We start from the raw sequence: 111,920 nt of genomic DNA, 5'->3' as shown, positions 1-111,920 counted from the left end.
TGCGCGGGACGGCGCCGCAAGCGCCGAAACAGACAGGGTAGCCAGTGTGCTGACCGTGGACGGAGGCCATCGCGAGGGGCCTCCGTTTGCGTTTGTGGGCGACGGCGTTGCGGACCTGCTCTGCCCGTGCTCGGGCGCAGATGCCTATCGCCCTACAGTCCCGGAGCGTCGGCGTGCTGGCAGGTGCTGGTATCAGCCGGCTTGTCGACCAGCTTGGGGGTCGTGGTGTCCCGCCGCTGGTCGCCGAAGCTCTCCTTGCGGATCTGCAGCTCGACATATTTCGCATCGCCGAGCGCGACGTCGACATCCAGCTTTGTGGTGCTCAGCGTGGCGAGCTTGTAGCTGCCGGGCGGCAGGTCGAAATACTCGCAGCTGCCGGGCGCGACGCTGTTGGACGACCAGGCGCCGTTCAGCGAGAGCTGGCTCGGGAAGGTCGCGCGCGGATCCTGCGGATAAGCGATGTAGACGCGGCCCGTCGTGGCGGGCGCCACGGCTGGGGCCGCCACGGCGGGCGGCGGTGCATCCTGGGCCAGCGCGGGCGCCGAAACCAAAGCCGCGCCCAGCAGCGCGGCGGCGATCCTGATCCTGTCCATCTCGTCCTCCGGTGTCCGGCCCATCCTGCGACGGCGCGGCAGGGCGGGCAACAGGTTCAGGCGCGATCGACCCGGCAGGAAAAGCAGCCGCGCCGGGCGAAGTGGACGTGGATATAGCCAACGGCCGGATCGGCGAAGAACCGCCCGAACAGCGGCCGCGGATCGCTGTCGGCGATGTCGGCATCGGTCATATGGCCGTCCGCATCATAGGCGCGAACCGAAAGCAGCCGGCCGGCGAACGCCGGCGGCAACGCATCGATACGATCGAACGTCTCCCGCTCACCCTCGCGGACGAAAATCGGGCCGGAGCCGCGATAGGGCGAATTGGGCGCGTGATGCACAAAGGACAGCAGCAACACCGTCTCGCCGGGCTCGGCATCTTCGAGCGTGACGCGGCATGGCGCGCTGCGCGGCGCATCGACGGTCACGCGCCGCATGCCGCGTTCGGCCAGGGCAGCGGCGTCCAGGGCGAACAAGGCGGCGAACGGGGCAGCGGACAGGCCGCGGATCTGGAAGGACATGGCGTTTCTCCGGCGTGAACGCAGGCAATCTGGCGGCCCGGGCCGCGGGAAACGACCCGGTTCTTGCGGCACGGCGATTGCGAGATGAGGGGACAGAGTTTCACTTTGGGACATGCCCGTGCTCCGGTTCCTCGCCGCCCTCCTCGCCCTGCTGGCCGCCGCAGCCGCACCGGCCCTTGCCGCCGACTACGACTCCGCCGCCGTAGCGCGGCTTCATGCGGGGATCGTCGACTGCCCCGGCTGCAATCTGCAGGGCGCCGACCTGACCAATACCTGCGTCAAGGCGAAGGATCTCCACGGTGCCGATTTCGACGGCGCCAACGCGGTGCTGATGTGCATGTCCTTCGCGAATTTCACCGGCGCGACCTTCCGCGGCACCGACCTGTCGGGCGCCAATCTCGCCCATGCGACGGTCGACGGCGCCGATTTTTCCGGCGCGGTGATGGACATCACCTCGCTCAAGGGCACCGATCTCTCGAAAGCCGTCGGCCTGACCCAGAAACAGCTCGACCAGGCCTGCGGCGATGCGGACACGCGCGCCCCTGCCGGCCTGACGGTGCATCTCTGCACCTGACCCGTTCACCGTCTCCTCCTAGGGACACCTTGGCCCCGTCCGCGGATGTACCGGATGGGGCTTTCTTTTGCGCCCGCCGCGGTCATGATCGCAGGCATGCGGAGGGGATTCCTCGTTCTGGCCGTCGCGGTCCTGTGGTGCAGCCGCGCCGAAGCCGCGCCTTGCGAACGGCGCGTGTTCGAAGGCAGCGCCTTCACCCTCTGCGCCTTCGACTCCCGGCGGGATGAGCTGCGGCTGGTCTGGACGGGCGCGGCGGGCGGCGCGCTGCGCAGCTTCGCGCGGCTGGCCGATGCGCTCGGGCCGGACGCCAGGCGCGTCCGCTTCGCGATGAATGCGGGGATGTTCGAGGAAAGCGGCATGCCGCTCGGCCTGTTCGTCGAGCGCGGCGTCGTGCGGCGGCCGCTCAACACGCGCAGCGGCGGCGGCAATTTCTACCTCAAGCCGAACGGCGTCTTCCTGCTGGCGCGCGATGGACAGGTGCGGGTGGAGACGAGCGATGCCCTCACCGCCGAGTCCACGCCGCCCCTCTATGCAACGCAGTCCGGACCGATGCTGGTGATCGACGGGGCGTTCAACCCGCAGATCACGGCGGACGGCCCGTCGCGCAAGATCCGCAACGGCGTCGGCATGCGCGGCGCGCACACCGCGGTGTTCGCGATCAGCGAGGAGCCGGTGTCGTTCGGGCGGCTGGCGCGGCTGTTCCGCGATGCGCTGGGCTGCCGCAATGCGCTCTATCTCGATGGCACCATCTCGAGCGCCTGGATCCCGGCGCTCGCGCGGCAGGATGCCGCCGCGCCGCTGGGTCCGATGGTGGTCGTTCTGGGCGGGCCCGCCGAAGCGCCCCCGCCCGACCCGGTGCCGGCACCACGGGTGAGGCACCTGCCGCATCACAAGCGGGCAAGCTAGTGCCGGCCGAGCAGCCTGTGGAGGGTCTACGCCCGACTGGCTATCTGAACGCCTTCCGCGGGCTTGCCGCGTTCTGGGTGTTGACCGCGCACTGCATGATTTGGGGCGGCTGGCATGGGCCGATCATCGATCCCAAAATGGCGGTGGATTTGTTCATGGTGCTGTCGGGCTTTCTTATGGCGCTGACCGTGTCCGAGCGGCAGTCCTTCGAGTCCGTTCATTCCGCGCGGACCTGGATCGAATTCTACGTCCGTCGCCTCTTCCGCATCGCGCCGGCGTATTATGTCGTGCTTCTGGCCGTCGTTGTGCTCGCCGTGCCGTTCCTTGCCGGATACGAGACATTGCGCGAACTCGATCCCGCGCGATGGCTTCATGAAACCGCCCATGATCCGAGAACGATAACCTACAATCTGCCGAATTTGGCGATGCATGTTTCTTTTCTGTTCGGCCTGTTCCCGGCCTATGCGAACTCCACGCAGCTTCCGGACTGGAGCCTCGGTCTCGAAATGCAGTTCTATGCCGTCTTCCCGGCGATATTCCTGCTCGTCCGACGCTATCAGGCAGCGGTCGCGTGCAGCGCGCTCATACTCGCATGCTATTTGCTGACCGCCGCCGTCCATCGGTTGCTATCAGTCGCGCATCTGCCGCAATTCACCGAGCCGTCGCTGCTGGTTTTCAAGCTTCCCGTATTCCTCATCGGCGTGTTGATCTATGAGGCGGCATGCATGCCGCAAACGAAACGCTGGCAAATCCTGCTCTGCATCGTTTTTGCGGCCCTCCAATTCCGCGAATATGGCGTCTGGAGCGCCGCGATCCTCGGACTCGTCTGGTGCGTATACATCCTTTGGACGGATACAAGGCTAAGACGGCTTGCCGAGAGGCTGGACAATCGTCTCACCCGGTTCATGAGCGATGCGTCCTATTCGGTATATCTTCTGCACGGACTGTTTCTCGCGCTTGTCGGCTCGCGCATCGATACCTATCTGCACGCGCAGCACTGGGCCCAGGGGGCGGTTGTCTTCGTCATATGGGTTTCGGTCCTGCTGACGAGCTACGCTTCGGCGGGTATCCTCTACAGATATGTCGAGCGGCCCGGAGTCCGCCTGGGCCGCATTGTGGAAAACCGCCTCCGACGAGCGCCACGCGAGATGATCGCTTAAGCCTACTCCGCCGCCTGCGGCAGGTCCTTCTTCTTCCAGCGCAGCACCGGCTTGCGGGCCGCCGCGGTCTCGTCGAGGCGGCGGCGAGGGGCGAGGCGCGGGGCGCCTTCGAAGCGCGCGGTCTTCTTGTCCCTGGCCTCCAGCGCCAGCTCGCGCAGGACGTGGATGAAGCGGTCGAGCGATTCCTTGGACTCGGACTCCGTCGGCTCGATCAGCATGGCGCCGTGGACCACCAGCGGGAAATACATGGTCATCGGGTGATAGCCCTCGTCGATCATCGCCTTGGCGAAGTCGAGCGTGGTGACGCCGGTGCCGTCGAGGAAATGATCGTCGAACAGCGCTTCGTGCATGCAGGGGCCGTCGCCGAAGGGGGCGCTCATCACGTCCTTCAGGCTGGCGAGGATGTAATTGGCGGAGAGCACCGCGTCTTCCGAGGCCTGGCGCACGCCGTCGCGGCCGTGGCTGAGCATGTAGCTGAGCGCACGCACGAACATGCCCATCTGGCCGTGGAAGGCGCTCATGCGGCCGAAGGGCTTGGCGCCTTCGGGCAGTTCGTCGCGGTCTTCGATCAGGCGGAAGCCCTTGTCGTCGTGGACCAGGAGCGGCAGCGGGGCGAATGGCGCCAGCGCGGCGGAGAGCACGACCGGCCCTGCCCCCGGACCGCCGCCGCCGTGGGGCGTCGAGAAGGTCTTGTGCAGGTTGATGTGCATCGCGTCGATGCCGAGATCGCCTGGGCGGACGCGGCCGGCGATGGCGTTGAAGTTGGCGCCGTCGCAATAGAAATAGGCGCCCGCCTTGTGCGTGGCGTCGGCCATGTGGCGGATGTCGCGCTCGAACAGGCCGCAGGTGTTCGGGTTGGTGAGCATGATGGCGGCGACGTCGGGGCCGAGCTTGCCTTCGAGTTCCGCCATATCGACGCGGCCGTCGGCGGTGCCTTTCACCTCGTCGATGGTGAAGCCGGCGAAGGCCGCGGTGGCGGGGTTGGTGCCGTGGGCGGATTCGGGGACCAGGATGCGCTTGCGGGTCTCGCCGCGGGCTTCGATAGCGGCGCGGATGGCAAGAAGACCGCAAAGCTCGCCATGGGCGCCGGCCTTCGGGCTCATCGCCACCGCCGGCATTCCCGTGAGCGTGGTGAGCCATTTCATCAGGTCGGAGATGAGCTGCAGCGCGCCCTGGGTGGTCGATTGCGGCGCCAGCGGGTGCAGGTCGCCGAAGCCGGGCAGCCGCGCCATCTTCTCGTTGAGGCGCGGGTTGTGCTTCATCGTGCAGGAGCCGAGCGGGTAGAGGCCGCTGTCGATGGCGTAGTTCATCCGGCTGAGGCGTACGTAATGGCGGATCACCTCGGGCTCGGAGAGGCCCGGCAGGCCTATTGCGCCCTTGCGGCGCTGGCCCGCGAGACGGGTCTCGGAGAGCTGGACGTCCGGCAGGTCGACACCGGCATGGCCGTCGCGGCCGATCTCGAAGATCAGCGGCTCTTCATGGTCGAGGCCGCGGTCGCCGGAGATGGTCGGCAGCTCGTTCGTCTCGATGGTGCCGGGCGCCGTGGGGCGGCCCTGGTTGTTCATGGTCATCAGAGGATCTCCCCGAGCGCGGTGGCCAGCGCGTCGGCGTCTTCGTCGGTGGTGGTTTCGGTGGCGGCGACGATCAGCAGGTCGCGCAAATGCTCGTCATGCGGCAGCAGGCGCGAGGCGGGGACGCCGGCGAGGATGCCCTTGGCGGCGAGCGTGTCGACGACCTCCGCAGCAGGCTTGCTCAGCTCGATCGTGAACTCGTTGAAGAAGCTGGGCGTGACGAGGCTGACGCCCTTCACCTGCGCGAGCTTGTCGGCCAGCGCCGAGGCCTTGGCGTGGTTGAGGCGGGCGAGGCGGGTCAGGCCCTCCTCCCCCAGCAGCGAGAGATGGATGGTGAAGGCGAGGCAGCACAGGCCGGAGTTCGTGCAGATATTGCTCGTCGCCTTTTCGCGGCGGATGTGCTGCTCGCGCGTGGAGAGCGTGAGGACGTAGCCGCGCTTGCCGCTCGCATCGACCGTCTCGCCGGTGAGGCGGCCGGGCATCTGGCGCAGGAACTTCTCGCGGGTGGCGAAGAGGCCGACATAGGGGCCGCCGAAATTGAGGCCGTTGCCGATGGACTGGCCTTCGCAGGCGACGATGTCGGCGTCCTGGAAGCCAGGGGCTTCGAGCAGGCCGAGCGAGACGACTTCGGTGACCACCGCGATCAGCAGCGCGCCCTTGGCATGGGCGATAGCGGCGACGGATTTGAGGTCGCGGATCAGGCCGAAGACGTCGGGGCTCTGAACCACGACGCAGGCGGTGTCGCTGTCGATCAGCGATGCGAGATCTTCGGCCTTGCCGGGTGTCACAGGGGCGCGCTGCACCTGGCCGGAGAGCGCGGCGACGGTCTCCACCGTCTCGGCATAGTGCGGGTGCAGGCCGCCGGAGAGGATCGCCTTGGGGCGGCGCGTGATGCGCTGCGCCATCAGCACCGCCTCGGCGGTGGCGGTCGAGCCGTCATAGAGCGAGGCGTTGGCGACCTCCATGCCGGTGAGGAGCGCCACCTGGGTCTGGAATTCGAACATGTATTGCAGCGTGCCCTGCGCGATCTCGGGCTGGTAGGGCGTGTAGCTGGTGAGAAATTCCGAGCGCTGGATCAGATGATCGACGGCGGCGGGGACGTGGTGCTTGTAGGCGCCGGCGCCGCAGAAGAACGGCGCCGCGCCGGCGGCGGTGTTCTTCGCGGCCAGGCGGGTGAGCGCGCGGTCGACCTCGAGCTCGCCCTTGGTGTCGGGGAGGTCGAAGGCGGAGAGCGGGACGACAGCGGCGGACGGTACGTCCTTGAACAGGTCGTCGACGGCGGGGACGCCGATCTTCGACAGCATGGCGGTGCGGTCGGCGGTGGTGAGGGGGTGGTAACGCATTCTACGTTTCTACTCTCTGCGGAAGATCGATCTCAGCTTGCTTTCCCTTTCGTCATGGCCGGCCTCGTGCCGGCCACCCATGATCTCCGTGCTGCATGGGTGATCATGGGTCGCCGGGACAAGCCCGGCGATGACGATAAAATTAAAGCCCCTTCACGAATTCCTCGTACTGCGCGGCCGTCATCAGCTTCTCGACTTCGCCCTTGTCCGCGAGCTTCAGCTTGAAGAACCACGCTTCGCCTTCGGGGTCGGCGTTCACCTGCGCGGGGTCGGCGGTGAGGGCTTCGTTGTTGCCGGTCACCTCGCCGCTGACCGGCGAGTAGACGTCGGAGGCGGCCTTCACGCTCTCGACCACCGCGGCCTCGCCGCCGGCGCCGATCTTGCGGCCGGTCTCGGGAAGCTCGACGAACACCACGTCGCCGAGCTGCTCGGCGGCGTATTTGGTGATGCCGATGGTGGCCTCGTCGCCGTCGACGCGGACCCATTCGTGCTGATCGGTGTAACGGACGTCGGTCATAGGGCTCTCCGGTAGCGATGGGGAACGAAAGGCATGGGGACGACTTTGGCGGGAAGCGGCTTGCCGCGGACGATGAGGTCGAGCTCGGTGCCGTCGGTCGCCAGCGCGCTATCGACATAGCCCATGGCGACGGGCGCGTTCAGCGTGGGGCCGAAGCCGCCGGACGTGATCTTGCCGACGATCTTGCCGGACTTGTCCGCGATCTCGGTGCCTTCGCGGGCCGGGGCGCGGCCGTCGGGGCGGATGCCGACGCGCCTGCGCTCCGTGCCGTTGAACACGCGGTCCATGATCTTTTCGGCGGCGGGGAAATCCTTGTCCATCTTGCGGCGCTTGGCGATGGACCAGACGAGATTGGCTTCCGCCGGATCGGTGGTCTCATCGATATCGTGGCCGTAAAGGCAGAGACCCGCCTCGAGGCGCAGGGAGTCGCGGGCACCGAGACCGATGGGCAGGACTTCGGGTTCGCCGAGCAGCGCGCGCGCGACGCGTTCGGCATGGATCGCCTCGATGGAGATCTCGAAGCCGTCCTCGCCGGTGTAGCCCGAGCGGCTGACGATCGCCGGCGCGCCGGCGACGAGGCAGCGGACGACCTTCATGAAGGTGAGCTTGTCGATGCCATGGCTGTGGCGCTCCAGCACCGCGCCGGCGGCGGGGCCTTGCAGCGCGAGCAACGCGCGGTCGGGGCGCCGCTCCAGCACGGCGATGCCGTCGAGCTTTTCGGCGATGTAAGCGAAGTCGCCGTCCTTGGTGCCGGCGTTGACGACGAGATAGAGCGCATCCTCGCCGATGAGGCGCGAGAACATGAAATCGTCCTTGATGGTGCCCGCGTCGTTGAGCAGCAGGCCGTAGCGCTGCAGGCCGGGCTTGAGGCCCGCGACGTCGGCAGGCGTCAGGCGCTCCAGCGCCTTGGCCGGATCGGCGCCGGAGAGAAAGGCCTGGCCCATATGCGAGACGTCGAACAGGCCGGCCTTCTCGCGGGTGTGCAGGTGCTCCTTCAGGATGCCGGACGGATACTGAACCGGCATGTCGTAGCCGGAGAACGGCACCATCTTGGCGCCGAGCTCGACATGCAGCGCATGCAGCGGCGTCTGAAGCAGGACTTCGGTCGGATCGGCCATGAAAGGTCCGTGTACAGAGAGTTGCGACGGCGCATGCCGCTTCCACGCGGACCACGCGCCCCTCTGTCATGGGACCTGAGAGATTTCCCCGGCATCAGGCCAGAGCCTTGCGCCGGGTTACCCCTTCGGTGGGCGCAACCCACTAGGTTTGGGGGGCGCCACTTTCCAGATGTTCATACCCTTCGCGGTCCGTTTGCCTGAGAGTTTCCGGGGCGGTTGCTCCTTCGGCCTACGCCCTTTGGGCTTCGGCCGACGGGTCGGCCTTCGAAGCTGGGCATATGTCTCCCGCGAGGGATCGAATGTATGGCCGTTGCCGCGCGCCCCAAGGCGGGCGGCAACGTTGCAATGCATCATAAGGAGGGTCGGCAGCGAGTCAACGAAATGCGCCCGCGCCGCGCATTTGCTCACATTCTTTCCGGAACTTCGATGCCGAGGAGCGCCAAAACCTTTATCAGGACGTCGAGCGTGAGCTTGCCCAAGCCCAGGCGCGCGGCGCGGACCTCCGCGTCCGCTTCGGACAGGATGTGATGCTCGGCATAGAAGCGGCTGTAGCGCTGGGCGAGGTCGAAAGCGTATTCGCACAGCACGTTCGGCGCCCTGGCCTTCTCGGCCGCGGCCATCGCGTCGGGCAGCGCGAGGAGCTGGAGGAACAGGTTGCGCTCCTCGACCGAGCGGATCGCGGGCCGGCCCACTGCAAAGCCCTGCTCGGCCGCGCGGCGCAGGATCGACTGGATGCGGACCGCGGCATATTGCAGATAGGGACCGGTCTTGCCCTCGAATTTCGAGAAGCGCTCGATGTCGAAGATATAGTCGGTCAGGCGCCAGTTCGAGAGGTCGGCGAATTTCAGCGTGGCGACACCGACCTTGCGCGCGATGTCGGCGCGCTCCTCGGCCGGATAGTCGGCGCCGATGCCGGCTTCCTCAAGGCGCTTCTCCGCCTCAGCCGTCACCATCGCGATGAGGTCGAACAGCTTCATCACGCCGCCGGCGCGGGTCTTGAAGGGCTTGCCGTCGGTGCCGTTCATCGTGCCGAAGCCGGCATGTTCGAGCACGGCCTTGCCCGCGATGCCGGCCTTCTCCGCGGCGCGGAAGACCTGCTCGAAATGCAGATGCTGGCGCTGGTCGACGACATAAAGGATGAGATCGGGGTCCTGCGCCCGCACGCGGTCGATGATGGTCGCGAGGTCGGTCGTGCCGTACAGCACCGCGCCGTCCTGCTTGACCAGGATCAGCGGCGGCATCGCCTTCTTGTCGGTGTTGCGCTCGACGGGAATGACCACGGCGCCTTCGCTTTCGATCGCGATTTGCCGCGCCTTCAGGTCTTCGACCATGGGGACGGTGATGGGATCGACGCTGGCTTCGCCCTTCCACAGATCGAAATGGACGCCGAGGCTGCCGTATTCGCGGTCGAGGCCGACCTTCGAGACCTCGAAGAAGTGTTTCCACAACGCGCGGTAGCCGGGCCGGCCGGCCTGGAGCTCGGCGGTCGCCTGGCGCGCTTCGGCGAGACGCGTCTCGTCGGCCTTGCAGGCGGCGGAGGCGGCCGGATAGAGCTCCTCCAGGTCGTCCATCGTGACGGGCGACGCGTCCGGATAGGGACCGGTGAAGCCGGCGTCGAAATAGACCGGCGCGATGCCGCGATGCGCGATCTCCGAAATCAGCTGACCCATCTGCAGGCCCCAATCGCCCAGATGGATGTCGCTGGTCACCGTCCAGCCATTGGCGCGATAGAGCCGCTGCAGGCTGTCGCCGATGATCGCAGAGCGCAGATGCCCGACATGCATCGGCTTGGCGATGTTCGCCCCGCCGAAGTCGAGCACGACCGCCTTGCCGGCGCCGGTGTCCGGCGCGCCGAGTTCCGGATCGTCGGCCAGTGCCTGGCCGCGCGCGACCAGCGCCGCGTCGGTGAGATCGAGATTGATGAAGCCGGGACCGGCGATCTCGACCTTGGCGAAGAGCGGATCGGCTTTCAGCCGCGCCGCCACCGTCTCGGCGACGGCGCGCGGATTGGTCTTCGCGAGCTTGGCGGCGGCGAGCGCGCCATTGCACTGGAATTGCGCGAGGTCGGCGCGGTCGGAACGCTGCACCTGGCCGAAGCCCGGCGAAAGCCCTTCGGCCGCGAACGCCGCTCCCGCGATCGCGCTCAGCTCGGCCAGCAGCGCGGTCATGGGGCGTAGTGCCCGCCATTGCTGTAGTTGAGCTGCTCCCCCGTAAGCTGGAGGCCGACCAGCAGGCCGTACTGATACGCCTTCTTGCCGTTGTCGAACTTTATCGTCATCGAAGGGACGGTCTCGGTGAAGGTCAGGCTGGTCTGGCCCGGCTGGAAGTCGAAGGCGGTCGCCAGGATCTTCTTGGTCGTCACGCTGGTCCCGTCGAAGGTCGCGGCCAGGAAATAAGGCGCGGTGAAATGCCCCTCTTCGCCGCTCGGCGGACGCGTGGCGCGGAAGGTGATCTGAACCTGGGAATCGGTGATGCCTTCGTCGCGGTCGACGGAGCAGGACTCGTTCACCTGGATGATCCGGATGTCGTAGAGCTCGCCGGACGGATCGCCCTGCATGCCCGGCTTGAACTGGGTCAGCTGCGAGGTGCTGGCGAGGATGCTGGCATGCGGGCACAGCACGCGGTCCTTCGCCGATTGGCAGGCGGACAGGAGCAGGACCGGCAGGACGCCGCAAAGGGCGATATGCGTGAATGCCTTCATGTCGGTAACGGCCTACCTTCGCTTGACTTTTCCGGGGCTGCGGCCGACTTCTCGTCGCGCCGCGAACGCGCCGGACAATAGCCAAGCGGACGCGTCAGGGGAAGCTTATGGCGGTCTATACCGATGTGTCCTTCGAGGAGCTGGAAGCCCTGCTCCACGACTATGACGTGGGCACGCCGCTGAGCTTCAAGGGCATCGCCGAGGGCGTCGAGAACTCCAATTTCTACCTGCAGACCGAGCGCGGCGGCTATTTCCTCACCCTTTACGAGAAGCGGGTGCAGGAGCGCGATCTGCCGTTCTTCCTGGGGTTGATGGAGCATCTGGCCGGGCGCGGCATCGCCTGCCCGCAGCCGGTCCGTCGCCGCGACGGAGGGCAGTGGAGCGTGGTGGCCGGGCGGCCCGCCGCACTGGTGACGTTCCTGAACGGCTTGTCCTTGCGGCGGCCGGACGTCGCGCATTGCGCCGCAGCCGGCGAGGCGCTGGCACGGCTGCACGCGGCCGGCCAAGGTTTCGCGATCCGCCGACCGAACGCGCTCGGACCCTCGGGCTGGGGCGATCTGGTCGCGAAGACCGCGGCGGACGCCGACGGCATCGAGCCGGGCCTGGGCGCGCTGATCGCCGACAGCCATCGGGTCTTGCTCGGCGCCTGGCCGCAGGGCCTGCCCGAAGGGGTGATCCACGCCGACCTGTTTCCCGACAATGTGCTGTTCATGAACACGACCGTGTCGGGACTGATCGATTTCTATTTCGCCTGCGACGACGCCTATGCCTATGACCTCGCGATCGCACTGAACGCCTGGTGCTTCGAGAGCGACGGCGCCTACAACGTCACCAAGGGCAAGGCGCTGATCGCGGGCTATCGCGCGCGGCGCGCCTTGGCGGCGGCGGAGATCGAGGCGCTGCCGGTGCTGGCGGCGGGTGCGGCGCTGCGCTTCCTGCTGACGCGGCTCTACGACCGGATCAACCACGACCCCAATGCGCTGGTGCGGCCGAAGGAGCCGCGCGACTTCTCGCGCCGGCTGCGTTTCCATCGCCAGGTGAAGACCGCTTCGGAGTACGGATTGTGAGCAAGCCTGCGGTCGAGATGTTCACGGACGGCGCCTGCTCGGGCAATCCGGGACCGGGCGGCTGGGGCGCCATCCTGCGCGCCGGTGCGAACGAGAAGGAATTGTCGGGCGGCGAGCGCGCCACGACCAACAACCGCATGGAGATGATGGCGGTGATCCAGGGACTGGCGGCGCTCAAGACGCCGTCGGCGGTCACGATCTACACGGACTCGCGCTATGTGCTAGACGGCGCCAGCAAGTGGCTGAAGAACTGGAAGCGCAACGGCTGGAAGACGGCGGACAAGAAGCCGGTGAAGAACGACGATCTGTGGCGGCTGCTGGAGGTCGAGATGGCGCGGCACGAGATCAAATGGACATGGGTCCGCGGCCATGACGGGCATGTCGAGAACGAGCGCGCGGATGCGCTGGCGAGAGGGGCGATTCCTTGAATTTTCCTCCCCCGTGTTTACGGGGGAGGAAAACATTGGCGGTTAAAGCTGCTTCAGCACATGCTCGGCGCTCGACACTTCGAAGGCGCCGGGCTCTTCGACGTTGAGCTCTTTCACCACGCCGTTGTCGACGATCATGGCGTAGCGCTGGCTGCGCTTGCCCATGCCGAAGCGGCTGCCGTCCATCTCGAGGCCGACCGCGCGGGTGAAGTCGCCATTGCCGTCCGCGAGCATGCGGACCTTGCCGTCCGACTTCTGGTCCTTGCCCCAGGCGCCCATCACGAAGGCGTCGTTGACGGAGACGCAGGCGATCTCGTCGATCCCCTTGGCCTTCAGCGCGTCGAAATTGGCGACGAAGCCGGGCACGTGCTTGGCCGAGCAGGTCGGCGTGAAGGCGCCGGGGAGCGCGAACACCACGACCTTCTTGCCGGCGAACAGATCGTCGGTCTTGACCGGCTTGGGGCCGCCGTCCTGCATCTCCATCAGGGTTGCGGAAGGAACCTTGTCGCCGACATGGATGGTCATGGATATCTCCTGAATTCCGGGTAAGGGGCGGTGGGTTTTAGCCCAGCGCAAGGCGGTCGCAAAGCCTTCCCGATGGATGTAGCCTTGCTCCATGGCATCTTTCGATCCCGAGCAACCACAAGAGGCGCAGGGCTTTCTCCACGGCAAGCTGCTGATCGCCATGCCCAGCCTGGCCGACGGGCCGTTCGAGCGCAGCGTCATCTTCATGTGCCAGCATTCGCAGAGCGGCGCGATGGGACTGATCGTCAACAAGCCGATCGCACAGGTCACCTTCCGCGACCTGATGCAGAAAATGGACATCGAGGTGACGCCGAAGACGTCCGAGCGGCCGGTCCTGTTCGGCGGGCCGGTGGAGACCGATCGCGGCTATGTCCTGCATGCCGCCGAGCCGACCACGCGGTCGTCGACCCTGCCGGTGACGCCGCAGATCGCATTGACGCCGACCGTCGACATGCTGCGCGCCATCGCCGAAGGGCGCGGGCCGGAGCAATGGCTGCTCGCGCTCGGCTATGCCGGCTGGGGGCCCGGGCAGATCGAAAGCGAGATCGCGGCGAATGGCTGGATCCATTGCGACGCGGATTCGGACCTCGTGTTCGAAGCGGAGATGGACGAGAAATGGCGGCTCGCCTTCGGCAAGCTCGGCGCAGGCCTGTCAGGCCTGTCCTCGGAGGCCGGCCGCGCCTGAGCCGAAATGCAGGGCGATGTATTGCAGCGCCTGGGCCGGCGGCAGCGGCTCCGAGAAATAATAGCCTTGCGCGAATTCGCAGCCGAGCGCCTTGAGCCAGGCGACGTCCTTGCCGTTCTCGACGCCTTCGACCACGACGCTGCGGCCCAGGTCGTGCGCCAGCGAGACGATCGACTTGAGCACCGTCTCGCCGTCCGCGGCGGCATCGCCGTCGGCATGGCGGGTGAGGAAGCTCTGGTCGATCTTGATCGTATCGAAGGGCAGCGTCTTGAGCTGGCTGAGGCTCGACACGCCGGTGCCGAAATCGTCGATCGAGATGCCGGCTCCGAGCGCGCGACATTGATCGAGCGCATCGTGGAGATCGTGCGACGCGGCGACAGCGCTCTCGGTGACTTCGAGCTTGAGCGTTCCCGGGGCCACGGCCTCGTTCCGCAGCAAGGTGCCGAGGAAGGCGGTGAAATCGGCGTCGCGCAACTGGCGCCGCGAGACGTTGACGCTGACGAACAGCGGCGGCTCGAGCGGGAAGAAGCGCTGCCAATGCGCCACGTCATGCGCCGCCCGCTCGAGCGCGAAGCGGCCGAGCGCGACGATGGTGCCGGTCTCTTCGGAATGCGCGATGAAATCCACCGGTGAGACCAGGCCCTTGGTCGGATGGTTCCAGCGCAGCAGCGCCTCGAAGCCCGCAACGGACTCGTCGGCGAGGCGGACGATGGGCTGATAGTAGAGCTCGAGCTGGCGGTCCTCGACGGCGCGGCGCAAATCCGTCTCCAGCGCGACGGCGTCGCCCGGCGCGAGCAATTCCAGGTCGCGGGTGTAGGTGCGGGCGCAGGCGCCGCCCGCCCGCTTGGCCTGGAGCAGCGCGAGTTCGGCGTTCTTGAGCAGGTCGAAAGGGTCGCGCGCGTCGCGGCCGGTCGCGAGGCCGATGCCCGCCTGCGCATAGATGCTGCGGCCATCCAGGTCGTAGGGCGCCGCACAGGTCTCCAGAAGCTCGGCGCCGAGCGCCGCCACATCGGCCTTGCCGCGGCTGATGAGAATGGCGAAGGCGTCGCCGCCGACCCGGAAGACGTCCGCCCGGCCCTTGAAGCGCTTGCTCAGACGATCTGCGACCTGGGCGAGCAGCTCGTCGCCGCCGGCGTCGCCGAGGCTGGCATGGATGGATTTGAAACGGTCGACATCGAGCAATGCGAAGGTGGCGCCGGGGAAGCGCGGCCCGAGCTGCTCCAGCTCTTCCATCAGCGCGACCCGGTTGCCAAGGCCGGTGAGCGGATCGCGCAGGGCGCGCTGCATCAGCTCGGCCTCGCCTTCCTTGCGCATCGTGACGTCGGCGATCAGGCCGAGACAGCGCGTCGAGGGCGCCTGGTCGCCCAGCATGGTGGCGCGCAGCTCGAACCAGGGATAGCGCCCGTTCTCGTGCCGGACGCGGAATTCGACGCGGAAGGCGATGCCGGGATGGCTGCGGTAGTCGTCGAGCGCCTGCCAATAGACGTCGCGGTCGTCGGGATGGATGCGCGCCAGCCAGGCTTCGTGTCCGACCCGCGCCCCCGATTCCGTGATGCCGATCAGGGACGCGGCCTCGCGGCTGAGCTTCACGACCTCGAAATCGAAATCGAGATCGAAGACGCCCTGGTGCGCGGCGCTGATGGCCAGCACCGCCGGACTGGTGAAGCCCCCGCTGCCGGCCGGTTCGGACGGCAGCGGGACATAGTCGGGCTCGCCCTCGGGCGCCGCGGCGATGGACTGGAACGGCAGGACCGCGATGCCCTCGCCCGCCGCGACGGCGAGCGCGAGCAGCAGCGCCCCGGCAGCGGCGAATCCGCCGGCGGCGGAGGTCGCCCAGGACTCGCCGGTGTTGTTGAGCGTCGCGGCCGCGGAGGCCAAGGCGACGAGTGCGAGGACCAGTGCGCTGGGCGCGGCGACCCGCGCGGCCTGCGCCCCGAGGCGGCCGCGATAGACGAGGTAGACCGCGATGGCGGGCGTGCCCAGCACCACGAAGCTGTCGGCCAGGATCGTGGCGCCGGGGATGCCGAGATAGGCGAGCAGCGAGATGGCGCAAATGCCGAGCAGGCCGAGGCGGAAACGGCGGACGTGCCGGGGCCACAGATCGTCCAGCGGCACGATGGCGTCCGCGAGCGCCGCGCCCGCAGCGAGGGAGAGGCCCGCGAACATCGCCATCAATCCATAGGGGCCGCCGACGGCGGTGGCGAGGCTGCCATCGAACAGGCCGGTCTCCGACAGCCGCTCGAACAGCAGCAGCGCGAGCGTGATCGCGGCCCAGCGCGCCGGCGCGTGCCCAAGGGTGGCGGCGAGGCCGGCGGCGAGCAATGCGGCGGCGCCGATCACCGCCCAGACCGCCGTCGTGAAGATCGCGAGCTGGCGGTTGTGGTTGGCGAGCGCCGGCTCGGTCCAGGCGAGCAACGCCGGCGGCTCGGCGGTGTTGGCGACCTGCACGGCGATCGCGACGGAGGTCGCGGGGGGCACGATCACCCGGAAGGCGCGGCGGCCATAGGCGCTCATCTTGTCGATGACGACGAGGGAGTCGGAGCTCGCCACGGCGATGATCGCGGGCCGTGTCGGGCGCGGCAGGAAGCGGAAGCTCACGCTCTGCGGCTGGGCCGCGACCAGCACGCGGGAGGCGGGACGGATCGAGGAATTGGTGGCGGTGAAGAGATACCAGCCGGGCGTGTCGGACCCCGGCTTGGCGGACGGTGCGTGATAGGGCGCCAAGGCTTCGGCGACCTCGACCACGCCGTCGGGGCCGGCGAAGTCGATCGACGGCCGCGCCGCAGGCGCCGCGGCGGCGAGCGCCGAAAGCACGATGGCGACCAAGGCCGCGATGACGGCGAATCGTTTCATCACAACTCTATTGTCATGGCCCGCGAATGCGGGCCACCCAGATGACGATTATTTCGATATCTGCAGGAATTTCGCCGCGCCCACCCATACGCCGCTGCGCAGGGCTTCATCTGGGTGGCCCGAATGCGCGGGCCATGACAGCGAGAGCGCGAATTCGACCTCACGCGCCCTGCGCCTCATCGGCCAGCAGGGCAAAGAGGACATGGTCGCGCCATTCGCCGTTGATCTGCAGATAGCGCAGCGCAAGGCCCTCCTGGCGGAAACCCGCCTTGCTGAGCAGGTTGCGGGACGGATCGTTGGACGGCAGACACGCGGCTTCGATCCGGTGCAGGCCCAGCGTGCCGAAGATGAACGGCACCAGGGCGCGCACCGCGTCATACATGTAGCCCTGGCGGGCGAAGCGCTCGCCGACCCAGTAGCCCAGCGCGCAGCACTGCGTCACGCCGCGGCGGACATTGGACAGCGTGCAGCCGCCCATCAGCGCGTCGTCCTCGTGGCGGAAGACGAAGAAGGCATAGGCGGAATCGAGCCGGGCCTCTTTCTGGTAGCGCTTGATGCGGCGGCGGAAGGCGCCCTTGGTCAGCTCGTCGCTCGCCCAGACCGGCTCCCACGGCTCCAGGAAGGCACGGCTCTCGCCGCGCAGCCGCGCCCAGGACGGGAAGTCGGCCATGCGGGGATAACGCAGATAGACCGCGCCGGCCTTGATGACCGGTTGCTGTCCGCCGGGGAACGTCAGGCCGCGCATGAACGCCATGGGGCCTGTATTCATTATTCGGCCGCCCGCAGCGTGCGCCCGGTGCCGAAGCGCCGCGCGAAGACGTCGTGGGATTCGAGCTTGCTCACCGGACCGACCGCGGCGATCGCGGGATTGGCGCCGTTCATGATGCGCTCGCCGAAGCGGCGCACCGCCGCCGCATCGACCGCATCGAGCTTGGCCGTCATCTCCTCGGTGCTGAGGACGCGGCCATAGAAGAAGATCTGGCCGGCGATCTGTTCGGCGCGCTGGCCCGGGCGCTCCAGGCCCATGAGAAGGCTGGACCGCATCTGCGCCTTGGCGCGCGCGACCTCGGCCTCGCTCGCGGTCGCGGCCAGGCTCTCCATCTCGCCGGCGATCACGGCGGAGACTTCGCCGGCCTCCTTTTCGCCGGTGCCGGTGTAGATGCCGATGGTGCCGCCGTCCTTGGCGATCTGGGTGAAGGCCGAGATCGCGTAGCACAAGCCGCGGCGCTCGCGCGCTTCCTGGAACAGGCGCGAGGACGTGCCGCCGCCGAGCGCGGTGACATAGACCTGCGCGGTGTAGAAATCGGGATCGGCGCTCGAGATCCCGGGCAGCGCATAGGCGATGTGGGCCTGTTCGAGATCCTCTTCGAAGCGGATGTCGCCGCCGGCATAGCGCGCCGCGAGCGGCGGCGGCGTCGGGCCCGGCTTGAGATTCGCGAATTTCTCCGAGACGAGGCGCACCATCGCGTCATGCGATACCGCGCCGGAGGAGACGAAGGTCATGCCGCCGGCGCGATAATTGGCGCCCATATAGGTGCGCAGATCGTCCTGCGTGAAGCCGCTGACCGTTTCCTCGAGTCCGAGGATCGGCCAGCCCATCGGCTGGCCGGGATAGATCACGCTCTGGAGGTGATCGAACACGATGTCGTCGGGCGTGTCGCGGGCCTGGCCGATCTCCTGCAGCACGACCTGGCGTTCGCGCTCCAGTTCGTCCTGCGCGAAGGTCGGGTTGATGAGGATGTCGGCCAGCAGATCGACCGCAAGCGGCACGTCGGCCTTGAGCACGCGGGCGTGGAAGGCGGTCTGCTCGCGGCTGGTATAGGCGTTGAGATAGCCGCCGACCGCCTCGATCTCCTCGGCGAGATCGCGGGCGCTGCGCGTCGCCGTGCCCTTGAACGCCATGTGCTCGAGCATGTGGCTGACGCCCATCACAGGCTGGGTCTCGTTGCGCCCGCCGGCGTCGACCCAGACCCCGACCATCGCGCTTTCGAGCTGCGCCATCGGATCGGTGATAACGGTCAAGCCGTTGGAAAGTCTTGCAATTTCAGGTTTCATCGGCCCAGCTTAGACTCGATATGGGCGCGCACCAAGGCCTTGTCATTGGGCAGGGTCTCGTAGTGCTCTTCCCCCGCGAATAGCCCTTCCAGTCGCGCGGGCATGGCCGGCGGCGCGCCGATGGCCTGCGCCACGGCGTCCGGGAACTTGGCCGGATGGGCCGTCGAGAGCACCACGATGGGCGCGCCGGGACGGTGGTTGAGGCGCCAGGCGGCATGCAGCGCCACCGCCGTATGCGGGTCGATGATCCGGCCGGTCTGCGCGTGGCAGCGCTTGATGGTCTCGAGCGTCTCGATGTCGTCGCAGCGGGCGGCGGCGTAGCGCGCATGCAGGTTCTCGCGGACCATCTCGGGCAGAGCGAGGCGCTTGTCCCGCGCGAAGCCGGTCATCGCCTTGGCGGTCCATTGCGCGTCGCGGTTGGCGGCCTCGAACAGGGCGCGCTCGAAATTGCTCGCGACCTGGATGTCCATCGAAGGGCTGAGCGAAGGCTGCACCGGACCCGGCTCGTAGAGGCCGGTCGAGAGCACGCGCGCCATGATGTCGTTGGCATTGGTCGCGACGACCAGGCGCTCGATGGGAAGGCCCATGCGCATGGCGGCCTCGCCGGCGAAGACGTCGCCGAAATTGCCGGTGGGCACCACGAAGGTCGCGGGGCGGCCGAGCGCGGCGCTCGCGGTGAAATAATAGACGCATTGCGCCGCGATGCGCACGAAGTTGATCGAGTTGACCGCGGTGAGGCCGACATCCCGGGCGAATTGCGCCTCCCCGAACAGCGCCTTCACGATCGCCTGCGCGTCGTCGAAGGTGCCTTCGAGCGCGATGTTGTGGACATTGGCGTGCGCCGAGGTCGTCATCTGGCGGCGCTGCACCTCGCTGACGCGGCCCTTGGGATGCAGCACGAAGACGTCGATGTTCGGCAGGCCGCCCAGCGCGGCGATCGCCGCCGAGCCGGTATCGCCGGATGTCGCGGCGACGATGGTGGCGCGGCCGCCGCGCTTGGCCAGGGCGCGGGCGAACAGGCGGCCGAGGATCTGGAGCGCGATATCCTTGAAGGCGAGCGTCGGGCCGTGGAACAGTTCGAGCAGATGCAGGTCGGGGGCGATCTCCACCAGCGGCGCGATGGCCGGCGCATCGAAATCGGCATAGGCGGCGGCGATATCGTCCCTCAGCTCAGCGTCGGTAAAGGCGCCCCCGGCGAACTGGCGCAGAATCGCGAAGGCAGCCTCTGCATAGGGGACGCCAGCCAGACCGGCCGGGGCGATCTGCGGCCAGGTTTCCGGCAGGTAAAGGCCGCCATCGGGCGCCAGACCGGCCAGCAGAACCTCGGCGAACCCTGTCCTGGGGGCGGCGCCGCGCGTACTTACAAAATGTTGATCGTTGTTTGTCAAAATACAGCTCTGTCCCTGGCCCATCGTCCGGTCGCGAGACGCGGCCGGCCGGGACGATCTATCTGGGAAATCAGTCCTTGGGCGTCAAGGCCAAGCGGCCTTTGGACACATGATAGGCGAGATACACGCCCAGGAGTCCGGCCGCCATCAGAAACCAGGTGATGGCGTATTGCAGGTGCTCGTTGCGGAAGGCCACGACGGTCTGGCCGCCACGCGGCCAGCCGCCCGGATTGGGCGCGGCGTCCGCCTCGATCAGCGCGGGCGCGGCGAGCGAAAGATGCAGGGCGCGACCGATGCCCGGCGCGTCCCGCGAGTACCAGATGCGGTGTTTGAGATCGGGATTGGGCGTGAAGGTGCCGGGCGCCTGCGTCCAGCGCCAGATGCCGATCTGCGTCGTCTCGCCGTTGCGGATGCCGGCGGGGCGCGTCGCGGGGCTCTGCATGTCGCGCGGGACGATGCCGCGGTCGACCAGCAAGACGCGGCCGTCGTCGAGATGGAACGGCACCACGACATGGAAGACCGGAGCGCCCTCCGGCCCGATGCCGTAGACATAGGCTTCGTTCGCATTGTCATAGCGGCCGGTGAGCGCGACGCGCAGATAATCGGTTTGCGGCGACGGCAAGGCGGCGCCGTTCAGCGTCACGGGCGTGGCCTCCAGATTGCGCGTCACCTGGTCGATCAGCGCGAGCTTCCATTGCAGGCGCTGGAGCTGCCAGACGCCGAGCGCGACGAGGCCCGCGAACAACAGCGCGACGGCGACGGTGAGGCCGGGGAGCGGACGGAACGTGAGCCGCATCACTGCGCTCACTGGTCGAGCTTCCCCTCGCCCGCCTTGTGCCGGTATTGCAGCACCAGCAGCGCGGATTTGATCAGTCGCAGGAAGACGAAGGTCAGGAGCACGATCAGCGGCGTCCACAGCACGGCATGGACCCAGAGCGGCGGCTGGAAGGTGAACTCGGTCCATAGCGCGGCCCCCGCGACGATGGCGCCGACGACCAGGATGACCAGCGCGGCGGCGCCGTCGCCGACGTCGAAGGCCGAGAAGTCCTGGCCGCAGGCCGTGCAGCGCGGCGCGATGGTCAGATAGCCGGAGAACAGCCTGCCCTGCCCGCAGCGCGGACAGCGCCCCAGCAGGCTCGCGTGAACCGTGCTGGGCGCCGTCAACCCTGGACCAGCGGACCGGCACCCCAGACATAGATGCAGGCGAAGAGGAACAGCCACACCACGTCGACGAAGTGCCAGTACCAGGCCGCGGCCTCGAACCCGAAGTGGCGGGTCGGGGTGAACTGGCCCGCGATGGCACGGAACAGGCAGACGGCGAGGAAGATCGTGCCGATGATCACGTGCAGGCCGTGGAAGCCGGTCGCCATGAAGAAGGTCGAGCCGTAGATAGCGCCGAAATCGCCGCCGCTGGCCGCGATGCCCTTGAACGCCGGATTGATCAGGTCGATCGGCACCATGTTGCCGGTCGCGAGATTGAGATGCGCCTGGTCGGTGAAGGCCGCGAGCGCCGCGTGGTTGAAGCCGAAGGTGAACGGCGCGTGGGCGTATTCATAGGCCTGCACGCAGGTGAAGCTCAGACCGAGAAGCACGGTGATGAGCAGGCCCTGGATCGCGCCCTTGCGGTCGCCGTGCTGGATGGCGTGATGCGCCCAGGTCACCGTGGTGCCCGAGGTCAGCAGGATCAGCGTGTTGAGCAGCGGGAAGTGCCAGGGATCGAGCGTCACGATGCCCGAGGGCGGCCAGGAGCCGATGGACACGTCGCTGAAGAAGATCGCCGAGTTGAAATAGGCCCAGAACCAGGCGACGAAGAACATCACCTCCGAGGCGATGAACAGCAGCATGCCGTAGCGCAGGTGGAGCTTCACGACTGGGGTGTGGTTGCCGCGCACCACCGATTCCTGGACGACGTCGCGCCACCAGCCGGCCATGGTGAAGAGCACCAGACCGAAGCCGATGATGAAGATCCAGGGCTGGCCGTTGACCGGCAGCCCGAAGAACTTGCCTTCGGCATTCATCCAGAAGGCCGCGCCGACCAGCATCGTGAAGGCGGCGATCGAGCCGACGATGGGCCACGGGCTGGGGTCGACCAGGTGGTAGTCGTGCTTGACCTCGGTATTGGCCATGATCCTAAACCCTCTCCTACGGGTGAACCCGTATCACCGTCATGATGTAGAACAAAATCGCCAGCCCGCCCAAGGTGAGCGCGAGCGCGATGTTGCGCCACCGCCTGGCCTTCTCTTGCCTGTCGCCCATCGCCGCCTCTAGAGCCATGACGGATACGGCGCGATGTGGATGACACGCTCCGCGATCAGGGCGGCGAACAGCGCGAACATGTAGACCAGCGAGACGCCGAACAGGCGATGCGCCGCCGGCTCTTTCGCCTCGTCGCGCTCGAAGAAGGTCGCGAGCGCTTCGACCGCGAACCAGACGCCGATCGCCGCCGCCGCGGTGAGATAGATGGGTCCGGCGAGGCCGATCGCGGCGGGGCTGAGACCCAGCGGGATCAGCGCGATCGTATAGGCGAGAATCTGGCGGCGGGTGGCGCGCTTGCCGCGCACCACCGGCATCATCGGCACGCCGGCGCGGGCATAGTCGTCCGAGCGCCAGAGCGACAAGGCCCAGAAATGCGGCGGGGTCCACAGGAAGATGATCGCAACCAGCAGGACCGGCGCAAGGCTCAGCGAGCCCGTCACCGCGGCCCAGCCGATGGCCGGCGGCAGCGCGCCGGCGAGGCCGCCGATCACGATGTTCTGCGGCGTGCGGCGCTTGAGCCAGAGCGTATAGACCACGACGTAGAAGAAGACCGTGAAGGCGAGCAGCGCCGCGGCCGCGAGGTTCACGAACAGGCCCATCAGCGTCACCGCGCCGACGCTGAGCGTCCAGCCGAAGCCCAGCGCCTCGCCGGGCGTGATGTGCCCGGCGGGGATCGGCCGCTTGGCGGTGCGCGCCATCACCGCGTCGATGTCGGCGTCATAGGCCATGTTGAGCGCGCCCGACGCGCCGGCCGCCACCGCGATGCAGAGCAGCGCGACGAAGCCGGTGACCGGGTCGATATGGCCCGGCGCCGCCACCAGACCCGCAAGCCCGGTGAAGATCACGAGCGACATCACGCGCGGCTTGAGCAGCGCGAAATAGTCGCCGACCGTGGCGAAGCGGGCGTCGTTGTAGGTGGCGAGAGCCATCAGGTGATCTTCGGCAGCTCGTTGAACTGGTGGAAGGGCGGCGGCGACGGCAGGGTCCATTCCAGCGTCGTCGCATAGGGACCCCAGGGATTGTCGCCCGCGACCCGCTTGCGCACGAACGCCTCGACCAGCATCGCGAGGAAGATCAGCACGCCGAAGCCGGCGATGAAGGCGCCGATCGACGAGACGTAGTTCCAGCCGGCATAGACGTCGGCGTAGTCCGCGGTCCGGCGCGGCATGTCGGCGAGGCCCAGGAAGTGCATCGGGAAGAAGGCGATGTTCACGCCGACGAACGTGACCCAGAAATGCAGCTTGCCGAGGAACTCGTTGTACATGTAGCCGGTGAACTTCGGGAACCAGAAGTAGAAGCCGGCGAAGATCGTGAACACGGCGCCGAGGCTGAGCACGTAGTGGAAATGCGCCACCACGTAGTAGGTCTCCTGCAGCACGACGTCGACGCCGGCATTGGCCAGCACCACGCCGGTCACGCCGCCGACGGTGAAGAGGAAGACGAAGCCGAAGGCCCAGAGCATCGGCGTCTTGAACTCCACCGAGCCGCCCCACATCGTCGCGATCCAGGAGAAAATCTTGATGCCGGTGGGCACCGCGATGACCATGGTCGCGAAGACGAAATAGGCCTTGGTGTCGACGCTGAGGCCCACCGTGTACATGTGGTGCGCCCAGACCAGGAAACCGATGAAGCCGATCGCCACCATCGCATAGGCCATGCCGAGATAGCCGAACACCGGCTTCTTGGAGAAGGTCGAGATGATGTGGCTGACCATGCCGAAGCCCGGCAGGATCAGGATGTAGACCTCCGGATGGCCGAAGAACCAGAACAGATGCTGGTAGAGCACCGGATCGCCGCCGCCCGCCGGATTGAAGAACGAGGTGCCGAAATGGCGGTCGGTGAGCAGCATGGTGATCGCGCCGGCGAGGACCGGCAGCGAGAGCAGCAGCAGGAACACCGTCACCAGGATCGACCACACGAACAGCGGCATCTTGTGCAGCGTCATGCCCGGGGCGCGCATGTTGAAGATGGTGGTGATGAAGTTGATCGCGCCCAGGATCGAGGAGGCGCCCGCGATGTGAATCGAGAAGATCGCCAGGTCCATGGCCGGACCGCGCGAACCATAGGTCGAGAGCGGCGCATAGAGCGTCCAGCCGCCGCCGACGCCCATGCCGCCGCTGTCGCCCTCGACGAACATCGACATCACCAGCAGCGCGAAGGAGAACGGCAGCAGCCAGAACGAGATGTTGTTCATGCGCGGGAAGGCCATGTCCGGCGCGCCGATCATCAGCGGCACCAGCCAGTTGCCGAAGCCGCCGATCATCGCGGGCATGATCATGAAGAACACCATGATCAGGCCGTGGCCGGTGACGAACACGTTGAAAGTGTGCGGATCCTTGAAGATCTGCAGGCCGGGATACATCAGCTCGGCCCGCATCATCATCGACAGGAAGCCGCCGACCAGACCCGCGCAGATCGCGAAGATCAGGTACATCGTGCCGATGTCCTTGTGGTTGGTCGAATAGACGTAGCGCCGCCAGCCGGTCGGATGACCGTGGGCGTGGTCGTCATGCGCGTGGGCCAGATCTGCCATAAGCGTGTCCTCGTTAGCGCGCCGCAAAGCGGGCGGCGTCGCCGTTCTGCGCAATCGGTTGATAGGTGTTGCTGTCTTTCTTCGCGGCGGCGAGCCAGGCGGCGTACTGCGCGTCGGTCACGACGTCGACCTCGATCGGCATGAAGTCGTGGTTCGGGCCGCAGAGCTCGGAGCATTGGCCGTAGAACACGCCGGTCCGCGTCGCCTTGAACCAGGTGTGGTTCAGGCGGCCCGGGATCGCGTCCATCTTCACGCCCATCTCGGGCAGCGCCCAGGAATGGATGACGTCGGCGCCGGTGGTCTCGATCTCGACAACCTTGTTGACCGGCACGACCAGCGCGTGGTCGACGCCCAGCAGGCGCGGCTTGCCGGCCTTCTTGTCGGCGTCTTCCGCCAGCGGGTTGGAGTCGTAGGTGAAGTTGGCCGCCGGGTACTGGTAGCTCCAGTACCACTGATGGCCGATCACGCGGACATGCAGGTCGGGCTTGGGGATCTCCGCTTCGTAATAGAGCAGCTTGAACGACGGCACCGCGATGAAGACCAGGATGATGACCGGGATGATGGTCCAGGCGACTTCGAGCAGCGCGTTGTGGTGCGTCTTGGAGGGGACCGGATTGGCCCGCTTGTTGTAGCGGATGACGATCCACACCATCAGCAGCAGCACGAAGAGCGTGATCGCCACGATGATGTAGAGCAGCAGATTGTGGAAGCTCTCGATCCGCTCCATCACCGGCGAGGCGGCGGGCTGCATGCCGAGCTGGTAATTATAGGGCAGCGCCAGCGCCTGCGTCGTCCAGGCGAGGGCCCCCGCGGCCACGCCAGCACCGATGCCGGTTTTTCTGAAAGACATGAGGCGACCTCACAAAATAAGCCGGCGGGTAGCAGACGCCCCCGCTTTTCAGATTCTTGGCGGCGATTTAGAGGCGCTAAGCCCCTAAAGTCATTGCGACCTTCTGGCACGGGGTCGATTTTGCAGGCCTTGTCGCAGGACCGCGCAGGACGGCAGGCGCGGCGCGAAAAAAGCTCCTATATGTATAAGTCAGGCAAATCACTGTTTTGGAGCATCCCATGAGCGACACCGGCGACCTGTTCTTTTCCCGCACCGGGATGGACCGCGACCGGGTCCTCGGCACGGTCGGCGAGGCCCTGAAGGGCGCGGATGACGGGGAATTGTTCCTCGAATACCGCCAGAGCGAATCGTTCTCCTTCGACGACGGGCGGCTGAAGGCGGCGAGCTTCGACACCACCCAGGGCTTCGGCCTGCGCGCCGTGGCCGGCGAAGCCACCGGCTATGCTCATGCCTCGGACCTCTCCGAGGAGGCGATCCAGCGCGCCGCGGCGACGGTGCGCGCGGTCGCCAGAGGCCATTCCGGCGCGGTCGCGCTGGCGCCGGCCCGCAGCAACACCAAGCTTTATACCGATATCGATCCCCTCGGGACCGCGGGGTTCGAGACCAAGGTGAAATTGCTCGAGGACATGAACGCCTATGCCCGCGGCCGCGACGGCCGGGTGCGGCAGGTCTCGTGTCACCTGTCGGGCGAGTGGCAGCAGGTCGAGATCCTGCGCGCCGACGGCGCGACCTATCGCGACATCCGCCCCCTGGTGCGGGTCGACGTGTCGGTGGTCGTCGAGCAGGACGGGCGGCAGGAGTCCGGGCATTTCGGCGGCGGCGGACGCGGCGGCTACACGACCTATCTCACCGACGATTACTGGAAGGCGGGCGTCGACGAGGCGCTGCGCCTGGCGCTGGTGAACCTCGACTCCATTCCCGCGCCGGCCGGCGAAATGACCGTCGTGCTCGGTCCGGGCTGGCCCGGCATCCTGCTGCATGAGGCGATCGGCCACGGGCTGGAAGGCGACTTCAACCGCAAGGGCACGAGCGCCTTCGCCGGTCTGCTGGGCAGCCGGGTCGCGGCGCCGGGCGTGACGGTGGTCGACGACGGCACGCTGGAGGGGCGGCGCGGCTCGCTCTCGATCGACGACGAGGGCACGCCGACATCGCGCACCGTGCTGATCGAGGACGGCATCCTGAAGGGCTATATGCAGGACCGGCAGAACGCCCGGCTGATGGGCGTGGCGCCGACCGGCAACGGCCGGCGGCAATCCTATGCCAACCAGGTGATGCCGCGGATGACCAACACCTACATGCTGGCAGGCGACAAGGAGCCGGGCGAGATCCTCGCCAGTGTGAAAAAGGGTATCTACGCGGTGAATTTCGGCGGCGGCCAGGTCGACATCACCAGCGGCAAGTTCGTGTTCTCCTGCACCGAGGCCTATCTCATCGAGGACGGCAAGAAAGGCGCGCCGATCAAAGGCGCGACGCTGATCGGCTCAGGCCCGGAAGCGCTGACGCGGGTGAAGATGGTCGGCAACGACCTCAAGCTCGACAGCGGCGTCGGCGTCTGCGGCAAGAACGGCCAGAGCGTGCCGGTGGGCGTCGGCCAGCCGACGCTGCGGCTCGACGGGCTGACGATCGGCGGTACGGCGCAAGCGGCGTGACCGGAGGTGCCGGTCGGTCTCCCTACCAGGTCAGGTCCTCGAGCTTGACCTCGCCGCGCACCGCCTTCGCCATCATCGGATTGAAGTAGGTGTCCAGGATCATCGAGCGGACCGCCGCGCCGTCCTGCGCGACCACGCCGAATTCCTGGATGCTGCCATAGATGCCTGGCGGCACGGTGCTGGGGTAGAAATTCTCCGAGCCGACATAAAACAGATCGTCGACCATCCAGAACTTGGCGTGGTTGCGCTTGGGCTCGCCGTTCGACCATGTGTCCTTCCCGCCGGAGCTGAGCTTGGCGAGGCGGAATTTCGTCTTGAGCAGCCGGAACGCCTGCTCCTTCGACAATCCGGGCCGCAAGCGCGTCATGCGATAACCGACGACGTTGAAAATGGACTTGAACGAAATCAGGTTGTTGTAGTGCCCCCGGCCGTCGGGCGAGGTCAGGACCATGTCGACCGATGTCGTGTCGCTGCGGTGGAGGAACATCGCGATCGCATCCACCAGATGCCGGTTGAAGAAATGCCAATCGTGGCAGATCAGAGGGTATGGATAGCCGTCGAGCGGCACCTCGGTGAAGTTCGGCGTCCGCTCCCAGAAACGCGCGCCGAAGTCCTGCTGCGAGATGCGGCAATGCTTGCCGTCGAGCATCGCGCGGTAGAAGGCATAATAGCCGCTGCTGTCCGACTTATCGATGTGGTTCGGGAACACGCCCCATCCGGAATTGGTGACCCACATCGCCGGCAACGTGCCGGTCACCGGCGGCGGATCGGCCGGCGGCGCCCATTCGGAGCGCGGCGCATCGCCGCCCACCTGATAGCGCGTCTCGGGCCTGAGCGAGTTGCTGTAGGTCTTGGTCCCGGGGACGTTATTGTTGCGCACGAATTTCCAGAGCGCATTGGCGAACATGTGCCCGCCCTTGGCGATCGGCCCTTCGAACCGCATCGACATATCGAAAATGGGCCGCTTTTCGAGGTAGTCGGGCGCCCACAAATTGTGGCCGCCGGTCATCAGATCACAGCCGTCGATCGCGACGATCTTGGCGTGGTTCCAGGACTTCGCTTCCTGATAGGCGATCTGCGCGAGATACATCTCCGGGAGCGCCCCGCCCCGCGCTTCCAGCTTCGTCGCGATCTTCCACAGCATCGTCTTGGTGTCGAGATTGAAGTTCCCGAAACTCCTGCCCATGAGGAACCGCACGATCGGCCGGCGCCCGGCGGCGTAGGTGTCGCCGATGCCGGCCACGATCTCGTCGAGAAAGGCTCCGGTCGGCTCGTCCATCGTCACGATGTCGACCCAGCGCGCCGCCTTCGCGATCATCGTCCGCAGCGCTTCGGGAAACCGGCTCGAATGCGGCGGATCGACATCGAAAGGGTCGCTCCACCGGTCTTGCGGCGTATCGAACAGAAATTTGCTCAACCCGCCGACGTAATTTCCAACCTCATAACCGAAGAGCCTGCCCTCCTCGGCAGGCATTTTCGAGCGGATGTCGGCAAGGAGGTCGGCAAGCGATGCCATCGAAGTCTCCATCTTTCGAAGTTGGTATTCGACTTAAAAACCGTCGGGAATTTCGCAATGAGTCGATATTATAATTTAGGAATATTATGTATTTACTATCTCTATTATGTCGAGCCTTCTCCCGCGACTTCGGCATGTCGGCCATGGCCACGCGGCGAATTTTCTTTCAATGTGCGCGGGAAGAATTTCCGGCACGGCCACAACCATGACGATTTTCAAGATCGCGAGCGCCGCGGACTGGGCGGAGGCCGAGCATGCGGGGCGGTTCGGGGGTTCGGCGCATGACAAGGCCGACGGGTTCATGCATTTCTCGACAGCGTCGCAACTCGCCGAGACGCTCAGGCTCTATTATGCGGGACAGGACGGCCTTGTGCTGATCGCGGTCGACGAGGCCCGGCTTGGCGACGCGCTGAAATGGGAGCACGCGCCGTCGCGCGGCGAGGATTTTCCACATCTCTTCGCCCCCCTGCCCTTGTCGGCGGTGACCTGGACCCATCGGATCGTGCGGGACGCACAGGGCATGGCGATCCTGCCGGACATGGTCTTCGCCAAGTCTTGAAGGCATCCTGCGGCGCATGAGCGACGCCGTCGTCTATTCCGAACGTCTGGGCGCCATCCGCGATGCGCAGTTCGAGGCGGCCTGCGCGCGGCTGGGGCTGGGACGGTTCGTCGCCGCCGCGCCCACGACGAGCGGGCTGTTCGGGCAGAACGTGTTCGTCACGACCATGGAAGGCGAATTCGTGCTGCGCGGGGCGCCGCACTGGGTGAAGGACGTCGACGAGACCGAATACCGCCGAGAGGACCGGCACCAGTTCACCAGCGAGCGCTGGTTCGCGCAGCAACTGCACGCGCGCACGAAGACGCCGGTGCCGTGGCCGATCCACCACGATCGATCGGACGACATCTTCGGCTGGCCGTATCTCGTCATGCCCAGAATGCCGGGACTGTGTACCGACGAGCGAAGCATCCTCAAGGCGCTGGGACCTGAGGACCGGCGCGGCGTCGCGGTGGCGCTGGGCGAGAACCTTGCGGAGATGCAGAACCTGACCTGGCCGTTTGCCGGCGGCTTCAGTCCGGTGACGATCGAACTGGAGCCTTATCCGGAGGGCGCGATCGGGTGGACCGCGCACGAAACGCGGGCGATCGTGCGGGCGTGCGGCGGCCGTCTGACAGCGGAGGACGTCGCATGGATCGAAGATGCGATCGGCGGCGCCAAGGGCGCGGTCGCCGATACCTATGTCCATTGCGACTACAAGCTCGGCAATCTGACGCTGCTGAAGGAGAATGGCCGCTGGCGCGTGAGCGGATTGTTCGATTTCCATGAAGCGCGCTTTGCCGACGGCGCGCTCGACGTGGTGCGCGTGGCTTGCAGCTATCTCGACACCGAGCCCGCGCTCGCGCGCGCCTTCGTGCAGGCTTACGGCAAGCCGCTCGATGCCGCCCGGATGACGCTGTATGTCCTCAACGACCGGCTGAAAATCTGGGGCTATTTCTCGCACTCCGACGTGGACGCAGACTGGCTCAGGCGAAAAACATTCCGGGGATGGTCGCAGCGCTATGTGGACGGTGTCCTGGAGCTTCTGTGACACTTCACGGATGAATCAGGACGTCTTCGTCGCGACCGCGCTCGGAAACCCGAACAACCGCACCATCCTGGAGCGGCTGCCCGCGCTGGATGCGCCCGATTGCTGGCTGGTGTCGGGGGCGCTGTTCCAGACCGTGTGGAACATCCGGACCGGTCGCGCCCCGACCCATGGGATCAAGGACTACGACGTCTTCTATTTCGATCCCGACACGTCCTGGGCGGCGGAAGATGCCGTCATCCAGCGGGCCCGAGCACTGTTCGCCGACCTGGATGTCGAGATCGAAGTGCGCAACCAGGCGCGCGTGCATATCTGGTATGGCGAGAAATTCGGCACGCCCTACCCGCCCCTGACCTGCGCGACCGACGGGATCGACCGTTTCCTGTACGATTGCGCCATGGTCGGCGTCAGACCGGCGGGGACGGCGTACGACGTCTATGCCCCCAAGGGCTTCGCGGATATCGAGACGATGACCATCCGGCCGAACCGGATGCCCAATTTTCACCCCGCACGCTATCTGGAGAAGGCGGTGCGCTGGCGCGAACGCTGGCCGGAGACTACGATCCTCGAACCGTGAGGTTCACATGATCATCATCCGAGGCAAGCCGCGCGATCTGGGCGATGGCTTCCACGTCAGCCGCCTGTTGCCGCATATCGAGAAGCGCGCGGTCGGGCCGTTCGTGTTCTTCGACTATTTCGGGCCGGTCGAATTCGCGCCGGGCAAGGGCATCGATGTGCGGCCGCATCCCCATATCGGGCTGGCGACCGTGACCTATCTGTTCGAAGGCGCCCAGATGCATCGCGACACGCTGGGCTCGGTGCAGGAGATCGCGCCGGGCGACGTGAACTGGATGACCGCCGGGCGCGGCATCGCGCATTCCGAGCGCACCGGGCCCGAGACCCGCGCCGCGGGCCACCGGATGCACGGCATCCAGAGCTGGATCGGGCTTCCGCTCGCCGACGAAGAGGCGCCGCCGTCCTTCCAGCATGTCGCGTCGCGCGACCTGCCGGTCGAGACCCGCAACGGCGTGACGCTCAAGCTCATCACCGGCGAGGCCTTGGGATTGAAGTCGCCGGTCAAGGTGTTCTCGCCGATCTTCTATGCCGACGCCCAGTTCGACGCCGATGCGTCGCTGACGCTCGAGCCCGAACATGAGGAGCGCGCGGTCTTCGTCGTGGACGGCCGGATCGAAGTCGGCGGCCAAATCCATGGCGACGGCGACATGGTGGTCCTTGCGCCCGGCGAGGCGGTGACGGTGCAAGCCCTTGGAACGGGGCGGGCGATGCTGCTGGGCGGCGCGCCGCTCGATGGTCAGCGTCACCTGTGGTGGAATTTCGTATCCAGCTCCAAGGACCGCATCGAGCGCGCCAAGCGCGAATGGGAGGCTGGCGCGTTCGGCAAGATTCCCGGCGACGATCTCGAATACATCCCCCTACCCGAATGAGGTGACAGCATGAAGTACAACCAGCTTGGCCAAACCGGCCTTTTCGTCTCCGAAATCTGCCTCGGCACCATGACCTTCGCCGGCGGCAGCAATGCCGGCATCTGGGCGGCGATCGGCGATCTCGACCAGAAAGGCGCGACCGAGCTCGTCGGCCGCTCGGTCGAGGCGGGGGTGAATTTCATCGACACCGCGGACGTCTACTCCGCGGGCCAGTCCGAGAAGCTGACCGGCCAGGCGATCAAGGAGCTCGGCCTCAAGCGTTCGTCGATCGTGCTCGCGACCAAATGCTATGGCCGCATGGGACCCGGCGCGAACGATATCGGCGCGTCGCGCGGGCACATCATGGATTCGGTGTCGCGCAGCCTCGAGCGGCTGGGCACAGATCACATCGATCTCTACCAGATCCACGCGACTGACGCCGTGACCCCGGTCGAGGAGACGATGCGCGCGCTCGACGACCTCACGCGGCAGGGCATGGTTCGCTATGTCGGCTGCTCCAACTGGCAGGCCTGGCGGGTGATGAAGGCGAACGGCATCGCGGCGCAGCGCGGCGGGGCGCGGCTGGAGACGCTGCAGGCCTATTACTCGATCGCGGGCCGCGATCTCGAGCGCGAGATCGTGCCGATGATGGCGGACCAGAAGGTCGGCCTGATGGTCTGGAGCCCGCTGGCGGGCGGCCTGCTCTCGGGCAAGTTCGGGCCCGGCAGCAACGGGCCGGAAGGGGCACGGCGGGTGGCGTTCGACTTCCCGCCGGTCGATCGCGACCGCGCCTGGAAATGCGTCGACGCGATGCGCGAGGTCGGCGAGAAACACGGCGTCAGCGTGGCCCGGGTGGCGCTGGCCTATGTGTTGCACAAGCCGTTCGTCACCAGCGTGATCATCGGCGCCAAGACGATGGAGCAGCTCGAGGACAACCTCGAAGCGTCGAAGCTGTCGCTGAGCGCCGACGAGATGAAGCGGCTGGACGAGGTCAGCGCCCTGCCGCCGGAATATCCCGGCTGGATGGTCGCGCGCCAGGCCGCCGAGCGCATACCGCAGCCGAAATAGCGACGCGGTGCAGTGAGGGAACGGCGATGAAGACGGTGCTGTTGATCGGAGGCGTTCTGGCGGTCGCCATAGGACTGCTTTGGGCCGGCCAGGGATCGGGGCTGGTCCATTGGCCGGCGAGCAGCATGATGATCAGCCAGATCAAATGGACCTATTACGGCGGCGCGCTCGCGCTGGCCGGATTGCTCGCGATCTGGTGGTCGCGGCGGTAGCGACGGCATGCGGTATTGGATGCGGATCGGGCTGCTGCTGCTCGGCCTGGCGGTGGCCGTGCTCGGAGTGCTGTGGTCGCTGCGCGGCTTCGGCGTGCTGACCGGGCACTTCATGAGCAATCATATGCAATGGGGCTGGCGCGGGCTGGCCCTGGTCGCGATGGGCGGGGCGCTTAGCGTCATTTCGCGACGGATCTAGCGATGGCGGCCTCTCCCGCTCGCGGGAGAGGACATCAGAGGAAATTGTATTCCTTGAACAGCGGCGCGAGGTCCCGGCCCCAGTCGCCGTAATAGTTCTTCAGCAACTCCTCGGCGCGGGTATAGCCGCGCGACACGAGCTCGCGCAGCGGATTGAGGAAGCCGTCCTCGCTCATGCCGCCCGAATCGAGCGCGGCGCGGCGCTTGAGCCCCGCCGACGAGATCTCCAGCATGCGATGGGCGATGGCATGCACCGTGGTGTTCCGGAACGGCGTCTTGAAGGCCTGTTTCGGCACCGCGTCGCGCATCGCCTGCCGCTCCTCGGCGGTCCAGTCCTTGACCAGATCCCAGGCCGCATCGAGCGCGACCTGGTCGTAGTAGAGGCCGACCCAGAGCGCCGGCATGCCGCAGATCCGGCGCCACAGACCGCCGTCGGCGCCGCGCATCTCGAGAAATTTCTTGAGGCGCACCTCGGGGAAGATGGTCGTCAGATGGTCGGCCCAGTCGCTCATCGTCGGCTGGACGTCTTTCACCTCGGGAATCCTGCGGGCGAGAAAATCGCGGAAGCTCTTGCCGGCCACGTCGATGTACTGCCCGTCGCGATAGACGAAATACATCGGCACATCGAGCGCGTAGTCGACATAGCGCTCGAAGCTCATGCCGCTCTCGAACACCCAGGGCAGCATGCCGGACCGGGCATTGTCCACGTCGGTCCAAATCTGGCTGCGATAGGAGAGGAAGCCGTTGGGCCGGCCCTCGCGGAACGGAGAATTGGCGAGCAATGCGGTCGCGACCGGCTGCAGCGCGAGGCCGACGCGGAATTTCTTGACCATGTCCTCTTCGGAGGAGAAATCGAGATTCACCTGCACCGTACAGGTGCGGAACATCATCTCATGGCCGTAGCCGCCGACCTTGGGCATGTAGCGCCGCATGATCTTGTAGCGGCCCTTGGGCATCTGGTGCGTCTCGTCCATCGACCAGGTGGGCGCGAAGCCCATGCCGATGACGCCGGCGCCGATCTCGTCCGCGACCTCGCGGACCTGGACCAGATGCGTGTTCACCTCGGCACAGGTCTCGTGGACGGTCCTCAGCGGCGCGCCGGACAGTTCGAACTGGCCCCCGGGCTCCAGGCTCAGCGACGCGCCGTTCTGAATCAGGCCGATGATGTTCTCGCCTTCGAGCACCGGCTCCCAGCCGAAGCGCTTCATGCCGTCCAGCAGCTGGCGAATGCCCGGCGTCGTCGCGTAATCGAGCGGCTTGTGGGTCTTGAGATCGTAGACGAACTTCTCGTGCTCGGTGCCGATCCGCCAGTCGTCGCACGGCTTGCAGCCGTCGGAGAGATGACGCACGAGATCGTCGCGCGTCTCGATCGGGCCGCCGGCGGACTGTGGAATGGACATGTGATTCGCTTTCCCTCGCGCAGGGATGCAAAGCCCCCACGTCGTTATGTGAATAGTGAACTGGCCGTTCACTGATCGCTATCTAGTGGCGTGTCGGCGATCCGGCAAGTGAGCCAACCGCCCATGCCGGGGCGGCATGCGAAATTTGCGCGCGGCGTTTGGCCTTACGGCGTGCTGTTGCGTTGTTCTCTCGCTTCGGGAGGACTGCGTCATGTGTTTGCGTAAAGCTGCGTTAGCCGTGTTCACTTTTTTCGCGTTCGTGGGGCCCGCGGCGGCTGCGGTCACGATTTCCTTCTATGCCCACAAGCTTGGCAACAAGGGTTTCTGGATCGAGTTTCCCCATGCCTATGTGACGCTGAACGGCACGACGGAGATCGGGCATCTGCCGGTCAAGGCGAATTTCGGATTCACCCCGCCGGTGGTGGGCCCGTCCGTCCTGTGGGGCAAGGTGGACGGCGTCGTCGTCGGTGCCGAAGACAGTTATGTGGCGCAGGACACGCCCTACTTTTCCTTTCCCCTGACGGACAGGCAGTATGCGGCAGTGCTGGCCGTGGTCGCGCGCTGGCGCGACGCACCCCAGCCTTCTTACGACCTCGACACCCACAATTGCGTGATCTTCGTCAAAGAGGTCGCAGCGGCGGTCGGCCTCTCGGTCGGCGGCGACAACGCCTATGTGCGCAGGCCGGCCGAGTTCCTGGCCGATTTGCAGACGCGCAACGCGGCGCTGCTGGCGCGGCTGACCACCGGCGGCAGAACCATCGCCACGGCATCCGTCCCCCAACCGGCGTCCGCGTCGCCCGGGGCGAAGCAAAGTCCGGCCCTCTCCATAATTTCGCCGTGACTTAATTAAGCATTAGGTACAATATTAGCGGCGTGCAAACGCTGACCGCCCTCGCCGATCCGACTCGCCAGCGCATCCTCACCATGCTGGCGCAGGGCGCATTGTCGTCCGGCGACATCGCCAGCCGCTTCGCCATGACCAAACCGGCGGTCTCGCAGCATCTGAAGACATTGCGCGACGCCCGGCTCGTGAAGGTCCGGGCGGAGGCGCAGAAGCGATTCTACGAACTCGATCCGGAGGGGGTGGGCCAAGTGGCGGACTGGGTGAACGACCTGCGCAAGTTCTGGACGACGAAACCCGGTGCGCTGGAAGCGGAGCCGATGAAATCGTGAGCTCATTGGCGAGCGACGGTGTGCTGCGCGACGGGGTGGCGCTGTACGGCGTGGATCTGGGCAAGCTCGCGCGGTAGCCCTCAGGACCACTTATCTTCCGTCTGATGCCGGCCGAGCGCAGCGAGAGCCGGGACCCATGGAGCCGACGGCACGATGGGTCCCGGCTCTGCGCGATGCTTACGCACCGCCTGGCCGGGATGACAGTACATCGGCAAAATCGCTAGTGCCAATCGCCTTGGATTGATTGCCAGATCGTCAGTGCAGCCAATGCCGCTGTGTCGGCGCGCAGGATGCGGGGGCCGAGCGTCACGGGGGTGACAAACGGGAATGCACGAAGCATTTCGCGCTCGGCCGCGTCGAAGCCGCCTTCGGGGCCGGTGAAGATGGCGGCGGGCTCATGCAAGACCTCCCGCGCCGCGCTTGCGCTGACCATGAGCTCGCCGCCCTCTTCCATCAACGGTGGCGGATTGCGGACGGCCTCGGCGATGGAGAGCGCGTCACCACCCTCGTCGCAGAAGAACAGGCGGCGGTCGCGGGGCCAACGCGCGAGCAGCTTGTCGACGGTGAGCGGCTCGCGGCAGTCGGGGACGCTCAGACGCCCGGACTGCTCGGCCGCCTCGACGGCATTGGCGCGCATGCGGTCGAGATTCACGCGGGTGACGATGGTGCGACGGGTGAAGACCGGCTGCAGAACGCGGACGCCGAGCTCGGTAGCCTTCTGCACGACATAGTCGGCCGGGGTCTTCTTGATCGGCGCGAAGCAGAGCCAAAGATCGGGAACCGCGACCTGCGGCGCGACACGCCGCTCGCATTCCAGCACGCAGGCGCGCTTGGAAGCCTCGGCGATGCGGGCGAGCCATTCGCCGTCGCGGCCGTTGAACAGATTGACGCGGTCGCCGGCCTTGGCCCGCATGACATGCAGCAGGTAATGCGCCTGCCCCGCATCGGGCATGACGCGCAGCCCTTCGCCCAGCGCAGCCTCGACATGGAGACGCAACTTGCCGCCGGGATAGGTGAGATCGTTTTCGCTCATGCCGGAATACTTGTAGTGTGGCGGCCATGAGCGAAACAACCGCCAGCCTCAAACCGGCCGACGCCGTCGCGCGGACCTGGGTCGACGGCGCACCGCCGCGGCTGCGGCCCTTCCTTCGGCTGATGCGGCTGGACCGGCCGCATCCGGGCTGGCTTCTGTTCTGGCCCTGCGTTTTCGGGCTGGTGCTGGGCGCCATCGCGAGCGAGCGGCCGTTCTCGTCCTGGCACGATCTTTATCTGCTGGTGCTGTTCGGCATCGGCGCGCTGGTGATGCGCGGCGCGGGCTGCACCTATAACGACATCGTAGACCGCGACATCGATGCGCAGGTGGCACGGACGCGGGGGCGGCCGATTCCGTCCGGCGCAGTGACGCTGCGCCAGGCATGGCTGTTCCTCGGGGCGCAGCTCGCCGCCGGCTTCGCGATCCTGCTCCAGCTCAACCACTTTGCGATAGCGGTCGGCGCGGCGTCGCTGCTGCTGGTCGCGGCCTACCCCTTCATGAAGCGCGTCACCTGGTGGCCGCAGGCCTGGCTCGGGCTTACCTTCAACTGGGGCGCCCTGCTCGGCTTCGCGGCGCAGACCGGAACGCTCGAGACGGCGGATGCGATGCTCTATGCCGGGCTGGTGTTCTGGACGCTGGGCTACGACACGATCTATGCGCTGCAGGACAAGGAAGACGACGCGCTGATCGGCGTGAAATCGACCGCGCTGCTGTTCGGGGCGCGGGCGCGGGAGTGGGTGCTGGGCTTCTATGCCGCCGCCTTCGCGCTGGTGCTGGCGGCCGGGTTCACCGCCCATGCCGGCTGGCCGTTCGCCTTCGTGATGCTCGCCGCGGGGGTGCACCTGCTGTGGCAGGTCCATCGGCTCAAGATCGGCGACCCGGCCGCCTGCCTCAAGCTGTTCCGCGCCAACCGCGACACCGGCGCGCTGATCGCGGCGGCCTTTGTGCTGTCCAGCTGGATCTGGTGACGCCGCCGAGGCGGAACTAAGGCCTTCATTACAGGCGGGATCGTCCTATAATCAGGGGATGAACCGCTTCGATCCCACAACCGTCCTCAGCCCTGAAGAGATGGCGAGCGTGCGGGCGCGCTCGGATGTCACCGGCATGCTCTGCGTCCTGCATGCCTGGGTCGTGATCGGGGCGGCGATGGCGATCTATGCGCTGTGGCCCAATCCGCTGACCTTCCTCGCCGCGGTGGTCGTGATCGGCAGCCGGCAGCTCGGCCTCGCCATCCTGATGCATGACGCGGCGCATGGCGTGCTGATGCGGACGCGCCGGCTGAACGAATGGGTGGGGCAATGGCTCTGCGCCTATCCGACCATGGGCGAGATGATCGGCTATCGGCATTACCACCTGGTGCATCACCGCCGCACGCAGCAGGCGGACGATCCCGATCTCGGACTTTCGGCCAAGTTTCCGATCACGCGCGACAGCTTCCGCCGCAAGATGGTCCGCGATCTCACAGGTCAGACGGGCTTCAAGCAGCGCAAGGCGCAGCTCCTGCGCTCGCTAGGCGAGCCCGGCATGACGCTGGGCCAGCGCGCCCGGGTCTTCTGGAAGCGGGTCGGACCGCAATACCTGGTGCAGCTCATCCTGCTCGGGCTGATGACGGCCTTCGGCAAGCCGCATTATTTCCTGATGTTCTGGCTGCTGCCCAACCTCACCTGGCAGATGGCGATCACCCGCATCCGCAACATCGCCGAGCACGCCATGGTGCCGGACAACGACGACGTGTTCCGCAATGCGCGCACGACCTATGCGTCCTGGCCGGTACGCGCCCTGCTGGCGCCTTACTGGGTGAACTATCACGTCGACCATCACCTGCTGTTCTACGTGCCCTGCTACAACCTGCCGAAACTGCACCGCCTGCTGCTGGCCAAGGGCCTCGGCCCGAAGATGGAGATCCAGCCCGGCTATGTCGCCATGCTGAAGCTGGCCACCTCGAAGCCGGAGCCTGCGGCCCCGCTGGCAGCCTGAGGCGTGCCGCCGCGCATCCGCATTTCCGCCGCCGAGACGACCATCGAGAGCGACGCCGCCTTCGACGCCGACATGGCCGCGCAATTCGCGGCGCATAATGCGATCGAGCTGCGCGACCTCTTCGCGCCGGACGTCCAGGCGATGTTCGCAAGGCTGTGGCACGAGGTGCGGTTCGTCCCCGACGACATCGCGATCGAGGGAAGCCGCCTGCGCGAGACGCCCGCGCGCTCCGGCCCGCTCCTGTGCTGGCTGCTCAACCGACCGGCCTTGCGCAACTGGCTCGAGCGGGTCACCGGCGTGACGCCGCTCGCGGCGGTATGGGGCGCGACGGCGCAATTCCAGGCGGGCGGCGGGCAGCAGCTCGACTGGCACAACGACGTGCGCGACGCGCGGCGCCGGTTGGGCGTGACGGTCAATCTCGGCACCGTGCCTTATGACGGCGGGCGGTTCGAGATGAAACGGCACGGCTCCGAAGCGTTGCTGCTGCAATACGAGCATGCACAATGGGGCACCGCGCTGGTGTTCCGGATCGACGAGCGGCTGATGCATCGCGTGACGCCGGTGACGGCCGGCGGGCCCCGGACCGTGTTCGGCGGCTGGTTCCTGTCGGAGCGGATCGCAAGAGCGACAAAGCCGGCGCGGTGATCGCGGCGAAGCCCTTCTTTCGCCGTAGCGGAACTTGAGCCTTCATAACGGGCCGGATCGTCCTATAATCGCGCGATGAAGTGCTTCGATCCCACCATCGTGCCGGAGCCGGCGGCCGCAGCCCAGGCGGCCTGACTCATGCGGCCGCGCCTGCTTTTTTCCGCCAACCTGTTCGAGGCGCCGATGCGCGCCGCCATTATCGTGCGTGGGATCCTGAATCGCGAAGCGGTGCGCAGCTGGATCGCAAAGATCACCGGCACAGGCCCGCTGGTCAAAGTGCGGGGCGCAACCGCGCGCTTCACGGCCAATACCGAACAGCGCCTGGACGGGCACAACGACGTGAACGACGACCCGCGCCTGCTGGGCTTCACGGTCGGCCTCAGCCACGAGGCGTTCGAAGACGGCCTGTTCGAGCTGAAGCCCACACGCGAGGGCGCGGTGACGTTCCGCTTCCATCACGCGCGGCCCTTCTCCTGGGTTATTTTCCCCATCAGCAAGCAGATCATGCGCCGCGTGACGCCGGTGACGGCGGGCGGGCCGCGCCCCGTGTTCGGCGGCTGGTATCTGGGCCCGCGGACGTGAGCGCGCCGGCCGAGCCCGGCCTTGCGGGCCGCGCCGGCGACATGCGTTCTTCGCCGCGCATTTGCCTGACCTCGCATGACACCGTGATCGCCGGCGACCCGCAGAGCGACGCGGCGCTCGCGGCGCAGTTTGCACGGCGACACGTGCTGGAGCTGCCCGATCTGATCCAGCCGGACGTCTTGCAAACGCTGGCGCCCGCAATCGGCGCGGCGCGCTTTGTGGCCTGCGCGGTGGACGGTGTCGGACCACGCCTGCGCGAGCGGCCGACCCGCCTGGGCAACCTGCTCCGTCACCTGCTGCGGCGTCAGGCCCTGCGCGATTGGCTGACGCGGATCACCGGTGTCTCGCCGCTGGGCGCCGTCACCGGCGCCGTCGCGCGCTTCGAAGGCGGCGGAGGGCAAGCGCTCGACTGGCACGACGACATCGGCGCGTCCGCGCGCATGCTGGCGGTGACGATCAACCTCGGCGATGCGCCCTATGAGGGCGGCGTTTTCGAGATGCGGCGCCGCGACACCGGCGAGATCCTGTTCCGGCACACGCATCGCCAGCCGGGATCGGCGCTGGTGTTCCGCGTGAGCCCAGCGCTGGAACACCGCGTGACGCCGGTCAACGCGGGCGGGCCGCGCACCGTGTTCAGTGGCTGGTATCTTTCCGCATCGGGGGAGGACAGTGCGTGATCGATGCCACGGCCTTTATCGGCGCCCATACGCGGCTCGGCACCGCGCCGCTGGTGCCCGAGATCAGGCTCCACCTGGCCGGTGCCATGGCGCCGCTGATCGCCGCGCTCGGCGAGCGGCACACGCTGCGGCCCTATTGGGCTTTCGCGTGGTCCGGCGGACAGGGGTTGGCACGCTATACGCTCGATCATCCGGACTGCGTCCGCGGCAAGACGGTGCTCGATTTCGGCGCCGGGTCGGGGCTGAACGCGATCGCCGCGATGAAAGCGGGCGCGAAGTCCGTGCTGGCGGCCGACATCGATCCGCTTGCCGCGGCGGCCATCGCGCTCAATGCGGCGGCCAACGGCGTCGCGGTCGACATGTGTTGCGAGGATGTGCTCACAGGCGACGGACGCTGGGATGTGATCCTTTGCGGCGATGTCTGCTATGAGGGCGCCATGATGGGACGGGTTCTGCCATGGCTGGAGGCGCAGGGGCGCGCGGGCGCGACGATCCTGCTCGGCGATCCGGGCCGCGGCTACACGCCGAAGTCTGGCTTCGAGCGGATCGCGTGCTATGACGGCCACACCGTGCACGTCGAAGAGGATTTTCCCTTCCGCGAGACCCATGTCTACCGCTTCACGAGAGCCGTTTGACCGAGCCCACCGCCTTCATCGAAGCCAACACCGTGCTGATGGCGCCGCCGCTGGTGCCCGAGATCAAGCTGCATCTGGCGACCGAGGTCGTGCCGCTGTGGCGGCTGACGGAGGAAGAATTGCAGGCGCAGGGCGTGCCGCCGCCCTATTGGGCCTTCGCCTGGGCCGGCGGCCAGGCGCTGGCGCGGCACGTGCTCGACCATCCCGTGCTGGTGCGCGGCAAGGACGTGCTCGACTTCGGCGCAGGCTCGGGACTGATCGCGATCGCGGCGGCGAAGGCGGGCGCCGAGCGCGTGATGGCGGCCGATGTCGATCCCTTCGCCTATGCGGCGATCAAGCTCAACGCCATCGCCAACAGCGCGATCCTGGGCGCGACCACCAGCGACCTGATCGGCTCGGACGGCAACTGGCGCGTCATCCTGGTCGGCGACATGTGCTACGAGCGGCCGCTGGCGGAACGGCTGATGGCGTGGCTGGCGGACCAGGCGCATCACGGCGCGAGCGTCTATCTGGGCGATCCGGGACGCAGCTATTTCCCCAAGGGCGGCGTCGAGAAGCTTCAGACCTATCGGGTGCAGACGACGCGCGACCTCGAAGACCGCGAAATCCGCGAGACCAGCGTGTACCGGCTGCTGGCATGACGGCATTCACGCTGCGCGTCTTTCATCCCTCGGTCGATCCCAGGACGATCACCGAGGCGCTCGGCCTGCCGCCGACGACGTCTTGGGCCGCGGACGGGGATCAGCGCGAGAGTTATTGGCAGACGCAGCTCGCCGGCAACGAGACGGCGGACGGCGGCGTCGACGCGGGGCTGCGCGATATCGCGGCGCGGTTCGCGCACTACCGGTTCTTCGTCGACGCGATCCGCGCGGGCGGCGGCCGGGTGGAGATCGCGGTGAGCGGCGGCGGAGCGGCGGATGCAACGGTCGCGGAGATGTTCCGTGGACTGATGATTGGGTTGGTGTTCGAATAGAGCCCCGCTGTCATCCCCGGCCGAGCGATGCGTAGCATCGCGAGGGGAAGGGGACCCAGGTAGTCAATACCGTCCGGTCATCAACGCCTGGGTCCCCTTCCCTTCGCGCTCGCTACGCTCGCGCTCAGCCGGGGATGACAGCGGAGTTGGTTGCGGCACCAGATCAACGCTTCCGCAACGGCGTCGGCGCCGGCCCCGTGTAGCGGGCTCTGGGCCGGATCAGCTTCCTGCTTTCGAGCTGCTCGCTGGCATGTGCGATCCAGCCCGCGACGCGCGCCATCGCGAAGAGCGTGGTCTCGCTGCCCGCCGGCATGCCGAGCACGCGGCGCATCACCGCCAGGGCGTAATCGCAATTGGCGAAGGCGCCGGTCGCGTCCTTCACGGCCTGCGGGATCTCGACCGCGAAGCGCTTGTCGATGCCGGTCTTGACCAGGGCGCCGAACAGCGAGGTCGCGCGCGGATCCTGCTCGCGGTAGATCATGTGGCCGAAGCCGGGGAACCGCTCGCCCAGCGCGACGCGCTCGCGCACGATGGCGGCGACATCGCCCTCGACCAGCATGTCGAGCAGCTTGGAGGCCTGCGGCCCGACACCGCCATGGCGCGGACCTTTCAGGGCGACGAGGCCGGCGATGATGGAATCGTAGAGGCTGATGCCGGTCGAGGCGGCGCAGCGCACCGTGAAGGTCGACGCATTGAGCTCGTGATCGGCCAGCAGCACCAGCGCCCGGCGGATCAGGTCTTCGGCATGGTTGTGCTGCGGCGCCCAGGCGCGCGCGATCTGCCGGTGCAGCAGCTCGGCGGAGGGTTCGGCCTCGATCATCGCGGCGACGGTGAGGCGCAGGATGCGGGCGCCGGTGGCGGCGCGGCCTTCGGCGACGGCATTGTAGGCGCGCGGGTCGGCTTCGGCGGCCTGGCTGAGCACCGCCACCGCGCGGTCGATCGGCGCCGCGCCCCGCGTCGCCGCCAGGATCGCGCGCATCGCGGGCGAGATCACCGGCAGGTTCGATTTCGCGAAGGGATCGGACGATTTGGAATCCCACAGCAGGCTGGCGCATTGCTCGAAGGTCGCGCTCTCGGCCAGCGTGACAGCGCGGACGCCGCGATAGATCGGGCCCTCTTCGGTGATGGTCGAGACCGCCGAGTCCATCACCGGCAGGTCGGCGGATCTAAGGCCCTGGGTCTCGACCAGCGGGGCGCGGCGGTTCTTGAGGCCGCGGACGTCCTCGGCGCGGTAGCGGCGGCTGCGTGGCGTGTCGCCAGGCTCGGAGCGGATCAGGCCCCGGCTCACATAGGCGTAGAGCGTGGCCGGCGAGACCGCGAGCTCGGTGGCGGCGTCGCGGGCGGAAAGATAGAGGGTGTCGTCAGAATTATTCATATTGATCATGCTAATCAAGATTGATCAATACGTCTAGCCGCCCGATCTTTTGTGCAACGCAACAAGGAAGACGGACATGACGGTGCAGAGCAGCAAATCCCCCATCGGGCTGGACGGGGTGGCGGCGGCGGAGACGGCGCTGAGCCATGTGGACGGGCAGAAGGGCGAGCTGATCATCGCGGGCGAGCGGGTCGCGGACCTCGCGGCCAAGACGAGCTTCGAGGGCGTCACGGCGCGGCTGTGGACCGCGGCGACCACCACGCCGATCAGCGAGGCGGAGGTCCGCGCGGCGCTGGGCGAAGCGCGGGTGCGCGCGTTCGGCCATGTCGCACAATTCCTGGCCGCGAGCGAAGGGCTGTCGATCGTCGACGGGTTCCGCGCCGCGGTGGCGACGCTGCGCGCCGAGCACGGCCTCACCCATGACGCCACCATCGTGGGCGCCCTGCCCGTGATCGTCGGCGCGCTGGTGCAGCGGAGCAAAGGCAAGGCACCGCATATCCCGAACGCCAAGCTCGGCCATGCGGCCGACACCCTCTCCATGCTGCATGGCCGGGCGCCCAGCGCGGCGGAGGCGGCGGCGCTCGACGCCTATTTCGTCACGGTGAGCGATCACGGGATGAACGCCTCGACCTTCACGGCGCGGGTCATCGCCTCGACGCAGGCCGACCTGTTCTGTGCGGTGACGGGCGGCTACTGCGCCCTGACGGGGCCGCTGCATGGCGGCGCACCCGAGCCGGTGCTGGAGATGCTCGACGCCATCGGCACAAGCGAGCGCATCGCGCCCTGGATCGACGGCGCCCTGGCGCGCGGCGAGCGGCTGATGGGCTTCGGCCACCGCGTCTACAAGGTGCGCGATCCACGCGCCGACGTGCTGAAGAGCGCGATGGCGAAGCTCGCGGGCAACGCCGTCGACCTGCCCTTCGCGGCCGAGGTCGAAGCCTATGCGCGCGCGGCGCTGCGGAAGAAGAAGCCGGATCATCCGCTCGACACCAATGTGGAGTTCTTCACCGCGATCCTGCTGGACGCGCTGCAGATCCCGCGGCAGGCTTTCACGCCGATCTTCGCGACGGCGCGGGCGGCGGGGTGGACGGCACATGCCCGCGAGCAGCAGCGGCGGGGCCGCCTGCTGCGGCCGAGCTCGGCGTATATCGGGGAGATGCCGGGGTGATCGGACGGCGCGAAAACGCGGGATGGCGGACGACAAAATTGCTCCACGGAAGCCGCCTATGCGGCGCGCGGGCTTCGGCGCTATACATGGTGCCGGCTGGGGCCGCGATGGGCCGGTGGGATGGGCATCCGAAACTATCTGATCGAAGGCGTTTCCGGCACCGGCAAGACCACGGTGGCCGAAGAACTGCAGCGGCGCGGCTATCACGTGGTCCATGGCGACCGGGAATTGGCCTATCGCGGCGATCCCGAGACGGGTGAAGCGCTGGCGGGGCCTGCTCCCGAGAGCGTCGCGGACCGCGTCGCCTGGGCGCACGAGCACTGGATCTGGAATGTCGACAAGGCCAAATCGCTGCTCGCCGATCGCGGCCACGCCAGCACCTTCTTCTGCGGCGGCGCGAGGAATTCCCGCCACTTCATCGATTCGTTCGACCTTGTGTTCGTTCTCGGCGTCGATCTCGACACGTTGAACCGGCGGCTTGCCGCCAGGCCGGAAGACGAGTTCGGGGGAAAGCCGAGCGAACAGGCGCTGATCCGGCGACTGCACGCGACGGAAGAGGATATTCCGAAGAACGGAATTGCCATCGATGCCACCGAGCCGATCGAACGCGTCGTGGATGCGATTTTGGCAAAGTGCAGCTAGGGCACGGCCTGCCAGGTTCGACCTGAGACACGACCGAAATTCGGCGTGGACGAAACCGGAACGCCGCGCGATAATCGCGCCGTGAAAACGCGCTTGCTCTCCCTCGCCCATCGCGCACGCGCGCTGTACGCGCAGCACCAGGACGCGCTGCTGATCGGCGGCCGCGTCGGGCTGTCGGCGACGCTCGCTTACCTGCTCGCGACGCTGCAGCATCTGCCGGAGACCTATTGGCCGGTGATGTCGGCGGTCATCGTCGCGCGCGGCGGGGCCAAGGGGGCGGGCGGCTCGGCGACGGATCGGCTGGTCGGCACGCTGGCGGGCGCCGCGGTCGGGCTCGGCGCGAGTTTCCTGCACCATTTCGGCATTCCCGACTGGGCGCTGCTGTTCCTCGCCATGGCGCCGATGGCATTCCTTTCGGCGGACAACTCCGCGTTCCGCGCCGCGCCGATGGCGGCGATGATCGTGCTGTCGGCGACGGCGAGCGGCAAGACGGGATGGTTCGGGCTGGGCGTGGCGGGCTTGCGCGTGCTGGATGTCGGCATGGGGACGCTGGTGGCGCTGTTCGTCTCCTATGTGGTCCTGCCGTCGAATGCGATGAAGGGCCTGCGCAAGGACGCGGCGGCGCTGATGATGCCGCTGGCGAATTTGCTGTCGCTCGGGATGAAGCCGGGCGACGCGGCGGCCGCCGACACATTCAAGCGGCTGAACGCCAAGACGCGGCGCGAGATGCGCGAGCTGACCATCGCGGCGCGGCAGATCAAGGCCAAGCGCGCCGAGCGCGACCTGTCGGAGACGCTGCCGAACCAGTTCGCCGCCGCGCTGTCGCGGACGCATGGCGCCATCGTGTTCATCCACCGCGCCCTGGGCAGCGCACCGCTGCCGGAAGGAGCGATCGAGGCGCTGCGGCCCTTCCTGCGCGATGCGCGGGCGCGGCTCGGCGCGATCCAGCATCTGCTGGCGGAGGGTGTGCCGGCCGGCGCGGGAACGGAGCTGGATACCAGCGTGAACGCGGCGATCGCGCGGCTCGAGAAACTGCCGGGCGATCCGGCGGCACATCTCGAAGCCCTGCCCTTCCTGCTGCAGACCCTGCGCGACGATCTCAACGAGCTGGCGGGATGCGCGGGCGCGATCGCGGGGCCGCCGAGGGCGGCACGGCAGACGGCGGGTGCGGGGGCGGCAATTCCGGAGAACTGAGGTTTTTCACGCGGAGGAGCACGATCCTCCGCGTAAGACCTGTTCGGCGTGCTGGCGCGCGCTTGGTGCACAAACACTGCCGTCATCCCCGGCGAGACGCACGGAGTGCGTCGAGGGAAGGGGACCCAGGCGGCAAACACCATGACGGTATTTCCTGCCTGGGTCCCCTTCCCTCGCGCTCGCTGTCGCTCGCGCTCGCCGGGGATGACAAGTGGTGCCGTTCAGTCCTTCAATATCGGCCGGGTCTCCGGCTCGGGGCCGTCGAGGATGCCGAGGCCGACATGGCTGCGCGAACGGCTGTAGCCGAAATAGACCAGCAGCCCGATGAAGCCCCAGACCGGCAGCACCAGGATCGCGATCAGCGGCAGCGAGAAATAGAGCCCGATGCAGCCGACGATGGCGAGCGGTCCGATCAGCCAGATCAGCGGCGTGCGGAAGGGACGCTTGCGCTCCGGGTCGCGGGCCCTGAGCACCATCACCGAGATCGCCACCATCATGAAGGCGAAGAGCGTGCCGGAGTTGGAATAGTCCGCGAGCTTGCCGACCGGCAGGATCGCGGCCGCGACGGTCACCACCACGCCGGTCACCGCGGTGACGACATGCGGGGTCTTGAAGCGCGGATGCACCGAGGCCAGGGCCTTGGGCAGCAGGCCGTCGCGCGCCATCACGAAGAAGACGCGGGTCTGGCCGAACATCATCATCAGCACGACCGAGGGCAGCGCCAGCACCGCGGCGAGGCCGACCAGCTTGCCGACGCCCGGCCAGCCGATGGTGTCGAGGACATGGACCAGCGCTTCCTTGGAGCAGACCAGCGGCTGGGTGGCGCCGCCCGCGACGATCGAGGCGCAGCGGCCGGCCATCTCGGCCGAGCCCGGCGAGAGCACGCCGCCGGCGGCCGCGGCGACGGGCTGGGCGCCCATCGCACCGATCGCGCCGGCCGCGACCAGGAGATAGAAGATCGTGCAGATCGCGAGGCTGGCGATCAGGCCGATGGGCACGTTGCGCTGCGGGTTCTTGGTCTCCTCTGCCGCAGTCGAGACCGCGTCGAAGCCGACATAGGCGAAGAAGATCGACGCCGCGGCGCCGAGCACGCCGGTCGGGCCGGTGGGCATGAAGGGCGTGAAGTTGGTGCTGTGCAGCACCGGGAGGGTCAGGGCGATGAAGGCGGTCAGGGCTGCGATCTTGATCGCGACCAGCACCGCGTTGACGCGGGCGCTCTCGGTCGTGCCGACGATCAGGAGGAGCGTGACCAGCACGGAGACGATCACCGCCGGCAGGTTGAAATAGCCGCCGACCTGGGTGGCGGTGACGAGATCGGGCGTCGAGGCAAAGCCCATCGCAAGCTCGATCTTGGCGATCAGCGCGTCGCCGTTGGCGAGCGCCGGCGGGATGTCTATCCCCAGGCCGTGCAGCAGGCCCACCGCATGGTTCGACCAGCCGACCGCGACGGCGCTGGCGCCCACCGCATATTCGAGGATCAGGGCCCAGCCGACCATCCAGGCCAGCAGCTCGCCCGTGACGGCGTAGGTATAAGTGTAGGCCGAGCCGGCGACCGGCACCATCGAGGCGAGTTCGGAATAGCACAAAGCCGCCACGGCGCAGACGAAGCCCGCGATGACGAAGGAGAGCATCATGCCGGGGCCGGCCTTCTGCGCCGCCTCCGCGGTGAGCACGAAGATGCCGGTGCCGATCACCGCGCCGATGCCCAGCATGGTGAGCTGGAAGGCGCCCAGCGAACGGTGCAGCGCCTTCTTCTCGGCGGTCGCCAGGATCGCCGAGAGCGGCTTTACGCGGCCAAAGAGCATGAACGAACCCCCATTTGGGCCGGATGACGGCCACGATTTTGCGATTGCGAGCCTAGCGGCTCTTGGGCGCGGCGCAAGACGGCGGCGCGTGACCAGCGCCCCAGTGGCTTGAACGATCGCCGTCCAAGCGGCCCGCCGGTACGCTGTCGCTACCGGCCCCTTCGAGGCTCCGCTTCGCGGAGCACCTCAGGGTGACGGGCCTACCGAATCAGTCGCGTCATCCTGAGGTGCGACTCCGGCCGAAGAGCCTCGAAGGACGACGCGCCGCTCCGATGCTTCAACCCGACCCGAAACCGCTCCAAGTTGAAAGATAATCACCACAAAGGTGACGCCTGCCGGGGTTCGGGCTAGAAACCGCCATGCCCTACCGCTCGCTCCGCGATTTCATGGCCAAGCTCGAAGCCGCCGGCGAACTGGTGCGGGTGCGCGAGCCGGTCTCCACCGTGCTGGAGATGACCGAGATCCAGACGCGGCTGATCGCGACGGGCGGACCGGCCGTGCTCTTTGAACGTCCGCTCAAGGCGGACGGAACGCCGAGCGGCATCCCCGTGCTGGTCAACCTGTTCGGGACCGTCAGGCGCGTCGCGATGGGCGTGACGATGGACGGCAAGGAACGCACCACGGCGCGCGAGCTGCGCGAGGTCGGCGAGGTGATGGCCCAGTTGCGCCAGCCGCAGCCGCCGCGCAGCTTCGGCGAGGCGTTCGAGCTTCTGCCGCTGGCCAAGACGATCCTCGCGATGAAGCCCAAGGGCGTGTCGCGGGCGCCGGTGCAGGAGGTGGTGCTGCGCGGCGATCAGATCGACCTGTCGCGGCTGCCGGTGCAGACCTGCTGGCCGGGCGAGCCGGCGCCGCTGATCACCTGGCCGCTGGTGGTGACCAAGGGGCCGTCGGATTCGCGCGAGGACAATTTCAATCTCGGCATCTATCGGATGCAGGTGCTGAACCGGAACCAGACGATCATGCGCTGGCTCAAGCACCGGGGCGGGGCGCAGCATCACCAGCGCTGGGCGGCGCAGACCGCCAAGCCGCTGCCCGCGGCGGTGGTGCTGGGGGCCGATCCGGGAACGATCCTGGCTGCGGTGACGCCGGTGCCCGAGACCTTGTCGGAATATCAGTTCGCGGGCCTCGTGCGCGGCCAGCGCGTCGAGCTGGTCGACTGCGTGTCGCAGCCTTTGAAAGTGCCGGCCGAGGCGGAGATCGTGATCGAGGGCGAGGTGTCGCTCACCGATTATCGCGACGAAGGGCCTTATGGCGATCACACCGGGTACTACAATTCGGTCGAGCCCTTCCCGGTGTTCACCGCGACCGCGATCACCATGCGGCGCGATCCGATCTATCTGTCGACCTACACCGGACGGCCGCCGGACGAGCCCAGTGTGCTGGGCGAGGCGCTGAACGAGGTGTTCGTGCCGCTGCTCAAGCAGCAGTTTCCCGAGATCGTGGATTTCTGGCTGCCGCCCGAGGGCTGTTCCTATCGCATCGCCGTGGTCTCGATGAAGAAAGCCTATCCCGGCCACGCCAAGCGCGTGATGCTCGCGGTGTGGTCTTACCTGCGGCAGTTCATGTACACGAAATGGGTGATCGTGGTGGACCACGACATCGACGCGCGCGACTGGAAGGACGTGATGTGGGCGGTGTCGACCAAGATGGATCCGGCGCGCGACATCACGGTGATCGCGCACACGCCCATCGACTATCTGGACTTCGCGTCGCCGCAGAGCGGGCTGGGATCGAAGATCGGGCTCGACGCGACGGACAAGCTGCCGCCGGAGACCAGCCGCGAATGGGGCCGCGAGATCCGCATGACGGATGAGGTGATCCGCACCGTGAGCGAGAAATGGCCGAAGCTGGGCCTTCCCGGCGGCGGCAGGCCGGTGTGGAAAGTTTAAGTCCCCGGCCAATAAACACGCGGCATATTCTCGGCTATACTTTCTTCAGGGACGCCTGGGGGTCTTGCATGACGATGTCGCGGATTTGCGCCGCTGCGCTGGCGGTGGGCCTGACGCTGTGTTCGCCGGCGCGCGCCGAGGAGAGCTGCGGGCCGCTGAAGCTCATCACCGTGACGGACATGATCCCCGACGGCTATGGCCGGATGACCATTCCGGTGGGGATCGCGGACAAGCCGAAACGGCTGGTGGTCGACACCGGCGCCTATATCAGTTCGCTGGATGCCGACACCGTCGCCGAACTCGGGCTGCAGCGCGTCCATAGCGCGATGGGAATCCGGGACATCCTGGGCAATGTCTCGGAATACGAAGCGGTGGTGCCGCTGCTGACCATGGGCCGGCTCAAGACCGAGAAAGTGAAGCTCTTCATCATGCCGACGCCGGGCGGCGATCATGACGGTCCGCCGACCACCGGCCAGGCGGGCGCCGATGCCGACGTGGCGGGGCTGTTCGGCTCGGACTTCATGGCCGTCTACGACGTCGACCTGGATTTCGGGGCGAAGAAATTCCGCCTGGTCTCGCAGGATCATTGCGAAGGCCGGGTGATCTACTGGCATCCGGCGAATTTCTCGGCGATCCCGTTCCGGTTCGACGACAATCACGACATCGTGCTGCCGATGACGCTCGACGGGCACAAGATCAAGGCGCTGCTCGACACCGGGGCCGACACGACCACGATGAACGGGGACATCGCCAAGCGGATCTTCGATCTCGACGAGGGCGGCGCGAAGGCGGTCGTCAACGGCGAGCCGGTCGCGGGCGCCTATGCGCACCGCTTCCAGTCGCTGGAGATCGAGGGCCTGACGATCTCCAACCCGGTGATCGAGATCCTGCCGAATGTGCGCTACAGCAAGATGGGCGTCGAGGAGAGCTGGTATTGGCGCACCCATGGCGGCGACAATGATTACCAGCTCATTCTCGGCATGCGGCAGCTCAAGCAGCTTCACGTCTACATCGCCTACAAGGAAAAGATGCTCTACATCTCGGCGGCGGGCGACCGCGACGCGCCGCCGGCGGATGCGGCGCACTGAGTTCCGCCCAAGGCGCTTGACCGGTCGGGCGGGCGCTCTATGTATGGCCCGGCCCCAGCCGGAGTGACCATGACGCGCGCCAATGCCCAGGAAATGCTCGACAGCCTGATCCGCGGCGCCAAGGCGGCCGGCGCGGACGCGGCCGATGCGCTGTTCGTCGAGAACGTCGCGGCCGCCGTCTCCTACCGGCTCGACCGGCTCGAGGATGTCGAGCGGGCGGAAAGCCACGACATAGGGCTGCGCGTGTTCGTCGGCCAGCGCGTCGCGTTCGTCTCTTCGACCGATTTCTCCAAGGATTCGCTGGCGCAACTGCCCGGCCGCGCGGTCGCGATGGCCAAGCTTGCACCGGAGGACAAGTTCGCCGGCCTGGCACCGCGCGACAGGCTGGCCAAGAGCTTTCCCGAACTCGACATCGAGGACCGCAACGAGCCTGCGGCCGAGACCCTCGTCGAATGGGCGCGGGCAGCCGAAGGCGCGGCGATGGCGGTGCCGGGCGTGACGAACTCCGAGGGCGGCAGCGCGAATTTCAGCCGCACCGCGATCGCGCTGGCGACCAGCGAAGGCTTCTTCGGCGGCTATGCCGGAACCGCGAGCGCGATCGGCGTCTCGGTCGTGGCCGGCGAAGGCACCGGGATGGAGCGCGACTATGACCACGACAATGCGCGGCATGCCAGCGACCTGAAAAGTGCGGAAACGATCGGACGCAGCGCGGGCGAGCGGGCGGTGAAGCGCCTCAATCCGCGCAAGGTGAAGTCGCAGGCGGTGCCGATCATCTACGATCCGCGCGTCTCGGGCGGGCTGGTCGGACATTTCGTGAGCGCGATCTCGGGCTCCTCCATCGCGCGCGGCGTGAGCTTCCTCAAGGACCGGATGGGGCAACAGGTGTTCGGCCCGGCGATCAACATCATCGACGATCCGCATCGCGTGCGCGGCCTGCGTTCCAAGCCGTTCGACGGCGAGGGCGTGGCGAACCGGCGCTGGGCATTGATCGAGAACGGCGTGCTGCAGACCTGGCTGCTGGACTGCGCCAGCGCCAGGCAGCTCGGGCTCGAGACCACCGGCCACGCGGCGCGCGGCACGGGCGGCCCGCCGGCGCCCTCGTCCACCAATCTCTACATGGAAGCGGGCACGCTGACGCCGCAGCAGCTGATGGCCGACATCAAGGAAGGCATCTACGTCACCGAGACGATCGGCATGGGCGTGAACGGGGTCACCGGCGATTACAGCCGCGGTGCCGCAGGCTTCTGGATCGAGAACGGCCAAATCGCGTTTCCGGTGTCGGAGATCACCATTGCGGGAAACCTGAAAGACATGTTCCGCCAACTGACGCCCGCCAACGACCTCGCGTTCAAGCACGGCACGAACGCGCCGACGATACGTATCGAAGGCATGACCGTTGCCGGGGCCTGACGATCCGGCCGACCTGCTGGCGCTGCTGGAGACCGCCGTGCGCGAAGGCGGCAAGATCGCGCGCAACTATTTCGGCGGCTCCTACAAGCGCTGGGACAAGAGCAAGGGCAATCCCGTCACCGAGGCGGACCTCGCGGTCGACAAATACCTGCGCGAGACGCTGTGCGCCGCGCGCCCCGATTTCGGCTGGCTGTCGGAGGAGACCGAGGACGACGCGGCGCGGCTCACGGCGCGCTCGGTGTTCGTGGTCGATCCGATCGACGGCACCGTCGCCTTCATGAAGGGCCGGCCGCATTTCACGATCTGTGCCGGCGTGGTGACGGAAGGCCGGCCGGTCGCGGGCGCGGTGTACAACCCGATCACCGGCGAGTGCTTCACGGCGCGGCTGGGCGCCGGCGCCTTCCTCAACGGGGCGCCGATCCATGTCAGCGCGCGCGAGCAGGTCGAAGGCTGCCGCATGCTGGCGGACAAGGCGATGCTGGAGCACAAGGCGTGGACCGAGCCGCCCAACCGGCCCTGGCCACCGATGGAGATCGAGACCCGCGGCTCGATCGCCTACCGACTCGCGCTGGTCGCGTCCGGCCAGTTCGACGCGATGATCGCGCTGTCGTCCAAGCGCGACTGGGACGTCGCGGCGGCCGAGATCATCCTGAGCGAGGCGGGCGGCATTCTGACCACCCATAAAGGCGCGCGCTTCGGCTATAATCTCGAGAGCACGCTCAAGCCGTCGCTGGTGGCGGCGGGGCCGATCTTGCAGGCGCGGCTGCTGGAGCGGGTGAGCCACCTGACCCTGCCGCGCGGATAGGAGCGAGCATGACCGACCATACGCCCAAGCAATTGCTGCACCTGGTGTTCGGCGGCGAGCTGACCGCGACGGACAGCATGGAGTTCAAGGACGTCTCCAAGCTCGACCTGGTGGGGATGTATCCGAGCTATGCCGAGGCGGTGAAGGCCTGGCGCGGCAAGGCGCAGGCGACGGTCGACAACGCGCAGATGCGGTATTTCGTGGTGCATGTGCATAGGCTGATGGAGCCGGATGGACATTGACCGGCGTCATGGCCCGCATTGAGCGGCCGCCGCGTCCGGCCGCCGCCTCGCGCCCCGCGCGAGGGGTGTGCTAGAGCTTCCCCATGACCGCTGATCTCCGGGCGGCCGGTGCACTCGACCCTTCCGCGCCGGCGGCCGTCGCCGACAACTTCACGATCATCCGCCGGCTGTTTCGCGACTATGTGCGCAAGCAGTGGCCGATGCTGTCCGTCGCGGTGGCGGGCATGGCGATGACCGCGGCGATGACGGCCGCGCTCGCCTGGCTGACCGATCCGGCGATCAAATTCCTCTTCCTGGCGAAAGACAAAAGTGCCCTCATCTGGATTCCGCTGGCGATCCTGGGCGTGGTGGTGCTGCGCGCGGTCACCCAATTCCTCCAGCAGTCGCTGATGGACACGGTGGGCGAGCGGGCGGTCGCCGAGACCCAGCGCGACATGATGCGCAGCCTGGTCTACCAGGACCTGCGCACGCTGAACGCGGTGCATTCGGGGCAGTTCGTCTCCAACTTCATCTACGACGCGACGCTGATGCGCGACGCGATCGTCCGCGGCATCGCCGGGCTGGGGTTGGAGCTGATCTCGCTGGTCGGGCTGACGGCGGTGATGATCTACCAGGACTGGCGGCTGGCGGCGATCGCCGTCGTCGTGATGCCGGGCGTCGCCTGGGTGTCGCAGGTGATCGGCGCCTCGCTGCGCCGCGCCGCGTCGCGCGGCATGGAGAAGACCGCGGAGCTCTCCGTCGCCCTGTCCGAGACACTGGACGGCAAGCGGATCATCAAGGCCTATGGCCTCGAGGACCACATCACGGCGCGGACCGACGAGCGCCTGAACCAGCGCCTGCGCTTCCTGCTGCGGGTGGTGCGCACGCGGGCGGCGGCGGTGCCCTCGACCGACCTGTTCGGCGGGGTGGTGATCGCGGCGACCATGTTCTACGCCGGCTATCAGGCGATGCACGGCGAACTGGGCATCAATCATTTCGCCTCGTTCCTGACGGCGCTGCTGCTGGCGCTGCAGCCGGTGCGCAACCTGACGCAGCTCTGGGCGACGGCGTCCTCCGGCATCTCGGCCGCGGACCGGATCTTCGGCGTGATCGACCAGACACCGCGCATCGTCGACCGTCCGGGCGCCCAGACCCTCGCCATCGCCCCGGCGCCGCGCGGCGGCGCGATCGCGTTCGAGGACGTGCATTTCTCCTACGATGCGCGCAGCGCCTCGGTCGACGGCGTGTCGTTCCATGTCGCGCCGGGCGAGAAGGTCGCGCTGGTCGGCCCGTCAGGCGCCGGCAAGAGCACGATCTTCAACCTGCTGCTGCGCTTCTACGATACCGGCAGTGGCCGCATCCTGATCGACGGCCACGACATCCGCGACGTGACGCTCAAATCGCTGCGCCGGAACATCGCGCTGGTGACGCAGGAGGCCATCCTGTTCGACGAGACGGTGGCGGAGAACATCTCGCTGGGCAATCTCGAGGCGCCGCGCACGGCGCAGGAAGCGGCGGCGCAGAACGCCGCGGCCGACGAATTCGTGCGTGCCCTGCCGCAAGGCTACGATACGCGGGTCGGCGAGGCCGGGCTCAAGCTGTCCGGCGGCCAGCGCCAGCGCATCGCCATCGCGCGCGCCATGCTGCGCGACGCGCCGATCCTTTTGCTCGACGAGGCGACGAGCGCGCTCGACACCGAAAGCGAGCGCCAGGTGCAGGATGCGCTGACGCGGCTGATGAAGAACCGCACCACCATCGTGATCGCGCACCGGCTGTCGACCGTGCTGGATGCGGACCGCATCTACGTCCTGGACAAGGGCAAGGTGGTAGAGTCGGGCACCCATGCCGCGCTGCTGGCGCAGGGCGGTCTCTATGCCCGGCTCTACCAGCACGATTTCGACGAGGAGCAGGGCTGAGCATGGCGCGCACGCCGTCCGGCATCCTCGCCTATCGCGCCGCCACGCGGCTCCTGGCGCCATTGGCGCCGCTCCTGCTGCGGCGGCGCCGGCGGCAGGGCAAGGAGCATCGCGACCGCGCCGCCGAACGGCTGGGCCATGCCGGCGCGCCGCGGCCGGCAGGCAAGCTCGTCTGGGTGCACGGCGCGAGCAATGGCGAGTGCCTTGCGGCGCTGCCGCTGATCGAGGCGCTGGCCGCCAAGGGCGTCGGCGTGCTGATGACCAGCGGCACGGTGACCTCCGCGGAACTGATGGCGGAGCGCCTGCCGCCCGGGGCGGTGCATCAATTCGTGCCGATCGACACGCCCCGCGCGACGGCGCGGTTTCTCGATCACTGGAAGCCCGATGCCGGGCTGTTCGTCGATTCCGACCTTTGGCCCAACCTGATCCTCGGCGCGCGCGCGCGGGGCGTGAAGTTGGCGCTCGTGAATGCGCGGATGTCGCAGCGCTCGTCCGAGGGCTGGCGCTGGGCGCGCAGGACCATCGAGACGCTGCTGTCGGCGTTCGACGTGATCCTGGCGCAGGACGACGAGATCGCCGGCCGCTTCCGCGAGCTTGCGGCGCCGGATGTGCGCGTGGTCGGCAGCCTGAAGGAAGACGCGCCGCCCCTGCCCCATGACGCCGCCAAGCTCGGCGCGCTGAAGACGGCGATCGGGGCGCGGCCCGTGCTGCTGGCGGCGCAGACCCATCCGGGCGAGGACGAGACGATCCTGCCGGTGCATGACGCGCTGCGCCGGACGCATCCCGACCTGCTCACCATCATCGTGCCGCGCCATCCGGCGCGCGGCGCCAACATCGCGATGCTGTGCGACACGCGCAAAGCGGCGCTGCGCAGCGCCGGCGGCGCGATCGAGGCGGATACCGCGGTCTATATCGCCGACACGCTGGGCGAGCTGGGCCTGTTCTATCGCCTCGTGCCGTTCTGCTTCGTCGGCGGCACGCTGGTACCCGCGGGCGGCCACAATCCGCTGGAGCCGGCGCGCCTGGGCTGCGCCGTGCTGGCGGGACCGCATACCTTCAACTCGGTCTCGGCCTATGCGGCGGTGTTCGCGGCGCAAGGGCTGGGCCTGGTGCGTTCGAGCACCGAGATCGCGGCGCTGGCGAGCCGGCTGTTCGACGATCCGGTGCAGGCGGCGGCGCTGGGCGAGGCGGCGGCGCGCGGCGCGGCGTCGCTGGGCGGCGCGGTGGAGAAGACCATCGTGGTGGTCGACAGCTTCCTGGGGTCCCATGCATCCGCCTGAGTTCTGGACCGGCACGGACTGGCTGTCGCGGCTGCTGGTCGCGCTGCTGACGCCGTTCGGCTGGCTCTACGGATTCACGGTGCGCTATCGCGCCGGGCATACGCCGATGTACCAGGCGGCGGCGAAGGTCCTGTGTGTCGGCAACCTCACGGTCGGCGGCACGGGCAAGACACCGGTCTGCATCGCGCTCGCCCGGGCGCTGATCGCGCGCGGGGCGCGGCCGGTGTTCCTCACCCGCGGCTATGGCGGCAAGGTGCGCGGCAGCGCGTTCGTCGCACCCGACGACCGCGCCACGCATGTCGGCGACGAGCCGCTGCTGCTGAGCGCGGTGGCGCCGGTGATCGTGTCGGCCGACCGGGCCGCGGGCGCGAAGCTGGCGGACGAGCACGGCTTCGACGTCATCATCATGGACGACGGGTACCAGAACTTCAGACTGCACAAGGATCTGTCGCTGATCGTGGTCGACGCGGAAGCGGGATTCGGCAATGGCCGCGTGCTGCCCGCGGGACCTTTGCGCGAGCCGGTCGGCCAAGGCCTGGCCCGCGCCGATGCGGTGATCGTGAGCGGCGGGGTCACGCCGCCGCTGGGCGGCTTCGCGGGCCCGGTCCTCCATTCGGCGCTGGTCCAGGACGAGACGATCGTGCGGCGCGGGACGCGGGTCGTCGCCTTCGCGGGCATCGGACGGCCGGAGAAATTCTTCCTGGCGCTCGGCGCGCAGGGTATCGAGATCGCCGACCATGCGGCGTTCGGCGACCACCATGTTTACACCCAGTCGGAGATCGCGCGGCTGAAAGCGCGGGCGCGCGCGAAAGAGGCGCTCCTGGTGACGACCGAGAAAGATTATGTGCGGCTGACGCCGGCGGAGCGCGAGGGTATCGTCGCCCTCCCAGTCCATGCCGAGTTCGCCGAGCGGGCGGCGCTGGACGGCTTGCTTGACAGGCTGGGCGTGCGCGCGCTACCGCCGAAGTCAGCATGACCGCCAAACCCACGGCCCAGATTCCGCTCGCGCTCCGGCTGCGCTATGGCGCGGAAGCGGCGGCGTTTTTCTCGTTCATCGGACTGTGCCGGCTGCTCGGCCTGGCCGTATCCTCCGCCGTCGGCGGCTGGATCGGGCGCAACGTCTTCTACCGCATCCGCGGGATCATGAAGCGGGCGCGCGAGAACCTGCGCGCGGCCTTCCCGGAAAAATCGGCCGACGAGATCGAAGCGATCATGCTGGAGATGTGCGACAACCTCGGCCGCACGGTCTCGGAATACGCGCATCTGAGAAAATTCTCGATGCACGGCGCGAATCCGCGTCTCGAGGTCGTCAATCTCGCCGCCGCCCAGGACGCCATGGCGCAGGGCAAGGGCGTGATGTTCTTCTCCGGCCATTTCGCCAATTGGGAGATGATGCCGTTCGTCGCGCGGCAAGCGGGCTTCGACGGCGGCGAGGTCTACCGGCCGCCGAACAATCCGATCATCGACCGCTGGCTGGTCAGCCAGCGCATCGCGAACGGCCCGGCCGACCAGATCGCCAAGGGACCGGCGGGCACGCGGAAGATCTTCACCCTGCTGCGGCGGGGCAAGGCGATCTTCCTGCTCACCGACCAGAAGACCAATGAGGGCATCGCGGCGCCGTTCTTCGGTCGCGAGGCGATGACGACGCCGGCGCCCGCGATGCTGGCGCTCAAGCTCGGCGCGGTGCTCTTGCCGGCGTCGAACGAGCGGCTGCCGGGCTCGCGCTTCCGCATGACGGTGCATCCGCCGATCCAGTACGCGCCGACCGGCGACCAGGACCGCGATGTGCACGCGCTGACCTGCCTGATCAACGACGCGGTCGAGACGATGGTGCGCTACCGGCCCTCGCAATGGCTGTGGATCCACCGCCGCTGGCCGACGGCGCGCGAGCAGGACCAGGTGGGCGGGAAATACGGGCTGGCGGCGCTGAAGGACGAGGCGGTTTAGGGAACCGCTTGTCATCCCCGGCCGAACGCCGCGAAGCGGCGTGAGGAGAAGGGGACCCAGGCGGGAAACACCGTGACGGCATTTCCCGCCTGGGTCCCCTTCCCTTCGCACTCGCTGACGCTCGCGCTCAGCCGGGGATGACAGCGTGATTTAGGCCTTCGGCGGCGCCGGCGTCTTCGTCGAGAGCGACGGATCCAGGCGCAGCGCGAACCAGTTCATGCCCCAGTGCAGGTGCGGGCCGGTGGCGCGGCCGGTCTTGCCGATCTTGCCGATCACGTCGCCGCGCCTCAGCAGGTCGCCTTCCGTCACCAGCCGTTTCGACTGGTGCATGTAGTGCGTCGTCACGCCATGGCCGTGATCGAGCAGCGTGAAGCCGCCCTCGAGATAGAAATCGTCGGTCAGCAGCACCACCGCGTCGGTGGGCGCGTGGATCGGCGTGCCTGCGACATTGGCCATGTCGACACCCATATGCGGCGCCATCGGCGTGCCGTTGTCGATGCGCTGGCTGCCGAACACGCCGCTCATGATGCCGGGCGCCGGCCAGTCGAAGGGATCTGCGAACCAGAGATGCTCGCTGTCGGTCTTGCGGGCCTCGGCGAGGCGGGCGTGCTCTGCCTTGATGCGCTCCAGGACCTCGGGCGGCGGCGTCACGGTGTTCTGCGGCAGGCCGTTGACGCGCTGGATGTCGTACTGTCGCGCGATCGGCGTGACGTCGCGGACGACGGGCGGGCCGTCGGCGAATTGCGCGGCGAGACGGACCGGCACGGTCTTGTCCCATGGCAGGCCGAAACCGAAGACGCCTTCCGGCGAAACATGCAGCGGCGTGCCGTCGAGCGTGACGCGGCAGCCGGGCTCGGCGCGGCCGACGATGAGGCCGCCCTGCGCCAGGGAGCCGGTGAGCGTCAGGCGTTGTCCGGCGCCGCGGGCAAGGCCGGGAGCCAGCGCGGCGGCGGCAAGGCCGGTCGCCAGCGCGGCGCGGCGCGATATCACTTGGGCGTCTTCCCGGCGTCCTGCATGCGCTTCAGCGCCACGACCGGGTTGGCATAAGCCTCCTGCAGATCGACGCTCCAATAGCGCAAGGATTCGAGTGGGATGTGGACGCCCGTCACGGCGCAGGGGATGAAAGAGCCCGGCTTCACGACGCGGAACTCCCCGTCGAGATATTCGAGCTCGGCTTGGCCCTGGGGGCGGAAATCGCGGTCCATGCGGTTCATGGGTCCAGTTTAAACCGGTTCAGCTTCAGAATTGAACATTCTTCATCCATCATGGTCGCCCTCGTGGCGGCCATCCATGAACTCCCTGCGGGATGGGTGTTCATGGGTCGCCGGGACGAGCCCGGCGATGACGGTGTGTTTAGAACAAGCTTCCCTGCCCGCCACCCGGCTTGCCTCTCGATTTCGGCTTTTGCGGGGCGGTGCCGGAGGCTGTCGCGGGCACTTCGCCGTCGGCGAAGGTGAGCGTGAGGCTCTCGCCCTCCGTCACCTGCGCGGCGCGGCGGCGGACCTTGCCGTCTTCGCCGCGGACCAGCGCGAAGCCGCGCTCCAGAGCCGAGCGGTAGGAGGTGCCCTCGAGCACGCGGCCGAGCGAGTCGAGGTGCTTGGCGAGCTCGGTCAGCCTTGCGCGCCCTGCGCGGGCGAGGCGCTTGCCCAACAGCTCGGCCCGTTCCCCCTCGCGCTTCAGGTTGCGCCGCAGATCGGTGGGACGCAGTGCGGCGCCGGCCTTGGTCAGCCGCCGATCATGGACCTGCAGATTGGTGCGCAGCGCCTTGCCGAGATTCTCGCCGGCAAAATCGAGACGCTGGCGCGGCTGGGCGAACAGCGCGTCGGCGCGCGGCAGCACGCGCGCGAGCTGGCCCAGATGGCGGCGGCGGTCGTCCATCGCCTTGCTGAACACGCGCAGCAGGCGGCGCGCGAAATCGAGGTTCTGGCCCAGCAGCTCGGCACGCACCGGAACCGCGAGCTCGGCAGCGGCCGTCGGCGTGGGGGCACGGACATCCGACGCGAAGTCGATCAGCGTCGTGTCGGTCTCGTGGCCGACGGCGGAGATCAGCGGAATGACGCTCTCGAACGCGGCGCGCACCACGGCCTCGTCGTTGAACGCCATGAGATCCTCGATGGAGCCGCCGCCCCGCGCCACGATGATCAGGTCGGGACGCGGCAAGGCGTGGCCGGGGCCGATGGCGTTGAGGCCGCGGATCGCGGCGGCGACCTCGGCCGCGGCGCGCTCGCCCTGCACCGCGACGGGCCAGAGCAACACCCGGCGCGGGAAGCGAGCCTCGAGCCGGTGCATGATGTCGCGGATCACCGCGCCGGTCGGCGAGGTGACGACGCCGATCACCTCGGGCAGGAAGGGCAGCTTCTTCTTGTGCGCGGCGTCGAACAGGCCTTCGGCGGCAAGCTTCTTCTTGCGCTCCTCCAGCATGGCCATGAGGGCGCCGGCGCCCGCGAGCTCGACCTGCTCGACGATGATCTGGTAGCGCGACGAGCCGGCATAGGTCGATATCTTGCCGGTGCAGACGACCTCCAGTCCGGCCTGCGGCTTCTGGCGCAGGCGCCCGGCGCCGGTGCGCCAGACGACCGCGTTGAGGCAGGCCTTTTCGTCCTTCAGGTCGAAATAGATGTGGCCGGAGGAGTGGAATTTGAGGTTGCTGATCTCGCCGCGCACGCGGACGAAGCCGAACGCGTCCTCCACGGTGCGCTTGAGCGCCGAGGAGATCTCGGTGACCGAGAATTCTGGGAGATTGGGCGTGGCGCGGGCGGCGGGTTCGGACATTCAACCCTCGCTTGTCATGGCCCGCAAACGCGGGCCATGACAGCCTTTTTCCAATAGTGCGAGCGAATCGTCGGCGCGGTTTTTCATAGGCGCCGTCACTCTATCAACTTACAATCAGCCGGGACATCTAACTAGGCGAAATATGAAAGTCCTTCTCGTCGGTTCCGGTGGCCGGGAACATGCGCTGGCCTGGGCGCTGAGCGCCTCGCCGCTGCTGACCAAGCTCTATTGCGCGCCGGGGAACGCGGGAATCGAAGCGGTCGCGGAATGCGTGCCGATTCCGGTGATGGATTTCGACCGCCTGGTCGCCTTCGCGCGCGAGAAGGGAATCGACTTCGCCATGATCGCGGCCGATCAGCCGCTGGTCGGCGGGCTGTGGGACGCGTTCGAGGCGGCGGGTATCCGGGCTTCGGGGCCGAGCAAGGCTGCGGCCGTTCTCGAGGGCTCCAAGGGCTTCGTGAAGGACCTTTGCGCCGAATATGGCATCCCGACGGCGGCGTATAAGCGCTTCGCCGAGCCGGCGGGCGCGAAGGCGTTTGCCGACACGCTGGGCCTGCCGGTGGTGATCAAGGCGGATGGGTGGGCGGCCGGCAAGGGCGTGATCGTCGCGCAGACGTGCGATGCCGCGCACAAGGCCATCGACTTCATGTTCGAGGGCGGCCTCGGCGCAAGCGGCGCGGCGGTCGTGGTCGAGGAATTCATGGCGGGCGAGGAAGCATCGTTCTTCGCGCTCAGCGACGGCGAGACGGTGATCCCGCTGGCGGGCGCGCAGGACCACAAGCAGGTGTTCGACGGCGACAAGGGACCGAACACCGGCGGGATGGGCGCCTATTCGCCCGCGCCGGTGCTGACGCCGGCGCTCGAGGCCGTCGCGATGGAGCGCTTCATCAGGCCGACCGTCGCGGCGATGCGGGCCAAGGGGCTTTCCTATCAGGGCGTGCTCTATCTGGGGCTGATGATCACCGCGGACGGCCCCAGGCTGGTCGAATACAATTGCCGCTTCGGCGATCCGGAAACCCAGGTGCTCATGCCGCGGTTGAAGAGCGATCTTCTGACCGTATTGCTCGCGATGCGGGACGGGATGCTGCGCGAGGTCGACCTGCGCTGGAGCGACGAGGTCGCGCTGACGGTGGCGATGGCGTCGAAGGGCTATCCGGGCGCTTACGAGAAAGGCCAGGTCATCACGGGGCTCGATGAGGCGGCGCGGCTGCCCGGCGTGCAGATCTTCCATGCGGGGACCGAATGGCGCGACGGCAGGATCGTCGCGGCGGGCGGACGGGTGCTCAGCGTGACGGCAACCGGCAAGGACGTCGCCGAGGCGCAGGCGCGGGCTTATGCGGCGGTGGATATGATCCACTGGGACGGCTGTTTTTCGCGGCGCGATATCGGTTGGCGGGCGCTGGCGCGATGAGCGAACCCGTCGAGGCCCTGCTGTTCGACCTGGGCAATGTCATCGTCGATGTCGACTTCGCGCGCGTCACGCGACGCTGGGCCCAGCATGCCGGCCGCGATGCCGCGCTGCTGGCCGGGCGCTACACGCCCGATGAGGCCTATCGGCAGCATGAGCGCGGCGCGATCAGCGATGCGGCGTACTTTCAGGCGCTGCGCGGCTCGCTCGGCATCGACATTTCCGACGCGCAGTTCCTCGACGGCTGGAATGCGATCTTCGGCGGGGTCATCCCCGGCGTGCCGGATTGGATCGCGGCGATCTGTGCGCGCTACCCGTCTTACGTCTTCTCCAATACCAATCCCGCGCATGAGACTTTCTGGGCCGCGGAATATGCCGATACGCTGAGGCCGTTCCGCCGGGTGTTCGTGTCCTCGACCATCGGACTTCGCAAGCCGGACGTCGCGGCGTTCGAGCATGTCGCGCAGGAGATGGGCGTGGCGCCGGGGCGCATCCTGTTCTTCGACGACGCGCTCGCCAACGTCGAAGGGGCGCGGGCGGCAGGTGTGCGGGCGGTGCATGTGCGGTCCAACGCCGACGTTGTCGCAGCCCTGGCGCCGCTCCTTTGAGCCTTGCGAGGCGCGGCCAAGGGATAGAATATGCGCCCCAACAAGAAATTCGAAACGGGAGTATGGCGATGAGCGACGCGGGCGCCAGCCGGCAGGAGACCTATTCGGGCACCAAGGAGGTGGGCGCTGCGCACGCATTCGACGTCAAGAAGCTCGAGGCCTATCTCGCCGACCGCATCGAAGGCTTCCAGACGCCGCTGGAGGTGCGCCAGTTCAAGGGCGGACAGTCGAACCCGACCTATCAGCTCGTCACGCCGAACCGCAAATATGTGATGCGCCGCAAGCCGCCGGGCAAGCTGCTGCCCAGCGCGCATGCCGTCGACCGCGAGTTCAAGGTGATCTCGGCGCTCTATCCCACCGGTTTCCCGGTCGCCAAGCCCTACCTGCTGTGCGAGGACGAGAGCATCACGGGCACGATGTTCTATGTCATGGACTGCGTCGAGGGGCGCGTCTTGTGGGAAGGCGTGCTGCCCGACATGGACAAGAAACAGCGCTGGGCGACCTACGACGCGATGAACGAGACGCTCGCGCGGCTGCACAACCTCGATTACGTGAAGATCGGGCTGGAGGATTTCGGCAAGCCGACCGCCTATGTCGCGCGGCAGATCTCGCGCTGGACCAAGCAGTACCAGATGTCGCAGACCGAGACGATCGCGGAGATGGACAAGCTCATCGACTGGCTGCCCAAACACCTGCCGGAGGAAGGCCGCCCGTCGGTGGTGCATGGCGACTACCGGCTCGACAACATGATCCTGCATCCGACCGAGCCGAAGGTGCTGGCGGTGATCGACTGGGAGCTGTCGACGATCGGCGATCCGCTGGCGGACTTCACCTATCACCTGATGCAGTGGCAGCAGGAAGGGCGCGGCACCAGTTCCGGTTCGGTGATGGGCGCGGATTTCGCGGCGCTCGGCATCCCGACGCTGGAGCAATATGTGAAGATGTATTGCGAGCGCACCGGGCGGACCACGACGCCGAACATGGACTATTATGCGGCGTATAATTTCTTCCGCCTCGCCGGCATCCTGCAGGGCATCGTCGGGCGGGTGCGCGACGGCACGGCGGCCAATGCCAACGCGGCACAGAACGCCGCCGCGGTGCGGCCGCTGGCCGAACGGGCCTGGACGTATGCCCAGCGCGCCGGTGCGGTGGGCTGACGCCCTGCGGTTCGACCCCGACCCTCCCAATGACGTTAAGCGCCGTTTAACGAACGCAACCTTGGCGCGTGCAAGCGTTGCTTAACGCTCGGCTGCGTAGGATCGCCCATGGGCGGTCCGTGCCGCCGGCTGGGGCATCGATGTTCGACGAGGAAACGCGGGCGAAGTTTGAGGCGTGGCGCAAGCGCGCCCGCACGCATCTGGACCTGGCCGAACGCGCCGCGAATATCGGCTATTGGCGCTACGAGCTGACCACCAACAACTATTACTGGTCGCCCGGCATGTACCGCCTGCTGGAGGAAGACCCCGCCAAGCAGGCGCCGGACATGGAGTTCCTGTTCTCGCGCATGTCGCCGGACGACCGCCAGACCATCGAGCAGGCCGTCAGGACGGCGATCAAGACGGGATCGCCCTTCTCCTACCGTACCCATGCGCGCGAACCCTGGCGCAAGGCGCAGATCATCGACACCCAGGGCGAGGTCGAGCGCGGCGAGGACGGCCGTACCGCGGTGCTGCTGGGCGTCTGCCACGACGTCACCGAGCAGGTGCGGGCCGAGGAAGCGCGGGAGAAGGCAAAGGCGATGTACCGCCTGATGACCGAGGAGTCCGGCGACATCATCATCCTGTATTCGACCGATGCGAAGATGCTGTTCTGCTCGAACGCGCTGGAGCGCCTGACCGGCCGCATCATGGCGGACATAGAAGACGGCGGCTACAAACGCTTCGTCCATCCCGACGACACGGACGAAGCGAGCAAGATGAGCTGCCGCCCGCTCGACGGCGACATCGTGGTCGCGACCTGGCGCATCCTGCACCGCGACGGGCATTATGTCTGGCTCGAAACGACCTTGCGGACCGTGTTCGACCCGGCGACAGGCGAGCCGCGCAACGTGATCAGCGTCTCGCGCGACATCACGGCGCGGCGCGAGAAGGAGATCGAGGCGAAGGCGGCCCGCGAGCGCGCCGAGACGGCGAACAGGGCGAAGTCGGAATTCCTCGCCAATATGAGCCACGAGTTGCGCACGCCGCTGAACGCGATCATCGGCTTCGCCGATTTGATGCGGATGGCGACGTTCGGGCCGCTGGGCAATGCGCGCTACGACGACTATGCGCTGCTGATCTACGATTCGGGGCAGCTGCTGCTCGACCTGATCACCGACATGCTGGACATGGCGAAGATCGAAGCCGGCAAGTTCGAGCTCAACATGGAACGGGTCGACCTCGAAGGGACGATCCGGGACGTCGTGCGGCTGCTCGAGGAGCGGGCCTTCGCCGCCGGAGTCGCGCTCGGCATCGAGGCCGGCAGCGCAATCTCGGGATTCGTCGCCGACCGCCGGGCGGTCAAGCAGATCGTGATCAACCTGCTGAGCAATGCAATCAAGTTCACGCCGCAAGGCGGCCAGGTGCGGATCGCGGCGGGCGAACGGGACGGCTTCGTATGGATCTGCGTCACCGACACCGGCATCGGCATCCCGGAAAGCGAGATCGCCAGGCTGGGCCGGCCCTTCGAGCAGGTCTGCCGCGACCCGATGCAGGCCAAGACCGGCACGGGACTCGGCCTGGCGCTGGTGCGCGCGCTGGCCGAGAAGCATGGCGGGGCGCTGACGATCCGGAGCACCGAAGGCGCGGGGACGCAGGTCAGCGTGACGTTCGCGCTGACGGCCTCTGCGCGGGTGGCGGCGTAACATTCCTCCCCAGCATGGGGAGGTGAAAAGAAAAAAGGGGCGGCCCCGCGACCGCCCCTTCGCACGTCGTCAGGTCGAGCGCCCTATTCCGCCGCCTGGCGCTTGGGAATCTCGGCGTGCTTGCCGAATTCCAGGCGCGCGATGGTGCGGCAATGGACCTCGTCCGGACCGTCGGCGAGGCGCAGGGTGCGCTGGCCGGCGTACATCTTGGCGAGGCCGGGATCGGTGGTGACGCCGCCGCCGCCCCAGGCCTGGATCGCGTCGTCGATCACCTTGAGCGCCATGCGCGGCGCCGCGACCTTGATCTCCGCGATCTCGGCGCGCGCGACCTTGTTGCCGACCTTGTCCATCATGTCGGCGGCCTTGAGCGTCAGCAGGCGGCACATGTCGATGTTGATGCGGGCCTCGGCGACGCGCTGCTCCCACACCGAATGGTCGGCGATGCGCTTGCCGAAGGCTTCGCGGGTCAGCAGGCGCCTGCACATGATCTCCAGTGCACGCTCGGCGACGCCGATGGTGCGCATGCAGTGATGGATGCGGCCCGGCCCGAGGCGGCCCTGGGCGATCTCGAAGCCGCGGCCTTCGCCGAGGATCATGTTCTCGACCGGCACCTTGACGTCCTTGAGCTCGACCTCGCCATGACCGTGCGGCGCGTCGTCATAGCCGAACACCGGCAGCATGCGCTTGACGGTGACGCCGGGGGTGTCGCGCTCGACGAAGATCTGCGACTGGGCGCTGTGGCGGCCGCCTTCGGGATTGGTCTTGCCCATCACGATCATGATCTTGCAGCGCGGATCGCCGACGCCCGAGGACCACCATTTGGTGCCGTTGACGACATAGTGATCGCCGCGGCGCTCGATATGGGTCGCGATGTTGGTTGCATCGGACGAGGCGACGGCCGGCTCGGTCATCAGGAAGGCAGAGCGGATCTCGCCCTCGAGCAGGGGCTTGAGCCACTTGTCCTGCTGGTACGGGCTGCCATAGCGCTCCAGCACCTCCATGTTTCCGGTGTCGGGGGCGGAGCAGTTGAAGACCTCCGACGCGAAGCCGACGCGGCCCATGATCTCGGCCAGCGGGGCGTATTCGAGATTGCTCAGGCCGGCGCCATGCGCGCTCTCATTGAGGAAGAAATTCCACAGGCCCTGCGCCTTGGCCTTCTTCTTGAGGTCTTCCACCACCGGCACGACGATCCAGGGATTGCCCTTGGCGCGCGCCTCGTCCATCTGCGCCGCGTAGGTCTTTTCCGCGGGATAGACATGGGCGTGCATGAAGTCGCCCACTTTCGTCATCCATTCCTTCTGGCGCGGCGAATAATCGAAATCCATTTTGTTCCTCCAAGGTCGATAGCGAGTGGGCGGGACTGTAGCGCGCGGCCGGGGCGCCTGCCAGCCGAGATGGCGCCGTTCCCGCGCCGAAATGGGGACGGAATTGACAGCGCCGCCCCGTCGCGGCAAGCAGCGGCCATGGTTCTGCTCTGGGCGGGCGTATTCCTCATTGTCCTCGGCGCCGCGTGCCTGCCCTTCGACCGGCGGGCGGCGCATGCGCTCTACGACTATGGCAGCAAGCGCTTCGTGGATTTCCTGGAAGCCACCACGCATCTGGCCAAGGCGGCGCATTGGCTGGTCGTGGCGGCGGTCGTCCTGGCGCTGACGCAGATCGCCCTCGCCTATGGGCTGGCGTGGACGGCGCTGCGCGCGGCGGCGCAATACGCGCTGGCCTTCATCGCCTGCCTGGGCGTGGGCAGCGCGATCCTGCATGGCATGAAGCTGGTGGTCGGACGACGGCGGCCGCGCGACGACATGGAGATGGGGCTGTTCGGCTTCGTGTGGTTCCAGTTCAAGCTCGATTTCAACTCCTTTCCCTCGGGCCATTCGCTGACCATCTTCTGTGTCGCGACCATCGCGAGTTGCATCGCGCCGCACCTGGCGGTCCTCTGGTTCGCCGTCGCGCTGTGGCTGAGCCTGACGCGGGCGCTGCTGACGGCGCATTTCCTCTCCGACGTCTTCATCGGCGGCGGCATCGGTCTGGTCGCGGCGCGGGAGACTTTGCTGTATCTATTCCCTGCCCTTATCCCCGCCTGGTTCTGACGCCCGGAAAAAGCTCCCATGATGTCCGCGCTTGCGCCTTTCTTCACGGTGGACGGCTGGATCGCATTGCTGACGCTGGCGGTGCTCGAGATCGTGCTCGGGATCGACAACATCATCTTCCTGGCGCTGGTGGCGAACCGGGTACGGCCGGAGCAGCGGCCCCTGGCGCGGCGCATCGGGCTGATCCTGGCGCTCGGGTTGCGCATCGCGTTCCTCTCCTCCATCGCCTGGATCATCTCGCTGTCGCAGCCCGCGGTCACGCTCTGGGGCGTCGGCTTTTCATGGAAGGACCTGGTGTTCGCCGGCGGCGGCCTGTTCCTGCTGACCAAGAGCACGCGCGAGATCCACGAGATGACGGAGGACTATGACGAGACGGCGCGCGGCAGGACCTCCAGCCTGTTCGCGGCGGTGATCCAGATCGCGTTGTTCGACATCGTGTTCTCGATCGATTCGGTCGTGACCGCCGTCGGCATGGCGGAGCATCTTTCGGTGATGATCGCCGCAGTGGTCTTCGCGATGCTGGTGATGCTGGTGGCGTCGAAATCGGTGGGCGAATTCGTCGAGCGCCATCCGACGGTGAAGATGCTGGCGCTGAGCTTCCTGCTGCTGATCGGCACGGCGCTGATCGCCGACGCGGCGCATTTCCATATCCCGCGCGGCTATCTCTACTTCGCGGTGGCGTTCTCGGGCCTTGTCGAGATGCTCAACCAGTTCGTGGCGCATAGCCGCGGACGCAAGAAGCGGACGGGGGAGAGCGACCCGCGGCGGCGCGTCGAGCCGTGATCCGCCACGACCGCGACGCCCGGCGCCTGGCCATCGCCCTGTCGACGCTGGCCGGCTATGTCGACGCCACGGCCTTCATCATGCTGGGCGGCTTCTTCGTCTCGTTCATGAGCGGCAACACCACGCGGCTGGGCGTGGGCCTCGCGGAACACACCGCCGCCGCGCCGATCGCCGCCATGCTGATCGGCGCCTTCGTGCTGGGCGTGATTGCCGGTTCGCTGTGCGGGCATTTCGCAGGCGCGCGGCGGCGGCCGGCCGTGCTGGGCCTCGTCACGCTTCTCCTGGCCGCCGCGGCGCTGCTCGGCGCCGGCGAGCTGCGCTGGTCGGCGGCGTTCGTGCTGGCGCTGGCGATGGGCGCGGAGAACGCGGTGTTCGAGCGCGACGGCGAAGTGCAGATCGGGCTCACCTATATGACCGGCACGCTGGTCAAGCTCGGCCAGCGCGTGACCGCCGCGCTGCTGGGCGGGCCGCGCCTGGACTGGCTGCCCTATTTCCTGCTCTGGCTCGGCCTGCTGGCCGGAACGGTGCTGGGGGCAACGGCGCAGCACTATCTGGGGAGCGGTGGCCTGTGGATCGCGACAGCCGCGGCGGCGATCCTGGCCGTGACGGCGGCGCTCTTGCCGCAGGAGGCGCCGTCATGACGCTGCAGACATCCCGGCTTCGCTTGCGGCGCTGGCGGGACGCCGACCGCCCGGCGTTCGCCGCGATGAACACGGACGCCGAGGTCATGCGGGATCTGGGCGGACCGATCGGAACGGACGAAAGCGACGCCAAGTTCGACCGTTATGCGGCAGCGTGGCAAATGCACGGCGTCGGCCGCTGGCTGATCGAGACGCCGGACGGCGGCTTCGCGGGCTATGCCGGCATCCTGCCGTCCGCCGCGGATCATCCGCTGGGGCCGCATTTCGAGATCGGTTGGCGCCTGGTGCGATCCGCCTGGGGCCATGGCTATGCCAGCGAAGCGGCCCGCGCCGCGCTGGCGGACGGTTTCGAACGCCTCGGGCTGGCGGAGGTGCTCGCCTATACCGCACCCGACAATGCGCGGTCGCAGGCGGTGATGACGCGGCTCGGCCTGAGGCGCGACGCGGCACGCGATTTCGAACTGCGGGGCCCCCGCGGATCGTGGCGCGGGCTGGTGTGGGCGGCCCGACCGTGACGGCGTGACGGTGCCGGCCCATGCGTCGGCTTGAAAGCAACGGACTCTAGTGTCCTGATTCAGAAGTTCTAGCGTTTTTGGCTTGGTAGTTGGCGATCTTCAGGGTTGCGAGACAGAAGCGCTTGATGGAGGCCAGGATGTCGTCTGCGGTCTTTGTCCACCGGAAGGGCTTTGGGTCGTCGTTGACGCATTTGATGTAGTCGCGGATCGCGGCTTCGAGCTGGCGCGTCGAGCGGTGGGCGCCACGGCGGATTTTGCGTTCGCTCAGATCGGCGAAGAAGCGTTCGACCTGATTGATCCAAGAGGCGGAAGTGGGCGTGAAGTGGACATGCCAGCGCACACGCTTGGCCAGCCAGCGGCGGATCGCCGGCGTCTTGTGCGTGGCGTAGTTGTCCATCACCAGGTGGATGTCGAGATCGTCCGGGACATTGGCCTCGATCTCGCGCAGGAACTTCAAGAACTCGCTGCCGCGATGGCGCGCGAAGCATTTGCCGATCACCGTTCCGCTTGCCGTATCGAGGGCCGCGAACAGCGACAAGGTTCCGTGGCGGGTATAGTCGTGACTGCGCCGCTCGGCTTGTCCGGGCCGCATCGGCAGCAAGGGTTGCGTGCGATCCAGCGCCTGGATTTGGCTCTTCTCGTCGACGCACAGAACCAGCGCCCGCTCCGGCGGAGCGAGATAAAGGCCGACGATGTCGCGAACCTTCTCCACAAACAGCGGGTCGCCGGAGAGCTTGAAGGTCTCGCTGCGGTGCGGCTGAAGACCGAAGGCCTGCCAGATGCGGTGGATCGTCGAGGGCGCATGACCAACCGCCCGCGCCATCGAGCGCAAGCTCCAATGGGTCGCGTTCGCCGGTGCCGCCTCCAGCGTCAGACGGATCGTCTCGGCAATCTCGTCGTCACCGATCTGGCGCGGTGCGCCCGGACGCGGCTCGTCGTAAAGCCCCTCCAGGCGCTTGGCCGCATAGCGCCGACGCCACGATCCCACCGTGTTCTGGCTCGCCCCAAGCCGCTCCGCGATGACTTGGTTCTCAACTCCGTCCGCCGCCATCAGGACAATTTGCGCACGACGCGCCAGTCCCTGTCCCGTCTTGCGCCGCCGCGCCAATCCCTCAAGCTCTCGCCGTTCCGGCGCGCTCAACTCAATCGCGGGTGCAGGCTTGCCCATCCATCATGCCCTCCGAATCACTCAGACATGATCTCAGAAACTTCTCGATCAGGACACTAGCGCTGCACGATCGTCCTGGCGCTCTCCACCATCTTCCTGGCGCCTTCGCTGGCGGCGTCCTCGCTCATCAGCTTCGAGCGGTCGATCGGGATCTTGAGGCCGGCCTGGGTCAGCGGACGGGCGTTGATGCGCTCCAGCCAGTTCATCAGGGGATCGAGGCCTTCGACGTTCACGCCCGACCAGAAATAGGTCCGCACCCAGCAGAAATTCGCGATATCGGCGATGGAGAAGTCGCCGGCCAGCCACTCATTGTCCTTGAGCTGCGTGTTGAGCACCTCGAACAGGCGGCGCGATTCGTTGCGGTAGCGGTCGATGGCGGGCTGGTAGACCTCGTGCCAGTAGCGGCCGAAGACGTTCGCCTGGCCCATCATCGGGCCGATGCCGCCCATCTGGAACATCAGCCACTGGATGACGCGGCTGCGGCCCTTGAGGTCGGTGGGCAGGAGTCGGCCGCTCTTCTCCGCGCAATAGATCATCAACGCGCCGGATTCGAAGATCGGGAAGTTGTCGAACTCGCGGTCGACAATGGCCGGGATGCGGCCATTGGGATTGATCTTGAGGAACCAGGGCTCCTTCTGCTGGCCCTTGCTCATCTCGATGGCGTGGACTTCGTAAGGCAGCTCGCATTCCTCCAGCGTGACGGAGGCTTTCCAGCCATTCGGCGTGGCGGCGGTGTAGAGATCGATCACGATGCACTCCTTGCTTGAGTTTGCATGGTCATCCTTCGAGGCCCACCGCGTCGCCCGGAGGTGCGAGCGGAACGGACCCCGACGGGTTGGCGAGACGGGCATCCCGGGCCGATGAGAAGCGGCATCAGGCGGCGCGGAAGCGGTTGATGAGCGGGGTTTCCTCGTCGATCAGCATTTTGAACGACGGTCGGGCATGGATGCGGGCGGCATAGGCCGCGAGCTTCGGCCAGCGCCCCACGTCGATCGTCTCCCCGGCATGCCGGAAGTTGACGATCATGGTTCCGACCGCGACGTCGGCGATGGAGAACATGCCGCCGGCGAGGAATTGCTTGTCGCCCACTTCGCGTTCCAGGTGATCGAACAGCGGCGGCAACTTTTCGGTGAGGGTCTTCTGGCAGACCGCTTCGTCGGTCTGGGCCCGCATCATGCGCTTGACGATGCGCTCGAAGAACAGGCCGGAGCCGACGCAGACCGCGACGGCGGAATCGGCGAACTCCTCGTACCACAAGGCCTTGGCGCGCGTGAAGGGATCGGCGGGATAGAGCGGCGGGGCGGGGAATTTGTGCTCGAGATAGTCGCAGATGATCGAGGAATCCGGCAGCGTGTTCGGCTCCGCCACATCGGTGTCGCGCAGCACCGGGATGCGCTTCAGCGGACTGATCGCGAGGAAGTCCGGCGACGGGACGAACGGATTGACCGGCTCCAGCGTGTACGCGACCTGCTTCTCGGCGAGCACGACGCGCACCTTGCGCACGAAGGGCGAAACGTTGCTGCCGTAAAGGATCAAGGACATCGTGTTTCTCCCAATGCTTGTTTGCGTTTTATCAACGTCTATCGAAGCCCGTCACCGCCGGCCCTGTGCCGGCGACCCATGAACACCCATGATGCATTCGCGATCATGGGTGGCCGCCACGAGGGCGGCCATGACGATTGGGATGACGCATCCAAAACCGTCTTCCATCTTGCGACACCCGATCAGATCACGCCGGGCCCATCACTTCCAGCTTCGGCGTGCGCTCCGCCGGCAGATTGTCGTAGAGGTCGGCGATCAAATCGGACTTCACGCCCTGCCATTTGGATTCGTTCCACAGATTCTCGAACTGGTGCGGGTCGTTCTCGAGGTCGTAGAGCTCGCCCTCCGTGCCGTCATAGCGGATATGCGTCGCGAAGCCGGCATAGGCGGGGAAATGCGTCTCCAGGCCGTTGGGCTGGCCTGCGGTCGAGGGCTCGTAGCGCGTCAGCGAATAGCCGTCGCGCACGATCGAGCGCAAATGCATGCCGTAGCCGGGGAACTGGCTGTCCCATTCGCAGATCGCGCGCTGCCGCGAGCCGTCTTCGGCCGTCGGCAGCGCCCTGCCCTGCATCCAGGGCGCCGCGTCGATGCCGGCGATGGCGCAGAGGGTGGGCGCGATGTCGACCTGCTCGACCGGCTGCTCCACTTTCGCGGGAGTCACCTTGGCGTTGGGCGCCGGGCGCCAGAGGAATGGCAGACGCATCAGCGCATCGGTATGGAACGGGCCTTTGTAGACGAGGCCGAAATCGCCCTGCAGCTCGCCATGGTCAGTGGTGAAGATCACGTCGGTGTCGTCGTTCCAGCCGCGCGCCGCGATCTTGGCCATCACCGCGCCGACCGCGTCGTCGATCAGCTCGTTCATCACATGGACCTTGGCGTTGATCTCGCGGATGTTGTCGTCGGAGAGCTGCTGCGGGCGGAAATTCTGCGGCCCGCCTTCGGCGTTGATGAAGCGGCCCTCATAATACTCGAGCCAGTGCGCCGGCTTGCGCGCCAGCACTTTGCGGATTTCGTCCGGCGAGCCGGGATGGCCGGCGGGCAGCGGCAGGTCGCGCCAGTCGCAGCGGTGGTTCTCCGCCGCCGGCGGGTCCCAAGGGTGGTGCGGGTCGGGGAAGCTCAGCCACAGCATCCAGTCGTCGTCGCCATCGAGCGTGTCCAGCCAGTCGAGTGCGAGGCCGGCGAGCCAGTCGGTGTGATAGAAGCCGCGCGGAATCTGGTGGTTCGACGTTTCCGGCGCACCGGTGTCGCCGCCCGGCGTGGCGTTGAGCAGCGGCGGCCAGGCGTCGAACACCTCTCTGCTCTGCGCTCTGAGCCAGCGGCCGTAATGGCCGACGGGGCGACCGGCGAAGCTGGCGGTATGCATGGCGTGGATCGCGTAGTCGAAGCCGCGCCAGGGGCCGAAATCATTGTCGCGCTGGCGGCGGTTCTCGAGGAATTTCATCTGCGGATCGAAGGCCGGCTCGAAATGCGCCTTGCCGATCAGCGCGGTCTTGTAGCCGGCCTTGTCCTTCAGGTACTGCGCGAAGCTCGGCGCGTCCTCGGGCAGCGGCACGCCATTGGCGAAGACGCCATGGGTGCGGACATATTGCCCGGTGAGCATCGAGGACCGCGCCGGCATGCAGACGGTGTTCTGGTTGTAGGCGCGGCCATAGTTGATGCCTTGCGCCGCAAGCGCGTCGATGTTCGGGGTACGGGCGAATCTGTTGCCGGTGCAGCCGAGCGAATCCCAACGCTGCTGATCGGTGGTGATGAAAAGGATCTTGCGGCCCATGGTCAGCCTTTCAGCGGCTCAAGAGATGCGGAATGGAGTCGTGGGTCTCATACTTCGCTTTCTGGGCACTGTCGCGGAGCCGCACAAATAATGCGAACTTGAATTCCGGTTATGAGTAGTGCAGGTTCCCGGCGCCGTCAACGAGGGCCTATCGCGTGACGCTGTCCATCGATCTGTTCTGGTCGTTCCGCAGTCCGTATTCCTATCTCGCGACGCCGCGGCTTTGCGACATGGCGGCGACCTACGACCTCGATGTCCGCGTCCGGCCGGTCTATCCGCTGGCGGTGCGCTCCGGCGCGTTCTTCGCACAGGTCAATCCGTTGTGGATCGGCTATCTGGTCCGCGACACGGTGCGGCTGGCCGAGATGCTCGGCCTGCCCTATCGCTGGCCGCGGCCCGACCCGGTGGTGGTCGACATGCAGACCCGCGCCGCGACGCCGGGCCAGCCCTATATCCATCGCCTGACACGGCTGGGCTGTGCCGCCGCCGAGATCGGCCGCGGCCTGCCCTTCCTGAAAGAGGTCAGCCACACGATCTGGTCCGGCACGGTCGACGGCTGGGACAAGGGCTCGCACCTCGCCGACGCGGCGGCGCGGGCCGGCGTCGATCTCGCCGCGCTCGACAAAGCCATCGCGGCCGATCCGGACAAATATGAAAGCATGATCCTCGCCAACCAGCAGGCGCATCAGGCGGCCGGTCATTGGGGCGTGCCGACCATGGCGTTCGAGGGCGAGCCGTTCTTCGGGCAGGACCGGCTCGACGTGCTGCTGTGGCGGCTCAAGCAGAAGGGATTGGAGCCGCGATGAGACGTTTCCTTCTGATCGGCGCGAGCGCCATCGTCGTCCTGGCGCTGGCCGCCGTCGTGGCGCTGCGGTTCGTCGCGGTCGATACCTGGGTGTTCCGCCAGGCGGTGCGCCACGCGCTGGCCGGCGGCGACGCCAGGCTGGCGGAGACGAACGAGCTTTCGGTGCTTCTGGTCGGCACCGGCACGCCGCTGCCCGATGCAAGCCGGGCGGGGCCGAGCACGCTGATCGCGGCGGGAGCGCATCTGTATCTCGTCGATGCCGGCGTGGATTCGGCGCGCAACCTGCAGCTCTGGAAGGTGCCGCTGGACAAGATCGAGGGCGTGCTCATCACCCATCTGCATTCCGACCATATCGGCGGGCTGGCCGAGATAAGGCTGCAGACCTGGGTCGCGGGGCGCAAGGCGCCGCTGAAGGTCTATGGTCCGCCGGGGATCGAGCGTGTCGTGGCGGGCTTCAACGAGGCCTATGCCATCGACGACGGCTATCGCACCAAGCATCACGGCGCGGCGATGCTGCCGCCCGAGGGCGCATTGCTGGCGGCCGTGCCGATCGTCATTCCTTCCGGCACGACGACGGCGCCGGTGTTCGCGGCGCTCGGGTTGAAGGTGACGGCGGTGCGGGTGAAGCACGAACCGGCCAATCCGGCCTATGGCTACCGCTTCGATTTCGTCGGCCGCAGCGTCACGGTGAGCGGCGACACGATCTACGACGAGGACCTCGCACGCGCTGCGTTGAACACCGACGTGCTGGTGCATGAAGGACTGGCGCCGGAGCTGGTCGGGATCATGCATGACGAGATGCTGGCGGCGGGACGGCCGCGGCCCGCGAAGATCATGCACGACATCCCGGGCTACCACACCGCGCCGCCGGACGCCGCGCGGATCGCGAACCTGGCGCATGCCAGGCTCCTGCTGTTCACCCATATGCTGCCGATCCTGCCCAATGCGATCGCGGTGCGGGCCTTCCTGAAGGGGGTGAGCGATGTGCGGCCGGATGGGGTGCGGGTGGGACATGACGGGCTGGTGGTAAGGTTGCCCGGGCGGTCGAGCGACATCGAGATCGGCGATGTGAATTAGCTCCACGCTTGTCATCCCCGGCCGAGCGCCGCGATAGCCGGGGATGACATGGTATGCTTATTTCCTCCGTGTACGGAAGAAATCCTTCAGCACCGTGCCGGCCGCCGCGGCGTCTCCCGCTCGCGCGACGAGCGGGCGGTGGTGGCAGGTGGGCTGTTCGAAGAATCTGGCACCATGCAGCACCGCGCCGCCCTTCGGATCCTCCGCCGCGAAGACCAGCCGCGCCACCCGCGCCAGGCTGATCGCGCCGGCGCACATCGCGCAGGGCTCCAGCGAGACATAAAGCGTGGTGCCCAGCAGACGCTCATTGCCGAGCCGCGCCGCGGCGTCGCGCAAAGCGAGCATCTCGGCATGGGCGGTGGGATCGCGCCGCTCGACGATCCGGTTGCCCTGGGCGGCCAGGACCTCGCCCGAGGGAGACAGCAGCACGGCGCCGACCGGGACTTCCCCCCGTCCGGCGGCGGCTTGGGCTTCCCCGAGCGCGAGTGCTATGGCTTCGTCGTCATTCATGATCGGACCGGATTTTGGCCAAGACTAGCACGGGCAAGTGGTCGCCCAAGACCGATGCGGAGAAGGTCGAGAGCTTCGCCGTGGAGGCCGGGGGCAGCGCCGCCAAGGGCGAGCGGGTCGCCAAGGCGATGGCGCGGGCCGGCGTCGCCTCGCGCCGCGACGCGGAGAAGATGATCGCGGAAGGCCGGGTAGCGGTCGACGGCGAGGTGCTGACCTCGCCGGCACGCAACGTGACGGACGCCAATGTCGTCACGGTCGACGGCAAGCCGATCGCCGCCAAGGAGCAGACGCGGCTGTGGCGCTACCACAAGCCGAGCGGCCTGGTGACCACGCACAAGGACCCGCAGGGACGGCCGACCGTCTTCATCAACCTGCCGCGGCACCTGCCGCGCGTGGTCTCGGTCGGCCGGCTGGACTTCAATTCGGAAGGGCTGCTGCTGCTGACCAATGACGGCGACATGGCGCGGCGGCTGGAACTGCCGGCGAGCGGCTGGACGCGAGCCTACCGGGCGCGGCTGTTCGGCAAGGTGACGCAGGCCGACCTCGACAAGCTGGCGACCGGCATCACGATCGACGGCGTGAAATACGGTCCGGTGATCGCGGATCTCGAACGCTCCAAGGGCATGTATTCCTGGGCGACGGTCCAGCTCAAGGAAGGCAAGAACCGCGAGGTGAAGCGCCTGATGGAGCGGCTCGGACTCAAGGTGGCGCGGCTGATCCGAATCCAGTACGGGCCGTTCCATCTCGGCCATCTCGCGGAAGGCGCGGTCGAGGAAGTGCCGGCGAAGCTGTGGCGCGAACAGCTCGGCATCGGGCGCAGGAAACGCGCGGCATAACGGCCGGTTCGCGTCCGACGCGCGCACCGCCGGCGGGCGCTCTCCCTGTTCGGCCTCGGCTTCGACGAATCGGCAGCCGCGGCGGCGGCGCAGCATCGGCATGGCCGTACGGTGGCGGACCGATCCGGAACCGAAAGCGTGCCAGTTGCGTTCCGGGCAAGTATCACAAGGAACACGCACATGGCCCTCCTCGACGTTTTCGCCTCCGACAAGAAGCAAGCCAGGAATGCGCGCGGCCGCACCGACGCCGACGACATGGATATCCTCGACAAGCTCAAGAAGGAGCATGACGAGGTGAAGGATCTGCTCGGCAAGCTGGTCGACAGCGAGAAGGCACCGGAACGCACCAAGCTGCTCAAGCAGATCAAGGCGGCGCTGGTGCCGCATGTCCGCGCCGAGGAGAAGGTCGTCTATGACGCGATCATCGCCAAGCGCGACAAGGAGGCGAAGGTCGACGGCAATGAGGGCTATTTCGAGCACGCCCATGCCGATATGGCGCTCAAGAAGCTCGGCACGATCAAGCCGGCGAGTTCGCCGGAATTCACCGCCGGCGCCAAGGTGCTCAAGGAACTGATCGAGCATCATGTCGAGGAAGAGGAGAGCAATGTGTGGCGCGACGTGCGCAAGCATTTCGGCTCCGACGAACGGATCGCGATGAACCGGGCGTTCGAGGCGGCGAAGAAGAAGGTGAAGGTGCCGGCCTGAGTTTCGTGCTTTTTCGACTGGGCATGCCTCCGCCGTCGCTGCCATCAGCATGGGCGGCGGACGGCATCCGGTCTCGGTATTTCCAAAATCGCGGTTCAATTCCGCCGAATCCCACACAAGCGTCTGGCGCGGCTGCACAATCATGGGGGATAGCGGGCACGGTTTCCGACCGTCCGTTTCGGCAAGAGATTCGTCCGGACGGAACGCCGCCCACCTTTCGAAAACGAAGACGGCGGGACCCCTTATCCTCCCGGCAATCGACGCGGCCACCGCCGCCGCGCGAATCGTGCAGCACGGGGGGAAGCGATCAAAGGCCGCTTTTGCGGCGGGCGTGCGCGGGTGGATGCATCTCATCCCGCCATTATAAGGCGCGGCGCGCAGGCGGGGATAAAGCGGCAGCATCTCGCGCGCGGGATGCGCCGGTTTCGGCGGCGGCGGTATCGCGGGAGCGCGAACGACGTCGATTCGGAGACCGGCGTCGGTGCCGGACCTCTCCTGGGAGCCGCCGCGCGGCCTTCGACCTCCCTCGGGGAGAGGGTAGGATATCGCACATGCCTCTCGTCCGTCCTTATCGTCCATCCGACCTCGACGCGCTCTACGGCATCTGCCTTCAGACCGGCGATGCGGGACAGGACGCGACCGCGCTGTATCGCGATCCGAAACTGCTCGGGCAGGTCTATGCCGCGCCCTATGCCGTGCTGGAGCCGGAGAGCTGTTTTGTCGTCGAGGACGATGTGGGCATCGGCGGCTATATCGTCGGCACCCGCGACACGCATGGCTTCGAGAAGCGCCAGCTGCGTGGCTGGTGGCCGGCGCTGCGCGCGGGGCTGGCCGATCCGGGCGAGGACGGGGCGTCGGCGGATGGCGATGCGCGCATGGCCTATCTGATCCATCACCCGGCGCGGACGCCGCGCCGGATCAACGAGCCCTATCCGGCGCATCTGCATATCAACTGCCTGCCGCGCCTGCAGGGCATGGGGATGGGTAAGCGGCTGCTCGACACCTGGCTGGCGGCGATGGCGCAGGCCGGCGCGACGGCCGCGCATCTGGGGGTGGGGCCGCGCAACGCGCGGGCGGTCCGCTTCTACAAGGCCTACGGGTTCCACCTGATCGAGCAGCTGCCGCCGCCTTGGGACACGTGCTGGTTTGGCATTTCCACGGGGCGCTGATAGAAGCCGCCCGCGATATTGCCGAACCAGAAGGCCGCCCCATGAAAAAGAAGAAATACGAGCTGCCCAAGCCTTATGCCGCCGAAACCAAGGATGCGCGCTTCGCTGGAACCTTCGAGGTGCTGATCCCGGTCGAGGGCCGCAACAAGCCGCTGCGCGCGCCCAAGCAGTTCGAGTCGATGCAGGAGGCGGAAGCCTGGCTGCACAGCCCGGACGGCAAGGATACGATCGCGGAGATGGTCGAGGACGAGATCAAGGCGCGGGACAAGTAAGGCACGTTTCACCTCCCCCTTGCGGGGAGGTCGACGCGCGCACCCCGGACTTGGTCCGGGGGAGCACGTCGGGTGGGGGCCGCTCCATCCGGATAGATCCCCCACCCGAAAATCGCTTCGCGATTTTCGACCTCCCCGCGAGGGGGAGGTCAAAAGCGGCGCCTAGCTCCCATGCGCCGATGCGGGTTGCCCCGCGCGGCCCACACCGCCAAGTTCGCGGCGCCATGACCGATACCGCCGTCTCCCGCCCCGCGCCGCCGCTCCAGGTCCACTCCACCGTCTTTGCCGTGCTGTTCGCCGTCGGCTTCTGCCATGCGCTGAACGACATGATGCAGTCGCTGCTGCAGGCGATCTATCCCAACCTCAAAGCGACCTTCGATCTCGACTTCGCCCATATCGGCCTCGTCACCGCGGTGTTCCAGGTCACCGCCTCGCTGCTGCAGCCGCTGGTCGGGCTCTATACCGACCGCCGCGCCGTACCCTATGCGCTGCCGGCGGGGATGGTGTTCACCTTCTTCGGGCTGATCGGGCTGGCGGTCGCGCCGAGCTATGGCCTGCTGCTCTGCGCCGCGGCGCTGGTCGGGATCGGCTCGTCGACCTTCCATCCTGAAAGCTCGCGCGTCGCCTATCTCGCGGCGGGGCCGCGGCGCGGCCTGGCGCAATCGATGTTCCAGGTCGGCGGCAGCATCGGCACCGCGCTGGGGCCGCTGCTCGCCGCCTTCGCCATCGTGCCCGGGCAGCGCGACGGCGTGGCGTGGTTCTCCCTCGCCGCGGTGCTGGCGATCGCCGTGCTGTGGCGGGTTGGGCAGTGGTATGCCCGGAACCGCACGGCGCGGGCGCCGAGCCATGGCCATCTGCATCTCACCGCGGCATTGACGCCGGCGCGGGTGAAGGCGTCGCTGGCGATCCTGGTGGTGCTGATCTTCTCGAAATTCGTCTACATGGCGAGCATCGGGAGCTATTTCACCTTCTACCTGATCCACAAATTCCATGTCAGCGTGCCGAGCGCACAGCTCCACCTCTTCCTGTTCCAGGCGGCGGTGGCGGTGGGGACGATCGGCGGCGGCGCGCTGGGCGACCGCTTCGGGCGCAAATACATCATCTGGTTCTCGATCCTCGGCGCCCTGCCCTTCGCGCTGGCGCTGCCCTTCGCCAACCTGTTCTGGACCGGCGTGTTCAGCGTCGGCGTGGGGCTGGTGCTGTCGAGCGCCTTTCCCGCCATCGTGGTCTATGGCCAGGAGCTGCTGCCCGGACGCGTCGGCATGGTGTCGGGGCTGTTCTTCGGCCTCTCGTTCGGGATGGGCGGATTGGGCGCCGCGGCGCTGGGCGCGCTGGCGGACAGGACCAGCATCGGCTTCGTCTACGACGTCTGCGCCTTCCTGCCGCTGATCGGATTGCTCGCGGCGTTCCTGCCGGACCTAAGGCCGCGCGAACGCGCCTGACAGGCTGCCGGCGGCGGGATCGGCGGCGTAGCCCAGATAGGGCAGACCGAAGATGTCCTCGACGCCGCGCAGCAGGCCGTAATGGTTGATCGGTGCGTCCGTCACCGTGCCCGGCTTGACGAACGGCGAGAGCAGCACCGCGCCGATGCGCCCGCCGCCCGGGCCGTAATAGCCCTGCTGCTTCACGTTCGGGCCGGAAGGCTCGTTGCAGCAGGCGGTGGCGTCGCTCGCCGCCTCGTCGAAGGTGACGACCAGCAGGCCGTCCTTCCGGAACGCGGGCGAGGCGAGGATGCGCGGCACCCAGAGCTTCAGCCAAGCGTCGGCGGCGGGCAGCCCGCCCGGGCTTCCATCGGCGCAATTGGGCTTGTCGTGGCCGTCATGGCACACGCTGGGCACGATGAAGGCGAAGTTCGGCGTGGTGGCGGCGCGCTTGAGATCGTGGGAGAGGGTCTCCAGCCGCACGACATTGGCGTCGCACGAAGCGGTGCGGTCGACCACGGAATGGAAATAGATGAACGGGTCGTGGCGATAGGCATAGGAGTCGGTCGGCGTCGCGTGCAGCACGCCATTGCCGCCGGGCGCGGGATGGGCGCAGGTGGACACCTCGCGTGCCGGATCGTTGCCCATGTCCTCCATATAGCCGTGCCAGGTCAGATGCGCCGCCTCGAGCTGGTCGGCGATCGTCTTCACCGCGGGCGGGTAGATGCAGCCATTGCCGGTGGCGATGCCGGCGGCGTCGATGGGCGCGGGCGCGCCGTTCAGGGTGAAGTCGACATAGGCCGCGCAATCGGCGTTGATCATCGGCGCCTCGGGCTGACCGCTGATCATCGCGAGGTAGTTGCCGAGGCTGGCATGGCCGGTGGCGTAGTAGTTGGTGAGCAGCGCGCCCTGCGCCGGCAGGTCGCGGCCGAGATAGGGCGCAGGCGTCGCGGGCCCGAAGATCGTGGCGTAGTCCTCGTTCTCGAGCACGATGACGAAGACGTGGCGGATGGGCGGAGCGGCGATAGGCGGTGCGGCCTGGGCGGCGGTGGCGAGCAGCAGGACGGCGGCGCAGAGCGGCGCAAGACGCGAGAGCATGACGGCGATCCCCTTCACAGAATCCGCAGGCGGCAGAGGGCAATATAGCAGGCGATGACGACAAGGATGCATACAGCGGGTTTCGCCAGGGTCACGGCGAGAGAGCGTGATTTCGTATTTGAGCCGTTTCGGATTTCATCGAATCAAACACTATCGTCATGGCCGGGCTTGTCCCGGCGATCCATGAACACCATGCAGCAATGGCGATCATGGGTGGCCGCCACGAGGGCGGCCATGACGATTGGTTGGGTAAATCGACTCTGGCTCACACATGCTGCCCACCATTGATGTGGAGCTCGGCGCCCGTCACGTAGCTGGATTGTTCCGTGCACAGATAATAGATCGCCTTGGCGACTTCCTCGGGCAGGCCGAGGCGGCGCAGCGGGATGGTTTCCACGATCTTGTCGGTGCCGGGGCTCAGGATCGCGGTGTCGATCTCGCCGGGGGCGATCGCGTTCACGCGGACATTGTAGGGGCCGAAATCGGCCGCCATCTCTCTGGTCAGAGCAGCCAGCGCGGCCTTGCTGGTGGCGTAGGCGGCGCCGGCGAAGGGATGCACCCGGCCGCCGGCGATCGACGTGACGTTGACGATGGCGCCGTGGGCGGCGGCGAGCTCGGCGCGCAGGCCCTGGGCCAGCCAGATCGTCGAGAAGAGGTTCACCTCGAAGACTTGGCGCCAGACGGCCTGCGGGGTGTTCAGAGTGTTGAGGCGGCGCGCGTGGGCGGCGGCGCCCCCATCCGCCTTCGCTCCTTCGGAGCTTCGGCGCGACAAGCCCGAAAAATCGCTGCGCGATTTTTCGACCTCCCCCGTTGGGGGAGGTGAAATCATGCCGTCATCTTCCCCCAGTGGCCCTTTCGGGCTGATGCCGGCGTTGTTCACCAGGGCGTGGAGCTTGCCGTCGGTCAGGCGGCTCTTCATCTCGGCGATGGCGCGTTCCGTATCGTCGGGATCGGCGAGATCGACCTGGATGTGATCCTCCGGGCCCGCCGCCCAGGGGCAGCTCTCCGGGAAGGCGTGGCGCGAGCAGGTGATCACGCGCCAGCCGGCGCTCGAGAAACGCTTCACCGTGGCATGGCCGATGCCGCGGCTGGCGCCGGTCAGGATCAACGTGCGCTGTTCTTCGGGTTGCGCCGGAGCGGGCGCGGATTGCAGACGGGTGGCGGTCATGGGTGGGAGCGTAGCAGGTCTGGCTGCGCGGGAGGAGATTCTCCGGCGGCGCCGGCCCCACCCGAAAAATCGCTTTGCGGTTTTTCGACCTCCCCCTTTGGGGAGGTGGAAGAGCTACGTCGCGGCGAGCGCTTCGGGGTCTTCGAGGCCGGCGGGGTCCTGATGGATGATCACTTCGGCATGGGGGAAGGCGGCGCAAAGCTCGTGCTCGACCTCGTCGCTGATCGCATGGGCGCGGACCAGCAGCATCTTCGGATCGAGCTCGATATGGAGCTGGATGAAGGCGTTGAGGCCGGCGGCGCGGGTGCGCAAGTCGTGCAGCGCGATGACCTCGGGATGCGCCATCACGATCACCTTGATCTGGGCCCGGTCGGTGTCAGGCAACTCGCGGTCCATCAACTGGTCGTAGCTGGCGCGGAACACGCCATAGGCGGTCCACACCAGCATCGCCGCGACGCCCAGCGCGATCAGCGGATCGGCCAGGGTCCAGCCCAGCCAGCGGGTCAACACGATGGCGGCGACCACGCCGATATTGCTCGCCATGTCGCCGATATAATGTGCCGCGTCGGCGCCCACCGCGACCGAGCCGGTCGCCGCCACCACCCGGCGCTCATAGACCAGCAGGCCGAAACCGGCAGTGATCGCGACCGCCATCACCGCCAGCGCCGGACCCGGCTGGGCGATCGGCTCGGGATGCCGCAGGCGGTCGACGCCCTGGATGACCAGGAACACCGCCGAGCCCGCGATGAAGGCGAACTGCGCCATGCCGGCCAGCGGCTCCGCCTTGCCGTGGCCGAAACGGTGCTCGCGGTCGGCGGGCTGCAGCGCGCTCTTGATTGCGACGAGGTTGAGGGTCGAGGTGAAGAGGTCCATCGCCGAATCGGCGAAGGAAGCGAGCACTGCCACCGAATTGGTGACCAGGAAGGCGCCGAGCTTGAGCACGGTCAGCAGCGCCGAGACGCCCAGCGAGGCCCAGGCGGCACGGCGCATCAGGGCGCCGTCGGCCGCGGCACGCGCCTCGGCGGCGGCCTTGGTGTCCTCCGCCATCAGGGAAAGAGCCGCTCGGTCGTCCAGGGCGCTGCGCCGGCGCGGCGATAGACCAGCCGGTCGTGCAGGCGGAAGGGACGGTCGCGCCAGAACTCGATCTCGAAGGGCGTGACGCGGAAGCCGCCCCATCCGGGCGGGCGCGGCACCTTGGACAGCGCATATTGCGCGGCGTAGCGCGCGATCTCCTTCTCGAAGGCCCAGCGGCCGGTCATCGGCCGCGACTGGGCCGAGGCCCAGCAGCCGATCTGGCTGTCCTTCGGGCGGGTGGCGAAGTAGGCGTCGGATTCGTCGGCGGCCGTCTTGGCGACGCCGCCGCGGATGCGGACCTGCTTGCCCAGACTCTTCCAATGGAAACAGAGGGCTGCATGAGGCTGGCCGACCAGCTCGACGCCCTTGGCGCTCTCGTAGTTCGTGTAGAAGACGAAGCTGCCGTTCTTCGCCTCCTTCAGCAGTACCATCCGGACGTTCGGGCGGCCCTCGCCGTCCACCGTCGCGAGCGACATGGCGTCGGGATTGTTGGGCTCTGCCTTCCTGGCTTCGGCCATCCAGGCATCGAACAGGGCGAAGGGATCGCCCTTGCCCGCAATGCCGCCGTCGTCGATGGGTCCGCCGATGTCGCTCATGAAAGCGGGATAGCACCGGGAGGTTTGTCGCGGTAGTCCCCTCGCCTGTGGCCGGCGCGATACGTTGCGATAATTATTTTCGTCCGTATGCGTCCTATGCCTTCAATCGGCCGCACAAGACGCTAAGAGTACGGACGGGCAGGCGAGCTGCCCGGGGCTACGACTTCCATGAAATACGCATTCGACAGGTTCGCGGGCGGCGGCGGCCTGCGGACGCTTGCGCCCGCCGCGGTGCAGGCACCGGCGCAGACGCGGCTGAGCGGACTGGACGGGTTGCGGGCGATCGCGGTGCTCGCGGTCTGCCTGTTCCACGCCGATGTCGCCTGGGCGCGGGGCGGCTATCTCGGCGTCGACCTGTTCTTCGTGATCTCCGGCTTCCTGATCACCGGCCTGCTGGCCGGGGAGAGCGAAAAGCGCGGCCGGATCGGGCTGGCGCGGTTCTATACGCGGCGGGCCAAGCGGTTGCTGCCGGCTTCCTGGGCGATGACGGCGGCGGCGGTGCTGGCGGCGTTTGTCCTTGCGCCCGACGCCCTGCCCCGGCTGCGCTGGGACACGGTCGCATCGCTCTTCTACATGACGAATTGGGAGATGATCGCGGCCCAGACCTCTTACTTCGAGGCGATGGGGCGGCCGCCGCTGCTGCAACATCTGTGGTCGCTGGCGATCGAGGAGCAGTTCTACATCGTCTGGGCGCCGTTGCTCTACTTCGCCCTGCCGCGGATCGGTCGCAGGGGCGCGGCACTGGGCGCCGGCCTGCTGGCGGCGGCGGGCGCGGTGTGGATGGCGGTGCTGGCGGCGCGGCTGGGCTATCCCGACCAGGGCGATCCGAGCCGGCTCTATTTCGGGACCGACACGCATGGCTTCGCGCTGCTGATCGGCGCGGTGCTGGGGCTGCTGTGGCGGCCGGAACGCCAGACGCAGAGCGCCAATCCGGCGGAGGGCGAGGGCGTCTTCGCGCTGGGCCTGCTGGCGCTGGTCGCGATGACCGCATTGTTCACGCGGCTCGGCGAGGAGACGGCGTGGCTTTATCCCTGGGGCTTCCTGTTGTCGGCCGGGGTGAGCGTCGTGCTGATCGCGGCGGCGACGCGGCGCGGCTCGCCCTTCGGGCGCTGGCTGGATACCGGCGTGCTGCGCTGGATCGGCGAGCGTTCCTACGGGATCTATCTGTGGCACTGGCCGATCTTCATGCTGACGCGGCCGGACCTCGATGTGCGGCTGGACGGCACGGAACTCTTCGCGCTGCGCATGGGGCTGACGCTGGGGATCGCGGCGCTGTCCTACCGCTATCTCGAAATGCCGATCCGCCAAGGCGCGATCGAGCGGATGTGGTGGGCCCTGCAGGCCTCGTCGCTGCGCCCGGCGGCACTGCGGCAGATGCGGCTGGCGCTGCTGGCGGGCGGCGCGACGCTCGCGGCGGTGGCGGCGATCCTGCTGCTGGCGCCGTCGCGGGTCGGGCCGTCACAGGATGTGCGCGACGCGCTCGGCCTGGCCGCCGCCGCCGCGGCGCCGGCCAAGCCTATCACGGCACCGAGCCTGCCGCCGATCCCCGCCCAGGCGCAGGCGCCGGGCGGCTTCACCGGCGCGGACCTGACGGCGGTGGGCGACTCCGTGCTGCTGGGATCGAGCCCACTGCTCATCCGGATGCTGCCGGGCGCCAAGGTCTATGCGACCATGGGCTGGCAGACGGCGAGCATCCTCGGCCAGATCAAGACTCTCGCGAAGGCGCATGCGCTGACGCCGGTGGTGCTGGTGCATCTGGGAACCAACGGCTACGCCACCGAGGCGCAGCTGCGCGAGATCCTGGGCCTGCTCGCCGGCGCCAAGCGCGTCATCCTGGTCAACACCCATGTGCCGCGGCGCTGGATGGAGGCCAACAACGACCTGATCGACGAGATCGCCGCGAGCTATCCCAATGTCGCCATCGCCGACTGGCGCGCCGTGTCGGAGGGCCAGCCGGACTTCTTCGTCTCCGACGGCGTGCATCTGACGCCGGCCGGACAGCGCATGTATGTCGCCGAGATCCTGCGCGCGGGGCACCTGAGCGCAGCGGCGGCGGCGCGGCCGATCGCGCCCTATACCTATGCACCGGGCGACCTGTCGCCGACCCTGGTGCGCAATCCGCAACCGGCGGCGCCGGACGTCTTCTGGCAGAAGATGGCGGTCTGCGAGACCAACGCGAACTGGACGAATGTCGGGCGCTATGGCGGCGGCCTGGGCATCGATGCCGGCGCCTGGGCGGCCTGGGGCGGGACCGCGTTCGCACCGGTGCCGGGCGGCGCGACGCCGGCGCAGCAGATCGCGGTCGCCAACCGCATCTCGACCCAGGGCTGGACGCGCCCAGACGGCACGCGGCAGGCCGCGGCGGGCTATGCGGCCTGGCGCTGCACCGGCATCGTCGGCAAGCCGCCGATGGCGACGCGCACCACCTTCACGCCGCAGAGCGTGCTGGCGCAGCGCTTCCATCTCTCCGAGCGCGGCGACGTCGTCCGCGATCTGCAAGCGATGCTGGGCCTGCCGCGGGACGGCGTGTATGGAAAGCGCGTCCGGGCGAAGCATCTGAAGCTGCTCAAGGCCAAGGGCCTGCCGCTGGAGCTCGCAGGGATTTAAGGCGGGGACGGCCTGGACCCGCTATGATCCGGTGTCGCGGCCTGCGTCAGCGGGCCATCCCGCTGCTGTTTGTTGGTGTTGAAAAATTGGCTGCGCGAAATCTCCCAAAGCAGTGCGGGGCGTCACCTGGGTGGCCCGCATTCGCGGGCCATGACAAGCGCGGCTGGCGCCTTGCCGTGCGTGCGCTTCGGCGTGTCCTGCTGGCCGGCCTGACGGTTGCGATGTTCGCGGCGCCGGCGGCACGGGCCGCGACGTTCGTGTCCGCGTCGCATGTCTCCGATCTCGCCTGCCCCAATGCGCCGCCGCCGCAGCCGGTGCGACCGCCGGCGCTGGCGCATGCGCCGCCGCCCAACACGCTCATGCCAACGCAGGCGGAACTCGGTGCGCTGGCGATTCCGGCGCGGCGCGAACCGCCGGTGCTGGACCTGGCGAAGCTGCCTGCGTTCGCGCTGCGCGACGGCACGCAGCCGCGGGCCCGGCGCATCGCCGTCTGGGGCGACAGCCATATCGCGGCGGGGCCGTTCATGGCGGAACTCAGCGGCGCCATCGCGGCGCATGGCGAGACGGTCGGCACGCGCTTCCTGCCGCCGACCATGGGGCGCGCCAATGTGCGGCTGCCGACGCTGCATGCCTATTGCATCGGGACCGGCTGGTCGACGGCGCTCGCCTTCACCGCACCGGCGCCGCTGGCGACCGGACCGGCGCTCACCAACCGCGTCGCGGCGGCGGGACCCGAAAGCTATCTGTGGCTCGATTTCCGCGATGGGCACGGCGAGAGCGATCTCAAGCGGCTGCAGCTCGTCTACCGGCCATTGGCCGATGCCGCCGTAACCGTATCGGTGAATGACGGGCCGGAGGAGGTGCTCGCCCTGCCGGGCGGCAATGGCAGCGCCCTGGCGACGATCGAAGCCGATGCGCCGATCGCGACGGTGAAGCTGCGGGTGAGCGCGGGCCAGGTGGTGCTCGAAGGCTTCCTGCTCGACCGCATCGCGCCGCCGCTGGTGACCTTCGACGTGTTCGGCCTGCCCTCTTCCACCGTGCGCGGCTGGGCCAATGCCGATCCGGCGGCGATCGGCGATGCCTTGCATGGCGAGAGCTATGACGCGGTCGCGCTGGAATACGGCACCAATGAGGGCAGCGATCCGAATTTCGACGCCGCGAAATACGCCGGGCTGCTGAACAAGGCGTTGACCAATCTGCGCAGCGTGTTCCCGGGAGCCTCCTGCCTGCTGGTCGGGCCGCCGGATCGCGGCGTGCTGCTGGCGCGGCGCGGCGAGACCGGGACCGACTATCTGCGCTTCGCCCGCATCCACCGCCGGATCGCGCAGGCGCAGGCGGAGATCGGTGCCCGCTTCGGTTGCGTGGCGTGGGACTGGCAGGACTATATGGGCGGCCCCGGCGGTTCCTATGGCTGGGCCTTCAGCGATCCGGTGCTGATCGGCGGCGATCTCACGCATATGACCATGCGCGGCTATCGCCGCACCGGACAGGCTCTGGCCAAAAGCCTCGGCTGGACCGATGATCTGTATCCACGATGACCCGCTTCGCACCGATCCTCGCCGGCCTCTGTCTCTCCCTCGTGCTCGCCGGCTGCGCCGTCGTGCACGACACGGGGGAACTGCAATCGATCTTCGACAAGGGCCTCGCCGCCTATGACGCCGGGCGCTATGAGGAGGCGTTCAAGACCTTCCAGTCGATCGACGGCGAGGACGTAGCGGCGATGCGCAACGAAGGGCTGATGCTGCGCCGCGGGCTCGGCACGCCGAAAGATCCCAAGGCCGCCGAGGACGTGCTGGCGCGCGCCGCCGAGGCAGGGCTGCCCACCGCGCAATACGACCTGGCGGAGATGCTGCTGAACGGCGAGGCGGGCGAGCCCGATCCCAAGGCCGCCCTGCCCTGGCTGACCCAGGCGGCGGCGGCGCATCACCCGATCGCGGAATACAGGCTGGGCGTGTTCTATGAGGACGGCACGCTGGTCGAGAAGAATCTCGGCTTCGCGCGGACGCTTTATACCGACGCGGCGGCGCGCGGGGTGCCGGAGGCGAAAGCCCGGTTGGCGAAGCTGGGCGGGCCTCTCGTGCCGGTACCCGCCAAACCAAGCCCTTAATCTTGGGCCGAGCCGCACTATATTGACGCTGGCCCGCGCCGATTCCGGCCCGGGCAGGAGACAGCATGCGCGATCCGTACGACATCCTGGGCGTGGCCAAGACCGCGAGCGAGGCCGAGATCAAGAAGGCCTTCCGCAATCTCGCCAAGAAGCATCATCCCGACACCCATCCAGGCGACAAGAAGGCCCAGGCGAAGTTCCAGGAGATCTCGGGCGCCTATGACGTCCTGGGCGACAAGGCGAAGCGCGCGAAATTCGACGCCGGCGAGATCGACGCGGCCGGCAATCCGCGCGGCTTCGATCCGCGCCAGGGCGGCGGCGGGTTCCAGGGCGGACCGTTCGGCGGTCGGGCCGGCCAAGGGCCGGGCGATTTCCATTTCACCTGGGACAACGCGCCGGGCGCCGAGCAGGCGGAAGGCTTCCGCGCCGAGGACCTGTTCTCCGACCTGTTCGGCGGCCGGCGTGCAAGGGCGCCGGCGCGCGGCGAGGATTTCGCGGTCGCGACCACGATCTCCTTCGACGAGGCGATCAAGGGCGGCACACGCCGCGTGATGATGCCGAACGGCGAGCAGATCGACGTCAAGATCCCGGTCGGCGTGAAGGACGGCCAGCAGGTGCGCGTGAAGGGCCGCGGCGGCGCGGGGCGCAATGGCGGGCCGCCGGGCGACATCCTGATCGACCTCAAGGTCGCGCCGCATCCCGCGATGACCCGCGAGGGCAACGACATCCGCATGGATCTGCCGGTGACGCTGAAGGAGGCGGTGCTGGGCGGCAAGGTGCCGGTGGCGACGCCCGGCGGCGGCACGGTCGAGCTGAACCTGCCGCCCGGTTCGAACAGCGGCAAGACGCTGCGGCTCAAGGGCAAAGGCGTCGCGCCGGCCGGCGGCCCGGCGGGCGACCTCTATGTGACGCTGGTCGTCACCCTGCCGGAGCCCCCGGACGCCGAGCTGCGCAAATTCGCCGAAGGGTGGAAGGCGGATTACGATCCGCGGTCGAAGAAGTAGGCTTGCTCTCGCAGCGACGGGGATCCGATGAGCGTTCGAGAACCGGAACGTCTTGCGCCTCCCCCCTTTTGGCGAACGCGATATTTCGCATTCGATGTCTTGCCGCGGCGGCCCTATCTGGATTCAATCGATATCCTGCGCGTGTTGTCCCGGCCCACGAGAAAGCTGGTTCAGACCGACGGTCGCATTCGTCTCTACGGCTTCGCCGAAAGCCTAGGATGCTATCTTAGGGTTGTGCTATTGTCCGATGGTGAAACGGTGCACAACGCCTTCGCCGATGAAGATTTTGTACCATGAAGACGCGCTACGATGAAGCCACGGATAGCCTCTATGTCGAAGTGCGAACGCTTCCAGCGCGGCGAACCGTCGAGATAGAGCCCGATATCCTGCTCGATCTGGGAGAAGACGGCCGTCCAGTCGGCTATGATATCCAACACGCATCAGGCAAAGCGGCGTTTATTGCACGCCTGATTCTCAAGACCGAAGATGCAGCCGCAGAATAGCACGCGGCAAGACGACACCGTCACGCTATGGCGGCCCGTCGGTCCGGATGAGCTGGCGCTCATTCGCGCCGCGGAAATGGTGGCGTTCCCGCCGCGGCTCCCCGAGCAGCCGATCTTCTACCCCGTGCTCAGCGAAGACTATGCGATCAAGATCGCGCGCGACTGGAACGTGCCGGCCTCAGGCAGCGGCTACGTCACGCGGTTCGCGGTTGCGAAAGCGTTTCTCGATCTCTACAGCGTGCAGGAGGCAGGCGGTCGGAGTCACCTCGAATACTGGATTCCGGCCGAGGATTTGGACGCCTTCAATGCTGCCATCGTCGGCAAGATCGAAGTGATTGCAGAATTCCGCTGAATCACCGCGTATCGCGATCTTCGCGAAGGATCGCCGTCGAATCGGTGAAGACACGTCCCTGATCTTCGAGTTCCTTACGCAGGCGGTCGGCTTCGGCCCAGAAATCCGCCGTATTCCGCTTAAGCGCGGCGACCGCTTCCTCGGGAATATCGCGGACCAAGAGCTGAGCCATGCGCGATGATAGCATCGTGATAGCATGCATACAATTCGCCGGCGGTGGGGGCGGAGGCATGGAGACCTCCGCCCCCTTCGCCGTCACAGCGAAATGTGCAGCGCCTCCGACACCGCCGCGAAGCCGGCGCGGGCGTAGATGCGTTCGGCGCTCGCATCCTCCGGCGTCAGCCAGAGCAGCGCGATGCCCCTGGCGAAGGCTTCGTACGCCAGCAGCGCCGTGAGCGCGGCGGCGCCGCCGCGGCGGCGGAACGCCTCCCGCATCCCGATGCCGGCGATCTCGCTGATGCCGTCCAGCGGCGGCGTCGCGATGCCGCCGCCCACGATCGCACCGCTCGCGACATCGCGCGCCGCGGCGACCACGCCGCCATGACGCAGCGTGCGCTTCAGGCCGCGCGGGCCGCGCGACGGACTGCCATAGGCTTCGGCCTGCGCCTGCTCGGCGCCGACCAGATCTTCGTCCGCGGTGGCGGCGAAGACCAGAAGGCCGTCCGGCTGCGGTGCGGGCTGCTGCATCCCGGGACGACAGAGCATCACCGGCACGCGCTTCTCGATCCGGAAGCCGTAAGCGAGCAATGCCGATTCGAGTTGCGGCGCCGCGCCCGTGATGTATTCGAGGCGCGGCTTGCGGCCCCGCGCTTCGAACAGCGCGACGAGGTCGGCAAGCTGCGCCGCATCCGGCGCGATGCCGTCGTCCGGGATCGCATAGTTGAGATAGACGTTCGGATCGTCGTCGAAGGTGGCGAGGAAGGGGCCGGCGCGGCGTGCGCTGGGGCGCCGTTCCGCGGCAGCGCGCAGATAGGCAAGCAATCTTGCGTTCAGGCGGTTCAGTTCGTCTTCGGTCATAAAGTCTCCATCGCCGCGCGGATCGCGCGGGCGTTTTCGGCGATTGAAAATCGGCGACGGAGAAGGCCGGTTCAGGCCACGGGGGCGGCGCGCACGCTCCCGCATCGCGCTGTCGCGCGGAATGTTGCGATGGTCATGGCGCCTCCCTCGGCAAAAACCGGCATCAGGCTAGCGCACCGCGCCCCGTTTGCGCTAGCCTTCCGGCGCCGCGCGACTGGCGAATTGAAGATGGGGCACCATCGGGGAGCGCGGCGTCAACCTGCCGTTCGCCTGGGCAATCGACGTCGCGACGCCGATCATCTTCCGGAGAGGAAGACGCCCATGGACGCACACCGGCAACTGCTTCATGCCTTCGATCCCGACATCGACGACGCCATCGCGGGCGAGGAACGCCGCCAGGCCGACGGCGTCGAGATGATCCCGTCGGAGAACTACACCTATCCCGAAGTGCTCGCGGCGCTCGGCTCGGTGCTGACCAACAAATATTCGGAAGGCTATCCGGGCCGGCGCTATTACGGCGGCCAGGACTTCACCGACCGGATCGAGATCCTCGCGCGCGACCGGGCCTGCGCCCTGTTCCGCGCCGAACACGCCAATGTGCAGCCGCTCTCGGGCTCGCCGATGAACCAGGCGGCGTATTTCGCCCTCCTCGAGCCCGGCGACACGGTGCTGGCGATGGATCTGAGCCATGGCGGGCATCTCACCCATGGGGCGCCGGTCTCCGCCATGGGCAAGGTGTTCCGGTTCGAGCGCTACAAGAGCGAGACGGCGCAGGGCGGCGCGATCGATTTCGACGCGCTGCTGCGGCGGGCCAAGGAGACGCGGCCCAGGCTGGTGCTGTGCGGCTATTCCTCCTATCCCCGCGACTACGACTATGCGGCGTTCAAACAGGTCGCCGACGAGGTTGGGGCGCTCACCATGGCGGACATCTCGCATATCGGCGGTCTGGTCGCGGCGGGCGCGATGCGCAATCCGTTCGATGCCGGCTTCGACGTCGTCACGACCACCACGCACAAATCGCTGCGCGGGCCGCGCGGCGGGCTGATCCTGTGCAAGGCCGCGCATGCCAAGAGGATCGACGCGGCGGTGTTTCCCGGCCTGCAAGGCGGGCCGCATATGAACAATGTCGCGGGCGCCGCGATCACCTTCAAGAAGGCGGCCGAGCCCGCGTTCGGCGACTATGCGCGCGCGATCCTCGCCAATGCCAAGGCGCTGGCCGCGGCGCTGATGGCGCAGGGCGTCAAGCTGGTGACGGACGGCACCGACAACCATCTTCTGGTGATCGACACGGTGGCGAGCTTCGGGCTGGACGGCCGCGCGGCGGAAGAAGCGCTCGACCGCGTCGGCATCACGACCAACAAGCAGGTGATCCCCGACGACCCGCGTCCGCCGCTGCGGCCGAGCGGCGTGAGGCTGGGCACGCCCGCCTGCACGACGCGCGGCATGGATGACGACGCGATGCGGGCGATCGCCGGCTGGATGGTCGCAACCCTGCGCGCGCCGGACGATGCGGCGACGACGGCGAAGACGCATGCGGCGGTGCGCGCCATGTGCCGGCGCCATCCGGTGCCGGGGATTGAACACCGATAACCTCGCCCGGCGAAAACTGACGCTTAGAGTCCGTTGTTTTCAAGTTGATGCAACCCAACCCGGTGTCATGGCCCGCGAATGCGGGCCACCCAGTTTGGTTCTGCACGACATCAACGGTAAACGGCCACTCCTTACTTCAACGGCGGGAGCAGATGTCACCTGGGTGGCCCGCATTCGCGGGCCATGACAAGATTTTGGTGACTCCATCTGATCACAACAGACTCGAGCTCCGCTGCGCCATGCTAAGCGCAAGTTTTCGCGTCCCTCTCCCGCTCGCGGGAGAGGACATCGGGAGGTTCAGCGCCCCGGCGCCTTGCCGGTGCGTTCCGCCGCCAGCATCTGCTTGCGCACGAGGTTCGGGAACAGGCGCGCCAGCCAGGCGAGCTGGCGGCCGCGGGCGCCGACGATGTGCTTGAGGTCCTTCGACGCCACCGCGTCGTAGATCACGCCGGCGCATTCCTCCACCGTGTAGACCGGCATGCCGCCGGCGCGCAGAGCGTCGGACATCTTCTCGTTGCTGCCGCTCGTGCCGGCATCGAGGATCGGGGTGTCGACGAACCACGGCATGATGCATTTCACACCGACGCCGAAGCGCGAGAACTCGATGTCGAGCGACTCGGACAGGCCGCGCACTGCGAACTTCGTCGCGGCATAGACCGACAGCTTGGGCGCGCCATAGAGCGAGGCGCAGGACGAGACGTTGATCAGCTGGCTGCCCGGCGTGTTCTTCAGATGGGCGATGCCGGCGCGGGCGCCCGCGATCACGCCCTTGATGTTGACGTCGAGCTGGCGGGCGACCTCGTCCTCCGCCTGCTCCTCGATATAGCCATAGGCGGCGACGCCGGCGTTGTTGAGCAGGACGTCGAGCCGGCCGCCCGAGGCGGCGACGAACACCGACAAGGCATCGTCCCAGGCGGCGCGGTCGCGCACGTCCAGCAGATAGGTCGCGCCGTTCTCGCGCCCGATGGCGTCCAGCGCCGCCTTCAGCCCGCCCGGGTTGATATCGGCGAGGCCGACGAACCAACCTTCGCGTGCGAAGCGCCGGGCGGTTCCCAGCCCGATGCCCGACGCCGCGCCCGTGATGAAAATCGCCTTCCTGATACCCATATGTTCTCCATGCGGCGGCACTATGTACGCGCGGAGCCCCTGTTCAGGCCACCCCTAGACCGGCCGTTTCCCGCCTTCTAATGTCCGCGCCAACAACCATCCACCAGGGAAGAAATACCCATGAGCAGAGAAGCCGTCATCGTTTCCTACGCCCGCACCGGCCTCGCCAAATCGGCGCGCGGCGGGTTCAACATCACCCCGACCATGTCGATGGCGGCGCATGCGATCAAGCACGCGGTCGACCGCGCCGGCGTCGACAAGGATCTGGTCGAGGATTCCTACATGGGCAACTGCGCCCATGGCGCGGGCAATATCGGCCGCCAGGCGGCGCTGCTCGCCGGCCTGCCGGTGACCACGGCGGGCGTCTCGATCAACCGCTTCTGCTCGTCGGGCCTGCAGTCCATCGCGATGGCGGCCAACTCGATCCGCGGCGACCAGAGCCAGTGCATCGTGGCGGGCGGCGTCGAGTCGATCTCGATCCCCAACCCCGGCGCCGGCCCCAACAATGTCGACAAGAAGCTGGTCGAGGAATACCCCGCGATCTTCATGCCGATGATCGACACCGCCGACATCGTGGCCAAGCGCTACAACGTCAGCCGCGAGTACCAGGACGAGTACTCCCTGGAGTCGCAGCGCCGCATGGCCGCGGCGCAGCAGGCCGGCAAGTTCAAGGACGAGATCGTCCCGATGCAGACCAAGATGAAGGTCGTCAACAAGGAGACGAAGGAAGAGACGATCGTCGACTATGTCGTCGACAAGGACGAGTGCAACCGTCCCGACACCACGCTGGAAGGCCTCGCGGGCCTCAAGCCGGTCATGGGTCCGGGCAATTTCATCACCGCCGGCAACGCCTCGCAGCTGTCGGACGGCGCGGCCGCGGTCGTGCTGATGGAAGCCAAGGACGCGGAGAAGCGCGGCCTGCAGGCGATGGGCCGCTTCATGGGCTGGGCCGCCGCGGGCTGTCAGCCCGACGAGATGGGCATCGGTCCGGTGTTCGCGGTGCCGCGCCTGCTCGAGCGCTTCGGCCTCAAGGTCGACGACATCGACCTGTGGGAGCTGAACGAGGCGTTCGCGTCGCAATGCCTGTATTCGCGCGACCAGCTGCACATCGATCCGGCGAAGTACAACGTCAATGGCGGCTCGATCGCCATCGGCCATCCCTTCGGGATGACCGGCGCGCGGCTGACGGGCCATGTGCTGATGGAAGGCCGGCGCCGCAACGCGAAATACGCGGTCGTCACGATGTGCATCGGCGGCGGCCAGGGCGGCGCGGGGCTGTTCGAGGTGTTCAACTGAGAACGGCGGTCGCCGATTGAAATGCGAAAGGCCGGGGCGGAAGCGCTCCGGCCTTTTTTGCTTTTCCATATTCCCTCGCCCCGGCTTTGAGCGGGGAGAAGGGAGACGTTGGATGTCTTAGAACGCGGTAATCGAAACATCGACCGTGAACTGCTTGCCGTCACGTTCCAGCAGCAGCCGTTTGCTCTCGCCGGGCCTGCCGTGGAGCGCACCCAGCAGCTGTCCACGCGTCGCGGTCGCCGTGTCGAGGTCGCCGATCTTCAGCAGCTTGTCGTCCGGCTGGACGCCGGTGACGGTTTCGCTTCCGTCCTTGCGCGCGACGGCGGCGATGCGGGTCTCGCCGTTCCGGCGGCCGAGCACGATGCCCACCTGGTCGAGATCGCCACCGTCCAGCGGCGACTGCTCTTGCCAGTAGCTCATGCGGCGCGGGTAATCGATGCTGAGCTTGAAATGCCGCAGCACGTCGCCGCCGATGGCGCCCTCGACCGGCTCGCCCGCCTTGGGCGCATAGATGCGGTCCCAGAACAGGCCGGAGATCCAGCCGGCGAGCAGGCCGTCGCCGGCAGTCTGCGCCACGCCGACATGGGCGAGCGTGAGCGGGCCGACATGCACGTCGCGCAGCACCAGCACGGGCACATCGGCGTCCTGGCCGTCCATCAGATAGTTCGCCTCACCGATGCCGCCGACGCCGCGCAGCCAATCGGGATGCGGCTTCGTCCACACGCCCGCATCGCGCACCAAGCCCCAGCTTCCGCCATTGTCGAGCACGAAGGGATGCCGCGTGCCGTCGCTCACCACGTCGACCACCGCGACGCCGCTGTGCGGCGCGATGCGCAACGGCACGGCAATGCCTTCGGGCGCGGGCGCGCCGGGCGGCGCCAGGGTCATGGTGCGCGCCGCATAATCGTAGGTGACGACGAAATGTTGCAGCAGGCCGGGCGGAATCTCGGCCTCCACCGGCAGCGGCGCCGCGAAGCCCGCCATCATCCCGCCCTCGCCTTGCGCGGCCTTCGCCATGTCGGGCGGGCCGGCGAAGGGGTCGAGGCCGATGGTCAGGCTGTTGGCGATGCTCTCCGGCTGCACCGCGGCGCCGTCGAGCGCGATGTCGAGCGTGCCGAAAGCGATGTGCAGCGGCGTTCCCGGCTTAGGCGCCAACTCGCGGAACAGCTTGTTCGAGAGCACGAAGGCGCCGGCGCCCATGTTCACGAAGGCGAGCGCCTCGCGCCGGCTGCCGTCGGGGCGGATGAACGCGATCTCCACGAAGACGCGGTTGTCGTCGAACAGGAAGGGCATCGTGGCGGCCGCCGCCGGCGGCGCGGCACTCACACCGGCCCGCATATCGGCGATGGGCGGGAAATGAACGCATCCGCCCAAGACGCAGAACAGCATCGCGCAAAGCGCGTTTTTCCGGTGCATGGTCTCAGGTCCCTCGTCTAGCCGGCCTTCTTGAGCCGGGGCTTGCCCGCGTCGGGCACATATTCGAGCAGGTCGCCGGGCTGGCAATCGAGGCGGCGGCAGATCGCCTCCAGCGTGGAGAAGCGGAAGCCGCGCACCTTGCCCGACTTGAGCAGCGACAGGTTGGATTCGGTGATGCCGATGGCGCGGGCGAGCTCGTTGGAGCGGATCTGGCGCTTGGCCATCATGACATCGAGGCGGACGACAATAGCCATCAGACGAACGAATCCCTTTCCTGCTCGATCTCGCGCCCGAATTCCATCACCTGGGCGATCGCGAAGACGATGAGGCCGAGGAGGAGCGAATAGAGCAGCAACGGCTGCGCCCAGGCCCTGTCGGTGCCGCCGGCCGCACGGAACAGCAGGTTGGCGGCGAGCTTGGCGGCCGGCCAGAGCACAAGCCACAGGCCGACGCGCTTCAGGTGCCGCGCGTTGTCGCGGGCGAAGACGACACCCCGCGCATAGACGCCGAACAGCGCCTGCAGATGCAGGCAGATGAACACGACGGGCGCCATCGCGATCAGGATGTCGACGAAGCCGGCGAGACGGGTGAGGAAGGACTGGCTCGCCAGCACGATCATGCCGGGCACCGCGGCGGCGGGATGCGGCAGCTCCAGCGATGCGCCGCCGGCGCCGATCAGAACATGATCGGCGAAGAAGAAGATCACCGCGAAGGCGCCGACCACCCAAAGCAGCGACAGGCCGGTCAGCGCGGCGAACAGCAGCGAAAGGCCGCGACTGAGCCGCAGCAGGCGGCGATGCGGTGTCGCAACGGGCGCCGTCTCCTCCTCGAAAGCCGCGAACTCGACGACGTTGGACATGCCTTAGGCTCCGCGAGCGTCGCGGATTCAATATTACGGCAAAAAATTTCTGTCAAACAGAAAAATTATACTATCGGAAAGATAGGCATGCGTTTGCGCCTTGCCTTCACAGTCATGGCCCGCAACAGCGGGCCATCCAGTTGGGCCCGGAGCACAAGCATCGACGATTGAGGCCGTATCACCTGGATGGCTCGCTTTCGCGGGCCATGACACGTTGGCGCTGGGGTGGTCGAACGGCCCTACGTCAGCGCCTCATACGCCGTCCGCTGGAACATCGGGAGCGCGATGCGACCGCCCATGCGCTGGCCGGCGGCGAGGTTGGCGATGGCGCCGGGCTCCAGCGGCATCGCGTTCTGGATCAGGTAGATCAGGATCAGGTCGTTCGCCGGATCGGCCTGCCACCAGGTGCCGAAGGCGCCCGGCCAGCCGAAGCTGCCGACGCCGCCCATGCCGAGGAAGCCGAGCTTCTCCGGCGCGTCGATCACGCTGACGCCCAGGCCGAAACCCATCCCGTCCCACATCGGGATCATCCCCAGGAAGGGAATGGCGCGCTGCGCCGGCGTCAGGCGGTTGGTGCACATCAGTTCGATGGTGGCGGACGAGACCAGGCGCGTGCCGCCGAGTTCACCCTTGTTCAGCATCAGGCGCGCGAATTTGAGGTAGTCGTCCGCCGTGGACACCAGCCCGCCGCCTCCGCCGCAGAAGGCGGGCGGCACGTCGTATTGTTTGAAGGGCAACGGCTCGAGCACGTTCTTCTCGTTGTTCATGCGATAGACCACCGCGGCGCGCTCGCGCTTCTCCGGCGGCACGTAGAAGTCCGTGTCGGACATGCCGAGCGGCCCAAAGATGCGCTCGACCAGAAAATCGCGGAACGGCATGCCGGCGATGCGGCCGACCAGGAAGCCGAGCACGTCCGTCGAATGGCTGTAGTGGAAGCGCTCGCCGGGCTGGTAGAGCAGCGGCAGGCCCGCTAGCGCCTTCATCCAGGCATCGGCGGTCATATCGTTGTTGAGCACATCGCCGAGCACACGCTGATACTCGTGTGCGATGGGGCCGAGCGACGAGAAGCCGTAGGCCAGGCCGGAGCGATGGGTGAAGAGATCGTCGAAGGTGATGGCGCGCGCGGCAGGGACGGTGTCGGTGAGCGGGCCCTGGGCGTCCTTCAAGACCTTCAGGTCGGCGAATTCGGGCGCCCATCTGGTGATGGGATCGTCGAGCTTGAACCTGCCCTCCTCCATCAGGATCAGCGCGGCGAGGGAGGTGACCGGCTTGGTCATCGAAGCGATGCGGAAGATCGTGTCGCGCGTCATCGGCTTCTCATGCTCGAGGTCGCGGTGGCCGATGGTCTCGACCTGCGCGATCTCGCCATGGCGGAAGAGCAGCGTGACGAAACCCGAAAGATCGCCGGATTCGGCGATCGGCCGCAGGGTCGGCACGATCCTGGCGAGGCCCTCGGCGGAGAAGCCTTTAGGATTGGAGACGATCTTGTCCATGGCGGCGTTCCTCGATGGCGTTCTGGCGCGATGGTGGCAAGGAATGACGTCGGAGTCACGGCTGCGGATTCGGTATCGGCGGACGTCCAAGTGCGGCGTTCGGTATGGCGCGGCGCGCTTGCCGCGTTGCACAAATCAAGGCAAGGTCCGGGCGTTGGGCTGCGAAAGAGGGACGTTTTGGGCGCGGCCGATGCCGAGTATCGTTTTACTCCGGCCGAGCGGCCGCTGTTTCCCGGCTCGGCTTTCACACCGACGCATTCGGTCCCTCGCCGTGTCGCCTATGCTTGTGTCGGCGTGCTGATCGGCTGCTCGGCGACCTTCACCAATGCGCTGGTCAACGTGAACGCCGGCAATCTGGCGGGATCGCTCGGCCTTACGCTGGCCCAGGTGAGCGTGCTGCCCGCGATCTATATCGCGATGAACGCGACGGCCAATCTGACGCTGGTCCGGGCCCGTGCGAAATTCGGCATTCCGGAGGTCACGCTCGCGCTGATTGCGCTCTATGCCGCCGCGGCGTTCTTCCAGCTGGTCGCTCCGGGCTTTGCGAGCGCCATCGCGGTGCGCGCGGCGTGCGGCGTGATGGCCGCGGGGCTGACGACGCTGACGATCTATTACCTGATGCAGATCATGCCGGTGCCGCTGCGTCCGCTCGCGCTGGTGATCGGCATCAGCCTCACGCAGCTCGGCACGCCGTTGGCGCGGCTCGTCCCGCTGGACGTGCTGAGCACCGACCGCTGGCAGGGCCTGTCGCTGATCGAACTCGGCACGGCCCTGGCCGTCGCCGCGGCGATCCTGGCCGCGCCGCTGCCGCCCAGCGAGCGCAGCAAGGCGTTCGAGCCGCTCGATTTCATCACCATCGGCCTGATGGTCCCGGCGTTCCTGCTGATCTGCGTCGTATTGGGCGAAGGACGGCTTCTATGGTGGACCGACACGCCCTGGCTCGGCTGGGCGCTGGCCGGCGCCGTGCCGCTGGTCGCCATCGCCGTCGCGATCGAGCACAACCGCGAACATCCGCTGATCCAGACCCAGTGGATCGGCAGCCGCGACATCCTGCGGTTCGTCGCCGTGGCGCTGCTGGTCCGGCTGGCGCTGGCCGAGCAGACCTATGGCTCGGTCGGCTTCCTGACCTCGGGAGGCCTGACCAACGACCAGCTCCATACGCTGTTCGTCTATGTTCTCGTCGCCATGGTGCTGGGCGCCGCGGTCGCCTGTGCGACGCTGTCCGAGCAGCGCCTGCCCTATCAGGTCCTGGTCGCGGCGCTGATCATCGCGCTCGGCGCCTGGCTGGACAGCCATTCGACCAGCATCACGCGGCCCGAGCAGCTCTATCTAAGCCAGTCGCTGATCGCGTTCGGCACGACGCTTTTCATCGGACCGACGCTCGCCTACGGCTTCATACAGATGTTGAAGAAAGGTCCGACGCATCTGGTGAGCCTGATCGTGGTGTTCGGGATGACGCAGAACGTCGGCGGGCTGGCCGGCTCGGCCATCCTCGGGACGGCGCAGGTCATGGAAGCGAAGGCGCATGCCGCGGCGCTGGCCGAGCACCTCGTCGCCGCCGATCCGCAGGTCGCGGGACGCATCCAGGCCGGCGTCGTCGTGCTGTCGGGGGTGCTGGGCGATCCGGTGCTGCGCGGCGCGCAGGGCGCCGGTCTTCTCGGCCGCGCGATGGCGAGCGAGGCGAACACGCTGGCGTTCAACGACGTGTTCCGCCTCGTGATGTGGTTCTCGCTCGCGACGGCGGCCTATCTGGGATATCTGATCGCGACCGGCGCAAGACGGCGGCGGCGCGAGGCAATGGCGGCAGCACATGAGCGAATCTGAGACACCCCCGGCGCCGCCCGCCCGCTTCTGGCATCCGCCCCTGCGCGATACGCGCACGACGATCGCGATCGCGGCGCTGGCCGTCGTCGCCATGCTTGCGATCTTGTGGGCCTGGGGCCTCTTCCCTTTCGGCGGCGCCATCGAGGTCACCGACAACGCCTATGTCCGCGGCCGGACCACCGTGATCGCGCCGCAGGTCGCCGGCTATGTCGTGGCGGTCGAGGTCCGCGACTACGATCAGGTGCGAGACGGCCAAGTGCTGGTGCGGATCGACGACAGCATCTATCGCGCCCGCGTCGCGCAGGCGCAGGCCTCTCTCGCCGCCGCGATCGCCGCGCTCTCCAATTCCGACCAGGCACGCGCGTCGCGCATCGCCGGCCTCGCCAATGCGCATGCCCAGCTCGAGCGCGCCCAGGCGGACATGGCGCGCGTCGACGACCTGGTGCGCGACGGCTCGGTGTCGCAGCGCGAGCGCGACCAGACGCGCGCGGCGCTCGCCCAGGCGCAGGCCGGCGGCCAGATCGCGGTGCAGGACATCCGCACCGTCGATGTCGGACGCGACGGGTTGAAGGCGCAGGTCGAAGCGGCGCGCGCGCAATTGCGGCTGGCGGAGATCGATCTCGAGCACACGGTGATCCGTGCGCCGGAGGCCGGCCAGGTCGGAGAGGTCGGCGTGCGGCTCGGCCAATACGTCACCGGCGGTTCGCAATTGCTCTCGCTCGTGCCGCCCGACCGCTGGGTGATCGCCAATTACAAGGAAGACCAGACCGGTCATATGGCGCCCGGCCAGCCTGCCGCGGTGCGCGTCGACGCGCTGGGCGGCCGGCGCTTCGGCGGCCATGTCGAGCGCCTGTCGCCGGCGGCGGGCTCGGAGTTTTCCGTGCTCAAGCCCGACAATGCGACGGGCAATTTCGTGAAGGTGCCGCAGCGCATCGGCGTGCGCATCGGGCTCGATCCGAACCAGCCGGGTGCCGAGCGGCTGCGGCCGGGCATGTCGGTGGAAGCCCGCATAGACACCGGCGGCGGACCATGAGGCGCGCGATCGGGCTCGTCGGCGCCGCCCTGCTCGCCGCCTGCGCCGGCCCAAGACCGGACGCGCCGCCGCAGGCCGCGGTGACCGCGCCGCAAGCCTGGCGCGCCGATCCGGCCGCGGCGCAAGCCGGAATAGGCGCCGCCTGGTGGCAAGCCTTCGGCGATCCGGTTCTCACGCGCACAGTGGAAACGGCCCTCGCCGACAATGTCGACATCGCGGCGGCGGCGGCGCGCGTCGCCGAGGCGCGGGGCCAATTCCACCTCGCCCAGGCGCAACGCTGGCCGAATGTCAGCGGCTCCGCCGGCGGCGGCCGGGACCGCGAGGTCAATCCGGGCTTCGGCATCCCCGAAGAGCAGACCGCCGGACAGGCGGAATTGTCGGTCTCCTACGATCTCGATCTCTTCGGCCGCCTGGCCGACGCCAGCGAGGCGGCGCGGGCGCAATTGCTGTCGAGCCAGGCCGCGCGCGACAATGTCCGCCTCGCCGTCGCGGCGTCGGCGGCGTCGGGCTACATCGCCCTTCGCGGGCTCGACGCGCGCCTGGCCGTGCTGCGCAAGACGCTGGCAGCCCGCGCGGAGTCGCTGAAGATCGCGCGCCGCCGCGCCCAGGTCGGTTATGCCTCGCAGCTCGATCTCGCCCAGGCCGAAGCCGATTACCGCGCGGCCGAGCAGCTCATCCCCGCCGCCGAACTCGCCATCACCCGCCAGGAGAACGGCCTCAGCATCCTGCTCGGCGACACGCCGCGCGCGATCGCGCGGGGCCTGGACCTGGACAGGCTTTCGCATCCGACCGTGCCGCTCGCCGTGCCCGCCGCGCTGATGCGGCGTCGGCCCGACATCCTTGCGGCGGAAGAGCAGCTCGCGGCCGCCGATCACTCGCTCGACTCGGCGCGCGCCGCCTTCATGCCGGATGTGCGGATTTCGGCCGATGGCGGCGTCGTCGGCTCGACGCTGATCAGCAGCCCGGTCGGGATATTCTCGCTCGGCGGCAGCATCCTGGCGCCGATCTTCGACGCCGGCCGGCTGCAGGCCCAACAGGAGACCGTCGCCGCCCGGCGCGACCAGGCCGCCTTTGCCTATCGCAAGACGGCGCTGACGGCGTTCCGCGAAGTCGAAGACGCGCTGGCCGCGATACGCCGGCTCGACGAGCAACAGGCTTCGCTCGCCGCGCAGCGTGTGACGCTGGCCCGCGCGCTGGCGCTCGCCACCAACCGTTATCGCGCCGGCTATTCCCCCTATCTGGATCAACTCGATGCCGAGCGCGGCCTGCTGGCGACCGAACTCGCACTCGTGCAAGCCGGCACCGACCGCTTCACGGCCACCGTCGCGCTCTATCAGGCCCTCGGCGGCGGCTGGGCCGCAGATCTCTAACGGTCGCCGCCGGGTTCCGTCCTTTCGTCGAAGGCTGCGCCACGAAAGTTTCCTCGGTCGGCGCGGCAAAGGCGCTGACTCGGCGTCAGCATTTGACCTTGAATTCCCTGGCGTTTCCGGCCACAGAAGGGTCGCATCCCAACCGGTGACCCCATGGCTTTCGAAGGACTCATGAAGGGCAAGCGTGGCCTCATCATGGGCGTGGCCAATAACCGCTCCATCGCCTGGGGCGTCGCCGAGGCGCTGCACAAGGCAGGCGCGGAACTGGCGTTCTCCTATCAGGGCGACGTCTTCAAGAAGCGCGTGGTGCCGCTGGTCGAGCCGCTCAAGCCCGCCGCGCTGATCGATTGCGACGTGAGCAACCAGGGTTCGATCGACGGCGCCTTTGCGGAACTCGCCAAGATCTGGCCGTCGCTCGATTTCGTGGTGCATGCCATCGGCTTCTCCGACAAGGACCAGCTCGACGGCCGCTATGTCGACACCACGCCGGAGAACTTCCGGATGACGATGGACATCTCCTGCTACTCGTTCACCGCGGTGGCGCAGCGCGCCGAGAAGATGATGACGAAGGGCGGCGCGATGGTGACCCTGACCTATTACGGGTCCGAGAAGGTGATGCCGCACTACAACGTGATGGGCGTCGCCAAGGCGGCGCTCGAGGCCTCGGTGCGCTATCTCGCGGAGGATCTGGGCAAGAAGGCGATCCGGGTGAACTCGATCTCGGCCGGTCCGATCAAGACGCTGGCGGCGAGCGGGATCGGCGATTTCCGCTACATCCTCAAATGGAACGAGTACAATTCGCCGCTCCGCCGCAATGTGACGATCGAGGAGGTCGGAAATTCGGCGCTGTATCTGCTGTCGGACATGGGCAAGGCGGTGACGGGCGAGTGCCTGCATGTCGACGCCGGCTATCACATCGTCGGCATGAAGGCGATCGACGCGCCGGACATCACGGTCGCCAAGAGCGATGGCGCTTAAGCTCCCCGACGGCATCACGCTCTTTTTCGCGCGGCACGGCCAGACCGAGGCGAATGCGCGGCATCAATTCTCCGGCGTGAAGGACACGCCGCTCACCCCCCTGGGCGAAGCGCAGGCGCGCGACGTCGGCGCGATCCTCGCGCGCACGCTGGGCCACGAGCCGGCGCTCGATTTCGTGTCCAGCCCGCTGCAGCGCGCCAAGACGACGATGCAGATCGTGCGCGTCGCGGCGGGCCTGCCGCAGCTCGGCTACCGCACCGACCCGCGCCTGATCGAGATCGACCTGGGGATATGGGACCAGCTCACCGACGACGAGGCCAAGGCGCTCGATCCGGCGCTCTATGAACGGCGCAATGCGGACAAATGGCATGTGCGGGTGCCGGGCGGCGAGAACTATGCCGATGTCGCCAAGCGGATCGGAAGCTTCGTCGCCGATCTCGCCACGGACACTTTCGCGGTAAGCCATGGCGCGACGACGCGCATCCTGCGCGGGCTGTTCGCGGGCCTGGACTGGAAGGCGATGTCGAGCCTCGACGAGCCGCAGGGCTGTGTGTTTCGCGCGCGCGGGGGCGAGGTGGTAAGGTTGGATGTTCGGCGCTAATTGTCATCCCGGCCAGACAATGGAGCTCTCGGTGATCAACGTCCGCGCCCTCACCCTCTACGTCGTCCGTCATGGCGAGTGCGAGCACAATGCGGAAGGCCGCTTCGCCTCGCACGACGATTCGCCGCTGACCGCGAACGGCCGCGCCCAGGCGCGCGCCAATGGGCGGCTGCTGCGCGCGCTGGCGGGCGATCCGGCGGCGCTGGATTTCCATGCGAGCTCCCTGCACCGCACCTGCTGCACGATGGAATTGCTGCGCGAGGCGGCGGGCCTGCCGGCCACCGGCTATCGCGCCGACCACCGGCTGATGGAGATGCATGCCGGCGACCATATCTGGACGCTGCGCAGCGCCCTCACGCCGGAGGACGACCGCCGCTTCGGCGCCGATCCCTGGAATTACCGGCGCGAGCGCGGCGAAAGCCAGGCGATGGTGCATGAGCGGGTCGGGCGCTTCCTGGCCGGTCTCACCCGCGACAGCGTGATCGTGAGCCATGCCGTGCCGGTGCGCATGCTGCGGGCGCATTATCTCGGGCTTTCGCCGGAGGACGCGGTGCGCTACGAGCATCCCAATGCCGGGCTGCTCCGGCTCAGCCATGGCGCCGAGGCCTATTTCGGCGAATAGAGAGCATGTCGCACAACACGTTCGGCCATCTCTTCCGCGTCACGACCTTCGGCGAGAGCCATGGGCCGGCGATCGGCTGCGTGATCGACGGCTGTCCGCCGGGCATCGCGCTCACCGAAGCGGACATCCAGGACGACCTCGACCGCCGCCGCCCCGGCACCAGCAAATTCGTCACCCAACGGCAGGAACCGGATACCGTCCGCATCCTCTCCGGCGTCTTCCAGGACGAGCGGATGCCCGCGCAGGTGACGACGGGCACGCCGATCGCGCTGCTGATCGAGAATGTCGATCAGCGGTCGAAAGACTATGCCGAGATCCGCGACACGTTCCGGCCCGGCCACGCCGACTACACCTATATCGCCAAATACGGCGTGCGCGACTATCGCGGCGGCGGGCGGCAGAGCGCGCGCGAGACCGCGAGCCGCGTCGCGGCCGGCGCGGTGGCGCGCAAGGTTCTCGCATCGCTCTATCCCGATGCCCGCGTGCGCGGGGCACTGGTGCAGATGGGCACCAGCCATATCGACCGCGACCGATGGGACTGGGCCGAGGTGGCGCGCAATCCGTTCTTCTGCCCCGACCCGGGCGCCATCGATCCGTGGACGGCGTATCTCGAGGGGGTGCGCAAGGCGGGCTCCTCGGTCGGGGCGGTGATCGAGGTCGTGGCGGAGGGCATCCCGGCGGGGCTGGGCGCGCCGATCTACGCCAAGCTCGACGGCGAGCTGGCGGCGGCGATGATGAGCATCAACGCGGTGAAGGGCGTGGAGATCGGCGACGGCTTCGCCGCCGCGGCGCTCAGCGGCGAGGAGAACGCCGACGAGATGCGGGCCGGAAACGACGGCAAGCCCCGCTTCCTCGCCAACCATGCCGGCGGCATCCTGGGCGGCATCTCCACCGGCCAGCCCGTGGTCGTGCGCTTCGCGGTGAAGCCGACCTCGTCGATCCTTTCGCCGCGGCGGACGGTGGACGTGAACAACGCCGAGACCGACATCCTGACCAAGGGCCGTCACGATCCCTGCGTCGGCATCCGCGCCGTGCCGGTGGGTGAGGCGATGATGGCGATCGTGCTCGCGGACCAGGCGCTGCGCCAGCGGGCGCAGAACGGCTGATCTCACACGCGGTTATGGGCCGTCGCCGGACTTCAATTCCGGCGAGTCGTACCGTAACCCACGACGACGGCGACGCTTTCAGGCGCACCGTCCGGAACCGTGAAACCGATGCGGGTGCCCTGCCCCGCGCTGTCGCGGCAATAGGGCGCCTGCACCGAGACCGTGTTCCCGCCAATCGACAGTTCGGCGACAATGACGATGGTGCCGTCTGGCAAATGCAGCGGGGTGCCCTCCGCCTTCGGATCGGGGGCGCCGCCGAGCGGAATGCTGATGCCGAGGCCGACCCCGCCGCCGCCCTCATGCGAACCATGCGAACCTTGGCCTTCATGGGTGCCGCGGCCCCCACCGCCGCCGCCGAACAGGCCCCCGACGCCGATACTGACGCCGCGGTCGCTCTTCTTCGCCGGTGTCAGGAGCTTTTCTAGGGCCGCGGCCAGGCTCTTGCCGTCGACCACGACGACATAGTTGCCGGGCGCCAGATTGCGGAAGGTGACGCTGCCATCTGTGTTCGTCGTGCCATGAGCTATGATCCCCTCGGGATCATGATCCAGGCCGACCGGAATGCTTGGGATACCAATACCCGCCACGGCCGCCGTGCTCGCCAATGCCAGCGCGGCGCAGGCGAGCGCCGCCCGGATCAAAGTCGTTCTCATGATGTCACCTGCAAGGATTTCAATAGGACGTGAGCACAAGGGACACCGCCTGGTCGGAAATGCTCGCGCCCATATCGCCCGGCTTGCCGGCGAGCCTTCCCGGACTCGCCGGCTCGGGGATCGTGAAGCCGACGCGGATGGCGCCGCCGGCGCCGTCGCGGCAAACGGGCACCTCGAAGCTTAGCTTCGTTGCCGGCGTCGTTCCGTGGACGGTCGGCATCGATGGCAACAGGAGGGCGATGAGGACGGCGATGATGCCGGGCGACCCATCGCTGCCTTTGTCGCCGCCGTTCGCCTTCGCGGACGGCTGTCGTTTGTCCAGCGATGCGATCAGGACCTTGCTATCGATCACGATGGAATAGGTGCCGGGCTTGAGGCCGCGGAAGGTGACGGTGCCTTTGGCGTCCGTCGCGCCGTGCGCGACGAGCTCCAAGCAATCGGGCGGGCAATGATCGACGCCCACGGGAAGGCCCGAGATGGGCGTCACACCGGCAAAGGCCGACGTGGCCGTCAGCACGATCGCGGCACAGGCGAGCGCAACGGCACCAAACAGTTTCATGTTCATATGCTTCTCCAGAGACTCAAGTAATTTCGTGCGGCGTTGGTGTTTTTCCGTTGGACGCGCAGAGACGCTCTACATGTTTCCCCAGCGGTCGAAGATCGTCACCATCAGCCAGCCCGGGTTTTGCTTGATAGTCGCGCCGATGTTCAGTCCGCGCTTCGCGGCATCGGGGCAGTAGGGCACTTCCAAAAACGTGCTGGTACCTGTGCCCCAATTGGCCGTGTTGCCGTCGTTGACCAGGCGGGGCGGCTCGCCCGGAAGCGTGATGTTGATCGCGGTGATCGGATTGTCCTGCGGCCCGGAGCCCTGATCGCCGCTGCCGAGCGGAATGTTCAGGCCGACACCCACGCCGCCACCGCCGCCATGTGAATCGTGACCCTCATGGCCGCTGCGGCCACCGCCGCCGAACAGGCCCCCGATGCCGACGCTGACGCCGCCGCTCTCCTTCTTCGGGGGTGTCGGCGCCGCGCGCTCGGTTGCCGAGACGAGACTCAGCCCATCGATGACGATCAGGTAGTCGCCTGCGGGGAGCCCCTTGAAGCTGACCTGGCCGTCGTCGTCGGTGCGCGCGCGCGCGACCACCTGCCCCTTCTTGGTGGTGACCATAACGCCGACACCGCCGAGGCAGACATGCGGCGGCGGACAGAGCGACGTGCCGCCCTCGGCGGCCATGACGGGCTGGCTCGCGAACGCCAGGACGGCGCAGGCGAGCGCCGCGCGGATGAGGTGCGATTTCATAGGCTTCTCCGACAAAATACGGCGCTTCGCGCGCCGTCCTTTGTCCTATCCGGCAGCGCACCCGTCGAGACACCTCGCCTGGTGCAAACGGACTAGCAGGCTGTTGAAGAAGTCTTTTGCCGACGGGCGATGAAGGGGATGTCGTCGCCGTTTTGGAGGGAGATTTCGCCTTCGAGGGAGTCGTCGGTTTTGATCTCGGCCCATCCCTCGCCGGAAGCTTCGTCCATTTCGTCGTTTCCTGACCATTCGAACTCGATGGCATCGCTTGCGCAGGCGCCCTGGAAGGAACCGGTGAGGCAATCCAGGGCGAACTCGCCCCCATCCTTATCGAACAGGATGTAGGAGCCCGGCCCGGCCATGTCATATCCCGGCGTCTCGACGACGCGCCATTTGCCCTTCAGCGTCATGCCGGCACCGCCAGGAGTTTGGGCAGGCGGATGAGGTTGTAGGCGGACAAGGCCATGACGAAGGTGGCATTGACACGCGCCAGCCCACGGACCTTGACCTTGGCCAAGCCGGCCGATGCCTTGATCCAACCGAACACCTCTTCGATGCGCTTGCGGCAGACTTGGCTCACGGCATAACCGCAATGGCGCAGCGTCCGGTTGTCGATGGCCGTCTTGCGCGGCTTGCCGGTCTTGCTCAAATGCCCATCGATGGCGACGTGCGGCGTGATCGCGCGCGCCCTAAGCGCCTCGACGAAGGCCTCCACGTCATAGGCCTTGTCGGCGCCTAGCGTGATCCGCCGTCGTCGCCGGGGACGATGGCGATCCACCAGCGTCAGCGCTTGGTCCCGTTCGGCCATGCCGTTGGCTTGGCTCGCCTGGCCTAAGACCGCCAGGCCGTGGCGGTTCTCCATCAGCGCATGCCCCATGTAGCAGAGCTTGGCCGGCTGGCCATCGCCCTTCTTGTAGAGCTTGGCCTCAGGATCGGTCGTGCTCTCATGGGTCTCGTTGGAGCGTTTCTCCTTGTGGAAGCTGCGCTCGGCGTTGCGGCCCGGACCATCCTGGTCGTTGTCGGCGCCGTCCTTCCTGCGGAAGCTCTTGAGCGAAGCCCACGCCTCGATCAGCGTCCCATCCACCGAG

Annotated in this window: 115 protein-coding genes and 2 riboswitches (1 of these 117 cut by a window edge); of the genes, 66 read left to right on the top strand and 49 right to left on the bottom strand. The window is 67.5% G+C overall.

Annotated features, from left to right (window positions below):
• Window positions 1-152: 152 nt before the first annotated feature.
• Both WDM91_01190 and WDM91_01185 read right to left on the bottom strand, forming a co-directional pair.
• A complete protein-coding gene (locus WDM91_01190) occupies window positions 153-593 on the bottom strand; it encodes a hypothetical protein (GenBank protein ID MEI9993181.1) in 441 nt (146 codons plus the stop codon).
• Window positions 594-649: 56 nt separating this feature from the next.
• Window positions 650-1,114, bottom strand: a complete 465-nt coding sequence (locus WDM91_01185; protein MEI9993180.1) for a DUF1203 domain-containing protein — start codon at window positions 1,112-1,114, stop codon at window positions 650-652.
• 118 nt (window positions 1,115-1,232) lie between these two features.
• On the opposite strand from WDM91_01185, the gene WDM91_01180 reads away from it, so the two are divergent.
• The 3 genes from WDM91_01180 to WDM91_01170 all read left to right on the top strand — a co-directional run bounded on the left by WDM91_01180 (window position 1,233) and on the right by WDM91_01170 (window position 3,754).
• Entirely contained in the window at window positions 1,233-1,688 is a 456-nt protein-coding gene (locus WDM91_01180; GenBank protein ID MEI9993179.1) for a pentapeptide repeat-containing protein, read from the top strand.
• Window positions 1,689-1,784: 96 nt separating this feature from the next.
• Window positions 1,785-2,594: a phosphodiester glycosidase family protein gene (locus tag WDM91_01175; GenBank protein MEI9993178.1), complete on the top strand. Its 810-nt coding sequence runs from the start codon at window positions 1,785-1,787 to the stop codon at window positions 2,592-2,594.
• Window positions 2,594-3,754 carry an acyltransferase gene (locus tag WDM91_01170; protein ID MEI9993177.1) on the top strand — a complete coding sequence of 387 codons (1,161 nt, stop codon included), beginning with the start codon at window positions 2,594-2,596 and terminating at the stop codon, window positions 3,752-3,754. Before WDM91_01175 ends, WDM91_01170 begins: the two co-directional genes overlap by 1 nt.
• Before the next feature lie 2 nt (window positions 3,755-3,756).
• On the opposite strand, the gene gcvPB is transcribed toward WDM91_01170, so the two are convergent.
• The 6 genes from gcvPB to WDM91_01140 all read right to left on the bottom strand — a co-directional run bounded on the left by gcvPB (window position 3,757) and on the right by WDM91_01140 (window position 11,004).
• Window positions 3,757-5,325, bottom strand: coding sequence for an aminomethyl-transferring glycine dehydrogenase subunit GcvPB (gcvPB, locus tag WDM91_01165; protein ID MEI9993176.1), 1,569 nt, complete (start codon window positions 5,323-5,325; stop codon window positions 3,757-3,759).
• Window positions 5,325-6,668, bottom strand: coding sequence for an aminomethyl-transferring glycine dehydrogenase subunit GcvPA (gene gcvPA / locus WDM91_01160; GenBank protein ID MEI9993175.1), 1,344 nt, complete (start codon window positions 6,666-6,668; stop codon window positions 5,325-5,327). The genes gcvPB and gcvPA overlap by 1 nt, the downstream gene beginning before the upstream one ends.
• A 142-nt stretch (window positions 6,669-6,810) precedes the next feature.
• Window positions 6,811-7,185, bottom strand: a complete 375-nt coding sequence (gcvH, locus tag WDM91_01155) for a glycine cleavage system protein GcvH (protein MEI9993174.1) — start codon at window positions 7,183-7,185, stop codon at window positions 6,811-6,813.
• Window positions 7,182-8,303, bottom strand: coding sequence for a glycine cleavage system aminomethyltransferase GcvT (gene gcvT / locus WDM91_01150; GenBank protein MEI9993173.1), 1,122 nt, complete (start codon window positions 8,301-8,303; stop codon window positions 7,182-7,184). The genes gcvH and gcvT overlap by 4 nt, the downstream gene beginning before the upstream one ends.
• A gap of 175 nt (window positions 8,304-8,478) precedes the next feature.
• Window positions 8,479-8,601: riboswitch (glycine riboswitch) on the bottom strand.
• 106 nt (window positions 8,602-8,707) lie between these two features.
• The gene (argS, locus tag WDM91_01145) at window positions 8,708-10,471 is read right to left on the bottom strand and encodes an arginine--tRNA ligase (protein ID MEI9993172.1); all 1,764 of its coding nucleotides are present in this window, start codon (window positions 10,469-10,471) and stop codon (window positions 8,708-8,710) included.
• Window positions 10,468-11,004, bottom strand: coding sequence for a hypothetical protein (locus WDM91_01140; GenBank protein ID MEI9993171.1), 537 nt, complete (start codon window positions 11,002-11,004; stop codon window positions 10,468-10,470). The genes argS and WDM91_01140 overlap by 4 nt, the downstream gene beginning before the upstream one ends.
• 107 nt (window positions 11,005-11,111) lie before the next feature.
• On the opposite strand from WDM91_01140, the gene thrB reads away from it, so the two are divergent.
• Both thrB and rnhA read left to right on the top strand, forming a co-directional pair.
• Window positions 11,112-12,071 carry a homoserine kinase gene (thrB, locus tag WDM91_01135; GenBank protein MEI9993170.1) on the top strand — a complete coding sequence of 320 codons (960 nt, stop codon included), beginning with the start codon at window positions 11,112-11,114 and terminating at the stop codon, window positions 12,069-12,071.
• Window positions 12,068-12,499 (top strand): ribonuclease HI, encoded by a 432-nt coding sequence (rnhA, locus tag WDM91_01130; GenBank protein MEI9993169.1) that lies wholly within the window; start codon window positions 12,068-12,070, stop codon window positions 12,497-12,499. Before thrB ends, rnhA begins: the two co-directional genes overlap by 4 nt.
• Before the next feature lie 42 nt (window positions 12,500-12,541).
• Here the strand turns inward: rnhA and WDM91_01125 are convergent, their stop codons facing one another.
• Window positions 12,542-13,024, bottom strand: coding sequence for a peroxiredoxin (locus tag WDM91_01125; GenBank protein MEI9993168.1), 483 nt, complete (start codon window positions 13,022-13,024; stop codon window positions 12,542-12,544).
• A gap of 91 nt (window positions 13,025-13,115) precedes the next feature.
• Here WDM91_01125 and WDM91_01120 point away from each other — a divergent pair, with 91 nt between their 5' ends.
• A complete protein-coding gene (locus tag WDM91_01120; protein MEI9993167.1) occupies window positions 13,116-13,709 on the top strand; it encodes a YqgE/AlgH family protein in 594 nt (197 codons plus the stop codon).
• Here the strand turns inward: WDM91_01120 and WDM91_01115 are convergent.
• The 10 genes from WDM91_01115 to coxB form a co-directional block, all read right to left on the bottom strand.
• Window positions 13,677-16,562 carry a GGDEF and EAL domain-containing protein gene (locus tag WDM91_01115; protein ID MEI9993166.1) on the bottom strand — a complete coding sequence of 962 codons (2,886 nt, stop codon included), beginning with the start codon at window positions 16,560-16,562 and terminating at the stop codon, window positions 13,677-13,679. The two genes, WDM91_01120 and WDM91_01115, sit on opposite strands and share 33 nt — an antisense overlap.
• A gap of 160 nt (window positions 16,563-16,722) precedes the next feature.
• Entirely contained in the window at window positions 16,723-17,316 is a 594-nt protein-coding gene (locus WDM91_01110; GenBank protein ID MEI9993165.1) for a GNAT family N-acetyltransferase, read from the bottom strand.
• Between the two features lie 14 nt (window positions 17,317-17,330).
• A complete protein-coding gene (locus WDM91_01105) occupies window positions 17,331-18,617 on the bottom strand; it encodes a pitrilysin family protein (GenBank protein ID MEI9993164.1) in 1,287 nt (428 codons plus the stop codon).
• Window positions 18,614-20,005 (bottom strand): threonine synthase, encoded by a 1,392-nt coding sequence (gene thrC, locus WDM91_01100; GenBank protein MEI9993163.1) that lies wholly within the window; start codon window positions 20,003-20,005, stop codon window positions 18,614-18,616. Before thrC ends, WDM91_01105 begins: the two co-directional genes overlap by 4 nt.
• 70 nt (window positions 20,006-20,075) lie before the next feature.
• The gene (locus WDM91_01095) at window positions 20,076-20,801 is read right to left on the bottom strand and encodes an SURF1 family protein (GenBank protein ID MEI9993162.1); all 726 of its coding nucleotides are present in this window, start codon (window positions 20,799-20,801) and stop codon (window positions 20,076-20,078) included.
• Window positions 20,802-20,809: 8 nt separating this feature from the next.
• Window positions 20,810-21,169: a DUF983 domain-containing protein gene (locus WDM91_01090; GenBank protein ID MEI9993161.1), complete on the bottom strand. Its 360-nt coding sequence runs from the start codon at window positions 21,167-21,169 to the stop codon at window positions 20,810-20,812.
• Window positions 21,166-22,131: a cytochrome c oxidase subunit 3 gene (locus WDM91_01085; GenBank protein MEI9993160.1), complete on the bottom strand. Its 966-nt coding sequence runs from the start codon at window positions 22,129-22,131 to the stop codon at window positions 21,166-21,168. Before WDM91_01085 ends, WDM91_01090 begins: the two co-directional genes overlap by 4 nt.
• Window positions 22,132-22,269: 138 nt before the next feature.
• Window positions 22,270-23,190, bottom strand: a complete 921-nt coding sequence (locus WDM91_01080; GenBank protein MEI9993159.1) for a heme o synthase — start codon at window positions 23,188-23,190, stop codon at window positions 22,270-22,272.
• The gene (gene ctaD / locus WDM91_01075; protein ID MEI9993158.1) at window positions 23,190-24,794 is read right to left on the bottom strand and encodes a cytochrome c oxidase subunit I; all 1,605 of its coding nucleotides are present in this window, start codon (window positions 24,792-24,794) and stop codon (window positions 23,190-23,192) included. Before ctaD ends, WDM91_01080 begins: the two co-directional genes overlap by 1 nt.
• Window positions 24,795-24,807: 13 nt before the next feature.
• The gene (gene coxB, locus WDM91_01070; GenBank protein MEI9993157.1) at window positions 24,808-25,644 is read right to left on the bottom strand and encodes a cytochrome c oxidase subunit II; all 837 of its coding nucleotides are present in this window, start codon (window positions 25,642-25,644) and stop codon (window positions 24,808-24,810) included.
• 218 nt (window positions 25,645-25,862) lie between these two features.
• Here coxB and tldD point away from each other — a divergent pair, with 218 nt between their 5' ends.
• The gene (gene tldD / locus WDM91_01065) at window positions 25,863-27,293 is read left to right on the top strand and encodes a metalloprotease TldD (protein ID MEI9993156.1); all 1,431 of its coding nucleotides are present in this window, start codon (window positions 25,863-25,865) and stop codon (window positions 27,291-27,293) included.
• Window positions 27,294-27,315: 22 nt separating this feature from the next.
• On the opposite strand, the gene WDM91_01060 is transcribed toward tldD, so the two are convergent.
• Window positions 27,316-28,809 (bottom strand): hypothetical protein, encoded by a 1,494-nt coding sequence (locus WDM91_01060; GenBank protein MEI9993155.1) that lies wholly within the window; start codon window positions 28,807-28,809, stop codon window positions 27,316-27,318.
• A gap of 205 nt (window positions 28,810-29,014) precedes the next feature.
• On the opposite strand from WDM91_01060, the gene WDM91_01055 reads away from it, so the two are divergent.
• Genes WDM91_01055 through WDM91_01025 form a run of 7 tightly spaced genes read left to right on the top strand, consistent with a single transcriptional unit; the run spans window position 29,015 to window position 33,295 of the window.
• The gene (locus WDM91_01055) at window positions 29,015-29,368 is read left to right on the top strand and encodes a DUF952 domain-containing protein (protein ID MEI9993154.1); all 354 of its coding nucleotides are present in this window, start codon (window positions 29,015-29,017) and stop codon (window positions 29,366-29,368) included.
• Between the two features lie 16 nt (window positions 29,369-29,384).
• Window positions 29,385-30,395, top strand: a complete 1,011-nt coding sequence (locus WDM91_01050; GenBank protein MEI9993153.1) for an aminoglycoside phosphotransferase family protein — start codon at window positions 29,385-29,387, stop codon at window positions 30,393-30,395.
• Window positions 30,396-30,405: 10 nt separating this feature from the next.
• Complete coding sequence (locus WDM91_01045) at window positions 30,406-30,969, top strand: nucleotidyltransferase family protein (protein MEI9993152.1); 564 nt, start codon at window positions 30,406-30,408, stop codon at window positions 30,967-30,969.
• A gap of 7 nt (window positions 30,970-30,976) precedes the next feature.
• Complete coding sequence (locus WDM91_01040) at window positions 30,977-31,837, top strand: pirin family protein (protein ID MEI9993151.1); 861 nt, start codon at window positions 30,977-30,979, stop codon at window positions 31,835-31,837.
• A gap of 9 nt (window positions 31,838-31,846) precedes the next feature.
• Window positions 31,847-32,884, top strand: a complete 1,038-nt coding sequence (locus tag WDM91_01035) for an aldo/keto reductase (protein MEI9993150.1) — start codon at window positions 31,847-31,849, stop codon at window positions 32,882-32,884.
• A 26-nt stretch (window positions 32,885-32,910) separates the two neighbouring features.
• The gene (locus tag WDM91_01030) at window positions 32,911-33,096 is read left to right on the top strand and encodes a hypothetical protein (protein ID MEI9993149.1); all 186 of its coding nucleotides are present in this window, start codon (window positions 32,911-32,913) and stop codon (window positions 33,094-33,096) included.
• A gap of 7 nt (window positions 33,097-33,103) precedes the next feature.
• Entirely contained in the window at window positions 33,104-33,295 is a 192-nt protein-coding gene (locus WDM91_01025; protein ID MEI9993148.1) for a hypothetical protein, read from the top strand.
• Window positions 33,296-33,329: 34 nt separating this feature from the next.
• On the opposite strand, the gene WDM91_01020 is transcribed toward WDM91_01025, so the two are convergent.
• Complete coding sequence (locus tag WDM91_01020) at window positions 33,330-34,694, bottom strand: glutamate--cysteine ligase (protein ID MEI9993147.1); 1,365 nt, start codon at window positions 34,692-34,694, stop codon at window positions 33,330-33,332.
• 238 nt (window positions 34,695-34,932) lie between these two features.
• Between WDM91_01020 and WDM91_01015 the strand changes: the two genes are divergently transcribed.
• Both WDM91_01015 and WDM91_01010 read left to right on the top strand, forming a co-directional pair.
• Window positions 34,933-35,535 carry a hypothetical protein gene (locus WDM91_01015; GenBank protein ID MEI9993146.1) on the top strand — a complete coding sequence of 201 codons (603 nt, stop codon included), beginning with the start codon at window positions 34,933-34,935 and terminating at the stop codon, window positions 35,533-35,535.
• Between the two features lie 32 nt (window positions 35,536-35,567).
• Window positions 35,568-35,867: a metalloregulator ArsR/SmtB family transcription factor gene (locus tag WDM91_01010; GenBank protein ID MEI9993145.1), complete on the top strand. Its 300-nt coding sequence runs from the start codon at window positions 35,568-35,570 to the stop codon at window positions 35,865-35,867.
• Window positions 35,868-36,087: 220 nt separating this feature from the next.
• Here WDM91_01010 and WDM91_01005 read toward each other — a convergent pair whose 3' ends face one another.
• Entirely contained in the window at window positions 36,088-36,900 is an 813-nt protein-coding gene (locus WDM91_01005; protein ID MEI9993144.1) for a 16S rRNA (uracil(1498)-N(3))-methyltransferase, read from the bottom strand.
• Window positions 36,901-36,926: 26 nt separating this feature from the next.
• Here WDM91_01005 and ubiA point away from each other — a divergent pair, with 26 nt between their 5' ends.
• The 8 genes from ubiA to WDM91_00965 all read left to right on the top strand — a co-directional run bounded on the left by ubiA (window position 36,927) and on the right by WDM91_00965 (window position 42,389).
• Entirely contained in the window at window positions 36,927-37,868 is a 942-nt protein-coding gene (gene ubiA, locus WDM91_01000) for a 4-hydroxybenzoate octaprenyltransferase (GenBank protein MEI9993143.1), read from the top strand.
• 58 nt (window positions 37,869-37,926) lie between these two features.
• Entirely contained in the window at window positions 37,927-38,877 is a 951-nt protein-coding gene (locus WDM91_00995) for a fatty acid desaturase family protein (GenBank protein ID MEI9993142.1), read from the top strand.
• A gap of 3 nt (window positions 38,878-38,880) precedes the next feature.
• Entirely contained in the window at window positions 38,881-39,522 is a 642-nt protein-coding gene (locus WDM91_00990) for a 2OG-Fe(II) oxygenase (GenBank protein MEI9993141.1), read from the top strand.
• 138 nt (window positions 39,523-39,660) lie between these two features.
• Window positions 39,661-40,104: a hypothetical protein gene (locus WDM91_00985; GenBank protein MEI9993140.1), complete on the top strand. Its 444-nt coding sequence runs from the start codon at window positions 39,661-39,663 to the stop codon at window positions 40,102-40,104.
• Entirely contained in the window at window positions 40,101-40,781 is a 681-nt protein-coding gene (locus WDM91_00980) for a 2OG-Fe(II) oxygenase (protein ID MEI9993139.1), read from the top strand. The genes WDM91_00985 and WDM91_00980 overlap by 4 nt, the downstream gene beginning before the upstream one ends.
• A complete protein-coding gene (locus tag WDM91_00975) occupies window positions 40,778-41,416 on the top strand; it encodes a 50S ribosomal protein L11 methyltransferase (GenBank protein MEI9993138.1) in 639 nt (212 codons plus the stop codon). Before WDM91_00980 ends, WDM91_00975 begins: the two co-directional genes overlap by 4 nt.
• Window positions 41,413-42,057 (top strand): 50S ribosomal protein L11 methyltransferase, encoded by a 645-nt coding sequence (locus WDM91_00970; GenBank protein MEI9993137.1) that lies wholly within the window; start codon window positions 41,413-41,415, stop codon window positions 42,055-42,057. The genes WDM91_00975 and WDM91_00970 overlap by 4 nt, the downstream gene beginning before the upstream one ends.
• The gene (locus tag WDM91_00965; protein MEI9993136.1) at window positions 42,054-42,389 is read left to right on the top strand and encodes a hypothetical protein; all 336 of its coding nucleotides are present in this window, start codon (window positions 42,054-42,056) and stop codon (window positions 42,387-42,389) included. The genes WDM91_00970 and WDM91_00965 overlap by 4 nt, the downstream gene beginning before the upstream one ends.
• A gap of 163 nt (window positions 42,390-42,552) precedes the next feature.
• Here WDM91_00965 and WDM91_00960 read toward each other — a convergent pair whose 3' ends face one another.
• A complete protein-coding gene (locus WDM91_00960) occupies window positions 42,553-43,764 on the bottom strand; it encodes a citrate synthase family protein (GenBank protein MEI9993135.1) in 1,212 nt (403 codons plus the stop codon).
• Between the two features lie 76 nt (window positions 43,765-43,840).
• On the opposite strand from WDM91_00960, the gene WDM91_00955 reads away from it, so the two are divergent.
• The 3 genes from WDM91_00955 (at window position 43,841) to WDM91_00945 (ending at window position 46,768) form a co-directional block, all read left to right on the top strand.
• Window positions 43,841-44,932, top strand: a complete 1,092-nt coding sequence (locus WDM91_00955) for a citrate synthase/methylcitrate synthase (GenBank protein MEI9993134.1) — start codon at window positions 43,841-43,843, stop codon at window positions 44,930-44,932.
• 120 nt (window positions 44,933-45,052) lie between these two features.
• Window positions 45,053-45,574, top strand: a complete 522-nt coding sequence (locus WDM91_00950) for an AAA family ATPase (protein MEI9993133.1) — start codon at window positions 45,053-45,055, stop codon at window positions 45,572-45,574.
• Between the two features lie 81 nt (window positions 45,575-45,655).
• Window positions 45,656-46,768, top strand: a complete 1,113-nt coding sequence (locus tag WDM91_00945; protein MEI9993132.1) for an FUSC family protein — start codon at window positions 45,656-45,658, stop codon at window positions 46,766-46,768.
• A gap of 221 nt (window positions 46,769-46,989) precedes the next feature.
• Here WDM91_00945 and WDM91_00940 read toward each other — a convergent pair whose 3' ends face one another.
• Complete coding sequence (locus WDM91_00940) at window positions 46,990-48,573, bottom strand: amino acid permease (GenBank protein MEI9993131.1); 1,584 nt, start codon at window positions 48,571-48,573, stop codon at window positions 46,990-46,992.
• Window positions 48,574-48,932: 359 nt separating this feature from the next.
• On the opposite strand from WDM91_00940, the gene WDM91_00935 reads away from it, so the two are divergent.
• The 9 genes from WDM91_00935 to WDM91_00895 all read left to right on the top strand — a co-directional run bounded on the left by WDM91_00935 (window position 48,933) and on the right by WDM91_00895 (window position 59,129).
• Complete coding sequence (locus WDM91_00935; protein ID MEI9993130.1) at window positions 48,933-50,462, top strand: UbiD family decarboxylase; 1,530 nt, start codon at window positions 48,933-48,935, stop codon at window positions 50,460-50,462.
• A gap of 68 nt (window positions 50,463-50,530) precedes the next feature.
• Window positions 50,531-51,550 carry a pepsin/retropepsin-like aspartic protease family protein gene (locus WDM91_00930; protein MEI9993129.1) on the top strand — a complete coding sequence of 340 codons (1,020 nt, stop codon included), beginning with the start codon at window positions 50,531-50,533 and terminating at the stop codon, window positions 51,548-51,550.
• A gap of 69 nt (window positions 51,551-51,619) precedes the next feature.
• Complete coding sequence (locus WDM91_00925; protein ID MEI9993128.1) at window positions 51,620-52,960, top strand: TldD/PmbA family protein; 1,341 nt, start codon at window positions 51,620-51,622, stop codon at window positions 52,958-52,960.
• The gene (locus WDM91_00920; GenBank protein ID MEI9993127.1) at window positions 52,947-53,765 is read left to right on the top strand and encodes a 3'(2'),5'-bisphosphate nucleotidase CysQ; all 819 of its coding nucleotides are present in this window, start codon (window positions 52,947-52,949) and stop codon (window positions 53,763-53,765) included. The genes WDM91_00925 and WDM91_00920 overlap by 14 nt, the downstream gene beginning before the upstream one ends.
• Window positions 53,766-53,773: 8 nt before the next feature.
• Window positions 53,774-54,007: a DUF4170 domain-containing protein gene (locus WDM91_00915; protein ID MEI9993126.1), complete on the top strand. Its 234-nt coding sequence runs from the start codon at window positions 53,774-53,776 to the stop codon at window positions 54,005-54,007.
• A gap of 83 nt (window positions 54,008-54,090) precedes the next feature.
• A complete protein-coding gene (locus tag WDM91_00910; protein ID MEI9993125.1) occupies window positions 54,091-55,902 on the top strand; it encodes an ABC transporter ATP-binding protein in 1,812 nt (603 codons plus the stop codon).
• A gap of 2 nt (window positions 55,903-55,904) precedes the next feature.
• Window positions 55,905-57,182, top strand: coding sequence for a 3-deoxy-D-manno-octulosonic acid transferase (locus tag WDM91_00905; GenBank protein ID MEI9993124.1), 1,278 nt, complete (start codon window positions 55,905-55,907; stop codon window positions 57,180-57,182).
• Complete coding sequence (gene lpxK, locus WDM91_00900) at window positions 57,169-58,158, top strand: tetraacyldisaccharide 4'-kinase (GenBank protein MEI9993123.1); 990 nt, start codon at window positions 57,169-57,171, stop codon at window positions 58,156-58,158. The genes WDM91_00905 and lpxK overlap by 14 nt, the downstream gene beginning before the upstream one ends.
• Complete coding sequence (locus WDM91_00895) at window positions 58,155-59,129, top strand: lysophospholipid acyltransferase family protein (protein MEI9993122.1); 975 nt, start codon at window positions 58,155-58,157, stop codon at window positions 59,127-59,129. The genes lpxK and WDM91_00895 overlap by 4 nt, the downstream gene beginning before the upstream one ends.
• 150 nt (window positions 59,130-59,279) lie before the next feature.
• Here the strand turns inward: WDM91_00895 and WDM91_00890 are convergent, their stop codons facing one another.
• The 3 genes from WDM91_00890 to xseA all read right to left on the bottom strand — a co-directional run bounded on the left by WDM91_00890 (window position 59,280) and on the right by xseA (window position 61,901).
• Complete coding sequence (locus WDM91_00890; protein MEI9993121.1) at window positions 59,280-60,119, bottom strand: M23 family metallopeptidase; 840 nt, start codon at window positions 60,117-60,119, stop codon at window positions 59,280-59,282.
• Entirely contained in the window at window positions 60,116-60,343 is a 228-nt protein-coding gene (locus WDM91_00885) for a DUF2093 domain-containing protein (protein ID MEI9993120.1), read from the bottom strand. The genes WDM91_00890 and WDM91_00885 overlap by 4 nt, the downstream gene beginning before the upstream one ends.
• Before the next feature lie 139 nt (window positions 60,344-60,482).
• Entirely contained in the window at window positions 60,483-61,901 is a 1,419-nt protein-coding gene (gene xseA, locus WDM91_00880; GenBank protein MEI9993119.1) for an exodeoxyribonuclease VII large subunit, read from the bottom strand.
• Window positions 61,902-62,043: 142 nt separating this feature from the next.
• On the opposite strand from xseA, the gene purD reads away from it, so the two are divergent.
• The 4 genes from purD (at window position 62,044) to WDM91_00860 (ending at window position 66,759) form a co-directional block, all read left to right on the top strand.
• On the top strand, window positions 62,044-63,312 hold the full coding sequence (gene purD / locus WDM91_00875) for a phosphoribosylamine--glycine ligase (GenBank protein MEI9993118.1): 1,269 nt from the start codon (window positions 62,044-62,046) through the stop codon (window positions 63,310-63,312).
• Window positions 63,309-63,917 (top strand): HAD-IA family hydrolase, encoded by a 609-nt coding sequence (locus tag WDM91_00870; GenBank protein ID MEI9993117.1) that lies wholly within the window; start codon window positions 63,309-63,311, stop codon window positions 63,915-63,917. The genes purD and WDM91_00870 overlap by 4 nt, the downstream gene beginning before the upstream one ends.
• Before the next feature lie 68 nt (window positions 63,918-63,985).
• Window positions 63,986-65,074, top strand: a complete 1,089-nt coding sequence (locus tag WDM91_00865; protein MEI9993116.1) for a phosphotransferase family protein — start codon at window positions 63,986-63,988, stop codon at window positions 65,072-65,074.
• Between the two features lie 140 nt (window positions 65,075-65,214).
• Window positions 65,215-66,759 carry an ATP-binding protein gene (locus WDM91_00860; GenBank protein ID MEI9993115.1) on the top strand — a complete coding sequence of 515 codons (1,545 nt, stop codon included), beginning with the start codon at window positions 65,215-65,217 and terminating at the stop codon, window positions 66,757-66,759.
• Between the two features lie 83 nt (window positions 66,760-66,842).
• Here WDM91_00860 and WDM91_00855 read toward each other — a convergent pair whose 3' ends face one another.
• The gene (locus WDM91_00855) at window positions 66,843-68,084 is read right to left on the bottom strand and encodes an acyl-CoA dehydrogenase family protein (GenBank protein ID MEI9993114.1); all 1,242 of its coding nucleotides are present in this window, start codon (window positions 68,082-68,084) and stop codon (window positions 66,843-66,845) included.
• Between the two features lie 138 nt (window positions 68,085-68,222).
• On the opposite strand from WDM91_00855, the gene WDM91_00850 reads away from it, so the two are divergent.
• From WDM91_00850 to WDM91_00835, 4 genes are read left to right on the top strand one after another with little or no spacing between them, the layout of a single operon-like run.
• Complete coding sequence (locus WDM91_00850) at window positions 68,223-68,846, top strand: phosphatase PAP2 family protein (GenBank protein MEI9993113.1); 624 nt, start codon at window positions 68,223-68,225, stop codon at window positions 68,844-68,846.
• Between the two features lie 18 nt (window positions 68,847-68,864).
• Window positions 68,865-69,629 (top strand): TerC family protein, encoded by a 765-nt coding sequence (locus WDM91_00845; GenBank protein MEI9993112.1) that lies wholly within the window; start codon window positions 68,865-68,867, stop codon window positions 69,627-69,629.
• Entirely contained in the window at window positions 69,626-70,270 is a 645-nt protein-coding gene (locus WDM91_00840) for a YoaK family protein (GenBank protein MEI9993111.1), read from the top strand. Before WDM91_00845 ends, WDM91_00840 begins: the two co-directional genes overlap by 4 nt.
• Window positions 70,267-70,785: a GNAT family N-acetyltransferase gene (locus WDM91_00835; protein ID MEI9993110.1), complete on the top strand. Its 519-nt coding sequence runs from the start codon at window positions 70,267-70,269 to the stop codon at window positions 70,783-70,785. Before WDM91_00840 ends, WDM91_00835 begins: the two co-directional genes overlap by 4 nt.
• Window positions 70,786-70,831: 46 nt before the next feature.
• On the opposite strand, the gene WDM91_00830 is transcribed toward WDM91_00835, so the two are convergent.
• The 4 genes from WDM91_00830 to WDM91_00815 all read right to left on the bottom strand — a co-directional run bounded on the left by WDM91_00830 (window position 70,832) and on the right by WDM91_00815 (window position 75,266).
• Entirely contained in the window at window positions 70,832-71,953 is a 1,122-nt protein-coding gene (locus WDM91_00830; protein ID MEI9993109.1) for an IS630 family transposase, read from the bottom strand.
• Between the two features lie 56 nt (window positions 71,954-72,009).
• A complete protein-coding gene (locus WDM91_00825; protein MEI9993108.1) occupies window positions 72,010-72,702 on the bottom strand; it encodes a glutathione binding-like protein in 693 nt (230 codons plus the stop codon).
• A 124-nt stretch (window positions 72,703-72,826) separates the two neighbouring features.
• Window positions 72,827-73,495 carry a glutathione S-transferase family protein gene (locus tag WDM91_00820; protein ID MEI9993107.1) on the bottom strand — a complete coding sequence of 223 codons (669 nt, stop codon included), beginning with the start codon at window positions 73,493-73,495 and terminating at the stop codon, window positions 72,827-72,829.
• A 187-nt stretch (window positions 73,496-73,682) separates the two neighbouring features.
• Window positions 73,683-75,266, bottom strand: a complete 1,584-nt coding sequence (locus WDM91_00815; GenBank protein ID MEI9993106.1) for a sulfatase-like hydrolase/transferase — start codon at window positions 75,264-75,266, stop codon at window positions 73,683-73,685.
• Window positions 75,267-75,421: 155 nt separating this feature from the next.
• Here WDM91_00815 and WDM91_00810 point away from each other — a divergent pair, with 155 nt between their 5' ends.
• Both WDM91_00810 and WDM91_00805 read left to right on the top strand, forming a co-directional pair.
• On the top strand, window positions 75,422-76,072 hold the full coding sequence (locus tag WDM91_00810) for a 2-hydroxychromene-2-carboxylate isomerase (protein MEI9993105.1): 651 nt from the start codon (window positions 75,422-75,424) through the stop codon (window positions 76,070-76,072).
• The gene (locus tag WDM91_00805; protein MEI9993104.1) at window positions 76,069-77,148 is read left to right on the top strand and encodes an MBL fold metallo-hydrolase; all 1,080 of its coding nucleotides are present in this window, start codon (window positions 76,069-76,071) and stop codon (window positions 77,146-77,148) included. Before WDM91_00810 ends, WDM91_00805 begins: the two co-directional genes overlap by 4 nt.
• 57 nt (window positions 77,149-77,205) lie before the next feature.
• On the opposite strand, the gene WDM91_00800 is transcribed toward WDM91_00805, so the two are convergent.
• Window positions 77,206-77,658, bottom strand: coding sequence for a nucleoside deaminase (locus tag WDM91_00800; GenBank protein MEI9993103.1), 453 nt, complete (start codon window positions 77,656-77,658; stop codon window positions 77,206-77,208).
• A gap of 14 nt (window positions 77,659-77,672) precedes the next feature.
• Between WDM91_00800 and WDM91_00795 the strand changes: the two genes are divergently transcribed.
• The 5 genes from WDM91_00795 (at window position 77,673) to WDM91_00775 (ending at window position 82,082) form a co-directional block, all read left to right on the top strand.
• Window positions 77,673-78,494 carry a pseudouridine synthase gene (locus WDM91_00795; protein ID MEI9993102.1) on the top strand — a complete coding sequence of 274 codons (822 nt, stop codon included), beginning with the start codon at window positions 77,673-77,675 and terminating at the stop codon, window positions 78,492-78,494.
• A gap of 180 nt (window positions 78,495-78,674) precedes the next feature.
• Window positions 78,675-79,199, top strand: a complete 525-nt coding sequence (locus tag WDM91_00790) for a hemerythrin domain-containing protein (protein ID MEI9993101.1) — start codon at window positions 78,675-78,677, stop codon at window positions 79,197-79,199.
• 551 nt (window positions 79,200-79,750) lie between these two features.
• Window positions 79,751-80,368, top strand: coding sequence for a GNAT family N-acetyltransferase (locus tag WDM91_00785; GenBank protein MEI9993100.1), 618 nt, complete (start codon window positions 79,751-79,753; stop codon window positions 80,366-80,368).
• A 41-nt stretch (window positions 80,369-80,409) separates the two neighbouring features.
• Window positions 80,410-80,640 carry a hypothetical protein gene (locus WDM91_00780; GenBank protein ID MEI9993099.1) on the top strand — a complete coding sequence of 77 codons (231 nt, stop codon included), beginning with the start codon at window positions 80,410-80,412 and terminating at the stop codon, window positions 80,638-80,640.
• Window positions 80,641-80,864: 224 nt separating this feature from the next.
• Window positions 80,865-82,082: an MFS transporter gene (locus tag WDM91_00775; protein ID MEI9993098.1), complete on the top strand. Its 1,218-nt coding sequence runs from the start codon at window positions 80,865-80,867 to the stop codon at window positions 82,080-82,082.
• Here WDM91_00775 and WDM91_00770 read toward each other — a convergent pair.
• The 4 genes from WDM91_00770 to pdxH form a co-directional block, all read right to left on the bottom strand.
• Entirely contained in the window at window positions 82,059-83,159 is a 1,101-nt protein-coding gene (locus WDM91_00770; protein ID MEI9993097.1) for an alkaline phosphatase family protein, read from the bottom strand. The genes WDM91_00775 and WDM91_00770 overlap by 24 nt on opposite strands.
• Window positions 83,160-83,424: 265 nt before the next feature.
• Complete coding sequence (locus WDM91_00765; GenBank protein ID MEI9993096.1) at window positions 83,425-84,327, bottom strand: SDR family oxidoreductase; 903 nt, start codon at window positions 84,325-84,327, stop codon at window positions 83,425-83,427.
• A gap of 114 nt (window positions 84,328-84,441) precedes the next feature.
• On the bottom strand, window positions 84,442-85,374 hold the full coding sequence (locus WDM91_00760) for a cation diffusion facilitator family transporter (GenBank protein MEI9993095.1): 933 nt from the start codon (window positions 85,372-85,374) through the stop codon (window positions 84,442-84,444).
• The gene (pdxH, locus tag WDM91_00755; GenBank protein MEI9993094.1) at window positions 85,374-85,997 is read right to left on the bottom strand and encodes a pyridoxamine 5'-phosphate oxidase; all 624 of its coding nucleotides are present in this window, start codon (window positions 85,995-85,997) and stop codon (window positions 85,374-85,376) included. The genes WDM91_00760 and pdxH overlap by 1 nt, the downstream gene beginning before the upstream one ends.
• A 168-nt stretch (window positions 85,998-86,165) precedes the next feature.
• On the opposite strand from pdxH, the gene WDM91_00750 reads away from it, so the two are divergent.
• The 6 genes from WDM91_00750 to WDM91_00725 all read left to right on the top strand — a co-directional run bounded on the left by WDM91_00750 (window position 86,166) and on the right by WDM91_00725 (window position 92,570).
• Complete coding sequence (locus tag WDM91_00750; protein MEI9993093.1) at window positions 86,166-88,604, top strand: acyltransferase family protein; 2,439 nt, start codon at window positions 86,166-86,168, stop codon at window positions 88,602-88,604.
• Between the two features lie 176 nt (window positions 88,605-88,780).
• Window positions 88,781-90,142, top strand: coding sequence for a hypothetical protein (locus WDM91_00745; GenBank protein ID MEI9993092.1), 1,362 nt, complete (start codon window positions 88,781-88,783; stop codon window positions 90,140-90,142).
• Window positions 90,139-90,711 (top strand): tetratricopeptide repeat protein, encoded by a 573-nt coding sequence (locus tag WDM91_00740; protein ID MEI9993091.1) that lies wholly within the window; start codon window positions 90,139-90,141, stop codon window positions 90,709-90,711. Before WDM91_00745 ends, WDM91_00740 begins: the two co-directional genes overlap by 4 nt.
• A gap of 65 nt (window positions 90,712-90,776) precedes the next feature.
• Window positions 90,777-91,715, top strand: coding sequence for a DnaJ C-terminal domain-containing protein (locus WDM91_00735; protein ID MEI9993090.1), 939 nt, complete (start codon window positions 90,777-90,779; stop codon window positions 91,713-91,715).
• Window positions 91,716-92,008: 293 nt separating this feature from the next.
• Window positions 92,009-92,218, top strand: coding sequence for a DUF2283 domain-containing protein (locus WDM91_00730; protein ID MEI9993089.1), 210 nt, complete (start codon window positions 92,009-92,011; stop codon window positions 92,216-92,218).
• Complete coding sequence (locus WDM91_00725; GenBank protein ID MEI9993088.1) at window positions 92,202-92,570, top strand: hypothetical protein; 369 nt, start codon at window positions 92,202-92,204, stop codon at window positions 92,568-92,570. Before WDM91_00730 ends, WDM91_00725 begins: the two co-directional genes overlap by 17 nt.
• A 1-nt stretch (window position 92,571) precedes the next feature.
• Here WDM91_00725 and WDM91_00720 read toward each other — a convergent pair whose 3' ends face one another.
• Together WDM91_00720 and WDM91_00715 are read right to left on the bottom strand one after the other, a co-directional pair.
• Window positions 92,572-92,772 carry a hypothetical protein gene (locus WDM91_00720; protein MEI9993087.1) on the bottom strand — a complete coding sequence of 67 codons (201 nt, stop codon included), beginning with the start codon at window positions 92,770-92,772 and terminating at the stop codon, window positions 92,572-92,574.
• 53 nt (window positions 92,773-92,825) lie between these two features.
• On the bottom strand, window positions 92,826-93,587 hold the full coding sequence (locus WDM91_00715) for a GNAT family N-acetyltransferase (protein MEI9993086.1): 762 nt from the start codon (window positions 93,585-93,587) through the stop codon (window positions 92,826-92,828).
• A 200-nt stretch (window positions 93,588-93,787) separates the two neighbouring features.
• A riboswitch (ZMP/ZTP riboswitch) is annotated at window positions 93,788-93,870 on the top strand.
• Window positions 93,871-93,908: 38 nt separating this feature from the next.
• Between WDM91_00715 and glyA the strand changes: the two genes are divergently transcribed.
• The gene (gene glyA, locus WDM91_00710; protein ID MEI9993085.1) at window positions 93,909-95,177 is read left to right on the top strand and encodes a serine hydroxymethyltransferase; all 1,269 of its coding nucleotides are present in this window, start codon (window positions 93,909-93,911) and stop codon (window positions 95,175-95,177) included.
• Between the two features lie 297 nt (window positions 95,178-95,474).
• On the opposite strand, the gene WDM91_00705 is transcribed toward glyA, so the two are convergent.
• Window positions 95,475-96,284, bottom strand: a complete 810-nt coding sequence (locus WDM91_00705) for an SDR family oxidoreductase (GenBank protein ID MEI9993084.1) — start codon at window positions 96,282-96,284, stop codon at window positions 95,475-95,477.
• Between the two features lie 120 nt (window positions 96,285-96,404).
• Here WDM91_00705 and WDM91_00700 point away from each other — a divergent pair, with 120 nt between their 5' ends.
• The gene (locus tag WDM91_00700) at window positions 96,405-97,580 is read left to right on the top strand and encodes an acetyl-CoA C-acyltransferase (protein MEI9993083.1); all 1,176 of its coding nucleotides are present in this window, start codon (window positions 96,405-96,407) and stop codon (window positions 97,578-97,580) included.
• Between the two features lie 117 nt (window positions 97,581-97,697).
• Here the strand turns inward: WDM91_00700 and WDM91_00695 are convergent, their stop codons facing one another.
• The 4 genes from WDM91_00695 to WDM91_00680 form a co-directional block, all read right to left on the bottom strand.
• A complete protein-coding gene (locus WDM91_00695) occupies window positions 97,698-98,996 on the bottom strand; it encodes a hypothetical protein (protein ID MEI9993082.1) in 1,299 nt (432 codons plus the stop codon).
• A 17-nt stretch (window positions 98,997-99,013) separates the two neighbouring features.
• On the bottom strand, window positions 99,014-99,250 hold the full coding sequence (locus WDM91_00690; GenBank protein MEI9993081.1) for a helix-turn-helix transcriptional regulator: 237 nt from the start codon (window positions 99,248-99,250) through the stop codon (window positions 99,014-99,016).
• Window positions 99,250-99,855, bottom strand: coding sequence for a DUF2975 domain-containing protein (locus tag WDM91_00685; protein MEI9993080.1), 606 nt, complete (start codon window positions 99,853-99,855; stop codon window positions 99,250-99,252). Before WDM91_00685 ends, WDM91_00690 begins: the two co-directional genes overlap by 1 nt.
• A 239-nt stretch (window positions 99,856-100,094) precedes the next feature.
• Complete coding sequence (locus WDM91_00680) at window positions 100,095-101,348, bottom strand: serine hydrolase domain-containing protein (protein ID MEI9993079.1); 1,254 nt, start codon at window positions 101,346-101,348, stop codon at window positions 100,095-100,097.
• 177 nt (window positions 101,349-101,525) lie between these two features.
• Here WDM91_00680 and WDM91_00675 point away from each other — a divergent pair, with 177 nt between their 5' ends.
• From WDM91_00675 to aroC, 7 genes are all read left to right on the top strand, one after another.
• The gene (locus WDM91_00675; GenBank protein ID MEI9993078.1) at window positions 101,526-103,172 is read left to right on the top strand and encodes a hypothetical protein; all 1,647 of its coding nucleotides are present in this window, start codon (window positions 101,526-101,528) and stop codon (window positions 103,170-103,172) included.
• Window positions 103,159-104,205, top strand: a complete 1,047-nt coding sequence (locus tag WDM91_00670) for an HlyD family secretion protein (protein ID MEI9993077.1) — start codon at window positions 103,159-103,161, stop codon at window positions 104,203-104,205. The genes WDM91_00675 and WDM91_00670 overlap by 14 nt, the downstream gene beginning before the upstream one ends.
• Window positions 104,202-105,575 (top strand): efflux transporter outer membrane subunit, encoded by a 1,374-nt coding sequence (locus WDM91_00665; GenBank protein ID MEI9993076.1) that lies wholly within the window; start codon window positions 104,202-104,204, stop codon window positions 105,573-105,575. Before WDM91_00670 ends, WDM91_00665 begins: the two co-directional genes overlap by 4 nt.
• Window positions 105,576-105,746: 171 nt before the next feature.
• Window positions 105,747-106,553 (top strand): enoyl-ACP reductase FabI, encoded by an 807-nt coding sequence (gene fabI, locus WDM91_00660; GenBank protein ID MEI9993075.1) that lies wholly within the window; start codon window positions 105,747-105,749, stop codon window positions 106,551-106,553.
• Complete coding sequence (locus WDM91_00655; protein MEI9993074.1) at window positions 106,543-107,154, top strand: histidine phosphatase family protein; 612 nt, start codon at window positions 106,543-106,545, stop codon at window positions 107,152-107,154. Before fabI ends, WDM91_00655 begins: the two co-directional genes overlap by 11 nt.
• 31 nt (window positions 107,155-107,185) lie before the next feature.
• Window positions 107,186-107,776: a histidine phosphatase family protein gene (locus tag WDM91_00650; GenBank protein ID MEI9993073.1), complete on the top strand. Its 591-nt coding sequence runs from the start codon at window positions 107,186-107,188 to the stop codon at window positions 107,774-107,776.
• A 5-nt stretch (window positions 107,777-107,781) separates the two neighbouring features.
• Window positions 107,782-108,882: a chorismate synthase gene (aroC, locus tag WDM91_00645; GenBank protein ID MEI9993072.1), complete on the top strand. Its 1,101-nt coding sequence runs from the start codon at window positions 107,782-107,784 to the stop codon at window positions 108,880-108,882.
• Window positions 108,883-108,914: 32 nt separating this feature from the next.
• Here the strand turns inward: aroC and WDM91_00640 are convergent, their stop codons facing one another.
• The 5 genes from WDM91_00640 to WDM91_00620 all read right to left on the bottom strand — a co-directional run.
• A complete protein-coding gene (locus WDM91_00640) occupies window positions 108,915-109,523 on the bottom strand; it encodes a hypothetical protein (GenBank protein MEI9993071.1) in 609 nt (202 codons plus the stop codon).
• Between the two features lie 31 nt (window positions 109,524-109,554).
• On the bottom strand, window positions 109,555-110,100 hold the full coding sequence (locus WDM91_00635) for a hypothetical protein (GenBank protein ID MEI9993070.1): 546 nt from the start codon (window positions 110,098-110,100) through the stop codon (window positions 109,555-109,557).
• Window positions 110,101-110,169: 69 nt separating this feature from the next.
• Window positions 110,170-110,835, bottom strand: coding sequence for a carboxypeptidase-like regulatory domain-containing protein (locus WDM91_00630; GenBank protein MEI9993069.1), 666 nt, complete (start codon window positions 110,833-110,835; stop codon window positions 110,170-110,172).
• 92 nt (window positions 110,836-110,927) lie between these two features.
• The gene (locus WDM91_00625; protein ID MEI9993068.1) at window positions 110,928-111,242 is read right to left on the bottom strand and encodes a hypothetical protein; all 315 of its coding nucleotides are present in this window, start codon (window positions 111,240-111,242) and stop codon (window positions 110,928-110,930) included.
• Window positions 111,239-111,920, bottom strand: partial view of an IS5 family transposase gene (locus WDM91_00620; protein ID MEI9993067.1) — the 3' portion only. 428 nt of this gene lie beyond the right edge of the window; the window shows 682 of its 1,110 coding nt (coding positions 429-1,110); its start codon lies beyond the right edge, outside the window — the gene reads right to left on this strand; the stop codon is at window positions 111,239-111,241. Before WDM91_00620 ends, WDM91_00625 begins: the two co-directional genes overlap by 4 nt.

The organism is Rhizomicrobium sp., from assembly GCA_037200385.1.
In the GTDB taxonomy this organism is placed as follows: Bacteria; Pseudomonadota; Alphaproteobacteria; order Micropepsales; family Micropepsaceae; genus Rhizomicrobium.
Note: the sequence above shows the minus strand (reverse complement) of the source record. Positions and strands in the feature narration are given on the sequence as shown.

Bases quoted from the DNA above. Each gene is read 5' to 3' on its own strand.
- WDM91_00985 (MEI9993140.1), top strand. From the start codon at position 39,661: ATGCGGCCGCGCCTGCTTTTTTCCGCCAACCTGTTCGAGGCGCCGATG.
- WDM91_00680 (MEI9993079.1), bottom strand. From the start codon at position 101,348: ATGGACAAGATCGTCTCCAATCCTAAAGGCTTCTCCGCCGAGGGCCTC.
- WDM91_00780 (MEI9993099.1), top strand. From the start codon at position 80,410: ATGAAAAAGAAGAAATACGAGCTGCCCAAGCCTTATGCCGCCGAAACC.
- WDM91_00820 (MEI9993107.1), bottom strand. From the start codon at position 73,495: ATGTCCTTGATCCTTTACGGCAGCAACGTTTCGCCCTTCGTGCGCAAG.
- WDM91_00705 (MEI9993084.1), bottom strand. From the start codon at position 96,284: ATGGGTATCAGGAAGGCGATTTTCATCACGGGCGCGGCGTCGGGCATC.
- WDM91_00950 (MEI9993133.1), top strand. From the start codon at position 45,053: ATGGGCATCCGAAACTATCTGATCGAAGGCGTTTCCGGCACCGGCAAG.
- WDM91_00895 (MEI9993122.1), top strand. From the start codon at position 58,155: ATGACCGCCAAACCCACGGCCCAGATTCCGCTCGCGCTCCGGCTGCGC.
- WDM91_01175 (MEI9993178.1), top strand. From the start codon at position 1,785: ATGCGGAGGGGATTCCTCGTTCTGGCCGTCGCGGTCCTGTGGTGCAGC.
- xseA (MEI9993119.1), bottom strand. From the start codon at position 61,901: ATGTCCGAACCCGCCGCCCGCGCCACGCCCAATCTCCCAGAATTCTCG.
- WDM91_00930 (MEI9993129.1), top strand. From the start codon at position 50,531: ATGACGATGTCGCGGATTTGCGCCGCTGCGCTGGCGGTGGGCCTGACG.
- gcvT (MEI9993173.1), bottom strand. From the start codon at position 8,303: ATGGCCGATCCGACCGAAGTCCTGCTTCAGACGCCGCTGCATGCGCTG.
- tldD (MEI9993156.1), top strand. From the start codon at position 25,863: ATGAGCGACACCGGCGACCTGTTCTTTTCCCGCACCGGGATGGACCGC.
- WDM91_00940 (MEI9993131.1), bottom strand. From the start codon at position 48,573: ATGCTCTTTGGCCGCGTAAAGCCGCTCTCGGCGATCCTGGCGACCGCC.
- WDM91_00760 (MEI9993095.1), bottom strand. From the start codon at position 85,374: ATGGCGGAGGACACCAAGGCCGCCGCCGAGGCGCGTGCCGCGGCCGAC.
- WDM91_00860 (MEI9993115.1), top strand. From the start codon at position 65,215: ATGTTCGACGAGGAAACGCGGGCGAAGTTTGAGGCGTGGCGCAAGCGC.
- gcvPB (MEI9993176.1), bottom strand. From the start codon at position 5,325: ATGACCATGAACAACCAGGGCCGCCCCACGGCGCCCGGCACCATCGAG.
- WDM91_01030 (MEI9993149.1), top strand. From the start codon at position 32,911: ATGAAGACGGTGCTGTTGATCGGAGGCGTTCTGGCGGTCGCCATAGGA.
- WDM91_00715 (MEI9993086.1), bottom strand. From the start codon at position 93,587: ATGACCGAAGACGAACTGAACCGCCTGAACGCAAGATTGCTTGCCTAT.
- WDM91_01040 (MEI9993151.1), top strand. From the start codon at position 30,977: ATGATCATCATCCGAGGCAAGCCGCGCGATCTGGGCGATGGCTTCCAC.
- lpxK (MEI9993123.1), top strand. From the start codon at position 57,169: ATGCATCCGCCTGAGTTCTGGACCGGCACGGACTGGCTGTCGCGGCTG.
- WDM91_00735 (MEI9993090.1), top strand. From the start codon at position 90,777: ATGCGCGATCCGTACGACATCCTGGGCGTGGCCAAGACCGCGAGCGAG.
- WDM91_01120 (MEI9993167.1), top strand. From the start codon at position 13,116: ATGGCATCTTTCGATCCCGAGCAACCACAAGAGGCGCAGGGCTTTCTC.
- WDM91_00770 (MEI9993097.1), bottom strand. From the start codon at position 83,159: ATGCTCTCGCGTCTTGCGCCGCTCTGCGCCGCCGTCCTGCTGCTCGCC.
- WDM91_00725 (MEI9993088.1), top strand. From the start codon at position 92,202: ATGCAGCCGCAGAATAGCACGCGGCAAGACGACACCGTCACGCTATGG.
- WDM91_00635 (MEI9993070.1), bottom strand. From the start codon at position 110,100: ATGAACATGAAACTGTTTGGTGCCGTTGCGCTCGCCTGTGCCGCGATC.
- WDM91_00965 (MEI9993136.1), top strand. From the start codon at position 42,054: ATGACGGCATTCACGCTGCGCGTCTTTCATCCCTCGGTCGATCCCAGG.
- WDM91_00955 (MEI9993134.1), top strand. From the start codon at position 43,841: ATGACGGTGCAGAGCAGCAAATCCCCCATCGGGCTGGACGGGGTGGCG.
- WDM91_00805 (MEI9993104.1), top strand. From the start codon at position 76,069: ATGAGACGTTTCCTTCTGATCGGCGCGAGCGCCATCGTCGTCCTGGCG.
- pdxH (MEI9993094.1), bottom strand. From the start codon at position 85,997: ATGAGCGACATCGGCGGACCCATCGACGACGGCGGCATTGCGGGCAAG.
- WDM91_00925 (MEI9993128.1), top strand. From the start codon at position 51,620: ATGACGCGCGCCAATGCCCAGGAAATGCTCGACAGCCTGATCCGCGGC.
- WDM91_00815 (MEI9993106.1), bottom strand. From the start codon at position 75,266: ATGGGCCGCAAGATCCTTTTCATCACCACCGATCAGCAGCGTTGGGAT.
- gcvH (MEI9993174.1), bottom strand. From the start codon at position 7,185: ATGACCGACGTCCGTTACACCGATCAGCACGAATGGGTCCGCGTCGAC.
- WDM91_00910 (MEI9993125.1), top strand. From the start codon at position 54,091: ATGACCGCTGATCTCCGGGCGGCCGGTGCACTCGACCCTTCCGCGCCG.
- fabI (MEI9993075.1), top strand. From the start codon at position 105,747: ATGAAGGGCAAGCGTGGCCTCATCATGGGCGTGGCCAATAACCGCTCC.
- WDM91_01035 (MEI9993150.1), top strand. From the start codon at position 31,847: ATGAAGTACAACCAGCTTGGCCAAACCGGCCTTTTCGTCTCCGAAATC.
- WDM91_00790 (MEI9993101.1), top strand. From the start codon at position 78,675: ATGGCCCTCCTCGACGTTTTCGCCTCCGACAAGAAGCAAGCCAGGAAT.
- thrB (MEI9993170.1), top strand. From the start codon at position 11,112: ATGGCGGTCTATACCGATGTGTCCTTCGAGGAGCTGGAAGCCCTGCTC.
- WDM91_01140 (MEI9993171.1), bottom strand. From the start codon at position 11,004: ATGAAGGCATTCACGCATATCGCCCTTTGCGGCGTCCTGCCGGTCCTG.
- WDM91_00655 (MEI9993074.1), top strand. From the start codon at position 106,543: ATGGCGCTTAAGCTCCCCGACGGCATCACGCTCTTTTTCGCGCGGCAC.
- WDM91_01085 (MEI9993160.1), bottom strand. From the start codon at position 22,131: ATGGCCAATACCGAGGTCAAGCACGACTACCACCTGGTCGACCCCAGC.
- WDM91_01190 (MEI9993181.1), bottom strand. From the start codon at position 593: ATGGACAGGATCAGGATCGCCGCCGCGCTGCTGGGCGCGGCTTTGGTT.
- WDM91_00800 (MEI9993103.1), bottom strand. From the start codon at position 77,658: ATGAATGACGACGAAGCCATAGCACTCGCGCTCGGGGAAGCCCAAGCC.
- WDM91_00785 (MEI9993100.1), top strand. From the start codon at position 79,751: ATGCCTCTCGTCCGTCCTTATCGTCCATCCGACCTCGACGCGCTCTAC.
- WDM91_00870 (MEI9993117.1), top strand. From the start codon at position 63,309: ATGAGCGAACCCGTCGAGGCCCTGCTGTTCGACCTGGGCAATGTCATC.
- WDM91_00685 (MEI9993080.1), bottom strand. From the start codon at position 99,855: ATGTCCAACGTCGTCGAGTTCGCGGCTTTCGAGGAGGAGACGGCGCCC.
- WDM91_01025 (MEI9993148.1), top strand. From the start codon at position 33,104: ATGCGGTATTGGATGCGGATCGGGCTGCTGCTGCTCGGCCTGGCGGTG.
- ubiA (MEI9993143.1), top strand. From the start codon at position 36,927: ATGAGCGAAACAACCGCCAGCCTCAAACCGGCCGACGCCGTCGCGCGG.
- gcvPA (MEI9993175.1), bottom strand. From the start codon at position 6,668: ATGCGTTACCACCCCCTCACCACCGCCGACCGCACCGCCATGCTGTCG.
- ctaD (MEI9993158.1), bottom strand. From the start codon at position 24,794: ATGGCAGATCTGGCCCACGCGCATGACGACCACGCCCACGGTCATCCG.
- WDM91_00885 (MEI9993120.1), bottom strand. From the start codon at position 60,343: ATGAACCGCATGGACCGCGATTTCCGCCCCCAGGGCCAAGCCGAGCTC.
- WDM91_00775 (MEI9993098.1), top strand. From the start codon at position 80,865: ATGACCGATACCGCCGTCTCCCGCCCCGCGCCGCCGCTCCAGGTCCAC.
- WDM91_00695 (MEI9993082.1), bottom strand. From the start codon at position 98,996: ATGCACCGGAAAAACGCGCTTTGCGCGATGCTGTTCTGCGTCTTGGGC.
- WDM91_01050 (MEI9993153.1), top strand. From the start codon at position 29,385: ATGAGCGACGCCGTCGTCTATTCCGAACGTCTGGGCGCCATCCGCGAT.
- purD (MEI9993118.1), top strand. From the start codon at position 62,044: ATGAAAGTCCTTCTCGTCGGTTCCGGTGGCCGGGAACATGCGCTGGCC.
- WDM91_00750 (MEI9993093.1), top strand. From the start codon at position 86,166: ATGAAATACGCATTCGACAGGTTCGCGGGCGGCGGCGGCCTGCGGACG.
- WDM91_00740 (MEI9993091.1), top strand. From the start codon at position 90,139: ATGACCCGCTTCGCACCGATCCTCGCCGGCCTCTGTCTCTCCCTCGTG.
- WDM91_01060 (MEI9993155.1), bottom strand. From the start codon at position 28,809: ATGGCATCGCTTGCCGACCTCCTTGCCGACATCCGCTCGAAAATGCCT.
- WDM91_00905 (MEI9993124.1), top strand. From the start codon at position 55,905: ATGGCGCGCACGCCGTCCGGCATCCTCGCCTATCGCGCCGCCACGCGG.
- WDM91_01110 (MEI9993165.1), bottom strand. From the start codon at position 17,316: ATGGCGTTCATGCGCGGCCTGACGTTCCCCGGCGGACAGCAACCGGTC.
- WDM91_01115 (MEI9993166.1), bottom strand. From the start codon at position 16,562: ATGAAACGATTCGCCGTCATCGCGGCCTTGGTCGCCATCGTGCTTTCG.
- WDM91_01080 (MEI9993159.1), bottom strand. From the start codon at position 23,190: ATGGCTCTCGCCACCTACAACGACGCCCGCTTCGCCACGGTCGGCGAC.
- WDM91_01125 (MEI9993168.1), bottom strand. From the start codon at position 13,024: ATGACCATCCATGTCGGCGACAAGGTTCCTTCCGCAACCCTGATGGAG.
- WDM91_00995 (MEI9993142.1), top strand. From the start codon at position 37,927: ATGAACCGCTTCGATCCCACAACCGTCCTCAGCCCTGAAGAGATGGCG.
- WDM91_01020 (MEI9993147.1), bottom strand. From the start codon at position 34,694: ATGTCCATTCCACAGTCCGCCGGCGGCCCGATCGAGACGCGCGACGAT.
- argS (MEI9993172.1), bottom strand. From the start codon at position 10,471: ATGACCGCGCTGCTGGCCGAGCTGAGCGCGATCGCGGGAGCGGCGTTC.
- WDM91_00765 (MEI9993096.1), bottom strand. From the start codon at position 84,327: ATGACCGCCACCCGTCTGCAATCCGCGCCCGCTCCGGCGCAACCCGAA.
- coxB (MEI9993157.1), bottom strand. From the start codon at position 25,644: ATGTCTTTCAGAAAAACCGGCATCGGTGCTGGCGTGGCCGCGGGGGCC.
- WDM91_01045 (MEI9993152.1), top strand. From the start codon at position 30,406: ATGAATCAGGACGTCTTCGTCGCGACCGCGCTCGGAAACCCGAACAAC.
- WDM91_00845 (MEI9993112.1), top strand. From the start codon at position 68,865: ATGATGTCCGCGCTTGCGCCTTTCTTCACGGTGGACGGCTGGATCGCA.
- WDM91_00830 (MEI9993109.1), bottom strand. From the start codon at position 71,953: ATGGGCAAGCCTGCACCCGCGATTGAGTTGAGCGCGCCGGAACGGCGA.
- WDM91_00915 (MEI9993126.1), top strand. From the start codon at position 53,774: ATGACCGACCATACGCCCAAGCAATTGCTGCACCTGGTGTTCGGCGGC.
- WDM91_00835 (MEI9993110.1), top strand. From the start codon at position 70,267: ATGACGCTGCAGACATCCCGGCTTCGCTTGCGGCGCTGGCGGGACGCC.
- WDM91_01005 (MEI9993144.1), bottom strand. From the start codon at position 36,900: ATGAGCGAAAACGATCTCACCTATCCCGGCGGCAAGTTGCGTCTCCAT.
- WDM91_00960 (MEI9993135.1), bottom strand. From the start codon at position 43,764: ATGAATAATTCTGACGACACCCTCTATCTTTCCGCCCGCGACGCCGCC.
- WDM91_00630 (MEI9993069.1), bottom strand. From the start codon at position 110,835: ATGAAATCGCACCTCATCCGCGCGGCGCTCGCCTGCGCCGTCCTGGCG.
- WDM91_00865 (MEI9993116.1), top strand. From the start codon at position 63,986: ATGAGCGACGCGGGCGCCAGCCGGCAGGAGACCTATTCGGGCACCAAG.
- WDM91_01105 (MEI9993164.1), bottom strand. From the start codon at position 18,617: ATGAAACCTGAAATTGCAAGACTTTCCAACGGCTTGACCGTTATCACC.
- WDM91_01095 (MEI9993162.1), bottom strand. From the start codon at position 20,801: ATGCGGCTCACGTTCCGTCCGCTCCCCGGCCTCACCGTCGCCGTCGCG.
- WDM91_00855 (MEI9993114.1), bottom strand. From the start codon at position 68,084: ATGGATTTCGATTATTCGCCGCGCCAGAAGGAATGGATGACGAAAGTG.
- WDM91_01055 (MEI9993154.1), top strand. From the start codon at position 29,015: ATGACGATTTTCAAGATCGCGAGCGCCGCGGACTGGGCGGAGGCCGAG.
- aroC (MEI9993072.1), top strand. From the start codon at position 107,782: ATGTCGCACAACACGTTCGGCCATCTCTTCCGCGTCACGACCTTCGGC.
- WDM91_01185 (MEI9993180.1), bottom strand. From the start codon at position 1,114: ATGTCCTTCCAGATCCGCGGCCTGTCCGCTGCCCCGTTCGCCGCCTTG.
- WDM91_00700 (MEI9993083.1), top strand. From the start codon at position 96,405: ATGAGCAGAGAAGCCGTCATCGTTTCCTACGCCCGCACCGGCCTCGCC.
- WDM91_00690 (MEI9993081.1), bottom strand. From the start codon at position 99,250: ATGGCTATTGTCGTCCGCCTCGATGTCATGATGGCCAAGCGCCAGATC.
- WDM91_00665 (MEI9993076.1), top strand. From the start codon at position 104,202: ATGAGGCGCGCGATCGGGCTCGTCGGCGCCGCCCTGCTCGCCGCCTGC.
- WDM91_00670 (MEI9993077.1), top strand. From the start codon at position 103,159: ATGAGCGAATCTGAGACACCCCCGGCGCCGCCCGCCCGCTTCTGGCAT.
- WDM91_00720 (MEI9993087.1), bottom strand. From the start codon at position 92,772: ATGCATGCTATCACGATGCTATCATCGCGCATGGCTCAGCTCTTGGTC.
- glyA (MEI9993085.1), top strand. From the start codon at position 93,909: ATGGACGCACACCGGCAACTGCTTCATGCCTTCGATCCCGACATCGAC.
- WDM91_00625 (MEI9993068.1), bottom strand. From the start codon at position 111,242: ATGACGCTGAAGGGCAAATGGCGCGTCGTCGAGACGCCGGGATATGAC.
- WDM91_00850 (MEI9993113.1), top strand. From the start codon at position 68,223: ATGGTTCTGCTCTGGGCGGGCGTATTCCTCATTGTCCTCGGCGCCGCG.
- WDM91_00730 (MEI9993089.1), top strand. From the start codon at position 92,009: ATGAAGACGCGCTACGATGAAGCCACGGATAGCCTCTATGTCGAAGTG.
- WDM91_00935 (MEI9993130.1), top strand. From the start codon at position 48,933: ATGCCCTACCGCTCGCTCCGCGATTTCATGGCCAAGCTCGAAGCCGCC.